The following is a 115,343-nucleotide window of genomic DNA, read 5'->3' on the forward strand; positions in this document are numbered from 1 at the left end:
TGGGCGATGCTCACGCTGCATGCACTCCACATCGAACTGGGCAAATCCTACCGCGTTGCGGTGGATTTACCCAGTGAGATGCCCGGCGTCCTTGACGAGATCGGACTCACGCGATTGCCTCACTACACCGTTCTCCGCACGTGGTTTGCATGGATTCCGACCACGACGCGCCGAGAAACGCACTGACCATGCCGCCATTGACTCAACCGGCTTCGACCGCGACCAGCCCAGCCGCCACTACGCCAACCGCACCCACTACCGCGTCCGAGCGCTGAAAGTCACTGCACTCGTGGATGTCGAAACGTTGTACATCACCGACATCCACTTGACCATCTCGAAGAAACACAATGCGAAGATCGGCCCGCAGGTCGCTCGGCGCAACGCCGGCGACCTGCGGAGCCTCGCAGCCGATTGAGGCTACGATGCGAAAGCCTTCCGCGACGAACTACGCAAAAACGGCATCAGACCGCTGATCAAACACCGCATTATGAACCCACTCGATCACGCNATCACGCCCATAACGCCCGCATGGACGGTGATCGATACCACCAGCGTTCCATGTCAGAAACCGTCTTCTCGTCAATCAAGCGCACGCTCGGCGCGAGTGATCTGCACAACGTTTGGACAGTGAGGAGAATCGGCTGCTTCCCTAGAGCGAAAAATCGAACGCCGGCAATGAGTTTGCTCGCTCCACTTACCGACCAGTATTCGGTTCTTACGCAGACCACTCCAGCCGAGCGTGCGCGAAGCTAGTAGAGCGTCCAGTAAGTCCGTACCCACCCTTCCAACGTGCCTATTCGCGAGATCTACGTTCCTGGGTACGTATACCGAAAATCTCTCTGTAGCACGCCTGACCAGGGTGGGTACGAACTTACTGGATGGTCCACTAGTGTGCTCGCAAGCGTCGACTGATGAGTGAAATCGAGTGACTGGCTCTTTCTCAGCTAGTCGGTCGAGACTTGCCGCCGTACTAGTGGTTGGAGCTTCGTGAAATGCTGCTGAAAGCCACCGTCTACAACCTCCGCCGGAGCGTCCGATACACGTGAAATCAACCGCTGTGTACCGAAACTACTGAGCCTTGTGTTTCCACCTTTCGTCGTCGAACGCCGATCAGAGCACCAATAGACGATCCACCATCACGGTAGAGTTATTTGTTTCCGAAATGAAGGCGGATCACATGACCAATGTCGCTGTCGTGGTCCTCGACACTCTCAGAAAGGACGCTTTCGACCGTCACTTCGACTGGTTGCCGGGTTTGCGATTCGAAAACGCGTATGCCACGGCCAACTGGACGGTCCCCTCCCATGCCTCTCTTTTCACCGGCCAGTACGCGAGCGAAGTCGGTGTCCACGCGAAAAATATGACCCTCGACTGTGGCGACCCCACTCTCGCCGAGCAGTTACGTGCGGCTGGCTATACGACGCGCGCGTTCAGCGCGAACACGAACGTCACGGGCTATTTCGATTTCGACCGCGGATTCGAGGATTTCAGGGCACCAAAGCAAGTCCAGCATTTGAACGACGATACCGTATTCGACTTTCGCGAATTCTCCCGCGATCCGGGTACATCACGGCCAATCCATTATCTCGAACTTCTCTACGCGATCACAACCGGCGACTCTGCGACGATCCCGTCGCTGGCCGCACTGGCGAGAAAAGCCATCGGGAAGAAGGTAACTGGAAAACACAACGGTGTGGAGTACGGGGGTCTCGTCGAGGCACGGCGCGAACTGGCCGACATTGAGTTCGGCGAGCAGGAGTTTCTCTTCTGCAATTTCATGGAAACCCACGAACCGTACCGGGTTCCACCCGAATACCGGTCTGTCGATGAACCCGGTATGACCGAGTCGGTCGGAGGACTTAATTTCGGTACTGCGAACACGGAACAGACGAAACAGGCGTACGAGGACTGTGCCAGATACCTCTCGGATGCCTACCGAAAACTATTCGATCAGCTCCGAACGGACTTCGAGTACGTCATCACCCTCTCGGACCACGGTGAATTGCTCGGTGAGTACGATGCATGGGGGCACGAGCACGGGGTGTACCCGTCTTTGACGCACGTACCGTTGACTATCTCGGGAGGCGGGTTGGACGGCGACTGTACCGAAACTGTCAGTCTCCTCGATGTTCATGCGACGGTTCTCGACATCGCCAATGTAGAAAGTGATTCCCGGGGACGCACGCTTCTGGAGGAGGTGGATGGACGCGAACTGCTAACTGAGTATCATGGTCTCACTTCGTGGAGCGAGGAGAAACTCGCAGAGAACGGCTACGACGATCAGATCGAACGATACGACCGGTCGCTTCGCGGGTACGCCTCGTCGTCGAATTTCTACGGCTATGAAACCCTTGACGGTTTCACGACAACGGGATCGGAGCAGATAGATGATCCCAAACGTCAGTTGCGACGGCTCGTTGCTGATCTCGATATCCGGGACGTAGAAGCGGACAACGAAATACCTGCAGCGATCGAAGATCAACTCGAACATCTCGGATACGCGTAACTCGGTAGGTGGTTTCTCAGGTCACCTTGAGCAACTGTTGTATCAATGATTTGAATACAATGGCCCGGTGGGAGGCAACGAATGGGGCCAGTACCTAGCCTAGCGGCTTGAGCGTTGGAAGGACGAGCACCGCCGCATAGATCCCAGCCATCACTCGGTCGTGATGGCCGCTCCGTCGAGCACGAGCGAACGAAGCTCGCCGGAATAACGATAGACGTCACGACTGCCGCCGACGAATCCGTTCGCACCGTCGTCGTGAATGTCCTCGTGATCGTTGACCCGGACGGGGGTGACGCTACCGCTCACTCGGAAGCTGTAGGGTGTCCAGGGTCCCCTTCCCCGGATAGTGATGGTCCGTTCCGAACGATCGAGTTCGACGCGAGCGTCGTTGTCGAGGGCAAGACGAGTGATCTCTCCAAAGATAGCGTAGCTGTCCTGACCGCTGCCGACTCCTCCGCCAGCGCTTGCCCCCCAAATGGAGTCCGAGCTGTTGATTCCGCGGTATTCGTCGACGGTGTCGCTGACGGCGAAACTGTATGTCGTCCACGATCCATTACCGTCGAAGGTGAGGATAGAGTCGGGATACTCGTCGGGATTGATCCGTCGGCCGTCGAGGAAGACGTGGGCGTCGCCATCGATGTCTAACGACTTGATCCCGCCGGAGAGTGCGTAGCTGTCGCGGCCAGCGATCACGAATCCCGAGGCAGCCGTACCGATCTTGTCGTCCTTGGCGTTGATCGACGCATCGTTGGCAGTAGTCTTTTTGAGTATGTCGTTGGCTGCCACGCTGTATGGTGTTCCGGAACCATGGCCTTCGATGGTGAGGACGCTATCGGGGTACTGATCGGGTTCGATGCGCTGGCCGTTGCGATAAACGGTAGCGCTGTCGTCGACCTGAAGCGCGGCGATCCCGCCGGAAAACGCGTAGCTGTCCCGGCCGCCGACGACGAACCCTGACACAGATGATCCCCACTGGTCATCGCCATCGTTGATCGACGCACCGTTGGCGGTGGATTTTTCGAGCGCTCCCCCAGCAGCGACGGTGTAGTCGGCTCTGGAGCCAGCCCCCTCGATCGTGAGCCTGTTGCCCGAGATACTCGAGGGATTCACCCGCTCGCCATCGAGGTACACCGATGCATCACCGCTGAGTTCGAACGCAAGTATCTCGCCGGAGAACCCGTAGCTGTCGGTACCACCGCCACCACCCTGCCCGGTCGCGGTTGACTCGATGATCGTATCGTTGCTATCGATCGTCGCGCCCCGTGCGGTACTTTTTCCGAGCTCGTCGCTTACGGTAAATTGGTACGAAAATCGTCCACCGTTGCTCTCGATCGACAACGAACGTGGGAGATACGCTCCCGCACCTTGTGTAGCGACCGGACAGGACCCGTTTGCGGTGAGATTGTCTGTGGTCACCTGACTCTTTGGCGAGAGCACCTGCTGGCCAGGTACGTCGATCGTACTGTCTTTCACAACATTATTGGGTGAATCATACAGCTTGACGCCGTCACGATCCGCGCCTGTTTGATTGATGCAGCAGCCCGTGACCGCGGAGTCGTCGCGCTGGTCGATCCGGACCGCCTCTGCTCCGTTAGATCTACCAGTGACACTCGTATTCCTGACGGTAGCTGTGTGTGGCTCCGGCGGCGGATTGCGGTTCCCGAAGCCGGTTGGTGCCTTCGCATAGAAACCCCGAATCTTGTCTTCCTCAACGCTGATCCGACTGCCGAACACGCTGTGGTCAGCTCCATCGCTGCCGACGACGACGGCACCACTGGAGTTCGTCGTCGAGACAATAGAAACATCACAGTCACGAACTTCGGCACCACCGAATCCGTACCGACCAGCTTCGAAGCGCACACCGCGGGTATTAAGTGCGTCGTTCGGATTTGGACTGTCGCTGTTATCGAGGTCCGCGCTGATGATTGCGTTCTCGACGTAACTGTCTCTGCTACTGAGTCGGACTTGGGTGATGTCGTTGTTTCGGAACACACCACCTTCGACCTGTACGACACCGCCGGTCCGACTGCAGTACAGCCCGTTGTTGGGAAACCCTTCGAACTGGCAGTTTCTGAGCCTGATGGTCCCCTCGTGACTGATACCGATCCAGACACCGACGCGGCCCTCTCCCGAATTATACGCGCCCATCAACCCGTCGTTCTTCGCTACGACGTTCGTGATCCTCCCGGTCCCACTCTCTGAGCGGACGATGGGGCTGAAGGCGTTGGTAACTTGGGGGTTTCCATCACCGTTTCCTCGTGGATCACTGTTCGGATGGATTCCCTGACCGATATACTCGACATCATGGATCTCCAGATTGTCGTCCGCACCGAAATGGAGGCCCGGCGTTGCACCCGACGCCCTCAAATCGAGATCGATGTTTTCGAACAGGAGTCCGGTGCCGCCATCAACCACCAGCACCTTTCTGTTGAGATCTGATGGAACTGTGAACCGGACATCGCCTTCACCGACAAAGCCAACGTTGGTTTTGTCGCCAATATAGTTCTTCTCGGTGAGTTTGTACTCTCCTGCTGGAAACTTCAGTAATGTATAATCGTCTGCTGCGTCCCGAATCTTCGCGTCACATGGCTCGTTGCCGTTCGGATCACAGCCTGCATCCGCAACCATATCTACGGTATTGTCGAACTGGATTCCACGCCGCGTGAACCCCGCTGCCGTCCCCGAAAGTAGTCCCGCCGATCCCGCGGCGGTGCCGGCGAGTTTGAGATACGATCGCCGATCCACCAAAAATGAACCCGTACTCTGTGTGTTGTTACTGGAACCCGTCCCCTCGTTGCGCTGCATCGATGTATTCCATTAACCTAAAAATGATAAAACTTGTGGCCGATGTCCGACATACTCTCTTCATTTTCACAACTAGATATTGTCGATATTTTTATTACTGTAGTCGTTCGTCAGTGGCGATCTCCGCAGGCAACCCGGAAAGGCATGCGGACTCTCAAACCCTTATCCGGTGACCCGACCTCCTTCCGGTAGCGACCTCCTGATGAATGTCTTTGGGACGATCCGCCACGAAGTGAGCGCGCTGTGGGCCGAGGGCAAAGGAAAAGCGCTCATCACGATCGCGCTCGGCTGGGGGCTGTTGAACGGGACGCGGATGATCTATCCCGTGTTGCTTCCATCGATCAGCACCGAGTTCGATCTCACGCTCACTGCTGCCGGATTCCTGGTGACACTGATCTGGGTCAGCTACGCGATCGGGCAGGTCCCTGGTGGTGTTCTCGCCGATCGATACGGTGAACGAACAGTGTTGTTGGCGAGCGTGGCGATCGTTACGGGTGCGCTGCTTGTGGTCGTGCTCGCGCCGACGGCCAGCCTCCTCTTCGTCGGCACGGCACTCGTCGGGCTCGGGCTCTCGCTCTACCCGGTGGCGCGGATCACCATCCTCTCGGAGCTCTACCCCGACCGGATCGGACGTGCCCTCGGTGTCACTATGGCGACGGGCGACACCGGCCAGACGCTTCTTCCGCTGGCTGCGGGTGTCCTCGTCGTCGGTGCGTGGCAGATCGGCCTCGCCTTCATCATCCCACTGCTCGTCGTGGTCGGACTCCTACTCGCTCGGATGTCGCTGCCGGCGACGACCCACGAGCGTTCAAATGACGACCTCTCGCTCCAACGGCTCACGTACGTCCTCGGAGAGCTCCGTCACCCAACGCTCCTGACGGTGGGGGTGCTCCTGTTCGTATACATCGGTGTGTTGCAGACGTTCTCGGCGTTCTATCCCACATACCTGATCAACGTCAAGGGCTTCTCGCCGGCAGCGGCAAGCGGCCTGTTCAGTGTGTTCTTTGCGGTCGGTATCGTCGCCAAGCCCCTTGCTGGCGTGGCCTACGATGCGATCGGGATTCGTCGCTCGCTCCCGCTCGTGCTGGGCGGTGCTGTTGTCGGATTCGCTCTCCTGCCCGTCCTCGACGGGTTTTGGCCGCTCGCTCTCGATACTGTGCTCATCAGCACGATGCTCGGCTCGGGCGCGATCACCCAGTCGTATCTCTCCGAGACGATTCCACCGGAAATCGAGGGGACGGGGTTGGGAGCGATACGTTCGGGGGCCTCGTTGCTGGGATCGACGGGGCCGGTGCTCTTCGGTGCAGTCGCCGAACGTGGACTCTTCGATACGGGCTATCTGCTGTTGGCGGTTCTGATGGGCCTCGTGACGCTGCTCACGCTCCGACTGCCGAGCGATCGTTCGCCCGATGTGGCGTGATCACACCACAGCACACTACAAACACACTACTTGACCTCTTCCACGCCCTGAACGACGTGGAATCCGACCATCGGATTTCAGGAGCCGTCGCGGCTCCCGTCGGTTTCAAGACGCATACGTTCCAAGTCCCGAAAAGCGAAGCTTTTCGGTTGCCAAAAGACGCTTCGCGTCTTTTGAAGCCGTCTGCTGGTGGGCTTCACCATCGGCTTGGCTGTCTTGTGGCGCGGTCAAACGCGCCCCATCCCCAGCCGAGTCATCGCCGTCCGTGTGTTCTCTTTGACGGCTCTCTCCGCTGGAGTAGCTGTAGCGATCAGCGATGTTCAGCGCGGCGTTCACGTCTGCTTGGTACTCCGAAACCCAACACTCGTCGTTCGTGCATCGAAACTCCGCCTGTTCGGGGCGGTATCCCGTCTCGTCACACACATGGCACGATTTGGACGTGTATGCGGGATTCACCGTCTCGACGGGGATGCCGCGTTCGGCAGCCTTGTAGCACAGTTGGGCGTGCATCTTCGCGAATCCCCACCCGTGCAGGCGACGGTTCATGTACGCGCCGTAGTTCATACTCTCGCGGATGTACGTGAGGTCTTCCAGTACGAGAACGGGGTTCTCGACCGACGTGGCGTGCTCAACCACAGCATCCGTCGTCGCGTGGAGGATGTGGTCTATCTGCCGCCAGAGTTGGTCGCCGAACGACTCGGCGATGCGCTCACTCCCACGTTCCTGAAGCCGCCGCGTGGCGGTGAAGTACGTCTTCCGCAGGCGGCGAATCTCTTTGCCCTCGTCGTTCCAGAGTGTTGGTGCAGTCGGGGTTCCGCGCTCGTCACGGTGACACACCGTGAGCAATGCAGATTCCCCGATGTCTACGCCAATCGGCGTCTCGTCGGACACCGAATCTGACCGCTGATCGACCTCCCGCGTAGCCACCATGTGGAGGAACCACTCGCCGTCACGGTCGAACAGTCGACACTCGCCCATGTCTGCGTCTCCCGCGAAGACGGCTTCGACCCACGGCCGCTGGTCGGGGTTCGGTTGGGCGGGAATCCACAGATGGTAGTCGTCGTGGTGGGGGACTTTCACGTACCACTCGACGGCGTTCTGTGGCTTGTGATCCAGCCGAACGCCCTCGTTCGTGAACCGAACGGGATGCTCGTCGTGAAGCTCGTCGGCGTCGTAGCTCCCACCGCACAGTTGCGGGACGTATTTCTTGAGGGCGTTTTTCGCGTAGCCCGACAGGTCGTACTCGACGACCACATCGTTCGCCGCCGACTGTGTGGAACAGCCCGCGTCGAAGGCGGCGTGGAGCGCCGCGCGGTAGGCGTCGGTGGTCTCGCGGAGCTTTCGCCGCTTGTGAGCGTTCGGTGAGACGAGTTTGAGTTCCAGCGTTTTCGTGACCTCTTGGACGCTCATGCTTGGGCGGCCAACTCGATCGCAGCTTCGATCATCTCCTCGCGGTGGTCCATTGTGATCGGAATCGTCGCTTGTAGGACGATCATAAGCAACACCAGGTTTGTCTGAAACAAAATGCTTGTCCTGCTCGATTGACGCTCTCACTCCGATGGAACTCTTTGAGGTTACGCTACAAACGTGCCAAGCCAATGTCTTGGGATCGGCCGGAACTCGTCAATTTCCGGGTTGAGGAGGCGTGACCCGTCTCAGACCACCTGTCTTCGAGGTTGGTCACTCCGTCACCCACGGGAGCTGCTGACAGTAAGCAAGCGGAGGCCCGCGACTGAAGTCGTGTGGAGGATATCACGATCTCAGTCCGTCTTGTTCGACCCGGCACTTTCTCCACTCGAACAACACCCATCCTGTGCTTTCCATCGGTGGTGGCGACGGCGGCTTTGCCGACAGATGCTGGTCCACCGATCGACACGTCTGATGTCGCGTCAGCTATATCTCATCACCGACGTGTCGTGTCATCAAACACCGACACGCTATCAGTTACGACGGCGAAATCCGTGCCAGCACGTCTCCGCGCCGGAACTCATCCTGCTCTTCGACCAGAACGGCGACGATTTCCCCACCGACTGGAGCCGGCACATCGATGCTTACCTTCTCGATTTGGATCTCGGCGATGGGGTCGCCTGCAGTCACAACACTCCCTTCTCGAACGAACCAGTTCGCGACGATCGCCTCTTCGATGTCCTCGGAATCGTCGGGCCACACCTCCTCTGTTTCGACTGCAACGGTATCGTCCCCCATGATTCTCAGTCGTGGATGTCTCGTACGGCCTTGACGATGTCTTCTGTACCCGGATTGACTTCCTGTTCGAGTGGGCGAGCGTATGGGATGGGGGCGTCCGGCATCGTCACTCGCCGAACGGCCGACAAGTCGTCAAGTGCGCCCTCTGTCGCCCGGGCAACGATCTCACCCGAGACACCGAACGAGTGGTAGTCTTCATCGACGACGACCAGCCGTCCGGTCTTGCGGACGGATTCTAAGACTGCCTCTGTATCGAGTGGAACGAGCGTCCGGAGGTCGATCACTTCGAGGTCGCTCTCTCCCGCCAGTTCGTCGGCTGCTTCGAGCGCTCGGTGGACGTGAAGACCAAGCGTTACCACCGTTACGTCCTCGCCCTCACGCTTTCGGTCGGCTTCACCGAATTCGATGGTGTAATCGTCCTCGGGGACCGGCGTTTTCGGTCCCTCTGGTGCCGGCATCCAGCCGATGCCCATCAAGCGTTTGTGGAACATGTACACGACGGGATCGTCATCGCGGATCGCGGTATGCATCAGTCCCTTGGCGTCGGCGGCGGTGCTCGGGACTACGACCTTCATGCCCGGAAGATGAGCGAACGTTCCGTACAGCGTCTGGGAGTGTTGGGCGGCGTCGTTGTAGGTCCCACCAACGGCAGTCATCAACACCATCGGCACGTTCACCGCGGCCCCGCTCATGTAGGTGTTCTTCGCCATCTGGTTGTAGATCTGATCCATTCCGACCCCGAAGAAATCCGCAAACATCAGCTCCGCGATGGGGCGCATTCCAGCCTGTGCAGCCCCCACGGCCGCACCGATAAATCCCGTCTCGCTGATCGGGACGTCCATGATCTTCTCACGGCCGAACTCTTCGAGCAGACCCTCGGTACTGTCGAAGATACCGCCGTAATCCGCGACATCTTCGCCCATTACGAATACGTCGTCGTTCTCACGAAGCTCCGTAGCGATAGCATCGACCATCGCTCGACTCATCGTCAGCTCGCTGTCGGTGGCTCCTTCGCTTTCGGTTTCGGCCATCAGTCGTCACCTCCTGTCTGTTCGGCCGTCGTCGACTCTGGGGCGGGTGTCCACCCCGCTGGCGGATCGGCGAAGACGTCTTCGTAAGCCTCGTCGGGTTCGGGTTCGGGTTGATCCTTGGCCCACTCGATGGCTTCTTCGACCCGGTCGTGGCTCCGATCGCGGAGTTCCTCGATAGTGCTTTCATCGATTCCCGCACTCTCGAGGGTGGTCTCCATCCGCGTGATCGAATCACGCTGCTTCGCTTGTTCTTCATCCGTGTCGGGACGGTAGCCCTGGGCGTCGCCCATGAAATGGCCCATTCGACGGTGTACTTGGACTTCGAGCAGTGTCGGGCCGTTGCCGTCACGCGCGCGGCCGACTGCTTCGTCCGCGGCTTCGTAAACCGCGACAGCATCGTCCTGATCGACTCGCCGGCCGGGGAGATCGAATCCACCGGCGCGTTGGGCACCGTTTTCGACATCGGTAACGCGGTCTTTGGGCATACTAATCGCCCAGTCGTTGTCCTCGATGACGAACACCACCGGCAGATCGTGGACGCTGGCGAGATTGAGCGATTCGAGGAACCCGCCCTGGCTGATCGCACCCTCGCCGAGATAGGCGACCGCGACGGAATCTTCGCCGCGCTTTTTCGCAGCGAGTGCAGCCCCGACGGCAGGCGGACAGCCCTCGGCGATGATGCCGCTGCACGCGAAGTTCACGTCCGGGTCGAACAGATGCATGTGGCCGCCTTTCCCCTTCGAGAGCCCCGTTTGGCGGCCGAAAATCTCGGCGGTCATTCGCTTGAGATCCACGCCTTTGGCGATCGCGACGTGGTGTGGTCGATGCGGCGCGGTCACGGTATCGGCATCCCGAAGGTGGGCACAAACGCCCGCGGCCGCGGCCTCCTGACCGGCCGCGAGGTGTAACTCTCCCGGGATCGGTCCAGCCGAAATGTCGAACGCCGGCTGTTTTCCTTCGAGGTACTCCTCTTGGAGGCGTTCCTCGTAGTTCCGAGCCGTCACCATCCATTCGTACATTTCCTGGAGTGTGGTGTCACCCAACATGGTATCCTCCTTAAGCAATGACGGCACAGACTCACATAAACATATATGCTGGATCTACCTCGAGAGTCGTGTTTCTCGGAGAACGATCCACGCTGTACCGAACGGAACAGTCTAAGTCGTCCAGAAGATATCAAGCGACCCCAGAGTGTTTCGAGTTACGTAATCTTAAGATCTGTCACAAATCAGGAATAAAGGAGCCGCACTCGCGACAGATGTCTGACCGCCATGGTACACCCTCGACGACAGGCTGAAACCGATCTCACCAGTCACAATATTCCTTGCGGACACCTTTCGGGTCAGATTGCATATAGTGGTGAAAGGGTCTCCGCAAGAAGGCATTAAATCGGCCCATGATGCCAAAAGGACTACTACAGCAACGACCGGTTCAGAGCGGGCAAATCCGGTGTGTCGTCGTCCGTTGACCCGTATTCGGCTACCGCCGAGTCTCGATCGACTAGTTCAGGAAATTCAGAGCAGTCGACATTTGTGGGCGTATTAGAAACATCGGATATCCGGATTTTGTGGGGTTGCATGTGATCGGGCAATAGCCGAAGAGAACGTTCTTGGCTGATAGTGCGACCTCACCCACTGAGCTGTACAGCATCGACGATTCTGGAGAACGCAACGACCGCCTGGTCCGGCTCAACTCCCGGAAATGTTCCGGCCACATTCCCTGCAGATATTTGGACGCCACGGTACATCTTCGATGACGGATTGGATACAATTACAGTCCGCACAGAACTCTTCTAGATTGTTTAGCGATGCTGGCATTGCTTGGACGTTTGTACTCACTATATGGTAATAAGTCTAATCCCTGATCTTGAAAGCCTGTGGACTCACATGGATTCGAATCTATACACAAAATAACTGCATAAACGAAATCCTCCGCACACCTGAGTCCACACCGATGGTGCATTGTGACCTCTTAAAATTACTCAGTTACACGACCACGATAAATTCACCACTAAGTCTCATCGCATAATCCCTGCGCGTTCGATTTGCTGACCGACAATCCTGCCGGGATAGGCGAGGACCACGGTCACGAAATAGCACAAAAATGTCCTGATGTTGCTGCGAACGGTCTGCCGCTAACCACGACGAATCGTCGTAGTGAGAATCTTCTAATGGTGACTAGAATTCGTTAACAATACTGCTGGTTTGGCCCGCTATCCTGTGGTGTTGAGCGGGGTACTGTCTGCGTTAAGTCCCGGTTCGGCAGTCTGGATCAACTCACCGTTGACGTATATCTCAAGCGTCACATTACCATCGTTCACTACTCGTCTGGGGCTAGCCCTTCCACCGAGCTGATAGACATCTCTCGCGCCATCACCCGTGATTCCCTGGGCGTAGGTCGATGCGTTGCTAACCACTTGGTCTGTGTTTTCAGTATTAGGGCCGAGCTGGATAGGGCCAGAGACGTACACTCGATAATCCGATGTTCTCCCTCCAACAGCCTGTACCGTCATCGTACGGTTGGAACTACCCGAGGATGTGGAACCATTCGTTCCCGTCTCTGTAACGTTTGGTGTGCCGGTGGCGGTTGGGGGTGGGGTGGGCGTTGGCGTCGCGGTTGCAGTCGGAGCGGGAATCGGTGTTGGCGTAACAGTTGATGTCGGTGTTGCCGTGTTCGTGTTGGTGGTCGTGCCGTTCGCACTGGCATTGCGCGATGCGGCCGAGTTGTCGGGCGTGCCGTTCACCTCGGTCGTGGTCGAGACTGGAGTGGTAGTCACCGTCGAAGTCGGAGCCGGGGTCGGTGTGGGGGTGGTGTCGTTCTCGACGATCGGTGTCACAGTCTCGGTGCTTGTGGATGGAGTCTCGGTTTGCCCATCTCGGTCGCCCGCGAGGGTTGCACACCCCGCAAACACCACCAACATCGCGACGGCGATCGCGAGGAGGGGCTTCGTTGTCATGCTCTGTGGGCGGTCGGGGATATTTAATTAGCTGGCGGCCGCGAAACCGTCGCCGGAAAGCGGAGTCTGCAGTAGTGGTGCGGTGACAATTTGGACACGGCGAAAACGTCTTTCTCGCGGCATGAAGAAGATAGGGGATGAGACGCTCCGAATCACCGCCTGTGGAGACCGTGGTCCCTACGTTCATCTCGGCTCAGGTGGATGCAAAGTATGTCGTGGAAGCAGGATGCCCGCAGCTTGACCGTGGGAAATATTCACGCAGGTGACTCAACCCAGTAGAAAAATAACTACTGGGACAGCAAGAAGCGAACCCAGCAAGACGAGTCCAACAAGGAGATATCCGGCGACGAACAGTCTTTCGATAATTCTGGATCGTGGATCTCTGCGAGAGGAACTTGATGATGAGAGTGAATTGACGTCCATAATTGGACGCGGTATATTTCGAACTTCTTCTAACTTTCGGAATAATTCTCGACAATACGCAGTCTCTCGATTACAGCGAAGTCAACGACTCCACTCTACCGCTCGGGCTGACGCCCTCGCGCTTGAGGGTGAAGCTTGTCCGTGGACTCGGCCTCAGACGCTATGTAGTGGCGTAGGCGGTAAATCCGCGCTTCGGCGTCAGCGTCCCAGACTTCAGGGCGAGCTGACCGTCGCCCGTCCGACGCGACGACTGGCGGCCCCGTCGGACGTAGCGCAACCCGATGTTTCGGGCCGCGTTGTAGTCGGCGTTCGCTTCGTGGTCGCACTTCCGACAGCGGAAGTGTCCCCGCGAAGGGCGATTCTCGTCCACCGTGAAGCCACATCCAATGCGCGAACAGCGTTTCGAGGTGTTCTCTGGTGGCACTTGTTCGACCGCGATACCGACCGCTTCGGCCTTGTATTCGACGTAACCGAACAACTGCCGGAACGCCCAGCGGTGTTGCCACCGCGCATCGGGGATGTTCTCGCGGATGTTCGTGAGATTCTCGAAGACAATTGTCGAACAGTCGTGGTCGATGGCTTCTTTGACGATACCGTTGGCCACCTGATGCAACACGTCGCGCGAGTGGCGTTCCTGTCGTCCCGAGGACTGCTTCAGCGTTCGGTGAGCACTTCGCGTGCCGGTCTGCTGAAGACCGCCACGAACGCCCTCAAAACGGTCGAAGTGGTGGGTGAGTTCGCCGCCGGGGAAGAACCGGGCCGTGCTCGTCACCGCGATGTTCTCGACACCGAGGTCCACCCCGAGAACCGTTCCGTCCTCGGCGGTGTCCGTACTCCGTTCGGTGTCGTTCCTGTATCGGCGAAAGCCGATATGCAGGTAGAAATCACCACCGCGTGCGGTGAGCGTGCTTTCGGTCGGTTCCCACTCGTCGCCGTCGAGATACTGTCGCTGGTAGCCGTCCGGGTCCTCCGGCAGTACGAGGTCCACACGAACGCGGCTGTCCGTGGTGGTGAGAGACACCGTTTCGTCGTCAAACAGCGTCATAGTTCGCGTGTCGTACTTCACGGTCGGTGCGGAGAACTCCGGTTTCGACACCTTCCGCCCCTTCGACTGGCGAGCGATACAGCCGGTGATGGCTTGTGCGGCTTGATGGGTGGCGAGAATCGCGTGCTGGCTACTGAGGTCGGTGTCCTCGCGTACCGTGTCGTAAGCGAGGGGTTGCACGTCACTCCGCGTGTTGCACTTCTCCATGCGAGGTTCGTAGCGATTTGGCATCCCCGCTTCCACTCGGTGATGGTGGCTTCGAGCGCGTCCCGTTGCTCACCGTTTACCGAGATGCGGGTAATCGCCGTCCGACGCACGTAGTCGTCTGCCACGTATTCAATGTAGAACCAGTAGCATATGAAGACACGGTGATGTCCAGCTACACGAACACGCTTCCTCCCCTCCCTACTCGCTCGCTTCCGCACCGCGCTCGCTCGTTGAGGAAGGGGACTCCGCGCTACCGGTCGTTGAGAACCGTCCTACCGACCACTCTGCGCCCTCGATTGTTGCTCTCTTCCCGGTCGGGAAGACTCCCTCAACAATCTACAATCTCCTGCTGTGTTGAATAGGGGTACGGCGGCAGGATGAGTGAATTAAGTCATGAATTGCTGGCCAGTTCGTAGACTGTTCTGAGCAAATCTTCCCCAGATCAACTCAGATTCCGATATAGCGAGATTTTCCAGTGGGAAAGAAGCCTCAAAGCAACTCTAAGACTGAGTGAAACCGCTTGGACCCCGACGCTCTCTGCCTATTCAACACAGCACAATCTCCCACAGATGAGCGAATCGTCCATCTGGGCCCGTAAAGCCCTCTTGTGGGGCTGGATGCTTGCGAGCGAGCGCTTCATGCTTTAGCCCTTGGACAAGTGACCTTGACACGCATGATCGGACTGTCCCTCGGCAAGAAAGCAGTGAAGTATGGATACAAGCGTGCTGGCATCCCCGGAGCGATCGCGACAGGTGGTGCAGCAGCGGCCGGCTATGTCGTCGTTAAGCGCGCTCTCAAGTCCAACACAAAGGACAACAACGTAGAGACAGCGATCGATACGAACGAAATCAAATCGGTCGTCCAGGAGAAGGGGGTCAGCGCAGTCACCGATAAGGAGACGCTGGAATCGGCCATCGACGAAGAGCAGCTCAACGACGACGTCGATATGCAAGACGTCCAGTCCGAGGCCGAAACCGAGGCCGAAGAGGTCGATGAAGAATCGGCCAGAGACGGTGACTCTGACTCGGATACCGACACTGATGACTCTGACTCAGATAGCGACAGTGACGATTCAGACAGCGATAGTGGTAGCTGAGGGAGCTAGGTCAACTACCCCGCCCTGCTCGACGGCAAAGCCGTCTCGCTGAGGACGGGGCTTGCGTGGCGGGCGGCGAAGGCTTTGTGGCGTCCGTCCGCCCTTTTGTGCCGGTGAGGTCGCCCGGCAGCGGCAATTTAATTGGACGTGACCTCGAGCTCTATCCCCAATCCGGGGAACGGAGAGGCACGTGGCGTCACGTTCGCGGTCGGCGGTCCGTCCTTCGCGGACCGGACGGGTCCGGTCCGCTGGGCCAGTTGACTGTGGCCCGTCGCCGCCAAGATAACCCGTCCTTGGCCTCGCGGAATCATGGCCGGGCACCCCTTGCGGGGCTGTCTGGTGCCCGGCGGCGACTACCCGATACAACGGGTTATCAGAGCCTAAGTCTTGTGATTCTAGTGTATATGCCCAGCGATACGAACGCGCTCCTCCCCTCCCTACTCGCTCGCTTCGCTCGCTCCTTGAGGAAAGGGACTCCGCGCTACCGATTCGTTGATCTTGCCGGGCAATAGTGAACCTGCCTCTGGATTCAACCCTCGTAGCACTCTTGCTGGTTTTCCTATGGATCTCTTCATGCGAGCGATCGCCGATGAATCCGCGGATAACAGTTTAACACTCAATACTTGTCCCCCGACCACTACGCGCGTCTGAGCGCATTCCGGAGGTCGGTCCGCCACCACCTCACGACTACAGGGACGCCGATAGCAATGCCTGTTGCGAGACCGGCGAGGAAGACGAGTTCGTTCATACCCGAATGTTCCATCGCCTTCACTAAAGAGGCTACCCGTGCACTCTGAAAGTGGAATCCGCCAAGAGAAGGCCTGAAAAGATGATAAATCGCCCATCCGGAATACTGTCTCTGTGGTGGCTGTCGCCGCTCGGTGTCGGTACTGCGATCCGCGTGGTGAATCCAATAGTAGTCGGTAGTCTTTTCTTCCAATATCCCAACTGTGGTCGGAAAACCTCGATATTTACGCCGAGGAGGATGTCATCATGAGCAGTACCCCACTCCTCGTCGGGATAAATTCTCGCCACGCGGCTCTCCGTACACGTGCTGCCGTCTACGATCGTGTTCGGATCGCTCTCCGATTCGTGGACTGGAGATGGGCGGTCAAGGACCGACCCGTCTCCCACTGATGCAACGCAAGACACGCCGATGATGGGGGTGGCATCATCCCCGTGCCCGCTTGCCCAAAGGCCGACCGGATGCCTGAATCAACTGCTTGCAACTCCCGGGATCCTGTTCTCACTTGCAGGGGGGGGGGACGGCGATAGCGCACGACGAACGCCATCGCAGCGGATCGGGTGCCCTCATGCCGGCGACCTCGCGTCCTGTGGAACTTCCATCCCCAGTCTGTCTCGGACTCTCACCTATAGGGATTAGCAGTGATGTCCGGAGATTCGTTTGTCGAAACCGACACCAGCTAAAATCGATCGACGAGAGAAACTATGGGTTTGGCTGCTAATCCCTAATGCTGGCACAACCCACCGACCCGAACGTTCTTTGTGGAGTCGAACGGAAGGACGCGAGAGTCCTCTCCCGATGAACACCTGGCAGCGTCGGACTGCGTACTCCCTTCTCGGGCTTGCGGTGTTGATGCTCGCCTACGCGCTCGTCTACGACTATGGGATGAGCACCTTCGAGAACGAGCCCGAGACGTTCCTCCACTCGCTCCAGGTCGTCGTCGAGACGTTCACCACCACCGGGTTCGGATCCGACGCGGGATGGCAGAGCCCGGTGATGAACGTGCTGGTGATCCTGATGGACCTCACCGGCGTGGCACTCATCTTCCTCGCGCTCCCGGTGGTCGTGTTCCCGCTGCTCGACGAGACGCTCTCGCGGAGCGCTCCGACGACGATCGAAGACACCGATCACGTCGTCATCTGTGCCTACACCCCACGCGGACGGACCCTGATCGAGGAACTCGACAGCCGGGACGTCAGCTACGTCGTGGTCGAACCCGATCGCGACCGAGCGGACGAACTTTACGAGGAGGGTGTCCGGGTGGTCCACGGCGATCCCGAGGCCCCCGAAACCCTCGAACGGGTCGATCTCGGGGCGGCGCGGGCGCTCGTCGCGGACGCCGCCGACGAGCAGAACGCCTCGATCGCGCTCGCGGCCGCCGACACCGCCGACACCAGGATCATCACGTTCGTCGAGGACGCCACGGTGGCCGACTATCACCGGTATGCGGGCGCAGACGAGGTTTTCTCACCGCGCCGACTCGTCGGTGAGAGCCTCGCGGACACGGTCACGACAGCGATCTCCACCGAACTGGGCGACGTGATCGAGATCGCCGGCGATTTCGAAATCGCCGAACTCCCGATCCAAGCCGGTAGCGATCTCGACGGCGTCCGGATCGCCGAGAGCGCGATCACCGAGCGCACCGGCGCGAACGTGGTCGGTGCGTGGCTCCGCGGTGAGTTCGTCAGCCCGCCCGATCCGAACGACCGGATCGACGAACACTCGATCCTGCTGGTCGCGGGCCACGAAGCAGAGCTCGAACAGCTGAAGGAGCTGACGCTCTCGGACACCCGTTCGCGACGGCGCGGCCGGGTCGTCATCGTCGGATTCGGCGAGGTCGGGACCACGGTGTACGAGGCGGTCTCGCGGGCGGGGATCGAGACCGTCGTCGTCGACCACGAGGACGATCCAGCCGTCGACGTCGTCGGTGATGCCGTCGACAAGGCCACGTTTCGGGAAGCGGGGATCGACGACGCGAACGCGGTGGTGCTCGCGCTGCCGGACGACACCCTTACCGTGTTCGCCACACTGGTCATCCGCGAGCTCGCGCCCGACGTCGAGATCATCGCTCGCGCGAAGGAGACCGCGGGCATCCGAAAACTCTACCGTGCCGGTGCAGACTACGTGCTCGCGCTCGCTACCGTGAGTGGGCGGATGCTCGCCTCCACCATCCTTGACGAGGACGTGATGAGCTTCGACAAACAGATCGAAGTCGTCCGAACACAGTGTCCCGCCCTCGGCGGCCAAACCCTCCGCGAGGCCGACATCCGGGCACGGACCGGCTGTACCGTGATTGCGGTCGAACGCAACAGCGACGTCCGGACTGAGCTCGGTCCTGAGTTCGAACTCCGGGCCGACGACGACCTCGTACTAGTTGGGACCGACGCGGCGATCAACCAGTTCGCCGCGCGTTTCGAGTGAGTCGATCGGATGGCTACTGCTCGGGCGATCGCTCGGCAGCATGGTTCGGCGTAGCCGTTCCTGTTCGGGATCGGATGGCCGCAGTTCAGCTCCCGTACACCTCGGTCTCGGGGTTGAAATCGCGCCACGCGAAGAAGAACATGGGCGAGGCGTCGTTGGCCCGCGGAAGCTGCGTTCCCTTGTGCGGCCCGTCGACCGCCTCGCCGGTGGCGCGCCGCCATCGCGAGCCGTCGGCGCGTATCGCGTCTTCGCCCGCGGGCTCGAACGACAGTACGTCTCCATCGATGCGGCGCTCGTAGGCGACGAGTGCGTCGCCCGAGTCGACCGTGACGACCACCGGAAGGTCGCCGACGCGGTCGTTGATCACGCCCTCGTTCGTGACCGTATCGAACGGGTAAGCGCGCGCCATCTCGTCGTGAGCGATACCGATGACGTCGGCCTTCGGGTGGAGCTGGCCTTCGTACTCCTCGCTCCCGATACCGATCCGGCGGGACTCGCCGTACCCAGCGTAGGGGTTGCGGCCGTAATCGCGCGGTCTCGCCCCACCGACTGCTCCGGAGGCCGGCGGTGGGAGCAGGACCTGTGTCTCGGGGTGCGTCTCGCTCCACGCGTCCCACGTCGTCAGCGTCGATGGGACGAGCGAGAGGGTCTCGCCTGTCTTCGGCCCACGGATGGCGGTCGCCATGATCTGGCTCCAAAGGCTGTCGGTCGCACGGTCGTACATCACAAGATCGCTGTTCCAGAGGAAGCCCGAAACGCCGAAGACCGTTTCCTCATCATCCACTCGGCGCTCGGCGGTGAGCCCGCTGCCACACAGCGGACAGTACGTCACGAGCAGCGGCCCGTCGAGTGTGTCGTTCACGATCTCGTGCCAGTTGAGGATCGCGAGCGGGTACGCCCGCGCCTCGCCGCCGCGCTCGACGCCGATCACGCGCTCGTTTGAATCGAGTTCCACCGAGAAGTCGCTCCAGTCGGTTCCGAACGCGGGGTCAGTGATCGCCGGGATCGCGTCCTCCGCCGCGCCGCGGTCGAGTTCGCTCCGGGGGACAGGGAGTTCGATGTCGCCGGCTTGTTGAGGCACACCGGCTGCCGTTCCGCCGGTGGCGGTCGTGTTGCCTGATCTGTCGGCGGCCGCTGGAGTGTCGGTGGTCGCCGAGGTATCAGTCGCCCCGTCCGTCCCACTGGAGTCGGAGCGGCCGGCGAGACCCGAACAGCCCGCAAGCACGGCGACCGTCCCTCCGGTGAGCGCGGTCAGATAGCGGCGACGGTCCATGAGTATCGTTATCGACCACCGGAGTTAACGCACGCGGGATTGTGCGCCTCGCTCTCACACGCGCTATACGGCTATGAAGCCGCTTCTCCAAGGGCTGGTATGAAACGGTACACTCGCCGGGTGGTCCTCGGTTCGGGTGGAGGAGTCGCGCTCGCGACGCTCGCCGGCTGTTCGGGCGTTCTCGGCGGTGCGGATGGGTCGGACACCCGGGAGATCGACACCGTCGCGGTCGCCGGCTCGCCGGGCGAGGCGGTGGCGATCCACCCCCAGGGACAGGTGGCGCTGCTCGATTTCTTCGGGACGTGGTGTGCGCCCTGCAAGCCCCAGATGGCCCACCTCCGGACGGTCGTCGAGCGATTCCCCGACCTCCACGTACTCTCGATCACCTGGGAAGGTGAGGCAGCCGTGGTGGCCGACTTCTGGCGGGAGTACGAGGGAACGTGGCCAGTCGCGCTCGATCCCGAGGTCCGCACCGGCGAGCGCTACGGCGTCCAGCGCATCCCGACGCTGCTCGTGCTTGCAGCCGACGGCACCGAGACGTGGCGACACGTCGGTCTCGCTGCTACCGACACCATCGCCGCGGAAGTCGAACGCACGATCGAGGCGGGATGATCGATCTCTCGGGACTGCGCCTCGGGTTCGCGTTCACTGCCGGCGCAGCGACCTTCTTCGCGCCGTGTGCGTACCCGCTGCTTCCGGGATACGTCGCCTACTACCTCGGCAGCGATGTCGACGGCGAAAGGGATCAGGACGGCGAAAGCGAGGAACACGGAGAGCGTGTGGAAAGCGAGGGCGAAAGCGGAGCGTCGGCCGGGGCAGCGACGGCGTCGCGGCTGCGCCGGGCAGCGGTCGTTGGCGTGCTCGTGAGCTTCGGGTTCGTGTTGGTCTACGGCGCGCTTGCCGGAGTCGTGGCGTCGGTCGGAACCCAGGTGCTCGCGAACGTGGTTCTGCTCGAACTCGTCGTCGGCGCGTTGCTCATCCTCCTCGGCACCGCGATGGCTGTCGGCCGCGGGCCGACCCTCCACGTCGCGTTCCCGGAGCGCCGGCGCTCGCCCGTCGCGTTCGTGGGCTTTGGGATCGTCTATGCCGCCGCAGCCGCCGGCTGTACCGCGCCGGTGTTCATCGCGGTCGCGCTGACGGCGCTGTCGAGCGGTCCGGCCACCGCGTTCGTCACGCTCGGCGCGTACGCCGCCGGGATGAGCGTGCTGATGATCGCGATTACGGCGCTGTCGGCGCTCGGGCGCGAGGCCCTCGTCCGTCGATTGCCGCGGCCACGGACGGTCTCGCGGGTCGCAGGCGTGCTCCTCGTGGCGGCCGGCCTCGCTCAGGTCTATCTGTTCCTGTTCCGATTCGGCGGGATCGCGCTGCTCGGTTTGGAATGAGGCCAGAACGAGTTTGACGATGGCGCGTGTGGCGGGGATATGGCCGGGATCGTCTTCTTCCAGACGGCAGCACTCGATCGGATGGTCGACTTTTACACCGAGCGACTGGACGCGTCGGTGTGGCTCGAACAGGCCGGCTGTACGATCCTCCGCCACGAGAACCTCCTGATCGGGTTTTGTGCGGGCGACACATCCGAGACCGAAGGCACGATCACGCTGTTCTACGACGATCGCTCCGCCGTCGACGACATGTACGACCGTCTTGAAGATCGAGCGCACGGCAACCCGACAGTAAACGAGGAGTACGACATCTACCAGTTCTTCGCCGAGGATCCGGAGGGCCGAACGCTCGAGTTTCAGACGTTCTGCCATCCGATCGATCCGTACTGAGCGCAGTGCTCGAACGGACGACCATCTTCCGCTGGCGGTTCTGTCTCCGCAGTTCGTTCCCTACCGATCCCCACAAAACATTTGCCACCTGTCGGATCATGGATTGGTATGGATTCACATGCACACTCAGCGGCCGTCGTTGCCCTCGCGCTCCTCGTGGTTCTCGCTGGCTGTGGCGGGATGGGCGGCGGTGGCGGCGCGGACAGTGCGGGCGGCGGAAACGCCAGCGGTGGTGGCGCGAGCGCCAGTAGCGCCGAGAGCGGTGGTGGCGGGGCCGAAACCGCCGCGGCCTCGGCGGGTGGTTCGGCAGCCACCGATGCGGAGGCTGGCAACGAGCAGGCGCTCCAGCCCCGCCGCGCGATCATCAGGACGGGTCATGTTCGTCTCGACGTCGAGAACTTCAGCACGGCACAGCGGAACGTCACGGCTGCGACACGGCAGTTCGGGGGCTATGTCAGCGCGTCGAGCCAGTCGACGCGGGGCGAGAACGGCAACCGAACCGCCGGGCAGCTCGTCGTTCGCGTGCCGAGCCGGAATTTCTCCTCACTCTACGATCGAATACAGGCGACCGGGACGGTACAGAGTGCGCGCACGAACTCGAGTGACGTGACCGACAAGCTGGTCGATCTCGAAGCCCGCCTCGAAAACCTCCGGGCGCAGCGCCAGCGCCTCCGGAACCTTTACGAGAACGCGAGCGACACCGAGGCCGTTCTCAAGGTCCAAGAACGCCTCTCGAACACCCAATCGGAAATCGAGCGCCTCGAAGCCCAGTTGCAGTCGCTCCGCGGTCAGGTTGCCCTCTCGACGATTACGGTCGAACTCACCGAACCCGCCGACGATCCGGTCATTGCCGGGGCGTGGTACGACATCGGCGTGCTCGATGCGTTCCTATCCTCGATCGGCGGCGTCGCCACGACGCTGCGGGCAGCGGTCGTCGGGCTCGCGTATCTCGCGCCGTATCTCTTGGTTTTCGGGGCCCCCCTCGTGCTCGGCTATCTCGCGTACCGACGGCGAACGGCGTCGGCGAGCCCGGAGTGAGCCGCCCGAACGGCTCCGGTCGAGGTGGGCGTTTTTGCTCGTGGCGCTCCGAGGGTGAGTATGGAGTTCACCATCGTACAGGGGGACGTTGCGGCCCAGTCTGCCGACGTGCTCGTGAACGCCGCCGGGACGAGCCTCGAAATGGGATCGGGCGTGGCGGGGGCGCTCCGGCGCGGCGCGGGCGGCGAGATCAACGCCGAAGCCACCGCACAGGGACCGATCGATCTCGGGGCGGTCGCGGTCACCGATGCCTACGATCTCGACGCCGAGTACGTGATTCATGCCGCCGCGATGCCTCACTACGGCGACGGACAAGCGACCGTCGAGAGCATCCGCGGTGCGACCCGCAACACGCTCGAACGTGCCGACGAACTGGACTGCGAGTCGCTCGTGATCCCTGCTCTCGGCTGTGGCGTCGCGGGGTTCGATCTCCGGAAGGGCGCAGCGATCATCGCCGAGGCGATCGCGGCGTACGAGCCCGCGTCGTTGTCGGACGTGCGCCTGATCGGATACAGCGACGACGAGGTCGCCATCATTGACGAGGCTGCACGCGAGGTCCGTAGTGAGTGATTGGGTAGCGGCAGCGGACCGACTGGTGAGTGTCGTTACTGGTGGCCCGACACTTCCACCGGCTCGTAGGGGGCTTCGAGATACTCGATATCGCTATCCGACAGCGAGATGTCGAGCGCCGCGACGGCCTCTTCCAGATGCTCGACGCTCGTCGTCCCGACGATCGGTGCGTCGACATGTTCCTTGTGGAGCAGCCACGAGAGCGCGATCTGTGCCATCGTAGCGTCTTTCTCGGCGGCGAGCTCCTTGACGCGCTCGTTGATCGCCCGGCCGCCGCCCTCGCGGTAGGGATGTTCGTAGAGGTACTCCTCGCTCGCGCCGCGTGCGGTGGCGTCGATCTCCTCGTGTGGCCTCGTGAGATAGCCGCGCGCGAGCGGGCTCCAGGGAATCACGCCGACGTCCTCCCGTTCACAGAGCGGCAGCATCTCGCGTTCCTCCTCACGGTAGACGAGGTTGTAGTGGTTCTGCATGGTCTGGAAGCGCTCGAGACCCGAGCGCTGGCTGGTGTGGAGCGCGTCGGCGAACTGATGGGCCCACATCGACGAGCCCCCGATGTAGCGTACCTTCCCGCGGCGCACGGCGTCGTCGAGCGCGCGGAGCGTCCCCTCGATCGGAGCGTCGTCGTCCCACCGGTGGGTCTGGTAGAGGTCGACGGTTTCCATACCCAGCCGATCGAGACTGTTGTCGAGTTCCTGCTCGATCGCCTTGCGCGAGAGGCCCTGTGCGTTGGGGTTGTCGTCGTCCATCGGGTTGTAGACCTTCGTGGCGACCACGGGCCAGTCACGGTCGTAGCCCGCGAGGGCGTTGCCGAGCACTCGCTCGCTCTCGCCGCGGGAGTACATGTTCGCGGTATCGAAGAAGTTGATCCCGAGATCGATCGCGCGCTCGATGATCTCGTGGCTTTCGTCCTCGTCGAGCACCCAGTCGCGCCACTCGGAAGTCCCGAAGCTCATGCAGCCGAGACAGATTCGGCTGACCTCCATCCCCGTTGAGCCGAGGGTCGTGTACTCCATGCGAACGACACACACCCGCTCAGCAAAAGTGTAGTGCTGCCAGCAAGCCACCGTGCGACGATCCATCGGCCTGTGTACGTTTTACGTTCGCGAGAGCGCCCTCCCCGAGTCGACCGACAGTATAACACGTTCCAGTGGCAACGAGAGCCATGACCTGTCCGCATCTGGAGTATCACCAGGGGGCCGACGACTCCGAGGCCAGCGGCGAGGATTTCGCCGTCCCACGGGCGTACTGCACCGTCGCCGACCGGTTCGTCCAGCCGATGCGTGCGGACATCTGCAACGATCGCTACGATCTCGATCACGAGCAGCACTGTGCGATCTACCGCGAGCACGCCACGAGCGACGCGCCATGAGCTACGACCGGTATCTCGCGGGCGAACCGGTCATCGTCACCGCGGCGCTGACGGGCGGCGTTCACGGTAAGGAGACGAACCCGAACCTACCCGAGACGCCCGCTGAAATCGGGCGCGCGGCGGCCGCAGCGGAGGCGGCGGGCGCGGCGGTCGTCCACCTCCACGCCCGCCAGGACAACGGTGAGCGCTCGTTTGCGACCGAGCGGTTTCAGGAAATCGACGACGCCGTCAGGGAGCACGCCGACGACGTGATCATCCAACACTCGACCGGCGGAACCGCTGCACCGGCCGACGATCGTCACCAACCGCTCCGAACCAATCCACCGCCCGAGATGGCCTCCCTCGATATGGGACCGCTGAATCGCTATGATCACCTGACGAGCGAGAACACCCGCGGAACGATCGACGCGCTCCACACGGAGATGAGAGAGCGCGGGATCAAACCCGAACTGGAGGTGTTCAACGACGGTCATCGCAACGAAGTCCACGACCTGCTGGAGCGTCGTGATCTCACGGCACCGGTGTACGTCACGCTCATCTTTGGCCCGGGAACGCTCACCCGGCCACGCCCGCGGAACTTCCTGACCGCGATCGATGACCTCCCGGGGGGTGCGCTGTTCAACACGCTCGGGTTCGGTCGCCACCAGCTCCCGTTCGCGACGATGGGGATCCTCTTCGGTGGTCACGTCCGCGTCGGGTTGGAGGACAACGTCTACTACCGACGGGGCGAACTCGCCGAGAGTAACGCTCAGTTGGTCGAGCGTGTCGTGGGGATCGCCGAGGAACTCGGCCGCGAGATCGCCACGCCCGCACAAGCTCGGGAAATTTTGGGGCTCTGAAACGTCACCGTGACCCTGAACCCATCCGAGACACGGATCGGCGAGCTGTCGTTCGAACGCACACCCGACGGTCCCCGACTCGTCGTTTCGCGCGAAGTCGATGCGGCTCCCGCTGTCGTCTGGAACTTACTCACCGACACCCACTGCTGGCCGGAGTGGGGCCCGTCGATCGTCGGCGTCGCGTGCGAGGAGCGGTTCGTCCGGGCCGGAACGCGCGGTCACGTTCGCACCGTCGGCGGACTCGAACTCCCTTTCCACGTCACCGAGTGCACTGATCGCCGGTGGACGTGGCGGGTCGCTGGCGTTCCAGCGACCGGCCATCGGGTCGAACCGCTCAGGGAGGGCTGTCGCGTCGCGTTCGAGGTGCCGCCGCTTGCGGCTGCGTACACACTTGTCTGCTGGCGTGCGCTCGCGACCATCGATCAACTCGCCCGAAACGCGTGAACCACTCTCTCGACGGGTTCCGGTGGTCGTACGGAGCTATTGCTCGACCAGAAGAACGTCACTTACCGAGTGGAGGTCTTCTTCGAGTCCTTCGCCGTCGCAGTCGTCGTTCGGACACGAGAATCGCCAGCCGTCGGTGGTCGCTGTTCGCTCCGGAAAGCGCTCACCGCAGAGCTCACAGAACAGCTGTTCGTCGGAGCAGCCGTCGCGATGGAGTTCGAGTTCGAGCTCGCTCGTGAACGTCCGCTTGCAGTTTCGGCAAGTGTAGGTCATACTTGCCGAATCATTCCCCAGGGATATATCAGCACCGCTTTTCGACGGTTGAGCGACACGAAATCCGATCGGCGGAGCGACTGCTACCCGCGGGGTTTTGTCCCTTCGCCCCGGAGCGTACCCATGTCGACGTACGAGCGCGAGACGTACGTGCGCGCACCGTTCGAAGACGTCTGGCGGTTTCACTCGGCGCTCGACGGGTTGGAGGCGCTGACGCCCGAGTTCATGAATCTCCGGATAGAGGCCTCGCGCGGACCGGACGGCGAGCCCGATCCTGACGTACTGGAGGCCGGTGCGGAAGCCGACCTCTCGATGCGGCCGTGCGGCGTCGGCCCTCGACAGGGCTGGACGACAGAGATCATCCAACGCAACCGCGAAGGCGGAGCCGGCCTGTTTCGTGACGAAATGATCGGTGGGCCGTTCCGGCGGTGGGTCCACACCCACAGCTTCTACGCCGACGGCGGCGGAACCCACGTTCGTGATCGGGTGGAGTACGAACTCCCGTTCGGCGATCTCGGCCGACTCGCCGGGCCGTTCGCTGTCGTCGGCTTCGAGCCGATGTTCCGGTATCGCCACCGCGAAACCAAACGCCGGCTGGAGTGAGGCCCGGACTCGACCCGCGGCGGTCAGCTATCGTGGCGCGCCGGCCAACACCAGCTTCGCACGCTTGTCGCCGTGGTTGTGGATCTGTCGTGTCTCCTCCGGATCGAGTCGGAGCGCGTCGTCGGTCGAGAGCGTAACCGTTTCGTCGGCGAGATCGACGTCGACCTCGCCCTCGACGACGTAGTAGATCTCTTCTTGCCCGTCCGTTTCGTGGTCGTGTTCCTTTCCTTTGCCGTCGGGTTCGAGTTCGAGCACCGTGAACCCGAGCTGTTCGGTGTCGAGTGCGTCCTTCAGAAACCACATGCCGCCGTACTCGTCGGGAACGACGCTGTCGACGTCGGTGGGTGCGGCCGTTTCGTAGCCCATGTCGCCTCCTGCGGCGGGAGCCACTTCAATCGCGGCGGTCGAACGGGATCGCCACCCGGGAGAATTATCCCGCTCCGTATCGGGAACGCGGTATGGACGTTCGTTTGCTCGAAGCCACCGACGACCCCGAGCGCGTGATCTGTACCGCGGCCCGCAACGACTACTCCGCACCGTTCGTCGGCGACCAATCGTTCGCCGAGACGATGGCGACGATCGACGGCCAGACGATCGAGGAAAAGAAACGCAACCTGATCGGTCGTCTCCTCGACCACGGCCATTTCGGCCCGTTCGAACACCCACAGGCCACGTTCGCCATCGAGGGTGTGAGCCGGTCGTGTATGGCTCAGCTCACCCGTCATCGCCACGTCTCCTTCGACGTCCAGTCGATGCGGTACGTCGCCTTCGACGAGGTCGATCCCGAAGACGTCCGCGATGGCGCGATGGTCGTGACGCCGCCGTCGGCGACCGATCCCGACTGGGTGGGGCGCAACCAGCGCGGCGGAGGTGTCGACGAGGAGACCGTCGAGCAACGCGAGGCGGTGTTCCGAGAGTCGGTCACGAGTTCGGTCGAATCCTATCAGGAACTCCTCGATCTCGGGATGGCCCCCGAGGACGCCCGGTTCGTCCTTCCGATCGGGACCGAGGTCAACATCGTGATGTCGATGAACGCCCGAATGTTGATGCATGTGAGCGATATGCGAGCGGCAGCAGACGCCCAGTGGGAGATCCGAGAGCTTACAGAGGGGGTGCTTGATCTTGCAGGAGATTGGTGCCCGCTCACGTTCGAATACTACGAAGAACATATGAAGGATCGAAAGAACCGACTCGCACCATGACGACCCGATACCGTATATGGGCCTTGTGGCCCGAAGTGATGACAGCGACCGATACACCCGGTGAAGGCCAGTTTTCACCGGGCGTCGGTGCCGGTCACAGTCTTTTTATACGTCCCTGCGGTCACGTAGCATAGATGAGGTGGCTGTCGGCGCTCGGTCTCGCCGTGGTGGCACTGCTGATGCTGGGGGTGGTGGCCACCCCCCTGTCAGCAGTGGCCAGCGCCCAGACGACCAACGGGACCGGAGCGGCCGACGACGAGAGTGCGTTCAACGACTCACAGTGGGTCGTCACGGTGTACGAGAACGGCTCGGCGCGGTGGACCCAGCACTACAACCAGCGCCTCGCCAACGAAAGCGAGGTCGAGCGGTTCCGTGCCTACGGCGATCGGTTCACCGCCGAAGAGACACCACTGTACACCGACTTTCGACAAACGGCAACGGCGTTGACGAGTGAAGGGACGAACGCGACCGGGCGCGAGATGAGCGCCCGTGCGTTCTCCCGGCAGTCACAAATCACCTCTCAACCGGAGTCGACGGGGGTCGTCGAAATGTCGTTCTTCTGGACCAATTTCTCGGCCACGACGGACGGTGATCTCACCGTCGGCGACGCCATCGGTGGGTTCTACCTTTCGTCAGGGATGTCACTCGAGATCAAATCTGGCCCGAACCTGGAGATTGCCTGGCAGCAGGTCGAGCCGTCACCGGACGCCTCGACCAACGGCTCGACCGGTGAGAACGACTCGGTGACGTGGTTCGGCGACCGACAGTTCGCCTCCGGTCAGCCACAGGTCGTGTTCGTCGAATCGTCGGGGATGGGAATGAACGGTCCGTCGCCGTTCGATGGGTCGGTCGTGTGGCTCGCGGCGGCACTCGCGGTCGCCGTCGTCTTCGGTGCAGTGGTCGTCCGACGGTCCGAACGGTCCCCGTTCGGCAGATCGGTAGCGGCGACCGCCGACGAACGAAACGTCGAGAACACTCCGGAGGATTTGACTGACGCGGACGAGCCGGCCGACACACCCGACGAATCCACTGCGGCCGCAGTCGCCGAACCCACCGTCCCCGACGAGGAACTCAGGAGCGACGAGGAGGTCGTGCGCTCGCTGCTTGACGAAAACGACGGCCGGATGCACCAGAGCGAGATCGTTTCCGAAACCGGCTGGTCGAAGTCGAAAGTCAGCATGTTGCTCTCGGAGATGGCCGACGACGGCGACATCAGCAAGCTCCGGGTCGGCCGCGAGAACATCGTGAGTCTCGACGGCCACGAACCGGAGGCTGCTGGATCGCCGTTCGACGAGGAGTGAGCGGGCGAAAACGGAACTGTTAAACACGATTCTGCGTTACGTCAGTCCGCCTGCCGACGAGCGGTTGGCGACCCGCGCTCCGGTGGTGTAGTCCGGCCAATCATATTGCCCTCTCACGGCAATGACCAGGGTTCGAATCCCTGCCGGAGCACTTCTATACCGTTTCCGTACGGTGGTTTTCTCCCCCCTATGTCAAAGAGGGAGAACAATGGCAGAAGTTAACGAGGTGGGTTCACCCCCGTCTCCACGGAAGATCGAGGGCATCGTAGTTGTACCAAAACCGACGGTTGAACGCCTTACTGAAAGACAGTTGGTTGATTACCACAATCACCGCACGAAGTTGATGCGGTGGATTCTCAACTTGGGTAAGAACCCACAGAAGGGAGAGGGGTATGCCTACCAAACAGCAAAAATACGGTGTGCGCGAATAGATCAATTCTATCGTTTCGTGTGGAACACAGAAGACCGGTACACGACGACTGTCACTCACGACCACGCAGATGCGTACATGAAACAACTGGCCTACGGGGACACCTCACAGGAAAACAAAGCGAGTCACCAGAAGACGACGAAAATGTTGTTTCGGTGGCGCGCGTGGGAGTTCAGTGACGAAGAATGGGAACCGGAAATCACCTTCAGCGGCGACAACTCGACGACGAACCCTCGTGATTACCTCACAATAGAAGAACGACAGATGGTTCGTGAGGCTGCACTGGAGTACGGTTCAATCCCATCCTACCGTGGACTGTCGCCACAAGAGCGTGACCAGTGGAAGGCACACCTCGCACAACGGTTCGGAAAGCCAAAGAACGAAATCACACGAGATGACTTTAACCGTGCGAATTCGTGGAAGATACCGTCTCTGGTGTGGGTTTGCTTAGACACAGGGCTGAGACCTATCGAGGTTGAGCGAGCAACTATCCACTGGGTTGATCTCGATAACAGGGTGCTTCGGATTCCAAAAGAGGAGAGTTCGAAAAACAGCGACAACTGGATTGTGAGCCTCACTGATCGGACTGTGAGTGCTTTATCCAGATGGGTCGCTGAACGGGATCAGTACGAGAAGTACGACAGCGAAGATGCCTTGTGGCTTACTCGGGAGGCAACAACGTACCAGTCTTACTCACTAAACCACATCCTTGACCGATTATGCGACATTGCGGGGATATCAACGAACGGACGCAAGGTCACGTGGTATTCGATTCGACACTCGGTAGGGACGTACATGAGTAGGGAGGAGGGGTTGGCCGCTGCTCAGGCCCAACTACGGCACAAGAGCGAGCAGACCACGATGAGATACGATCAGACTCCCGTGGAGGATCGACGTGATGCTCTGAACAAAATGGGATAGGTTACGGCCAAAATCCCTATGATCCTGTGCAAGAGTATGTCAGCCCCGTCTGACCTAGGCACCCAGTCGGGGATAGGGAGGGTGCGGTAGGCTCGTCTGACAGCTCATATCCCCTCCCGTATCGTCACTAAACCTACCATGGCCGAAACCACTAATATCATGTGTGAGTGAGTGTCATTCCCGGCTGCCCAGCCTGTACCCAGTCGGGGACGTGTGGAGGCCATCCTGCATTGGCTACTGTCCCGGTTCCTCCCACGTTTACTGACCATGACGGTATTAACATTTATTCAACAAAATTGAGCATGTTTATGTCGTGTGATAACGTACTTTTATCGGTGGTTGGGGATAGGGTGCTCATCTACCCTATTCGGACCGACCTGCGAATCACCAACGGGTAGCTCACCGAACCGAATCGCCAAATCTGCCATGTCCATAACCGCTATTACGGTATGTGATAGTCTATCAATCCCGACTGACCGCCACCACCCAGTCGGGGACACGGGAAGCCATCCTGCATTGGCGTCTTTCCAGGGTTCTCCCGTGTTTAGTGGCTTTGGCCGAAACACTCTTTACAACACAATCTGTGCGAAAATATACCGACTGATAGCCACCCAGTCGGGACGTTGGGAGGAGAAAATCGCGTCGCATTGTCATCACCCGTCCACACTCCTCCTGCGTTTTCTAACCAAGAGACCCGCCGACACTCGCCATTGACGGCAGATAGGATTACACTATGAGCTACCAGTTGGCACGCCAGAGTCGCCAACATCGTAGCGACGTCGCCTAAATTTCACCACCCAGTACCCAGAGCGCCCTATCCAACTCACGCAGAGATGTATCAAATTCACGAGACAATGCACGACACGTCCCAAGATAGATCAAATAGTCTTCTGTGGATGGAGGATCAGGAAACTCACTGAAGAGATGACCCGTCTCATGCAGTAAGGCCCACGCTCGCCAGTCTAACACAGTATGATTCTCGGGGGCCATGTATACCAGAAATGCAGACGCTACCCGAACTGCCACCCCGCTGAGGTCCGTAAGCAGGTCCAGTTTCTTGGTGACACTGTCCTCTCTGTACACCTGGGTAATGACCTCTGCTGTGTTGTCGGGGTCATTCTGCCGAAAATACCCGATGCTACGGTTACTCTTCCATTTGACTATCCACTCCAGATCATCCCACGACCAAGTTCCGGCTTCAAAGTCGCTTGGTAGGGTTTCGATTTTCCTTGCCTCTTCCTCATACTCAGGTACGCTCTCTCGGTATTGGCGTGCCTTCTGTTCGATAAGTGAATTCGTCAGTTGCATGTTGAGGAATGATTTCGGTAGGTAATATATCTCTGTCTGGTCGTTCTCACTTTCTTGAGATGGATGCCTAAACTCATGTGAGAGACACTACCATTCATGTATACTGAAAATAGTATGCCATAGCAACGCACGAATTGTGACGTTGCATATAACTACTCTATACAACTTCACAAATACTGCTAACTGTTGGCATTATTTGGTTACACCCATTCGTATAGCGTGACACCGCTATCGTTTGTACCTGCTCGTGAGACGAAGCCATCGTCCGAAAGTTGTTTGAGACATTCTGAGACGGATTTTCTACTGGCGCTCGTATTTGTAGTGATCTCTTTTTGAGTTGCTCCCCCACCAATCTCCCGAAGATAGTCAACGATCTCCCTCTTTTTCTTTCCACGGAACTTCTTTGGGTTGAGGGTTTCATCTACCGAAATCCAATCTGGATAGGCAGAGGTGTTGAGTACAACAGTAGGCTGAAGATTGCCTTTACGACCGAACCGGAAAATCGCCTGGAGTACTTGATGCTCTCGAAAGTGACGGAAGACTTCATCTCCAAGTATACCGTAGGAGAGATCCATACCAAACCCCCTACCTGAACTCTTGTTTCGATTGGGCTCTGCTGCAACGCCCATTAGCGCGGCCCACCGTTTGATTACATCATCTCCTGGGTGGGGTGCACCGCTAACGACACCAAGCTCCTTATTCTCGAATTTATTTGAGCTCAGCATCATACCATAGTTCATAGAATCTTCTACGCGATTAAGGACGCCATTCTGCTTGTACTGATCAAGCGCCTTTTTCGTAGACATTAGTGCTGGCTTCTTACCGTAATGAAGCTCCAAGCCTAAGAACAGACCTTCATCTTTTTCAAGAGTCACTTGATTCCCTGAGGAGTAGTGCTTAGCTGCAGGCTTGTTGAACTTGGTTTGCTCTATACGGTATCCTTGTATATCTTTCAGATAGTGATCCTGTTCATTCTCTGGGATTACCTGCCTATGTGTGAACGATTCTCTAAACACTGTATTCCACATTTTCAGTGTTGGCGTCCCATCGAGACCAACTATTGACCGTGCAGCACCCAGATTCGGTGGGTTAAGTAGGTGCATCTCATTTGTCGTTCGATTTCGAACACCGACTAGATTACCGAGCAATTGACGTTCCGGTTCAAGATGAGACAGCGACACACCCTCATAAAACCGACCTCCTGCTTCATAGCTATCAATGTAGGCGTTAGTAGTCTCGAACCCATTTCCGAGATCTTCCATGAAGAGCATCGCAAGTAGAAGATCACCTGCAGAGGTGTGGATAGTGGTCCCCGAATTGTTGATAATCTCCCGAGGGCTGAGCGTCATCTCATCGTAATTAGCGAGAAACCAACTGATTTGGCGACGATTATTTCGGTTAGCTACTAAGTCGGTCCAATCACTAAACGGTGGTTTCGTGAACCGATTCAAGAAATCAGAGACAATGGGCTCAGGTTCAGAAAAAGATCTTGTCAGCGCATCTTCCGCGAACTCGTCAATGACGACAATACGGTCATCTATGATTGATTCTCGGTGGGCGTGTGAGTAGTGACCGATAATAACATCGTATTGACTCTCATCGAAATCAACCTGATCACGGTAAGGACAATTGGGATTACAAGGCAAGTTCAGTTGATAGTGTAAACTCCCACCTCCTACGCCTCGTTTGTATAGGTCTCTTATGTATGATTTCCAGCGACCACCGTGGTCGCCTTTGAACGTGGGGCAGTTCCGATGAGGCGATGGTAAAATCTTAGCGGTGAGATTTCGACCCTGAGCGAGTTTTTCAGCTTGCTCGTATAGATCAGTTCGTTCTGTGAGATAGGTAATAGGGAGTCCCAGTTGTGCAGCGACATCAAATGTAGCAGTGGTTTTGCCAGTACCCGGTAGTGCATGAACGAGAATGCTATTTTCTGATTGAAACGCATCCTCTATCACTGAAGAAGTCCGATCCCGCACGTCCTGTAATGATTGGAACATAGATTACCACAGTATTGTTGCGGGACCAGTAAGCACTTTCGCGCTATTTTCATCTGTGTCCCCTCTGTAGTCGTAGCAACAATCGTTCTATCGATTGTTTTGATACACCAGCGTTTCTTAACCAAATTCGTTCCACCTCATTTTGAGGATACCGTGACAGAGGACGAATCAGAGGCCACCTTTGCCTGATTTCTCTCGCAGTAGACTAACATGTGCCCCACAGCCAGGACCTCGAACCTTCTGCTTACTTACTCCTTGGCCCTGTAACGACGGAGTTTTGCTCCTCTGGGATTTGAATATGATCCCTGTCGGTATCATCCTCTTGTCAACAAAGTCGCTTAGGAGCTGAATACGCGCTTCCTGTAGCAAATGATATTAATCCAAAGCCCAAGTAGTACTACCATATATGATAATAGAACGTAGATCAGCCACATAATCGTTCTAGTGGCTGATTCCAAGACATTCTGCAAGATCATAACGACGAGAAGACAGACGATTTGAGCAGGCTACATAAGGGGAACTGTGGTTCAAGAGTCTGTTTTTAGCTGGCAGTCGCTATTTCGGACATTGCTATCCTTACCATACTTCTCCAATTAGGCGAAATGGAACTCTGAGGCCTGGCAGTCGTTTGGATTTATCACACTCATATCTCCTGCCTGGGTCTTGGATGACTGCACGGTCGATACGCGTTCTGAGACGACGATCAATCCAGTAATACATGATCGAAACAGGAATCCGTACACTTTTTTTAAATACGGTGTTGAGATGGCTACCTAGTTGGATTACCTGGCCTCAAACTTGGCTCGTGAATATTGCTCAGCGGGTGCATTTTATACACAGAGGTGTACACCAGGGGGTTTTGGCACGAATAAAGCCGATTTTGTCGCACCACAGCAATCAAAACTGCTGGATCCTGTTGTGGAATACATTGTGGAAACGCTCGCCGTATTCGATATACCAGTCAAAATATTCGCCCCACTTTTCACGATTTTCCAGGTCGCCATCCCGAGCAATACTAAGATTGCTCCTCATTTTTCCTGTTCGTGTTTCTCGAGGCTCTCCCCATTCGACCTCCCTTCCTAACTCTTGCTCGATCGCTTCTTCTTCAGACTTCAGTTCCCAGAACGCCTCTTCGTCGTCCTCTATATTGAGATCAAGCCGCAATTCATTTTCTTGTGATAGGACGACAAATGATATATGGAATCCAGATTTCCCAATCGGGTTCCCGTAGTAGTGGATTGGCTTCGGTTTGCGAGGTCTGAGTATGGTCGACGAGTCATCAATACGGTCACGAAACTGAGTCCAAAACTCTTCCTGTAGCTCCTTGGTCTCAGTAATTTCCCCCCCAGATCGCTGCGCCTTTCTTTTCCACTCGCTTGGTTTCTCCACTGGATTTAGCCGAATCGCTGGCTGAGAGTCGCCAATTCTCCACACTTCCAACCGGATTGCAAATAGGTCAACACCTTCACGACTGTTCTGATTTAGCCACTGAATCGCATCTTGATGCTCGTCATTGAATGTCGGCGCGATCCAGACGATGATATCGGCATTGACACCTGCGGCATATGCAATCGCCTTGCCGAGGTGATCATGGTCGGACTGATCTAGCTGATTCTCGATTACCACTTGTCGGCCGTCATCGACCACCTCCGCAAGGATATCGAGGTTGTACCTCCCGACGCTCTTCTCGGTCTCAACGATCTCTACATCCAACCCAAGAACGTCCTCGAGGTGAGACGCATCTTCGTTCCGTATGGAATCCGCCAGCCAGGGGGTGAAATTGTGGGCTTCGTGCACCCAGTAGTCTCGTACGTCTTGAGGTACCAGCTCCTGAAACACAGGCCCCTCTGGTTCTGACATAGCCACAATCTCTTTCGAGAGGGACAAAAACCTCGGGTCGTACTATCGCACAACACTTCGTCTAACGAGTCTGGCTAACAGCATCCATTATTCAGGATCCATCTGATGCACTCACCAATGCGAACTTATATCACACCTCTCCTGCCAGTTTGGGAACTGAAACCATGAGTGAAGACGTTACCGTCATGACCTGGAATCTTCACGGAGAAAACCACCCCTCCAGAAGCACAATACAGGAGCAAATAGACTTCCTAAAAGAATATCATCAGGATACCGATCTCTTCCTCTTTCAAGCCGTTGACTACACAAAAAAGGACGAGAGCGAAGATTTCAGCCACTTCCAGCAGATCAAGTCTCATTTCGAAGAACGCGATTACTACACGACCGACAACCGCGACTGGAACCGCCAGTTGCTCAACCTCGACGTACAACCCTACCACAACATCAACAGTCCTTTTCGACGCTGCAAAATCACTGCCAGCCGTTGGCCAATAGACAGAGAACCGCTAGATCTGAGAAACAATGGAAACGGAAAACCCAGGCACCTAAACTACTTCTACGCCAGTTTCCTCACTGGTCCTTTTGTCGCCAATGTGTATCTTCATAACGAAGAAATCACCGACAACGAAGGCCTTGAAGTCTGGAACGCGGGCATTATACATGGCTCAGGTTGGAAAGAAGAGAAAATCAAAGCCCTCGAAACAGTCTACAGCAGGATCTACCTCCAAAACCAGCAGACAGACAAGAAAATCATCCTCGGCGGTGACTTCAACGCGCCTTGGAAAGAAACGAAAACAGACGAAGGCGTCGAGATTCACCCTCACAGCCCAGATGCAAAACATCTCAACAAACCCTTCTATGGAAACCCGTATCGTTACCAAGCCGAAAACGGTGGCACCAAACAATTCCCCTTCAACCAGCGCTGGCGGAACGCAGAGAGCTATATTTTCGATTCAGAGAAGAGCGATTGGGATATGAAAGACGCATACTGGCACGCTAATGACAGTCTCGAACTGAATAGCACTGAAGACCACACTCACGTGGTCAACAACGGAAACCCGCCCAACAAACGAATAGATCACCTCCTCGCTGACGACCACTTTAACATCAAGAGCTGCGAGATCCAGAACGGCATTGAGGTAGAAGCAAACGGGTTCAGCAACGGGAAAACACCAAGCGACCACGCTCCTGTCAAAGCTACCCTAGAAATCGAAGCCTAAACAAGGTTGGAACAGATGTTGTAATACTTAGAACCCCATTCTCGGAGACAGTACATACTCCGTGAACCCTTACTCAATCATACCTTTTGTCGTCATATACAGGACTATCCGATTCTCGAAGAAGTCGTTGGCATAGCGGAATACTTTAACCGTGACCAGATTCCTCGGGTCAGGGTTGACCTCCAAAGTCGGGACCGGAAACTCGGACCTGATCGGATGGACCAACCTGTTCCCTCCCTTCATTTGAGTGAATCTACAGGACATAAGACGACCAGGGGCACCGCGCCAGGACTCCCTGAGTTTTAATTACCTTACCTGCTTGCGGTGCTATAGATGGTGGACAACTTTGGCGAGAAGGTCGATTTCATCTGGTCAGTTGCTGACCTCCTCCGTGGCGACTATAAGCAGTCGGAGTATCAACGGGTAATTCTACCTCTAACCGTTCTTCGACGACTCGACTGTGTTACGGCACCAACAAAGGATGCAGTTATTCAGAAGGCAGAGGAACTTAACGAACAAGGGGTGGAGAACGTTGACCCTGTCTTGCAGAACATTTCTGCTTCACCAGTTTATAACACCAGCGAATACACCTTCGAGACGCTGACGAACGATCCCGAGCACCTCTCCGAAAACCTCCAGCACTATATCCAGCAATACGATCCCGACACGCGCGAGATATTGGAGAAGTTCGAGTTTGACCATCAAATAGAGCGACTTGACGAGGCAGACCTCCTCTACAGGGTAGTCACTTCCTTTGCTGAAATCGATCTTCACCCAGATACCGTCCCGAACGAAGAGATGGGGTACATCTACGAGGAGCTTGTCCGCAAATTCTCAGAACTCTCGAACGAAACTGCTGGTGAACACTTCACGCCACGGGAGGTTATCGAGCTCATGGTCAACCTTCTATTTACTGAAGACGACGATGTACTCACTCAGCCTGGTATTATTCGCACTCTATACGACCCTGCCTGTGGCACAGGTGGGATGTTGAGCGTCGCTGAAGAGCATCTTAACGATCTCAATGAGGATGCCGATCTCAGACTGTTTGGGCAGGAGTTGAATCCCGAGTCGTACGCGGTTTGCAACTCTGATATGCTACTGAGGGGGCATGACCCCGACAACATTGTCTACGGGAACTCGTTTACTGGGGACGGCTTCTCAGGTGACACGTTCGATTACATGCTATCGAACCCACCCTTTGGCGTCTCTTGGAAGAAGGTCAAAGAGCAGATCGAACGCGAACACGAAGAACAGGGGTTCGACGGGCGCTTCGGTGCCGGAACCCCTCGCATTAGTGATGGCTCTATGCTGTTTCTTCAGCACATGGTGAGCAAGATGAAACCGGTCTCTGAGGGGGGTTCTCGACTGGGAATTGTGTTCAATGGTTCTCCTTTGTTTAACGGTGGACCGAATAGCGGTGAATCTGCTATCCGTCGATGGATTATTGAAAACGACTGGTTAGAAGCTATTGTTGGTCTGCCTGAGAATCTATTCTACAACACCGGGATTCGGACATACATCTGGGTTCTCACGAATCGCAAGCCAGAGGAACGGGAAGGAAAAGTCCAGCTCATCGACGCACGCGACCTTTACGAAGAAATGGACGAAAGTCTCGGCGACAAGCGCCACTATCTTACCGGAGATCACATTGACGAGATCGCCAGTCTATTCGGTGACTTAGAGGCTAACGGTCGCTCAAAGATCGTAGACAACGAGGACTTTGGATACAGACGCATCGTCATTGACCAACCACTCCGACTGAGCTTCCAGGCAACCCAGGAACGGATTGACTCTCTTGACGACGAACGTGCGTTTACCAATCGCGACGAAGAAATTCAGGCACAGGTCAAAGAGACGCTTTCTAGTATGGATTCGGAGAAGGTATGGATGGATCGAGACGGGTTCATCGACGAGGTTGAGCTGCAGTTGAATATGGCTGGCCTCGATTTGCGAAATAGTGTCTACAACGCTATCGAGCGGGCGCTTGGGGAACAGAACCCAGATGCCGAGATTTGCCGAAAATCAAACGGTGATCCTGAACACGATACTGATCGACGTGAGAAAGAACGTGTACCACTCGGGACCGATCCATACGAATATTTCGAGCGTGAAGTCGCCCCGTACTTAGAGAACGCGTGGATCAACGAGAGCAGCAAGTACCACGACGACCAGGACGGCGAATTGGGAACTGTTGGGTACGAAATCAACTTCAATCGGTACTTCTACGAGTACGAACCGCCGCGGTCGCTGGACGAGATCGACGCAGATATTCGGGAGTTAGAGGGTGAGATCAGCGAGATGCTGGGAGAGATTTCGAGATGACCCAGGATCGGTTGGCGTTCGCCGAGGACGATCCGAGCCAGTCCGAAACGGTCCGGCTGAAACATCTCGCACGCATCAACCCATCGAAGTCGGAGATCGACGATGTGCCACCCGACACGACGGTATCGTTCGTCCCGCTGGAAGGGTTCGGCACGAGTGGAGCTATCGAATCATCCGAGGAAAAGCCGCTTGCGGAGGTCTACGATGGATACACCTACTTTCGAGAAAGCGACATAGCGATAGCGAAGATCACGCCGTCGTTCGAGAACGGCAAAGGAGCCATCTGCAAAGGGCTGGAGAATGGGATCGGTTTCGGAACGACGGAACTCCACATTCTGCGCCCGCGTGAGAACACGGACACGGGATTTCTGTGGTACGTCCTGCGCGCAAAGCCGTTCATGGACGAGGCGGAAACGTCCATGCGGGGTGTCGCTGGCCAGAAGCGACTCAAATCGGAGTTCGTCGAAACATACCGCGTTCCGGAACTCCCGTTAGACGAGCAACGAGATGTTGCTGATTTTCTCGACCGCCGCACTGCCCGCATCGACGCGCTCGTAGCGAAACAGAAACGTCTCCTCGATTTGCTCGACGAGAAACGGCAGGCGTTCGTCACTCGGACCATAACAGCAGGTCTCGACTTTACGGTAGCGAAAAAGAGCACGGAGATTGGATGGTTTGACGAAATTCCTGCGCACTGGGACACAACCCGTGTTCGATTCGTTGCGCGTTTGGAATCCGGCCATACACCGAGCAAGTCGAACGAAGAATACTGGACTGATACGGATGTCCCGTGGGTTTCCCTCGCAGATTCGGGACGACTGCGTAAAAATGACCGTATAACCGAGACGGAGCACTACACGAACCAGAAGGGTTTGAACAACTCTTCAGCGCATATTCTCCCCACAGGGACGGTCGTCTTCACACGAGACGCGACGGTTGGACTCTGCGCCATTTTGGATCGTCCTATGGCAGTCGCACAGCATCTTGTGGGATGGGTCTGTGGATCCAAAATACTGCCAGAATACCTACTCAACGTGTTTGAATCGATGGACCAGGAATTCGATTTGCTCACTCGTGGCTCTACCATTTCGACCATTGGGATGCCCGACATCCGCTCGTTGAAGACTCCACTCCCTCCCGTGGAGGAACAACGCGAGATCGTCGAGCACATCCAAAATGAGACGGAACAACTCTCGAACCTCATCGACAACGTAGAGGAGGCAATCGACCTCCTCGAAGAGAAACGCCAGGCGCTCATCACGGCCGCGGTCACGGGCCAGATTGATGTTACCGAGGCCCGTGGTGAAACCCACGCCACTCACAGATGAGCAAAATCTACGACGAGGAGTCCTTCGGGGACGCCATCGAAGCCCACCTCTGCGAGCACGGCGGCTACACGACGCTGTCGAGCGACGATTTCGATACTGAGCGCGGGTTCTTCCCGGATACCGTCGTCTCGTTCGTTAAGGAAACCCAACCTGGGAAGTGGTCCGAGCTCGAAACTCGGCTTGGGGACGACCCACGTGATGAATTTCTCACACAACTCGACAGTGCACTCGATCGGCTTGACCAAGGAACCCTCGAAGTGCTTCGGCATGGATTCAAGATCGCTGGCGTTCGTATCCAATTTGCTTACTTCCAGCCCGAAACGGGGTACAATCCCGATTTGCGGGAGAAGTACCAGGGAAATCGGCTCACCGTCACGAGAGAACTTTACTACTCTACATCCCACCCAAATCGAAGCCTCGATCTTTGTCTGTCGATAAATGGGCTACCTGTCGCCACTGTCGAGTTGAAGAACCCGTGGACAGACCAGACTATTGAGGACGCGAAGACCCAGTACAAGAAGACCCGAGATCCATCACAACCTGTCCTCAAGTTTAAGCGAGGTGCAATTGTTCATTTTGCACTCGACCAGAACCAAGTCGCCTACACCACTCGACTCGAGGGTTCTGATACCCACTTTTTGCCATTTAACCGGGGACACAATCGTGGAGCAGGCAACCCACCGGTCGATCATGGCCACCGTACAAATTATCTCTGGGAGGATATCTGGTCCAGAGACAGTTGGCTCGATATCATTCGACGGTATGTTCATCTCGATACTGAGGAGATCCGTCAAGATGGCATCGTAGTGGATACGAAGGAGACAATGATTTTCCCGCGGTATCATCAATTAGAGTGCGTCCGTAACCTCATTGAGGCATCTCAGAATAACGGTCCAGGCGAGGACTATCTCGTTCAGCACTCAACTGGCAGTGGAAAAAGCAAATCTATCGGATGGCTCGCCCATCGTTTTGTCTCCCTCCATAACGCAGACGAGGAGCCCGTTTACGATTCCGTCGTTGTCGTCACAGACCGGACTGTTCTTGATGACCAGCTCCAAGACACGATTTACGATATCGACCACGAACATGGAGTGGTCCACGGTGTAGAGGGCGAGAATCGGTCCAAATCCGCCGAACTTGCCGAGTATCTGGAGAAAGGGAAAGATATCATCATCACCACGCTCCAGACCTTCCCATACGTCATTGAGCACGCTGCCTCGCTTCCCGAACGGGATTACGCTGTTATCGTTGACGAGGCTCACAGTAGTCAGACGGGAGAAATGGCAAAGGAGATGAAAGAGATTCTCTCGGGCGCTGAGATCGAGGAAAACGACGATTGGGAAACGCTTCTCGCTAAAAGTGCTGAGGCTCGTGGCAAGCAAGACAACCTCTCGTTCTTTGCTTTTACAGCCACTCCCAAAGGCAAGACGTTGGAAACATTCGGTACAGTACCGGAGGATAGCGAAAATCCTGAGCCATTTCATGTATATTCAATGCGGCAGGCAATTGAGGAGGGATTCATTCTCGATGTTCTCCAGAACTATACCACCTACAATACGTACTACAATCTCGTCCAGCAGGCTGATGAAGATCCTCGTCTTCCAGAAAGCGAAGCAAAAGGAGCAATCTCCCGCTTCCTAAAACTCCATCCTCACAATATCAGCCAAAAGGTGGAGATCATCGTCGAACACTATCGCGAACACACCCAACACAAGATTGGGGGTCGGGCGAAAGCTATGATCGTCACCGACTCTCGAAAGGCTGCTGTCCGCTACAAGCGAAAAATCGACGAGTATCTCTCAGAACAAGACTACGATCTGAAGGCGTTGGTTGCATTCAGTGGTACTGTCGAGGAGGAGGGCGTCGAATACACTGAAACGGGGATGAATGGCATCCAACAGTCAGAACTCCCCCGCAAATTCTCTAGCTCGGAGTATCAGGTTCTCGTCGTCGCCGAAAAGTACCAAACGGGGTTCGATGAACCGCTCCTTCACACAATGTATGTCGATAAGAAACTCTCCGGAGTCCAGGCTGTTCAAACCCTTTCACGACTAAATAGGACCGCTCCTGGAAAGGAAGATACCTTTGTTCTCGACTTCGTTAACGACCGAGACCAGATTCAGGAAGCCTTCCAACCTTTCTATGAGCAAACAACTGTTGAAGAAACCACTGACCCGCAGCACATCTACCAATTAGAGTCCGAACTGAGGGCGTTTCCGGTGTTTACCGATGAGGAAGTCGACCAGTTCGCGAAGGCATTCTTTAGTCCACAGAATACAGCTACTGAGCAGGCACATGCCAAACTCTCGCAACACACTCAAAACGCCCGTGATCAGTTCATAACGCTCCCTGTAGAACGACAGGACGAATTTCGCTCAAAGCTCAAAGCATTCATTCGCTTATACAAATTCCAGTCGCAGATCGTCAGTTACTCCGATACCGAACTTGAGAAGCTCTATACATTTGGTCGCTTCCTCTACAAAGAACTTCCACGAGATCCACAAGATGCCAGTGTCGAGTTTGAAGATGAGCTCGCCCTCCGTTACTACCGGATCGAGAAAGAGTCAGAGGGGGACATTCGACTTGATCAATCTGCTGGCGAGGTATCGGTGCCAACTGAAACCGGAACTCGATCACAAGAAGAAGACGAGATCGAACTCTCAAAGCTAGTTGAGCGGATCAACGAACAATTAGGTACGGATTTCACTGGCGCAGATGAGTTGTTCCTCCAACAGGTGAAGGAGGATGCACTTGATGATGAGAATCTGCAGCAATCGGCACGGGCGAACACAAAAAGTAACTTTTCCTATGCCTTCGACGAGAAGCTCACCGAGATGTTCATCGATCGAATGGAACAGAATGAGGACCTCTTTGCCAAGTATATCGACGATGACGAATTCCAAACACTGGTAACGGACTTACTTCGGGACGAAGTATATGAAGCGAGTCAAGAAACTGCTGAATCGTAGCCGGAATTTTTGCTGTGCTTTCATCGACGATGATTTAATAGGATTTCGCACACGACCATGAGTACATGAGCAACCACCCACTTGAAGAAACACTGGTCATTGCTGCTCATACACAAATGCGCAACGAATTCAACGATATTCAGTCGATCGCCACCTCTGGAAAGGAAGAAAGTGAAGTAGGATTCGATATTACTGTTCCGGAGGTGAAACAACTCTGCCTACAGTATAAAAGACCGAAAATTTTGAAGACAGGAGGATATAAATTCAAAATCGACGAAACTCAACGAGATACCCTTCAAAAATTCTCCAATAACGCTCCGTCGCAAATCAAAAGCAAGCATACCGACACTCTTGACAACCCATTTGTATATTATGCTTTTCCTTTGATTGAGGTTCATGAGCACCTTCCGGTTACTCTTCAACGACTACTGCTGGTTGAAGTTGATGAAGTTAAGCCCAATACTTCCCTTATTTACGTTCCTGACCCTGGAAAACCGGTATTGACAGCGGGGACTCCAAAACCGGATGTAGATCCTACCAGCGATCTTGATGCCCGGGTCAATGGAGAGAAGGAGCCCAATAGCATTGACTTGAGCGGCGTGTGGAGTTGGAGCGAATTTCGAGATGAGCTCACAAATTGCAGGATAGGACTTGGACTTAATGTACAGCCAAGTACTGAATATACGGAAGACGATCCCCACTATCAAGGTCAGGCTACCGTCCCAGAGAATAGTGGGCCAACTACCACGATTATTGGAGACAGGCGATTCAAGATTTAGGGACCACTCTCAGGTATAGTACATTGTTGACGGAGGGGTATTCTGCGATTCCATTGGTCTCTGGCAAACGGAGATTTATCATGAGAACTATTCTGTGGTCTAATTGCAGCACCCTTGAGGAAGAAACTCTATTATTAACCTCCGCCCGATAAGCGTAGGAAGCATATTTAATTCATCTGCTGTTAGGGAAGCATTGTGCTTCTCCTCATTTGATTCGTCTAGAGCCAGCTAATTTGCTGTGTATCGACGGAGGTTGGCTCCTGTGCTGTTTGACAATCAGCTAAGTAGTATGGATCGTTTTCACGTTGATCGTGCTTAGGAAGCAAGCTCCGTACACACAGAGTAAGGGTGAAAGAAACCGTCTCAGTGACCGTCGGTCAGACAGTGATAACAGATTCCGTCACCGATGTACGGTTCTTTCATCCTCTTACTACATTCCCGACAGGTTTGAAGACTCGCCTCTGGTTTCGATCGCTTGGTTTCTGCCATGGCATCATCCCCCCGATGGATACTGTCACTGGTGAGTATTAAACTCGCGGTAACATTCCATGGAGTCCTTTTAAAGAAGTTGAACAGTCAGGGTCTGGTCTAAACCATACGGGTGGAAGCTGGAATCCACCGATCCGGATCCCACTCACTACGACTGATGCGATCTAACACACGACCGCTGTCAATGGCCTCGAAGATAATCTCGTCGTCGCGTTTCGCAACCACCTCCAACACCTCCTCGTCGGGTGTCGTGGTCGATTGGTACTGCTCTCCCGGTCGAACCTCGTCGAAGTGGGTCATTTTACTGACACCGAATGCGCTCCAACAGCGAGAGAAATAAATGTTAAGCGTGTCTCACTACCGGTCATTCCAATCAACATTGTTGAGTGGGTTATCACGGTGGGTTTTATGTTGATCGCGTACATCCAATCCAAGTGTAGAGGCGAGAAAATCGCCGTACGTGAGTCGGTTCGGTGGTGTAGTCCGGCCAATCATATTGCCCTCTCACGGCAATGACCAGGGTTCGAATCCCTGCCGGAGCACTTTTCGAGCGAACAATTCGAGTGAAATAGCGTGTCGAGTCACTGCCGAGATGTGGCTCGACTATCGACTGCTGCGTGTTGCACTCGTCATACCGAAGAAGCTTCTTCGACCGCTCTACTCGACAGTAACGCTCTTCGCGAGGTTCCGGGGTTTGTCGATCGACCGACCGAGGCGGGCGGCGGTGTGGTAGGCGAACAGTTGAAGCTGGACGTTGGCGAGCACCGCGGCGGTCCGGGGGTGGGTCTCGGGGATCGGGAGGACGTGATCGGCGTAGCGTTCGATGTCGGACTGCCCGTCGGTCACTGCGATCACTGGCGCGTTCCGAGCCTCGACCTCCTTGACGTTGCCCACCGTCTTCCGCGCGAGTTCGTCGTCGCCGGTCGCGATCGCGATTACAGGGGTGTTCTCCGTGACCAGCGCGAGCGGGCCGTGTTTGAGCTCGCCCGCCGCGAACCCTTCTGCGTGGCGGTAGGTGATCTCCTTCAGCTTGAGCGCGCCTTCGAGCGCCACCGGATAGTTCAGCCCCCGACCGATGAAGAAGTAGCCCTCCGCGTCGAGATACTCCTCCGCGACGGCGGCCGCGGTCGAATCGTCGATCACGGCTTGCACCTCGCTCGGGAGATCCCGGAGTGCGCCGAGCGCGTCCCGATCGCCGCCGTTCGCGGTGGCGAGCGCGAACAGGTTGAGCGCCGCCAACTGGCTGGCGAACGTCTTCGAGGCCGCGACCCCGATCTCCGGGCCGGCCCGGATATAGATGACGTGATCGCACTCCCGCGAGACCGTCGACCCCACCACGTTGGTCAGCGCGAGCGTGCGCGCGCCACGGCCTTTCGCTTCCCGGAGCGCGCTCAGGGTGTCGGCGGTCTCGCCGCTCTGAGTCACCCCGACCACGAGCGCCTCGCCCGCCGGCGGCGGCGAGGTGACGTACTCGCTCGCGAGGAACGCCTGGGCAGGGATCCCGGCGTCTTGGAACAGTTGCGCGCCATAGAGCGCAGCGTGATAGGAAGTGCCACACGCGACGAACTGGACCGCGGTGGGACGGGGCGGCTCGTCGAGTTCGTCGAGTTCGACGGTGCCGCCGAGCTCGTCGACCCGGCCCCGAAGACACTGCCGGAGCGCCCGTGGCTGCTCGTGGATCTCCTTCAGCATGAAGTGGTCGTAGCCGCTCTTGCCCGTCTCCTCGGCGTCCCACTCGACGGTGTGAACTGACTTGTCGACCGGCTCGCCAGCGAGCGTCGTCACCGACCAGCCCTCAGCGTTGATCCGGGCGACTTCGCCGTCGTCGAGATAGATTACGCGGTCGGTGAACTCCCGGAACGCCGGAACGTCGCTCGCGAGGTAAGTCGCGTCGTCGCCGACGCCGAGCACGAGCGGCGAGTCCGCTCGGGCACAGTAGACCGCGTCGCCGCCGGCAAACACCGCGGCGATCGCGTAGCTCCCCTCGATCCGCTCCATCGCCGCACGGAACGCGTTTTCAGGGCTGGCCCCGTCGGCGAGCGCCGACTCGATCAGGTGGGGGACGACCTCGGTATCGGTGTCGCTCACGAACTCGTGGCCCGCCGCGACCAGCTCGTCCTTGATCGTCTGGAAGTTCTCGATGATCCCGTTGTGGATGACCGCGACCTGTCCCTCGCAGTCGGCGTGAGGGTGGGAGTTGCGGTCGCTCGGCGGGCCGTGGGTCGACCACCGGGTGTGACCGATTCCGACTGGCCCACCCAGATCAATGCCTTCGAGCGCCGCTTCGAGGTTCTCAAGTTCTCCCTCGCGTTTCTCGATGTCCACAGTCCCATTGGCGAGTGCGACGCCCGCCGAATCGTACCCTCGGTATTCGAGCTTCGAGAGGCCGTGCATCAGCACGTCGAGCGTTTCGTTGGGACGGCCGACGCAGCCGACGATCCCACACATCAGCCGAGCACCTCCGCGTCCGCCTCGATCCGACCGCTCGTACGGACTCCGGTGTGAAGCCGCGCGCCCGGACCGACGAGCGTCCCTGGCGCGAGCGTGACTGCCCCACCCGCGTGAACCCGGTCGGCAACCACTGCGCCGAGCGGCTGTTCTTCGTACACCTGGGTGTCGATCCGCACGTCGGCCGGGCCGCCGGGGACCGTGTTCGCCGCACCGAGCGTGACGTCCTGACCCGTCACGCAGTCCAGAATCGTGCTTCCGGGACCGATTCGGGTGTCGGTATCGAGCACGCTCCGTTCGACGGTGGCGTTCGCCTCCACCGTCACGTTGCGTCCGAGCGCGACGTCCGGGCCCACCACCGCGCCCGGACCGACTTCACAGTCCGGCCCGACCACGACCGGGGCCTGAAGCGTCGCGTCGTCGTGGACCAAGGCGCTGTCGTCGACCCAGACGCCCTGCTCGCGTGCGGGTTCGTCGACCCGGCCGCGTGCGAGGATCTCTCGGGTCACGGTCAGCAGGTCCCACGGGTAGGTGGCGTGTGGTGAGAGACCGTCGATCTGCACGCCGCGGACGGCCTCGCCCGCGTCGATCAGCCCCGCGAGCGTGTCGGGCAACTGGAGTTCGCCGTCCCGACGTTCGGTCGCCTCGATCGACTCGAAGATCGAAGTCCGGAACGCATAGACGCCCGAGTTGATCAGGCGGTAATCGTCCGAATCGGGTTTCTCGACGATCTCCTCGATCCGGCCCTCGTGGAGCGCGACCGCGCCGTAGTGGCGGGCGTCGCGATGTTCGAGCACTCCAAGTGTCGCCGCGGCGTCGGGATGGGCTTCGAACTCCCCGATCACGTCCGTGACGAGCCCGGACTCGATCACCCGATCGCCGTTGACCATGAGAAACGGCTCGTCGACGACCGACTGGGCTTCGAGCAGCGCGTGGCCGCTGCCGAGCTGTTTTTCCTGGGCGACGTACTGGAGCGGGATGTCGTCGTACGTCGGGCCGAAGTGTTCTTGGACGCGGTCACGCTTGTACCCGATCACGACCACGATCTCCTCGATCCCGGCGTCGATCAGCGCGTCGAAGACGTACTCCAACACCGGTCTGTTCGCCGCGGGGAGCATCGGTTTGGGGCGGTTGTGCGTCAGAGGGCGCAGCCGGTTTCCTTCGCCGGCCGCGAGGACGACGGCTGTACGGAGACTCATTACTCGCCCATCTACGTCGAGTGATTTCAACGTTCTGCATGCTTCACTTCTATTGTGGGCGTTTGCAACGTTGAACAACCGTTTATTACCGTTTCAGTCGGATACGAGCAAAACGGCGTTCCGTCTCAAACTCGTCGTTCTCACGTCGTTCTCGTGCGGTTCTCCTCATTTACCGTCGCGTCGTCGACGGCGACGTTTTTACGTACTGCCCGGAAACTCCCGCCGACACGTGTCTCTCCAAAGTGTCGTGCAGCGCCTCCGGCGCGCACTCCGGCCGGGCGGCAGTCTCGCCGAACGCGCTGTCACGGGCGGTGTCTGGGTCGCGCTCACGAACGTCGTCGACCGCGCGCTCCAGCTCGGGATGGTGCTGCTCGTCGCGGGGCTCATCGGTCCCGATTCTTACGGCGTGATGGCGCTCGCGCTGGTGGTGATGAGCGGGCTGACCAAACTCTCACGCCTCGGGATCGACGCCGCGCTGATTCAGCGTGAGGAAGCGGATGTCGACGCGTATCTCGACACGGCGTGGGTGATGCAGAACGCTCGAAGCCTCCTCATCGCGGCTGTCCTGTTCGCGAGCGCGCCGATCGTGGCGTCCCCGCTCGTCTTCGACGAGCCACAACTCACGGGCGTCCTCCGAGTGCTCGCGCTCTCGCCGGTGCTCTCTGGGCTCCAGAACCCTGCGCTGCTCTACCTGAAGAAAGACCTCCGGTTCGACAAGCAGTTCGTCTACACTCTCTCGGGCACAGTGCTGTACGTCACGGTGGCGGTGAGCTACGCGTTCGCCACCCGGTCGGTGTGGGCGCTCGTGTTCGGACTGGTCGCGAGCGACGCCGCGCGGCTCGTCGTCTCGTATCTGATCGTCGACTATCGGCCGTGGCCCCGGTTCGACCTCGATCACGCGCGCGAACTGTTCGGCTACGGCAAGTGGATCTTCGCCTCGGGCGTCGTTTTGTTTCTCATCATGGAGGGTGACGACGCCTTCGTGGGGTGGTATCTCGGGACGGCGGTCGTCGGTCTCTACCAGCTCGCCTACCGAGTCTCGAACGCGCCCGCGACCGAAGTGACCCAGACGATTTCGAGTGTGGTCTTTCCGACCTACGCGAAACTCCAGAGCGAGGACCAGCGCCTCCGTGATGGGTTCTATAAAACTGTGCAGCTCACCACGTTCGTCTCCTTTCCTGTCGCAGTGGGGATCGCCGCGATCGCGCCGACGTTCGTCGACGCCTTCCTCACCGAGGAGTGGGGACCGATGGTGCCGATGATCCAGCTGCTTGCAGCCTGGGGACTCCTCCGTTCGCTCGGCGCGACCACCGGCCCGCTGTTCCAGGCCGTGGGCCGGCCCGACTTCGCCACCAAGATCCAGTTCGGCAAGCTCGTCCTGATCGCGGCGTTCATCTATCCCGCAACCGCGGCGTACGGCGCGGTCGGGACCGCACTCGTGATCGTCGGCAACTCGCTGCTCTTCTCCGAGCCGGTGTCGTCGTACCTCGCGGTCCGGGTGGTCGAGGGCAGCTACGTCGAACTTCTCCGGTTGCTCGCGTACCCTGCGCTCGCGAGCGCCGTCATGGGCGGCGCGGTCCTCGGCCTTCGGGAATCGCTCGTCGTCGGATCGGCCGTGCTCGAACTCGTCGTCTTGGTCGTCGCGGGCGTCGCGGTCTACACCGCGCTCGTGCTCGGTCTCGAACGCTACTCGGGCTACGACAGCGTCAGCCTCTGTCGTCGGATGGTCGAAACCGTCATCGCCTGAACGCCGACCGATCCGATCGGTCGATCGACTCCCCGCCGACGAATCACAACTGGTGTGTGTGGTCCGCCCCTCGAAACTCCATGTCCATCCTCGACGACGCACGGGCCGTCATCGCCAACGGTCCCGTCTGCGATGCCTGTCTCGGTCGCGTCTTCGCCGATCGGAGTTTCGGTCTCACGAACGATGAGCGCGGCCACGCCCTCCGGGTCGCGAGCGCGCTCGATACTGACGAACCGTTCGAATCCTCGGAGGGGCCGGACGCGTGCTGGGTCTGTGAGGGCGAATGTGGCCGGTACGACGCGTTGGCCGAGCGCGCGGTCGACGCCCTCGACGGAATCGAGTTCGCGACCTACCAAGTCGGGACACGCGTTCCGCCACTGATCGAGGAGAACGATCGGCTGCTTCGCGAGGACAGTGGCTTGCCCGCCGACACGGGCGAGTCGTTCAAGTCCGCCCTCAATCGCGAGGTCGGCAAGCGGGTGGGTGAACGTACGGATACCGAGGTCGACTTCGAGCGTCCGGACGTGCTCGCGCTCGTCAACCTCGAACGTGGCGACGTGGACGCACAGATCAATCCCGCGTTCGTCTACGGTCGGTATCGCAAGCTCGACCGCGACATCCCCCAGACCGAGTGGCCCTGCCGTGAGTGCGGCGGCGGTGGCACCCAGCTCGCCGCCGATGGCGGCACCGAGCCCTGTGATTACTGTGGCGGCAGCGGGTACCTCTACGACGAGAGCGTCGAGGAGCTGACCGCACCCGTCGTCGAGGACGCGATGGACGGCGCGGATGCGGTGTTCCACGGCGCTGGCCGCGAGGACGTCGACGCGCGCATGCTCGGTACCGGTCGCCCGTTCGTGATCGAGGTCAAGGAGCCCCACCAACGCGCGATCGACACGGCCGATCTCGAAGCTGCAATCAACGACTTCGCCGACGATACGGTCGAAGTCGAGGGCCTCCGGCGCGCGACCCACGAGATGGTCGAGCGCGTGAAGGAACACGACGCCCACAAGACCTACTCGATGGCCGTTGAGTTCACCGATCCCGTCACCGAATCGGAGTTCACGGACGCGCTCGCCGCTCTCGACGGCGCGACGATCGATCAGCACACCCCAGAACGCGTCGACCACCGCCGGGCGAGTCGCACCCGCGAGCGCACGGTGTACGAGATCGACGGCGAGCTCGAACCCGACCGCACCGGCGACGACGAGGATGGCGCACGTCACGCAACGGTCGAACTCCGTGGCGAGGGTGGACTCTACGTCAAGGAACTCGTGAGCGGCGACGACGACCGGACGGAGCCAAGCCTCGCGGGGCTGCTCGGGATCGACGCCACCGTCACGGCGCTTGACGTCCTCGCGGTCGAGGGCGAGGACGAACCGTTCGCGACGGCCGAGTACGTGATCGGCGCGGACGGAGACGAACCCGACGCGGACGAGCACACGAACGGCGGCGAAAGCGACTCTCGGCGGAACGGTTAAGCACGCTCGTACCGTGGCGCGTGTGGGGTGTCAACTCATGTGTCATCACAGGAGTACGGAGTACGTTCGGCTGTACGAGGACACCGAGGAGCGCGAGGACGAGGCGATGCCCGAATGGGCCGACGAACCCGACGAGGAGACCGAAGACGAACCGCTCGCGCCGGGTGCGGCCGACTGAACCACCACACCGACACTCCACATTTTTCGACCGTCGAGCGCTCGATCAGCGCTGGTGATCGGGGAAGGCCGACGTTTATCACTGTGGCTCGTCTCGCTCGGCCATGATTCAGTGGCGACGGATCGACCACGTCCAGGTTACGATTCCACCGGACTCGATCGACGCAGCCCGCGAGTTCTACGGTGACGTGCTCGGGTTGACGCCGATCGAGCAACCCGACTCGTTCGGCGACACCGATACCACATGGTATCGCGCGGGCGACGTCGAGATCCATCTCGGCGTCGAGGATACCGACGAGCGATCCCGGCGACATCCTGCGTTCGAGGTAGGGAATGTCGCCGCCGCGCGTGAACGGCTCGAAGCCCACGGCGTCGAGACGGTCGACGAACCGCCGATCCCCGGCCGCGATCGATTCACGTTTCGCGATCCGTTCGGTAACCGGATCGAACTCCTCGAACGGGCCTGACCGCCCGGGCGAAAGACGCTTTTCGCCGCCGCTCGGGATCGGGTGCATGGAGCGTTCGTTCGGCGTCGACGAGGCCGGTCGCGGGCCCGTGCTCGGCTCGCTGTTCGTGGCGTGTGTCCGCGCCGACCCCGCAGCGCTCCCTGCGGGCATCGACGACTCGAAGCGGCTCTCGCCCGCGCGCCGTGAGACCATCGCTGGCGAGCTCCGAGACGACGACCGAATCTCGATCGCGACTCGCGAGGTCACGCCGTCCGAAATCGACGCGCCCGACACCGACCTCAACGCGCTCACGATCGCAGCGGCCGGAGCCGCCATCGACGGCGTGGTGAGCGTCGGGGCTGACGCCGAAGCGGCAGCCGACCGGATGGCCGGCGTGATCGACGCCTGCGATACCGATGCGGAGCGATTCGGGCGGCGCGTCCGCGAAGCCACGACCGCCGACGTCGCGATCACGGCCGAACACGGCGCTGACGAGGAGTACGACCTCGTCGGTGCGGCGAGCGTCGTCGCCAAGGTCGCTCGCGACGCGCATATCGCCGATCTCGCCGACGAGCACGGTTCCGTAGGGAGTGGCTACCCGAGCGACCCGACCACCCGTGACTTTCTCGCCAGGTACGTCCACGAGCACGGCGACCTCCCGCCGTTCGCGCGCCGGTCGTGGAAGACGAGCCGCGAGGCGCTCGCCGCCGCCGAACAGTCGGCGCTCGCTGAGTTCTGAGTAGTTGTTGAGCGTCGGGGTTCGGGAACACGAACCACGAGTGCCGACGCAACTGATTGTCCGCCCCGCACTGCAAACCGCCCACACGCCTCCCACGCCCACTTTTTACTGCGTCGGGTGCACTCGCTTCGCTCGCGCACCGCTCCTTGCAAAAACCTGGACTAAAAACACCCGCTCGCTCCCTCCGGTCACTCGCGGTTCGACCACTGATTCCACCGTACAGCACTGCGACAACCCACACGCCTCCCCAGCCGACTCCCTCACTCCGCTCGCGTCGCTCAGTCATCCCTCGCACGGGCGTTGCGCGCCGATGAACGGCGCGCAGCCGCGCGCCGACCGCGATGACTGCACACTACACGCGCTCCCCGCTACCGACTGTCCGGTGTCGAAAGACGACGCTGCGAACGGAATCCCTTTGCCGTCCCGCACCGGTTGGTCGATCGAATGGAGTACGGTCTCGTCGCGCTGTGGTTCGCGGGCTACGCCCTCCTCGCGCTCGCCGGGCTCCCGATCGCCGCTCTCCTCTTCGAGCGCTTTCCCGATCGTGGCGCGACGTTCGCGCTCCCGATCTCGCTCGCGGTGCTGACGCTGGTCGCCTACTGGGTCGGCCACCTCACCTTCGGGTGGATCGCGGTCGCGGCCGCCGTTGCGGTCCTGCTCGTTGCGTCGGGCCTCGCTCTCCGTGCCGGCGGATCGATCCACCTCCGAGCGTACCTCGCTGCGATGGCGGTGTTCGGGATCGCGTTCGCGTTCATGCTCGCGATCCGGGCGGTCGATCCGGCGGTACATCCGGGCGGCGGCGAGAAGTTCCTCGATTTCGGCCTGATCCAGACGGTGCTGCGCGCGGATCGCCTCCCGCCGGAGGACTTCTGGTTCGCGGGCGAGCGCCTCCGGTACTACTACGGTGGATTCGTGATGACCGCGCTGCTCTCGATGCTCACGGATACCCCCGCACGCTACGCGTACAACCTCGCGCTCGCGGGGTTCTTCGCGTCGCTCGTGACTGCGGCCTACGGACTCGCAGGCGCGATTGCGTCCTCTCACGGCCGCTCGCACCGCCTCGCGGGTGCGTTCGCGGTCTTCTTCGTCGGGATCGGCGGCAACCTCGCGACGCCGGGCCGAATGGTCCTCGGGGTTCTCCCCGACGATCTCGCCGCACAGTACGGCCGTGTCTTCTTCGCGGGCGTCCGCGGCGTTCCCTACGAAGAGGCGCTCGCGACCCTCACTGCGCCGAAGAGCTTCTCGTACTGGTACGGCCGGTACGTGATCGACGGGACACTCAACGTCTTCCCGCTCTGGTCGTTCCTCAACGGCGATCTGAGCGCGTTCATGATCGCCATGACCTTTCTGCTCGTGGCGGTGGCGCTCTCCTTTGCGTACTACCGGACACCCGAGGCTGACCGCACGCGCCGGCGTGCGCTCGTCTTCGTCGCGTTCCCGCCCGCGGTGGGTCTGTGCGCGCTGATCAGCACGTGGAGCGTGCCGAGCGCGGTCGGCGTGCTCTGGCTCTCGCTCGCCCTCGGCGACGCCCGCCCGGCGACCCTGCTTCCCGACGCGATCGCTCGTCGTCTTCCCGCCCCGCCGGACGTCACGGCCGGTCTCGCTCGACTCCGATACGAGGTTTCGCGAACGGTCGTCGCGACCGTGCTCGCGTGCGCCGGGGGCCTCGCGGGTGCGGTACTCGCGTCGCCATTTCTCCTCTTTCACAGGCCCGAAGTCCGCGGGGTCAGGTTCCTCCCGCCACGCAGCGGCCTCGGTGAACTGTTTCTCGTCCACGGAGCCTTTCTCACGCTCTTCGCGCTCTACCTCGTCGCCCGCCGGCCGCCGTGGCTGCGCGCCCGACTCGCGCGCGCATCGCCGAGAGCGCTCGCTGTCGTGGGCGTCGCAGGCGTCGTGGTGCTCGCCGTGCTCGGGCTAGTCGTCGACCTCGCGGCAGTCGCGCTCGCCGGCCCGTTCGTCGTCGTCGGCTGGGTGGTGTGTCGCACACGCGCTGATTCCTTGTGGGGATCGACGGATACAACGGTGGACGGGGAACGTCCTCCTGAGCGTCGCCGTTCGTCCGATGCGGCGGCCACGCTGTTCGGTGCCGGAGCGCCCGTCGGCTACGAGACGGTGCTGATCGTCGCGGGTGCGGGCCTCGTCCTCGCGGTGGAGTTCGCGTACGTGAGTGCGGGCTCGATCACGCAGAACGTGCGCTGGAAGACCGTGTTCAAAGTCTACCTCCAGATTTGGGTGCTCTGGGGCACCGCCGCTGGCGTCGCGCTCGCGTGGCTGCTCGCGGCCACCCGCGACGCGATCGGTCGCGCACTCGCCGGTCGATCCACTCCACGTACTGCGCTCGCCGCCGGCCTCTCCGTCATCGCCGTCACGGCGCTCGTGGTGCCGGCCACCGGCACGTTCGCCGGCCTCGCGCTCTCGGCACATTTCGACGATCCGCCCGCAGAGTCCGCTGGCCTCGATCCGACCCTCGACGGAACGCGATTCGTCGAACAATCCCGACCGGCTCAGGCCGAATCGATCGCGTGGCTCGACAACCGCTCGGGCCAGCCGAACATCGTCACCGAACCGGGCACCCAGATGTACACGTGGACGAGCGCGCCAGCGACCCTCACCGGCGTGCCGACCGTGATCGGGTGGCGACACCAGCGCGGCTACCGCGGCGCGGCGGCGTTCGAGGAGCGCGTCGCGGCCGTGAACACGATCTACACCGAACCCTGGTCGGCGGGCGCGCCGGTGCTCGACAGGTACGACGTGCGTTACATCTACGTCGGCCCACCCGAACGCGACCGCTACGGCGACGTCCAGAACTACGCGCGTCAGCCGAACGTCTCGGTCGCGTTCGAGAACCAGGCCGTGACGATCTACGCGGTCGACCCCGATCTCGTCTGCGAATCCGGTGACACGGACTGCGGCCCCGAGTGAGCGGCGCTCACGACCAACATCCACTCGTTCTCTTTTCCGACGAACTGCCCCGCACAGCTCACACACTTCCCCAGCCGACTCCCTCGTTCGCTCGCTGCGCTCGCCTCACTCGGTCATCCCTCGCGCGAGTCGTGCGTCGAAGACGCACTTCCCGCGCGCCGACAACAACTGGTTCACACACGCACCTCGATGGCTCGACCGAGGACGGATCGATACCGATGCGCCCGCCGTCAGTCCTCGGTCACGAGGTTCCGAAGGATGTTGCCGTAGGCCGGGCGAGTGACCAGGACCCCGATGAGGACGCCGACGATGGTGATGATGGCGAACCCACGGAGATCGCCGAGGCTGAGGATCGCGAGCGGGCTCATCGCGATGATGGTGGTGGCGGCGGCCGCGCCGATGACCCACAGCGCTCGCCGGAACCGGCTCTTGAACACCCGGCCGGTCTTCACGTCGCTTTGGAGGATCTCGTCGGCGATGATTACGAGGTCGTCGACCCCGGTGCCGATCACCGCGACGAATCCGGCGATGTACGAGAGATCGAGCGCGAGCCCGACCGCCGACGCGAACCCGAGCAGGATGAACACCTCCGCGAGCGCGGTCAACACCATCGGAATCGCTACCCGCGGGTCGCGATACCGAATGAACACCGTGACTGCCACCGCGAGCACCGCGATCAGTCCCGTGATGAGCGAGAACCGCTTGAACTTCTCGGCGAGATCCGGCAGGATGAACTGACTCGTTCCGGCATCGATGTCGAGCCGGGCGGGCAGCGCACCAGCCTGAAGGTTGACCTGGAGCTCCTGAGCCGTCGAGATGTTTGGTGCGAAAGTCCGGTAGGCCGGCCGGTTCTCGAAGTCGTCGGTGGCGAACGAGGCCGCGAGATCCCCCTCTACGCCGGCGGAGTAGACCACCCGGCCGTCGACCACCGTGAGCAGACAGTGACCAGTCCGGCTCTCGTCGAACCGACACGTGCTCGCGTTTGCGCGGTCGGCGAAGCCATAGTCCTGCATCGACTGTGCGAACGGCCCGTCAGCCTCCTCAGTCAGCGTCACCGGAACGAATGGCTCGCCACTCTCTTGTTGAACGGGCTGGATGTCCTGGAACCCCTCCTGGCTGTCGAGCACCGTCACGCTACAGTACCCCTCCGGCACCGTCCCGTTCGACGAGGCGTTGTCCCAACTCCCCGGCTCGCAGTACGCCGGTGTCTCATTCCCTTCGACCGGGAAGTACGCCACAGTCGTCACTCGGCCCTGATCAGCGACGAGGTCCTGGACCTCCGAGCGATTTTGATTCGGGACCTCGATCTGGATGTACTGCTCGCCCGCCGACTGCACGGTTTGTACCGACCCGCCCGCAAGCCCTGACTCGCTGACTTTGTTGTCGAGCGTGTTGACCGCCGTCTCGTAGGTCTGGTCGGTCACGCCCTCGCTGACGTCGCCTCTCGAAACGTCGAGGCCCGCAGACTGGAGCGCTCGTGTGAACTCTTCTTGTGAGACGTTGCCGGGCGCGCCGGCGAACTCGTCGCTCGTGACCCGATCGGGGAACACCTCGACGGTGGCCGAACCGTTGCCGACTCGGACTTGGACGTCCGCCCCGGAGACGTTCAGCGCGCTTGCGACCTCCCGAGTGACGTTCGCCTGACTACCCCGTTCGACGTCGACGCCCTCGGCGGTCAGCCCGACGAGTGGCGCGCGGATCCGCGTTCCGCCGGAGAGTTCGAGCCCGTACTGGAGGTTGGTCGGCCCGTCCGCGGTCGGCGCGGCGGCGGTCGCGTTCGCCCCGCCGCCACCGAGTGGGGGCGCGAACAGCGCGACCCCGGCAGCGATCACGAACACGACGAGCAGGACGAGCCGCCAGTTCTCCCGGATCATCGTGCCACGCCCTCGTACTTGTACCACCGCAGCAGACTCACGTTCATCAGATAGGTGTTCATCAGATCGGCCGTGAGCCCGAACACCAGCACGGTGCCGATCTCGGGCAGGAGCGGAATGTCGAAGTACGTCGCCACGATCGCCATCACCGCCATCGCCGAGAGCGACGTCAGCGTCATCGTTACCCCGGTCCGCATCGCGCGGTAGGTGCTCTCGTAGAAGTCACCACGCCGCCGGAGGATGTGGTTGTTGAGGAGGATGTCCGAGTCGACGCTGTACCCGATCAACATCAAGAGTGCGGCGACGGTCCCGAGCGAGAGCTTGATCCCGAAGACGTTCATCAGCGCGAGCGGGATCACGATGTCGGAAAACGCCGACAGCACTACCGCGATCGAGGGGACGAACGTCCGGAACATCGCGAACACCAACAGTGCCATCCCGACGAACGCCACACCGAGACCGAGCAGGCCGAGCTGCTGGGTCCGTGAGCCAAAGGTCGCCGAGGTCCCTTGGACGGACTCGACCTCGTAGCCGGCCTGATCGGCGCTCTGTCGTATCGCGTCGGTGTCGGTCGACTGGAACGTGACGATGTAGCTGCCTTCGCCACGGACCGCCCGCACCGACTCGGGCTCGGTGGGGAAGGCATCCTCGATCGCGGCTTGGCTGTCGTCAGTCACGATCTGGATCTCGCTGCCACCAGTGAACGCGATCCCCGGCGTCACCGGCGCACCCGTCATGATATACCAGCCGGCGAGCACCGCCAGCGCGAGCGCGAGCACCGCCAGCGGGATCGCCGCGAGCTGACGGTTCGAGTACCGGGTGTACTCCACGTCCGGCACGTCGAACGCAACCATGTCCTGCGGTGCGGAACGCCCCCGAATAAGCCTTCGTATATCGCACCGAATCGCCCCGCTGCGGTCTTCCGAGCGGTCCAGTCAGTCCCGCCGCACGGCGAGCGCAATCGCCGCCAGCACCGCGACGACGCCACCCGCGAGACCGAACCCGGGACCACCTGACGACGTGGTTTCGTTCTGGCCGTCCGCTCCGCCGACGACCTGTCCGCCGGTGTCGTTGGTCGTCGCGTTGCCCGTCCCGGTCGTGGTGTGGGTCGGTGTGTCGGTTGTCGTTGCAGTGTCAGTCGGCGTAGCCGTCGTGGTCGTGGTTGGTGTTGCGGTCTGCGTCGGAGTGGATGTTGGTGTTGCAGTCGGTGTGGAGGTAGCCGTCTGTGTTGCAGTCGGTGTCGCGGTTGCCGTCTCGGTAGGCGTGGGAGTTGGCGTTGCGGTTGGTGTCGGTGTGGATGTCGATGTTGGCGTCGCAGTCGGTGTCGGCGTTGCGGTGTCCTCGTCGGAAACGCCGCCGAATGAACCTGGATCGACTTCCTCGCCGTCAAGGAATACCCTGGCATCGCCGTCGAGTTCGAGGCCCGTCAATTCACCATCGATCAGGTACGCGTCACCACCGCCGCCGAGTCGGCCGTCGATCCTGCCGTCCTCGATCCCGTCGATGTCCTCGTCGACGGTCACGTGACGATCCTCGATCGGCGCACCGTGGCTCTCGCCGCTTCGCTCGGCGCTTCCTTCGAAGGCGACCTCGTAGGAGACCTTGTCCTCCGGGCTGCCACCGATGATTACCAGTGACTTGGCGTCGCCCGACGATCCGTCGTCGGAGCTGCCGGTCGTCCCGACGGACAGTTCGTAGCCGACGAAGCCGGCGACGCTCCCGGATTCGGCCGGACTGACGCGGACGTAGTACGTGCCGGATTCGCTAGCGATGTGGTGCTGGCTCGCGATCGGCTTATATCCGATCTCCGGTCCGTAGGTCCGGTTCGATGGACCGCTTTCCATACCCATGTTCGCCCCGACCTCACCGACTCGGTTGCCGTCCGGACTGTAGAGTTCCGTCCGAACGTTCTGGGCGACCTCACCACCGGTGTTCGTCAGTTCGGCGCTGGCGGTGACGTTCTCGCCCGCATCGGCCTCGACCGCGAACCAGTCGTCTTCGCCCGCAAGGAGCGTCGCATCGTGCGAGCTACCGGGTTCGATCGCTGCCGCGCTCCCACGGTCGTCGTTCGCCTCGAACCCGTCAGCCGCTCCGGTCGCAACCGAAACGCCGTATTGTGCCTCGTACTCGTTCTCGTAGCTGATCTGGAGGTAGTATGTTCCCGTCTCGGGGGCTGTCGTGCCGATCTCGACCATATTCGCCGTCCCACCGGCCGTCCCGCTGCCGAGCTCATCGCCGTCCGGCCCGTACAGTGTGAGTTCCGGATACTCCGCTCCGACGCCACCCGTCACCCGGATGGCGTGGCCAGCCTCAGCGTCGAACGCGAGCCAGTCCTCGTCGGTGGCGTTCACTGTGCCCTCGACGAACTGTCCTTTCTCGATCGGCGTCGCGGTCTCCCGCGTGTCGTTCGGTTCGCGCTCGCCTTGATTCCCGGACTGTGCTACCACTGCCGGGGCGAGCAGGCTCGATACGAGCACGAGTCCCATCACGAGGACCACGATCCGCTTCGTGTTCGTGATTCTATTCATGGTTTTGGTCATGATTTTCACGTTCGTTCATAGCAGCGTGTGATAGGCTTTCTGGTGTATTCGTCGGCGACGGCTCGGTTCGATCACCGCCGACGTACGGCGAATCCGGCGGCCGCGACGATCGCAACGAGCCCGCTCACGAGGCCGAAACCCGGACCGCTCGACGAGGTCGTCTCGTCCTCGGTCGTCGCTCCGCCGACGATCCGCCCGTCACCGTCCGTCGGCGTCGTCGCGTCGGTTCCAGTACTGGTCGTCGGCTCCGCTGCCGTCGGCGTCGTGGTTTGGGTTACGGTCTGGGTCCCAGTCGCGAGGGACGTGGTGCTCGACCCATCGGTGGGCGTAGCGGTTGCGGTTGTGGTCGTCGGCAATGGCGTGGGGGTCGGTGTTGCGGTTGGCGTCGATGACGGTGTCGCTGTCGGCGTTGACGTGGTGGTCGACGTCGGCGTTGGTGACGACGTTGCTCGGTCCGAAACGCTGCCGAACGAGGCGGGATCGACTTCCTCGCCGTCGAGGAACACCCGGGCGTCGCCGTCGAGTTCGAGACCGGTGATTTCGCCGTTGACGAGGTACGCGTCACCACCGCCGCCGAGTCGGCCGTCGATCCTGCCGTTCTCAATCTCGTCGACATCCTCATCGACGGTCACGTGACGATCTTCGATCGGCGCACCGTGGCTCTCGCCGCTTCGCTCGGCGCTGCCTTCGAAGCCGACCTCGTACGACACCTTGTTCTCCGGCCTGCCGCCGGCGATTACCAGTGCGTTCGTTCCGGTTTCGGGCCGCTCAGCCGTACCGTCTCCGGTGATCGAGAGGGTGTATTCGACGAACCCTGTGACCCCACCGAAGCCGTCGGTCGAGCTAATTCTGACGTAGTACGTCCCTTCCTCGTCGGCGCTGATCCGCTGGGATGCCGTGTCGCGAACGGTGCCGCCCTCGGCGACGGTCTCGTTGCTCCCGAGTCGTTCACCGTCAGGATCGAAGACATCGATCCGGAGGTTCTGACCTGTTTCGGGGCTTCCGAAGTTCAGGCCCCCATCCCCTTTCTCGACCGCTGCGGTGAGATTCTCGCCGGCGCTCGCCTCGACCGCGAACCAGTCCTCGTCGGCGGGGAGGTTTGTCCCGTTCACGATCGTCCCTTCGACCGCCCCGTTCGGGTCGATCCGCGTCGTGCTCCCGCGGTCGTTGTTCGGTTCGAACCTGTCACGGCCGGTCGTGGCGACCGAAAAGGAGTATCGGCTTCCCGTATCGTCGGCTTCGAGTCGAACGACGTAGGTTCCGGTCGTTTGAGCACGCGCACCGATCTCGGCTGTCCCGGCCGTCGAAGACCCGAGTATGTCGCTCCCAAGCACGTCACCGTTCGGAGCCACGAGCGTTGCGTCCGCCCCACCACTCACGGCAGCGAACCCGTCGGTGATCCTGATGATCGCTCCTTCGCTGGCCTCGAACGAGAAGAAATCTACGTCGGAATCGTTGACAACCCCCTCGATCGCCGTTCGTTGTTCGATCGGGGTCGCGCTCTCCCGCGTGTCGTTCGGCTCGCGTTCCTCTTGAGCCCCGGACTGTGCCACCGCTGTCGGGGCGAGCACGCTCGATACGATCACGAACGCCACCGCGAGAATCACAAGCCGACCCGATATCGTTGCACGATCCATGGGTTTCGCCCAGATTCATGACAACGTAGTATATGCCTTCTGTTCCGGGGTGTTCGTCGGCTGCCAGGCGATCGACGCCGCAATCAGCGCTTTCGGACCGCGAGCACGGTGGCCACGAGCGCTCCGAGCAGTGCGCCCACGAGACCGAAGCCAGGCCCGGTCGATGTGGTCGTCGTCTCGGATGCGGTGCTGCCGACGACCTCCCCGCTGGAGTTTGCGGCTGTGGTCGCTGTCTGCGTGCTTTCGGTCACCGCCGATTCCGTGGTCGGGCGTTGTGTTGCGGTCTCGGTGGCTGTTGTGGTCTCAGCAGTTGTTGCGGTCGCGGTCGGTGTCGCTGTTGCGGTTGGCGTCGGCGTGGCGGTTGGCGTCGCTGTCGTGGTAGGCGTCGACGTTGCGGTTGCCGTCTCGGTGGGCGTGGGAGTAGGCGTTGCAGTCGGCGTTGCTGTGGCCGTTTTTCGGTCCGGAACGTCGCCGAGCGAATCCGGATCGACCTCCTCGCCATCGATGAACACTCGCGCGTCGCCATCGAGTTCGAGACCCGTCACTTCGCCATCGACGAGGTAGGCGTCGCCGCCACCGCCGAGCCGGCCATCGATGCGCGAGTTCGAGATGTCATCAACGTCCCTGTCGACGGTGACACCCTCATCGTCGATCGGCGCGCCGTGGCTCTCGCCGCTCCGCTCGACCTGTCCCTCGTAGCCAACCCGGTAGGTGACTTTGTTCTCGGGGCTGCCGCCGATGATGACGAGCCTATCGGTGTTGCTCGACGTTTCGGTTGGAGCGGTGGTCGGCGTCGTCGGAGCCGTCAGTCCTTCACCCGAAACAGTAACGGAGTACGGACTGAATCCGAAACCGGGTCCAGGGGAACTGGACACATACTCTCGATCGCTCGTCACACGGATGTAGTAAGTGCCTTCTTCGACAGACTCCGTAACCACCGACGCGCTCTGTGCCCCAGCATATTCACTCGTCTGGTTCACCCCTTCTGATTGGTCCGGAAGCTGATGCACTTCACTCACCCTCTCACCAGCAGAGTTGAATACATCGACCGAGAGGGGCGCTTTGATTTCTGGGCTCAACTTGAACAGGCTTTCGAGTGTCGCGTTGATCGTTGCTCCATCGTTCGCATCAACGACGAACCAGTCCGTTTCGGTAGCTGGTGTCAGGGTAGTAGCGACTGGCTCTCCCGGAGTTATTGGAGCAGCAGCGGCTCGGGCGTTGTTTGGTTCGAGTTGACTCTCTCGTGCTACCTGGGCATGGAAGCTGTACTCACTGGACCCGGCAGTGCCACCGCGATTCACAAGACGAATGTAGTACGTCCCTGACTTTTCAGCAGTGATGCCAGTGGGTCGCAAATCACCGTAGCTGCCGAACTCAGCCAACTGTTGACCATCTGGTCCGACGAGGAACGCTCTCTTCTCCCCCATACCGACGTATGCCCACGCTCGAATTGCCTGTCCAGCTTCGACCTCGAACGAATACCAGTCTTCTTCGTCACCGGGACCGAACACCGCTGGCTCCGATCGATTCACGAACGCGCTGACGGACGCTTCGGAAACACCCTCGACGGCAGTCGGCTGGAACGAAAGTCGTGTCGCGTTTTCGCGGCCGTCGTTCGGCTCGCCGTCCGTTCCGTCCTGGGCCACGACTACCGTCGAGAACGAACAGAGAACGAGCAGACAGACCGCCGCTACAGCCACCCAAACACCAATATTCCTTCGTTTCATGCGCTGATGACCGCCGATTCACCTTCTCACGGAATAAGCTTTCTCCGTTCGGCTTCTCTCTCCGTCAGGGCATGTAGCGCACGCTCACCACGCCCTCGTCGTCGGCACGCACTTCGACACGCTCGACGCCGAGATCGGCCGCCCGTACCAGCGTCGCCTCATCGCCTAATACGTCCGCAACCGCATCGTCGGTCTGATCGGGCGGTACCGTGAGAACGTGAATTTCGCCGATACCCGCCCGCTCGCGTCGAGTGAGATCGCCTTGCTCCTGATCGGCGGCGATCTCGCGTTCTTGGGTCGTGGGTGGCTCCGGACTCCGTTCGACGGTCAGCGATCGTCGGTCTTCGATCTCGCGAAGTTCCCACGCCACTTCCAGGGGTGGTTCGGGCGCGATGGTGGCCTCGATCGCCTCGTCCGCCGCCAGCGCGTCGCCATCCGGATCGGGGTTCGTGGCGAGCGTATGGACCTGGCCATCCGCGGTGTCTTTCAGTACTACGGAATCGTCGTCGGCGTGCGTGACGAGAAAGGTTCCGTGCTTTGCCATACCGTCGCTTCGGTCGCCACCCGATTGATGCTTTCCGGTCCGTCGTGGCCGGATGACAGCCCAGTCACCTCGTGTATCGGTGTGCCACCCAGATCAGCCCAGCGGCGAGCACTGGCGGTGCGAGGCCGGCGAGCTGTGGCAGCGCGTAGAACCACCCCACGAGCGGTGCGAGCGCCCCGTTGACGGACTCCTGTTGACCTGGTGGCACCGAGATCAGGAGACCACAGTACAGCGAGCCGAAGTAGACGAACCCGGCGATCCCGAGCGCCGCGTCGTAGCGTGCCGTCGAGCCCTCGCGGCGGTGGCGGCGCGCGACCAGGAGGATCGGCGCGAGCATCGGTCCGACCACGAACAGCCCGACCACCACGTAAAACGCCCGCGAGAGGGTCAACGAACCGCCGCCCGTCCCGGTCGCGGTCGCGCCGAACACCGTGACGAGTGCGAGCGCCATCAACACCGTCACCAGGACGGTTGCGAGCGTGCCGACGATCGCATACCCTCTGAACAGCCGGGACCCACTCGCTCGGAACGCGTAGGGGATCGCGGTCAGCAGCCCCGAGTACGTTGTCCCGCCGTCACCCTGCTCGCCGACCCCGTTGGTCCCCTCGGAACCCTCTACCGTACCGGAGCCGTCGGCCATGCCGGAGATCGGGTGGCCGGGCGATTAAGCGCCGCGGTCGACAACGACTTTACCACGGGGTGAGCCACCCCACCTATGAAAATCGATATCGGCAACGCGCTCGCCGCCGAGGCCAGCCCGGGTATCTCGCGGGACGCGCTCGACCGACTCGACGACCGGGTCGCGACCTGTCACGACCGGATCGAACGCGGCCGCGACGCCGACGAGTTCGGCTACGCCGCGCTGAACCTCCCTCACACTACTGATCCCGACACGATCACCGAAGCAGTTTCCCCCCTTCAAGGGGCCGAACACGTCCTCGTCGTCGGGATCGGCGGGAGCGCGCTCGGCGCGGCCACGATCGCGGGCGCACTCGGTGACTCCCGAGTTCACACCCTCGACAACGTCGATCCCGAACACGTCTCGCGCACCCTCGACGCGCTTCCGCTCGAGGATACAGTACTGAACGTCGTTTCGCGGTCGGGGACCACCGCCGAGACGCTCGCGAACTTCCTCGTGGTCCGCGAGGCGTACGAGGATGCGGGCGTCGACTGGACCGATCGGACTGTGGTGACCACCGGTGAGTCGGGCCCGCTCCGCGATCTCGCCGAGACTCACGACCTGCCCGCACTCACCGTTCCAGACGGGGTGCCGGGTCGCTTCTCTGCACTCTCCGCTGTGGGTTTCGTCCCGGCAGCGATCCGTGGCCACGACATCGAGGCCGTGCTCGACGGCGGCCGGCGCGCAGCCGACCTCTCGGGGTCGCTGTTCGAGACACCTGCCTACGCCTACGGTGCGATCGCGTACGCGCTCGACATCCGGGGTGCGGCGGTCAACGCGATGATGCCCTACGCCGAACCCCTCGAACCGTTTGCGGAGTGGTTCGCCCAGCTCTGGGCCGAAAGTTTGGGGAAAGACGGCCTCGGTCAGCTCCCTACCCGGGCGCTCGGCGCGACCGACCAGCACTCACAGCTCCAGCGCTACCGGGCGGGCCCGGCGAACACGCTCGTGACCCTCGTCCGGCCGCGCGAGCGCCCCAATCGCGAGATACCGGCGACCGACCGCGAGGAACTTGCCTACCTCGGCGGCACGGATCTCGGCGACCTGCTCGACGCGGAGTTCGACGCCACCGAGGCGAGCCTCGCGGCCGCCGACCGACCGTCCGTTCGCATCGAACTCGACCGGCTCGACGAGCGCGCGGTTGGCGAACTGCTCTACACGATGGAGGCCGCGTGCGTGCTCGCTGGCGAACTCTACGGCATCGAGACCTTCACCCAGCCCGCGGTCGAGTGGGGAAAGCGCGCGGCGCGCGGGCTGCTCGGTGGCGGTGAGTTCGCGGAGGCCGACGCCGTGGCCGACAAGGCCGAACTCGTCGTCGAGTGAACACGACTAGGGAAGTCCAGGCCGACCGACGAAAGATCACAGGACGTATTCGCTCGCCGTTCCAAGGCGGTGTAACACATGGCGTCGGATCATCGGGAGTCTGCGGGTGTCGATGGCCGGAGCGCGCTCCTCGATCTCCTGTCGGCGATCGCGGTCGTCGCGCTCGCCATTCTCCTTGGGGGGCTCGTCGCGTCGATCGCCCTCGCCGCGCTCGACGCGCTCGGGATCGCCGGGCGCGACTCCACCATTGCCTACGTCGTCAGCTCGATCGCCCAGTTCGTCGGCTTCGGGATCGCAGTCGCCGCGTATCTCTCGCTCGCCGACGCGTGGTCGGTGCTGCGGGCACGCGCGCTCGATCTCGCGAGCGTCGGCTGGATCGTCGCCGGTGTCGTCATCCTTCTGATCGTCTCGACCGGTGTCGGCGCCATCCTCTCACAGTTCGGGATCGTGCCCGCCACGAACCAGGTCATCGCGATGGGCCAGCAGAACCCGGTCGTGTTCCTCTACATGATTCCGATCACGCTGCTGTTCGTCGCTCCCTTCGAGGAACTCGTCTTCCGGGGGGCTGCCCAGGGACTGCTCCGACGGGCGTTCGGCCCGGTGATCGCGATCGCGATCGCGAGCGCGCTGTTCGGGGCGGTCCATCTGATCGCGCTCATCGGCGGCGGCACCGGCCAACTGGCGTACGTCGTCGTCGCAGCGCTGCTCGGCGTGATCCTCGGTGGGATCTACGAACGCACCAAAAACCTCGTCGTACCGATCGTCGTCCACGGACTCTACAACGCTACCCTGTTCGCGATCCAGTGGGTGGACGCGACCGGAAGCGCGACCGGGCTGCTGTAGGTCGAAAATCGCTCGTCGCGGCTACGATGGGTTCTTCCGCGCGAGGTCGCTGCCACAGATCGGACACCGATCCTTGTTCTCGTCGAACTCGCGGCCACAGCCGGCACACTGGAAGCGCCAGTCGCGCTCCTCGGTGATCCCCTCGCGCGCGATGAGTTCGATCCGCACGTCGAGGCGCTCGGCGACGTTCTGCATCGCGTAGTCGTCGGTCACGAGCCGTGCGTCGAGTTCGAACGCCGCCGCGAGGAGTCGGACGTCGGTGGTCGAGAGCTCCGCCGCGTCGCCGCTCTCGCGGGCGGTACGCTCGACCCGTTCGACGACCGCCTCCTCGGGGACGTGGATGTACATTCCGCCGCCTTCGAGCGCGTCGAAGCGGTAGGCGCTCTCGCCGTCGAGCTCGGCTTCGACTGCAGGGACCGTCGCGATGTCTCCGTCGGCGTCGTACTCGTGGATGAACGCCGAGGCGTCGAGGAGTTCCATCACCGACCGACGACGATGTGGTCTTTGACCGCCTGGACGCTGCCGATCGGGACCGTGTACCGGCCCTCGTCGTCACGCTCGAGGTCGATCTGCCCCTCGGCCTCGTTTCGGGGCGTGATGACGAGATCGTGGAGCTGTCCCGTCTCGGAGTCGAGCGTCACAGTCGAGAGCGTGCCGAGCTCGGTTCCATCCGAGCCCATGACGGCTTTGTCGAGCAGGCTCCGTGCGAGTACGTCCGGCATACCCGGTCTACTGGGGGCTGTCATTATAAACACCACGGAGGCTCCGAGGGACGAACACGATGGGTCGACGCGATCGTCACGACCCGCGTGACGACGAACTTAACTACGGCCGTCGGCTGTATCACACAACGAGTTTCTCTCGGGTGAGTGCCTATGTCTGAGACACACACGGACGCCGACGCGGCCGACGCCACAGGTGAGACGCTTCGAACACCGATCGTCGCCGTGCTCGGTCACGTCGACCACGGCAAGACCAGCCTGCTCGATCGGATCCGGGGCTCGACGGTGATCGAGGGCGAGGCGGGCGCGATCACCCAGCACATCGGCGCGACCGCCGTGCCCCTCGAAACCGTCTCCGAGATCGCGGGCTCGCTGGTCGATCCGACCGACTTCGACCTTCCCGGTCTGCTGTTCATCGACACGCCAGGTCACCACTCTTTCTCGACGCTGCGCTCTCGGGGTGGTGCGCTCGCGGACATCGCGATCCTCGTGATCGACGTCAACGACGGGTTTCAGCCCCAGACCATCGAAGCGATCGACATCCTCCAGCGGACCGAGACGCCGTTCGTCGTGGCGGCGAACAAGGTCGACACGACGCCGGGCTGGAACCCACAGGAGAACACCCCGATTCAGCAGAGCTACGACGCCCAGTCCGATCGCGCGCGCTCGACGCTCGACGAGCGCCTCTACGACCTCATCGGCGACCTCTCGGATCACGACTTCTCGGCGGACATGTACTGGCGCGTACAAAACTTCGCCAACAACGTCGGCGTCGTCCCAGTGAGCGCCGAAACCGGCGAGGGCGTTCCCGACCTTCTCACCGTTTTGATGGGCCTCTCCCAGCGCTATCTCAAGGACGCGATGGCGATCGATGTCGACGGACCGGGCGCAGGCACAGTGTTGGAGGTCAAGGAACAGAAGGGGTTCGGGACGGCGATCGACGTGGTGCTCTACGACGGCACAGTGACGGCGGACGACACGATCGTGGTCGGCGGCACGGGCGATCCGATCGTGACCGACGTGCGCGCGCTGCTCCAGCCCCGGCCGCTCGCCGAAATCCGTACCGAAAAGCGGTTCGAGGAGGTCGACTCCGTGACCGCGGCGGCGGGACTGAAGATCGCCGCACCCGATCTCGACGACGCGATGGCGGGCGCGCCGGTTCGGGTGCTCGGGAACCGCGAGCGCGAGGACGTCGTGACGGAAGTCGAGGCCGAACTCGCCGCCCTCGGCGTTACCACCGAAGAGCAGGGTGTCGTCGTCAAGGCAGACACACTCGGGAGCCTCGAAGCGCTCGCGGACGCGTTCGGTGAGGCCGAGATTCCGATCGTGCGCGCGGAGGTCGGCGACGTCGCGCCCCGCGACGTGACAGTGGCGAGCACTGCCGACGAGGAGCGCCACGAGACCGTGATCGCCTTTTCGGTCGACGTGCTCGACGACGCCGCAGACCGGGCCGACACCGAAGGGGTCCGGATCTTCGAGAGCGACGTGATATACCGGCTGGTCGAGGAGTACGAGGAGTTCATCGAAGAGCGCGAGCGCGCCCAGCAGGACGCGATCCTCGACAACATCGCCCGTCCCGCCCGATTCCGACTGCTCCCGGATCACACGTTCCGCCAGAACGATCCCGCCGTGGTCGGTGTCGAAGTCATGACGGGGACCCTGAAGCAGAACTCGCGCGTGGTGAACTTCGAGGGCAACCAGCCCGAGCGCCTCGGCCAAGTCAAAGGGATCCAAGAGCAGGGCGAGGACGTCGACCAGGCTCGCGCGGGCGAGCGCGTCAGCGTCGCCATCGACGGTCCCACGGTCGGTCGCCAGATCGAAGAGGGCGACGAGCTGTGGTCGGAGATTCCCGAAAAACATGCGAAAGTGCTGGAACAGGAACTCACCGACGACATTCCGGCCGACGAACTCGAAGCGCTCCACGTCTATCTCGACAAACACCGCCAACGCGACCCCTTCTGGGGGAAGTAGCCCGGGTTGCACACGCAGTAATAATATTTAATTAGCCGGCGCGAGTCACTGCGACGTGAACGATGACTCGCTCCAGCCAGCACGACGACACGGATGGGCCGGTCGTCGAATTCGTCCGTGAGCGTCGGCCGACGGTCGCGGACGCGGACCTCGTGCTCCTCGTCCTCCCCACGCTGCTCGTCGTGGGCTGGGCTGCTGGCGTCGTGTCGAGTGCGTCGCTGCCGGCGGCGCTCGCGGTCGCGATGGTTCCTGCACTCGCCACGCTCGGCTACGCGCTGTTTTACGATCCGCCAAGTGGAGCGTACGCGAACTGAGTCGTCGCTGCTATCAATTGTCGGCGCTAGAGCGGTTCCTGTGTATCCTGCCACACCCGACGGCCCCTGTGGATCGTGAGAGTCCCGCGGTGATCGTTGTCATCGACCCACGACTCGGCGTGTTGACGGAGTGAACGAGTCGAACAAAATCAGCTCTCAACAACCCATTTCAGGGGTATCGTATGATCCAACTCGCACCGATTGCGATTACTGGGCGACCGGCGCGATCGCGTCCTCGACGGCCTGTTTGACCTGGAGCGCGGCGGTCGCGGCGAGCTGGTGGGCGACTTCGTCGCGGTCCTCGTCGGGGATGCCGTCGACGAGCTCCTCGGCGTCGGGGGTGAAGCCCGCGCTCACGGCCGGGCCGACGGGCGGCTGGACCGCGATCGTTCCTTCAGGACCGTCGGTGCCGGCGACGATCTGTGCACCGACGACGTACTCGTCGGGGAGGAACTCGCGGGTCCGGGCCGCCACCGTGTCGAGCCCCGCGCGGAGCTCGCGACGCTCGTCGGCCGAGAGCTCCGGAACATCGGCGCTCGCGCGCTGCCCAGCGGCGGTCGCGTCCGGCCGGCCCGCGTAGGGCGTGTTTCCGTTCATAAGAAGGACAGGAACGGTACGAGCGCCCCAGTCAAAAACCTCCCGCTACAGGATCGGCTCGCTCTCGCCGTAGACCGCGAGCACGATCGCCGTCACGAACCGTCCCGAATCGTCCTCATCGGCCGTCCTATCGGCGGTTTCGATCACGATTGCCTCGTCGTCGAACGACCACTCGCGGAGGTCCCGGCCCGCCGCCAATCCCGTCGTGACTGTCTCGCGGACGCTCGCCGGATCGACACCCGATGCCTCGTAGAAGATCCCGCGACCCGCCTCCGCGACCGACCAGCCGAGTCCGGCAGTGGCCACGGCCGCGTCCGCCGGCTCCACGTCGTCGGACGCTGCGCTGCCCGTCACGCTGGCCGCTCCATCACCGGCGCGCGCTTCGACGGTGGCACGCGCCTCGACCACGGTGAGACGCTCACCGACCGGGCCGAGATCGGGCGCAGTGTCGTGGCGTTCGATGTCGCTACCGGCGGGGATCATCGAGGAGACCGAGACGAGGTTGTAGTTGTGAACGCCCGCGTCGGCGAGTGCCGTGTCGTACGACGCCATCGCCGTCGGTCCCCGGCCCGTGCCGGCGACGATTCTGATGGTACTCATGGTCGGACGAAGTGGAGCGCGGGCGAGAAGGGTTGTGATTTCGGGATAGTACTCTCGGTCCGGTCCGTCAGGTAGCTCGGTCTACTGTTAGTGGAACGCGATCGGTTCGGCCGCGGTGTCCTCGTCCGTGATCTTCTCCAGGGCCGCCTCGAAGTCGGCCATCCGGACCTCGGTACGGTCGTCTCGGATGGCGAACATCCCGGCTTCGGTCGCGAGGCTCTCGATCTCCGCACCGCTCCGTCCCGCGGTCAGTTCGGCGAGTTCCTCGAAGTCGACATCGTCGGCGAGGGTCGTTCCACGGGTGTGGATCTGGAAGATCTGTTCGCGACCCTCGGCGTCCGGCTCGGGGACCTCGATGAGCCGATCGAACCGTCCGGGGCGGAGGATGGCGGGATCGAGCATGTCGAAGCGGTTGGTGGCGGCGATGATCGAGACGTCACCGCGCTCGTCGAACCCGTCCATCTCGTTCAACAGCTGCATCATCGTGCGCTGGACCTCGGCGTCGCCCGACGTTTTGGAGTCGGTGCGTTTGGCGGCGACCGCGTCGAGCTCGTCGATGAAGATCACTGCGGGCTCGTGCTCGTTCGCGAGCTCGAACAGGTCCCGGACGAGGCGCGCGCCCTCGCCGATGAACTTCCGGACGAGTTCGGAGCCCGCCATCTTGATGAAGGTGGCGTCGGTGCCGTTCGCCACTGCCTTCGCGAGCATCGTCTTGCCGGTGCCGGGCGGTCCGTGGAGCAACACGCCCGTCGGCGGCTCGATCCCCACCGTATCGAAGCGTTCGGGATCGAGCAGAGGGAGTTCGACGGCTTCGCGTACCTCGCGGATCTGGTCGTCGATCCCGCCGATGTCGCCGTAGCTCACCTGCGGGCGGGTGTCGACCTGCATCGCCTGGGCGCGCGCGTCGGTCTCGCTCGAAAGGGTCTGCTGGACGCTGAAGGAATCGTTGACAGCGACCCGATCGCCGTTGTCGACTTCCTCTTCGATCGTCGGCGAGATCTCGGTCAGCACCTCCTGGTTGTTACCATGCTGGCGCACGATCGCGCCCTCGTCGGTCAGCTCCTCGACCGTGGCGACGTACAGTGAGGAGGTCTTGAGCGTCTCGTTCTCGCGCTGGAGCTGCCCCGCCTCGTTTTCGAGCTCCTCGCGGCGCGCCTCGGCCTCGTCGAGCCGCTCGGCCAGCTCGTCGTGGACCTGCGCGATCTCCGCGAGATGCTCGTCGAGCGCCGACACCCGCTCGGCGTCCGTGAGTTCGGGGTCGAGATCGAGCCGGGGACGGTCCGGGAGGGACGGGCTGTGTGACATTCGATACGGATAATAACGGGCCGTGCGTTAAAAGTCCCTTTGGGTTCGGGAGAATTATGAGGCTCAGATCAGCTCCGCGAACTCGGTCAGCGCATCGTCGTAGGCATCCAGTGCTGACTCGATCGGGTCGGCGGTCGTCATGTCGACGCCGGCCTCCCGGAGAAGATCGATCGGATAGCCGTGTGAGCCCGATTCGAGGAACTCCCGGTAGGGTTTCGCGGCTGCCTCGCCCTCCTCTTGGATGCCCTCGGCGAGTGCGACCGCCGCCGAGATTCCGGTGGCGTACTGGTAGACGTAAAACGCTCGGTAGAAGTGCGGGATCCGCATCCACTCGCGGGCGATCCGATCGTCGACCGCACTCGTCGCGTAGTACTCCTCCTTCAGCCCGCGATAGAGGTCGTCGAGCCGATCCGGTGTGAGCGCCTCGCCGTCCTCGACCAGCTCGTGGGTCTTCTTCTCGAACTCCGCGAACATCGTCTGACGAAAGAGCGTCGATCTGAACCGTTCGAGGTACTCGTTCAGCACGTGGCGGCGGAAGGTGTCGTCCTCGACGGTGTCGAGCAGATGGTTGGTCAGGAGCGCCTCGTTAACTGTGGAGGCGACTTCGGCGACGAAGATCTCGTAGCCCCCATACACATAGGGCTGGGTCTCGCTCGCGAGCTGGGTGTGCAGTGAGTGGCCGAGCTCGTGGGCCAACGTGTACATCGAACCGATGTCGTCCTGATAGTTCATCAGGATGTACGGCTGGGAGTCGTAGGTCCCCCCCGAATAGGCCCCCGACTGTTTGCCGACACTCTCGTAGACGTCGACCCACCGCGAGTCGAGCCCCTCCGTGAGTCGGTTCTGGTAGTCGTCACCGAGCGGCGCGACCGCCTCGATGACGTGCTCCTCGGCCTCCTCGTAGGGTACCTCCGGACTCTCGTCATCGGCCAGTGGCATATAGACGTCCCACATCCGGAGTTCGTCGACGCCGAGCGCCTCTCCTTTGAGATCGGCGTGGCGCTGCAACAGATCGAGATTTTCGTGTACTGTGTCGATCAGGGTGTCGTACACCGAGACCGGAATGTTCGCGCCGTCGAGCGACGCCTCGCGTGCGGTGTCGTAGTTGCGGGCCTCGGCGAGTTTGACGTCCGCTTTCACGCTGTTGTGGTGGGCCGTCCCGACCGCGTTGCGGACCTCGGTCCACTCGTCGTAGAACTGCTCGTAGACCTCCCGGCGAAAGTCGCGGTCGGGGCGCTTCTGGAGGGTGGTGAAGTTACTCAGCGAGATCTCGACCGGCTCACCGTCCGGATCCTCGACCGCAGGGAAATCCATGTCGGCGTTCGTCAGGAGGCTGTAGACCTCGCTCGCCCCGCCCGTGACTTCGCTGAGGTCCGCGAGCAGTTCCTCGATCTCGGCCGAGCGGGTGTGGGGTTTCATCCGGAGCACGTCGTCGAAGTAGTGCTCGTAGGTCGCGAGATCGGATTCTTCCTCGATCATCGCGTCGAGCTCCTCGCGCGTGCAGTTCTGGAGTTCGGGTTCGATGAAACTCGCCGCGCTCCGCGCGTCGGTGGCGAGCGTGTTCGCCCGCGAGGCGAGCGCTTGGTAGTGCTGGTCGGCCGTGTCTTCGTCGCTACGGAGCCTGGCGTAGGCGGTGACGTTTGCGACCTCTCGCATGAGTTCCTCGCGGGTTTCGAGCGTCGCGAGCAGGGTCGCGGCGCTCTCAGTCGTCCGCCCTTCGTAGGCCGCGAGATCGTCGAGGCGTGCCTCGACCGCGTCGAAGGCCTCCTCCCACGCCTCGTCCGAGGCGAAGAGGTCGCCCAAATCCCACGTGTACTCGGTGTCGATCTCGCCACGTTCGGGAACCGAACTCATGGGCAAGTGTTGCGAGGGGACCGAAGTAAGCCTTCCCACACACGAGCGGTCTCCGATATCATCACGAAACCGCGCCCGTCGACGCCAGCGGTTGGGACACCTGCCGTCGGTGCGACTGGGACACCGGCCCGGCAGCTCCCTGAGCGACAACGTCCGGTGGTCGTGTGTCGTCGTCCTCCGGCCGATCGCCACATCGGATCGGGTGGCACTCTTCGTGACGGGAGAACGATATACTCTTGAACCCGGCCAAGAACACACGATCTGACGACACGCTCGATGGATTACCAGAACGAGGGCACTGTCGGGGAGCTATCGCCGCTCGCGTGGCGGCTGCTACGGGTCGCTGCGGGCTACGAACAGCGAACGATCGAGCGCGAAGTCGACGATCTGCTGCAGGCCCACGTCTCGATGCTCGAAAGCGGCACCCGTGCGCTCTCGGCCTCACGAAAGAACGCGCTCTTCGAGCTCTACGCTGCCGAACTCGATCCCGATCAGATCCGCGCCATCGTCGAGCACTTCTAACTGCGTGGGGTTCGCTGACACAGCTATCAAAAACGATTTATAATGGCTTGCCGAGGTGGTGTCTGTATCAATGATACAGGCGTCGTCAGCCCGCGGACGCATCGTGATGTTCGTTCTCGCACTGCTCGGGACGGCCGTCATCGCTGGCCTTCCGACGCCGGGTGGTCTCTCGGTGCGCGGTCAGTTCGCGCTCGCGACGATGTTCTTCGCGGCCGTGCTCTGGATCTCCGGCGCACTGCCGCTGGCCGTGACTGCACTGTCGATCCCCATCCTACTGACTGGGTTCGGGGTCTACGCGAATCTCGACGAGGCGCTCGTGGGGTTCGCGGACCATCTCATCTTCCTGTTCATCGCTGGGTTCATGCTGGCGAACGCCCTCCAGAAGTACGACATTGACCGCCGCATCGCGCTGTGGATCATGTCGGTCATGGGCTCGTCGCCCCGGCGGCTCGTTCTCGCGGTGATGGTGGCGACGGCGTTTCTCTCGATGTGGGTATCGAACACCGCCACCGCGGCGATGATGACGCCCATCGCGCTGGGGGTGCTCTCACAGATCCTCGGTCGTGAGGGTGTCGCGGCAGCCACGGCGACGGCCGACGAAATGGACGCCGAGATGAGCGCGGACGGCGGCGTCGCGTCGGTCGCGGAGCCATCCGGCGACGAGTTCCATAATATCCAGGTCTCGATCCTCCTCGGCACCGCCTACGCAGCGAGCGTCGGCGGCGTCGGCACCCTCATCGGGACGCCACCGAACGCGGTGCTCGCCTCCCAACTCAACGAGATCCTCGGCTACGAGATCGGCTTCGCCCAGTGGCTGCTCATCGGACTCCCGATCGTCGTCGTCACTCTCCCGATCGTCTGGTACGTGCTCACGTTCGTGCTCTACCCGCCGCGTGTCGACGACGTGAGCGATGCGCGCGCGGAGGCTAAACAGTATCTCGCCGACGAGGGACCGCTCGAACCGCGCGGCAAACGTGTTGCAGTCATCTTCACTGTGACGGCGCTCCTGTGGGTCGTCGGCGGCCTCGGCGATTTCATCACCCCCGTGCTCCCCGACGCGTGGGGTGTCACGCTGTTCGGCGGTGACGGAACGAGCGTCTTCGGCGTCGATGGCCACCAGGGGCTGTTGTACTACGTCATGGTGGGGATGCTGTCCATTCCGGCGCTCGTCCTCGCCGACACGATGGAGTGGGACGAACTCGCCGACATCGACTGGGGAACCATCCTGCTGTTCGGCGGCGGGATCGCGCTGGCCGATGCGCTCGCCGCGACCGGTGCGACGAGGTGGATCGCCGATACGGTCTTCCGATCGCTGACGGGCACTCCCATCCTCCTGGTCGTCGCCGTCGTCGTCCTGCTGGTCATCTTCCTGACCGAAATGACGTCGAACACGGCGACGTCGACCATCATCGTCCCTATACTCATCAGCATCGGCAGCGTCTTCGCGGCCACACTCGGACTCACCGACGTCGCCGCCGCCGTGTTCCTCTCGGTGTCGGGGGCCATCGCTGCGAGTTTCGCGTTCGCGCTGCCGGTCGCTACCCCGCCGAACGCCATCGTCTTCGGGAGCGGCTACCTCAAACAGCGCCAGATGATGCGCGCCGGCGTGGTGTTGAACCTCCTCATGACGGCGATCCTCACGGTCCTCATCTGGCTGCTGTTCCAGTTCGTCTGGCCGCACATCCTCTGGTGACGTCCCCTGTTTCCACTCGAACGCCCCGAACGTCCCCGACTCCACGGCCGCCGGGATTTTTGCCCGCTGCGTACCTCCACCGTGCATGGACGAGACCGCCGACCCCGCCCTCGGTGCGGCGTGGCGCGACGAGTTCCCGTGGCAGTTTCTGACCCGACTGTGTGAGATCGACGACCGCCTCGGCGGCCATCCGGGCGAGCGTCGGGCCGCCGATCTCGTCGCCAACGGGTTGGAAAGCGCCGGAATCGACCCCACGATCGAGCCCTTCGAGATGCAGCGCTGGACGCGCGGACACGCAGAACTCGCCGTTAGCGCGCCCGCGGATGCCCGGAACGGTCTCGGGGCGGACGAGTCGACCGACCGGACCTTCGAGACGGTCGCGCTGCCGTACTCGCCCGCCGGCGATGTCCACGCCGACCTGGTCGACGTCGGTCACGGCACGCCCGACGAGATCGACGCAGCCGATGTTGGGGGGAAGGTGGCGCTTGCGAGCACCGACTCACCGTCGGACGAGCGCCGAGTTCACCGGATGGAGAAGCTCGGCCACGCCGCGGCCGCCGGCGCGGCGGCGTTCGTCTTTCACAACCACCGCCCCGGTCAGCTTCCCCCTACTGGGGCGCTCCGGTTCGATCACGAGGCCGCGATCCCCGGAATCGGTGTGAGTCACGAGACCGGTACGTGGCTCACCGAGTACGCCGACCGCGGTGCGAACGCGTCGGTTACTGTGGAGGCGACGACCGAGCAAGGCGAGAGTCAGAACGTCGTCGGCCATCTCGGCCCCGATACCGACGAGGAGATCGTGCTGCTCGCCCACTACGACGCTCACGACGTCGCGGAGGGCGCGCTCGACAACGGCTGTGGCATCGCGGTCGCGGTCGCCGCCGCCCGAATCCTCGTCGATTTGGACCTCGACTGCGGGGTTCGAGTGGCGGGCGTGGGCTGTGAGGAACTCGGCTTGATGGGCAGCGCGGCGCTCGCCGAGGCCGTCGATCTCGACCGCATGCGGGCGGTCGTCAACGTCGACGGGGCCGGCCGACATCGCGATCTCCACGCGATCACCCACACCGCCGACGCGATGGCGGACGTGGCCGAGCGTGTGAGTGATCTCACTGCTCATCCGATCTCGGTGAGCGATCGGCCCCATCCCTACAGCGACCACTGGCCGTTTCTCCACGAGGGCGTGTCGGCGCTCCAGCTCCACAGCCACCGCGCGGGCGAAACCTCGCGCTGGGAGCGCGGCTGGACTCACACCCGGGCCGACACCCGTGACAAGGCCGACTCGCGTATCCTCCGCGAGCACGCGATGCTCGCCGCGCTCCTCGTCCGCGAACTCACGGCCGCCGATCCCGACCGCGTCGACACCGACGCCCTCCGCGCGCGCCTCCAAGAGGACGGCGCGGAGCCGGGGATGCGCGCGGCGGGCGTCTGGCCCGACGGCTGGGAGTGATCGCCGCCCCGCTCAGGCTCGGAGCTTTCGGTACGAGACCCACACCGCCGCGAGGGCCGCGACGCCCCCGATCACGAACGCCACGGGCTGACCCGATCCACCCCACTCCCAGCCCAGAAACGTGGATCCGAACAGAGCGATGAGCACCACGGCGACCCCGATGACGGTACCGATCGTCGATGAATCGCGTTCGAACACGGACGCCATACGAGAACTAGTGATCTGGCCGACAATAAAATTTCGCCGATATCACATATATTCGATGCGAGAACTCGATCCTGGCCGACGTTCTCGACTGCGACGCCCTCCTTGGGATGACGGGTGAGTACCGGCGAGCGAGACGATGCGTTTCGATGGCTGTAGACCAGCACACGTTCTCGCGATCTCACTCGCCGATTCCGTTTCGTACCGAACCCGCAACCCGTCCGTCCACCACGGCCGCGACCCGGCGCTGTTCGAAGACTTCGCGCGCGCTCGCTGCGGCTTCGGTGTCGATCCGGAAATCGAGATCGGGGTACGAAACATCGGTCAGCACGAGCGCTGCGGCGGATGCGGGACCGATGCCCTCGGGCCCCGAAAGCGGTGCGGGCGAGAGCACTCGACCGATCTTCGAGAGCGGGGCCGTGTCGGCTGCGACTTCCTCGACGAGCGCGACGACCCGCCGGACGAGCTGGCGCGAGAAGCCGCCCGCACGGAGTTCGATCACGAGGAACTCGCCGTCCGATTCGATCGCTGGATCGAGCGTCCGAACGGTCCCGTTATCGTCCGGCGTGAGGTTGTGAAAATCGTGTTCGCCCGAGAGTTCCGACAGCGCCTCGCGCGCCCGGTCGATGTCGGCGTCGGGCGCGTGGAGGTGGTAGGTGTACGTCCGTGACGTGGCATCGTGGGTGGCGTGAAACCCCGCTGGAGCGTCGGCTGACGCCCACGCCCGGATCGACGCCGGGAGTTCACCGTTTAGCGCCGCAGGCGTGAGCCACTCGGGGGACTCGAACGCCATCGTCTGTGCGACCGCCGAGACGCCCGCGTCGGTCCGGCCCGCGGCGGCGTACGTCGGTGGTTTGTCGGCAGTCGGGCCGAGCACGTCCAGATCGCGGAGCGCATCGAAAACCCTCTCCTCGACGGTCGGAACGTCGGGCTGACGCTGGAAGCCGCGAAACGGCCGGCCGTCGTAGGCTACCCGGAACGCGCGCAGTCCGCGACCGTCGTCGTCCATCAGGCGAGGTCGTCGTAGGTCGGCCGCTCGTGCTCGCCGGGGAACGACTCGACCGGCACCTGAGCCTGATCGCCCGACTCCATGTCCTTCACCGTGACCTGGCCCTCCGCGAGATCCTGCTCGCCCACGATCACCACGGTCTCAGCGTTGATCGAATCCGCGTACTCCAGCTGTGCGCCGAAGCTCCGGCCCGCGACGTCGGTCTCGACGACGTTGCCCCGCCCTCTGAGATCGCGGACGACGCGGGCGGCCGTCGGACGGGTGTCACCGATCTGGAGGACGTAGTAGTCGGTCGTCACCCTCTCCTCGGGCCAGACGCCCGCACGCTGACAGAGCAGCGAGAGCGGCGCGAGTCCCGGCGCGACGCCGACGGCGGGCATCGGCTGGCCGCCGAACCCCTCGATCAGGTCGTCGTACCGACCGCCGCCGAACACCGACCGACTCACCTCTCCTGTGGAGTCGAAGCACTCGAAGACCACTCCCGTGTAGTAATCCAGCCCGCGGGCAGTGTCGAGCGAGAGCGTGCAGTACTCGCGCGCGCCGAGGTCGTCGGCAGCGTCGAGCACGTTCCGAAGGTTCGTGACCGCGCTCTCGACCTGTTCCGAGCCGGCGAACGCCACGAGGTCGTCGAGGTCGTCCTCAGGGGTCTCGAGCAGTCCGTCGAACTCCTCCGCTTGGCCATCCGAGAGCCCAGCGTCGGCGAGGAGGCCGTGGTACTCGCCGACTTCGAGCTTTTCGCGCTTGTCGACCGCCCGGATCGCGGCCCCGGTGTCGACCTCGCCCTCGAACGATGCGAGCAGCCCGCCGAGGACATCGCGGTGGCTCACCCGGAAGTCGAAGTCCTCGCTCGTGAGCCCCAGTTCGGTGAGCGCGTCGGCGGCGTAGGCGAGCACCTCGGCGTCTGCTGCCGGCTCGGCTGAGCCGAAGATGTCGACGTTGGTCTGGTAGAACTCGCGGAACCGGCCCTGCTGGACCTGCTCGTACCGCCAGAACGGTCGTGTCGAGAACCACTTCACGGGTTTCGAGAGCTCCTGCTGTTTGGCGACCACCATCCGAGCGACGGTCGGGGTGAGTTCGGGCGTCATCGCCACGTCACGGCCGCCCTGATCGGTGAACGAGTAGAGCTCCTCGACGATCTCCACACCGCTCTTGTCGACGTACATCTCGGTGCGTTCGAGTGCCGGCGTCCCGACCTCGCGGAAGCCGTAGCGCACGGCGGTCTCTTCGAGTGTGTCGATGACGGCCCGCCGGGCACTCATTTCGCCCGGATAGAAATCGCGAAAGCCCTTGGTGCGGTCGTACATACCGGCGAGTGGCGAGCCCGCGCTTGAAGCCTTTCGGTTGTTCCGCACTCAGCGGCGCTTGATGTCGAAGCTCTGCTGGTCGGGTTTGAGCTCTTGGAGGAGCTGGCGCATCTGGTCTTCGTCGATCTTGTCGCCGAGCCGGCCGCTCCGCGCGAGCGCGATCACCTGCTGTTCGACCTGCTCGCCGAAGTCGGGTTTCGACATCTTGACCGAGTTGAGCCGCTTGCGCGCACCGTCGGTGAGATGCTGGCGGAGCTGGGCCTTCTTCTGGGCCTCGGCCTGTTCCTGCTGGGCTTTCATCGCCTCCTCGCGGTCGCCGCCCTCCCCACCCTGCTGTTCCTGGAGCTGTTCGAGCTTCTCCTGGCGGAGCTGTTCGAGTTCGTCGTCGTCGGGTGAGCCGCTCATACGTCATAGTACGGCTACCCGAACAAAAACCCGGCGGACGCTCCTGTCCGATTTCCCCTTCCCTATCGCCCGTTCGGATCGAAATTCACGAATTCACGTGCATTCGTGAATTTCACTCACCGATTGAGGGTGTGGATCGCCTTGCCTCGGGCGTTCTCGACGGCTTCCATCACGGCCTCGCCGAGGGTCGGATGGGTGTGGATGGTCGCGGCGATGTCCTCCAGGGTCGCACCCATCTCGATCGCGAGGCCGAACTCCGCGATCATCTCGGAAGCCTCCGGCGCGACGATCTGCGCACCGAGGATGAATCCTGCATCATCGTCGGCGACCACGCGGACGAACCCCTCGGTCTCGCCGAGCGTGAGCGCACGCCCGCTCGCCTGCATCGGCATCTCGCCGACGACCGGCGAGAACCCTGCCTCCTTGGCCTCCGCCTCGGTCATTCCGACGGTGCCGATCTCTGGGTCGGTAAAGACGGCAGCGGGCACGCTCTGGTAGTCGAGCGCGGCTGGTTCGCCCGCGATGACCTCGGCGGCGACCTCGCCTTCCTTCATCCCCTTGTGGGCGAGCATCGGCTCGCCCGCGACGTCGCCGACCGCGAAGACGTGCTCGATGTCGGTTCGCGCGCGGTCGTCGGTGTCGAGGAACCCGCCCTCGCCTGGTTCGAGCCCCACCGCGTCGAGGTTCAGGGTGTCGGTCACGGGTTCGCGCCCGACCGCGACGAGCGCCTTCTCCGCACCGAACTCCGACACGTCGCCGTCTTCGTTTTCGGTCCTGACGGTGATCCCGTCGCCGGATTCCTCCCACTCGCTCGCGGCCTCGCCGAAATGGAAGTCGATCCCCAACTCTTCGGCCCGGCTCTTGACGACGCGCGCGACGTCGTCCTCGTAGGCGGGCAACGCGGAATCGAGCATCTCGACGATGGTGACGTCGGTACCGAGCTTGGCGAACACGGTGGAGAGCTCCATCCCGATGTAGCCCGCACCGACGACCACGAGGCTCTCGGGCACGGTGTCGAGCGCGAGCGCGTCGCGCGAGGAGATGACGTGCTCACCGTCGAACTCGAAGTTCGGGACCTCGATCGGGCGCGAGCCGGTAGCGACGATGGCGTGTTCGAAATCGATGGATTCGGAGCCCTGACCATCGCCGCTGTGGGCCACCCGAACGGTGTTCTCGCCCGCGAACTCCGCGCGACCTTCGACGAGGTTCACACCATTAGCCTTACAGAGCTTCTCGACGCCGCTGGTGAGCTGATCGACGATCTCGTCCTTCCAGCCCACCATCGCGCTCAGATCGACCGCGGGATCGGCGTGGATGCCCATCGCCTCGGCTTCGCTTGCATCGTGGGCGACGTCGGTCGCCGAGATTAGCGCTTTCGAAGGGATGCAGCCGTGGTTCAGACAGGTCCCGCCGTAGGCGTCCTTCTCGACGAGGGTGACGTCGAGGTCCAACTGGCCGGCGCGGATGGCGGCGACGTAGCCGCCAGGCCCCGCGCCGATGATCAGTACGTCGGTTCCGGTTGTTACGTCGCCAACGACCATGCACGGCAAAACTCGCCGCTGCGTGAAAAACCAGGTGGGTTTCGTCGCCCGATCTCTGCGTCGTGGTTAGTGCGGGCACTCTCCAGGCTCTGATGCCAAAACCCGAGTACGAGTCGAAACCAGCGAGAGCCGAGAACCGCTATTCGAGCAGCAGTCGGTTCGGGTGCTCGAGGTACTCCTCGACCTTGTTCGTGAACTGTGCGGCGATCGCGCCGTCGAGCACCCGGTGATCGAAGGAGAGTGAGACTGTCATCACGTGGCGCGGCACTACTTCACCGTCGACGACGCGTGGCTTCTCCTTGATCGCGCCGAGCGCGAGGATCGCGACCTCGGGATGGTTGACGATCGGGGTGGCATACTCGCCGCCGATCGCGCCGACGTTGGTGATGGTGAAGGTGCCGCCCTGCATCTCCTCGCGCGAAATCGAGCGTTCGCGCGCCTTCTCGACCAGCTCGTTCATCTCCGAGGCGAGCTGGAGCAGAGTCTTGTTGCCAGCGTCACCCACGACGGGAACCATCAGCCCCGCGTCGGTCGCCGCCGCCACGCCGACGTTGTAATACTTCTTCTGGACGATTTCCTCGCTTTCCTCGTCGAGCATCGCGTTCACCATCGGGAACTCCCGGAGCGCGGCGACACACGCCTTCATTACAAATGGCATGTACGACAGCGAGATGCCGCGCTCGGCCGCGACTTCCTTCAGCTCCCCGCGGGTCTCGACCAGTTCGGTGACGTCGACCTCGTCGTGGTGGGTGACGTGGGGCGCGGTGAACTTCGAGGCCTCCATCTGCTGGCCGATGGTCCGGCGCACCCCGCGATACGGGATCCGTTCTTCCTGCGCTCCCGCACCCGACTCACCCGCCGCGATCGCGGCCGTGTCGGCCGCCTGCGCCTCCTGCTGGGCCTCGGCGTACGCCTCGACTGCCGCCGGCGAGACGAACGCCTCGCCGTCGCGCTCCTCGTCGGTCGGCACGTGGTCGATGTCGACGCCCGCCTCCTCGGCGAGACGTCGCGTCGCGGGTGCGGCGAGCGTGCGGTCGCGGTCCGCGGCGGACGGTGCGGACGCCTGGCCGGCACCGCCGCCGGCCGCTCCACCGCTTTCGGCGGTTGTGCCGGCTTCGTCGGACACGTCTGAGACGGCCGACGTGACCTCCTCCCCGCCCGTTCCGTCGTCCTCGGCGGCTTCGCCCGCCTCGCTCGCGCCGCCTTCGGCGGCCGCACGAACGTCGTGTTCACTCACCCGGCCGCCGGGGCCCGATCCCTCGACGGTCGCGATGTCGATCCCCTGCTCGCGCGCGAGCCGACGGGCGCTCGGTGCGGCGAAGACCCGTCCGTCGGCGGTCGACACTTCGCCGCCCTGGCCTGCCTCTGCACCGGCTTGGGCTGCTTCGCCCTCTGCTCCGTCGGCATCGGTCTCGGTCGCGGTGTCGGTCCGCGTCTCGGTCGACTCCTCCTGGCCTGTCGCGTCCGTTTCGTCCTCGCCCTCCACGGCGAACGTGATGATGACGTCGCCGACGGGCACCATCTCGCCCTCCTCGGCGCGGATCTCCTGGACTGTGCCGTTCACCGGCGATGGGACATCGACCACCGCTTTGTCGGTCTCGACCTCGGCGACCGGCTGATCCTCCTCCACCGTGTCGCCCGTCTCGACCAGCCACGCGACGATCTCGCCCTCGGCGACGCCCTCGCCGACGTCGGGCAGTTTGAACTCACGGACCATTTCAGAACTCCGCGGCCTCCCGGATTCCGTCGGTGATCCGCGCCGCCTCGGGGAGGTAGTAGTCCTCCAGCGCGTACAGCGGGAACGGCGTATCGAAGCCCGTGACGCGCTTGATCGGGGCTTCCTGATACATGAGCGCCTCCTCCTGGATCGTCGAGGTGATCTCGCCAGCGAGGCCCCCCGTTTTGGGAGCCTCGTGAACCACCGCGGCGCGTCCCGTCTTCTTGAACGATTCGAGAATGGTTTCCTCGTCGAGCGGCGAGAGCGTGCGGAGGTCGACCACTTCCGCGTCGATCCCCTCCTCGGCGAGGTCCTCGGCGGCCTCAATGGTCGGGCGGGTCATTGCGCCCCACGTGAACACCGACACATCACTCCCTTCTCGGCGGACGGCGGCCTCGCCGAGCGGCACGGTGTAGGACTCGTCGGGGACCTCCTCGCGGAACGCCCGGTAGATGAGTTTGGGTTCGAGGAACATCACGGGATCGGGGTCGCGGATCGCCGACGCGAGCAGTCCCTTGGTGTCGTACGGCGTTGAGGGGATCACGACCTTGAGGCCTGGCTCGTGAACGAAGAAGGCCTCTTTCGATTCGGAGTGGTGTTCGGGCGCACGAATCCCGCCGCCGTACGGCGCACGAATCACCATCGGGCAGGTGTACCGTCCCCGAGAACGGGTCCGGAGTCGGGCGGCGTGGCTCACGATCTGGTCGAACCCCGGGTAGATGAACCCGAGGAACTGGATCTCGGGCACCGGCCGGAGGCCGTACGCCGACATCCCGACCGCCGTTCCGATGATCCCCGACTCGGCCAGCGGCGTGTCGATCACGCGGTCGTCGCCGAACTCGTCGTAGAGTCCCTGTGTGGCGCGGAATACACCACCGTTCTTCCCCACGTCCTCGCCCATCACGAGCACGTCCTCGTTCCGCTCCATCTCGCCGTACAGCCCGTCCCGGACGGCCTGCACGAGCGTCAGGTTCTGCGTCTCTCCCTCCACGTCAGTCTGTTGTGCTTCGCTCATGAGTTATTCGAGAAGTTCGTCGTCGCCGTGGGTGTCGCGTAGCCGTTCGAGATAGCGCCGCTGTTCTTCGAGTCGTTTGGGCATGTCCGCGTAGACGTGCGCGAACATCTCCTCGGGATCGGGCCGGTCGTACGCCTCGGCGGCGTCGATCGCGTCGGCCACTTCGTCCTCGATCTCCTCCTCGATCGCGTCGATCCGCTCGTCGTCGAGGAGGCCCTGGTTTTCGAGGTACGTCTCCAGACGGGGGATCGGGTCCTTCGCTTTCCACTCCTCGACCTCCTCGTCGTCGCGGTAGACCGAGGGATCGTCGGCGGTGGTGTGCGCGCCGAAGCGGTACTGGACCGCCTCGATCATCGTCGGCCGGAGCTGATCCTCGTCGGGATCCTTCGCCTTCTCGATCGCGCGCCGCGTGACCTCGTACACGGCGAGCGGGTCCATCCCGTCGACCTGGATCCCCTCGAACCCGTAGGCGTCGGCCTTCTGGGCCAGCGTCGCCGCCGCGGACTGGCGTTCCCGGGGAACCGAGATCGCCCACTGGTTGTTGTTACAGAAGAAGATGTTGGGGGTGTCGAACACCCCGGCGAAGTTCAGTGCCTCGTGGAAGTCGCCCTCGCTGGTCGCGCCGTCGCCGAAGTAACAGAGGAAGGCCTTGTTCTCGCCTTTGAGCTTCGAGGCCCACGCCGCGCCGGTCGCGTGGGGAAGTTGGGTCGCGATCGGCACCGCGGGCGTGAAGATGTTGGCGTCGTCTTCCTCGTAGCCGACCTCGTGGCCCATCCAGTAGAGCAGGGTACGCTCCAGGGAGAACCCCCGGATCATCGACGCGCCGTGCTCGCGATAGCTCGGGAACAGCCAGTCGTCGTCGGCGAGCGCGTGGGCGCTGCCGACCTGTGCGCCCTCCTGGCCCGACAGCGGTGGGTAGGTCCCCATCCGCCCTTGGCGCTGGAGGGAAACGGCGCGTTGATCGAAGTGGCGAACCAGGCGCATCTCGCGGTACATCCCCACGAGGGTCTCCTCGTCAAGGTCGGGCGGCTCCACGCCCTCGCGTACCTCGCCGTCCTCGTCGAGGATCCCGAAGCGCTCGCCGGGGTCGCGCTGTAGCGTACTCACGGGCAAAGCCACCTCGCTGACATACCAACCGACTCGGCCGCCTCGGTTATATCCCTTTTGTAAATGACTTTCCGTGGCTGCCAATCTTGCCAGCCACGCTCGGATAGTTGCTGTTCGTCCGATTTTCGGCCGGAAAAACGACGATCGTCAGCGTCAATCGCGCTCGCTTCGATCGAGCGTCGCCACTCCCGAGCGCGATCGGTCGTGGCCGTTCTCGTCCGGTGTTCACACCGACCGCGAGGCGGCGCGTGCCGTCGTCCGCGCCTCCTCGACCGACCGTCCCTCTCGAATTACTGCGTCGACGAACAGTTCGCCCGCCTTGTACGACGATCGCACCATTGGGCCGCTGGCACAGTAGAGGAAGTCGAGGTCGTCCTCGGCGACCGCTCGCCACGTCTCGAACTTGTCGGGGTGGACGTACGAGCCGACCTCCAGATGGCTCCGCGAGGGCTGGAGATACTGACCGAGGGTGACGACGTCGACGTCGGCCTCGCGGAGGTCGGTGAGCGTCTGGTACACCTCGTGGTCGTACTCGCCGAGACCGAGCATGATCGAGGTCTTGGTGTAGATGTCGGACTCGCGTTCGACCTGTTCCAGTACGGAAAGGGACTGCTCGTAGTTCGCCCGGCGGTCCCGGACGGGCCACTGGAGGCGCTCGACGGTCTCGATGTTGTGGGCGATCACGTCGGGTTCTGCGTCGATGATCTTCCGGACGCAGTCGGGATCGCCCTGGAAGTCGGGGATCAGCACCTCGACGAGGATCTCGGGGTCGCGCTGCTTGATCGCCGCGATGGTCCGCGCGAAGTGGCTTGCGCCCTGGTCGTCGAGATCGTCGCGGTCGACCGACGTGAGGACGACGTAATCGAGACCGATTTCGGCTACCGCCTCCGCAACGTTTGCGGGTTCGTCGGGATCGAGCGGCCCCATTCCGCCAGTCTCGACGTCACAGAAATTACAGCCGCGCGAGCACCGCTCGCCCATCAGCATGAACGTCGCGGTCCCCGGACCGCTGCCGGCTCCGTCCCCGCCGGACCAACACTCGCCCATATTGGGGCAGTTGGCCTCCTCGCAGACGGTGTGGAGGTCGCGCTCGCGGAGCGTGCGCTTGATCTCGGTGAATCGCTCCCCCGAGGGCGGTCGGGTCCTGAGCCAGTCGGGCTTGCGCGCGCGACTCATTGTTCGCTCTCGGGACCGCGCCGGCAAAAGCGTGGGGTTCGTCGATGCGCGCGCTGTCGGGCGACGGACTGTGAGACACACCGATCCGCGATAACTTCGATCCGTCGAACACGGGGGAAAATTAATCAACGGTACCGTACACAGCTACTCCCAACGCAATGTTCGACCTCTCGCCCGAGGAAATCACCGAGGGCTCGTTGGCGCGCGCGCTCGTCACGCTCGCCGCCCCGTTGCTCGTGCAGAACCTCGTTTTGGTCGTCCAGCAGGCGGTCGACCTGTTCTGGCTCGGTCGGCTGAGCTCGACTGCGGTCGCCGCGGTCGGGCTTGCGCTGCCGATTCTCGCGCTGCTGTTCGCGCTGACGATCACCGCTCCGTTCGTCGGCACCCAGGTGCTGGTCTCCCAGCGGATCGGCGGTGAGGACGTCCCCGCCGCGCGACGGACCGCCGCCACGGGGCTCGGTCTCGCGCTCGTGCTCGGGGTTGGCGGCGGTGCGGTCCTCTGGGCCAGCGCGCGCCCGCTAACCGATCTTCTCACGCTCGCCCAGGGAGGTGCTGGTGGCGAGGTGACGCGGCTCGCGACCGTTTATCTCGGCGTGCTCGCGCTCGGGCTCCCTTTCGCCGCCGCGAGCGATGCGGTCGAGGGGGCGTTCATCGGGTGGGGTGACTCGCGTGCGCCACTGTACATTTCGATCGCCACTGTGGCAGTGAATCTGGGACTCGACCCCGTGTTGATCTTCGGGTGGGGTCCCGCGCCTGCGCTCGGCGTCCAGGGCGCGGCGTTCGCCACGGTTGCTGGCTACGGGGCCGGCCTCACGCTCGCGCTCGGCCTCGCACTCGCCGGCCGGAACGGCGGGATGTACTCGCGCGCGGCCGCAAGGTTCGATCGTGACGAACTCCGCGAACTCCTCGACGTCGGCGCGCCGGTCGCGGGCCAGGGCGCGGTCAGACAGGTCGTTCGGGTGCTGATCGTCGCGATCGCGTTCGCCGCCGGCGGTGCGGCGGGCCTCGCAGCGTACACCGTGGGCGCACGGATCGCCTCGATCGCGTTCGTCCCGGCGATCGGGCTCCAGCAGGCCACCCAGAGCGTCGTGGGCCAGAACCTCGGTGCCGAGCTGCCCGAGCGCGCGCGGCGTGCGACCTACCTCGGGGTGGCGATCGCGGCCGTCGGGCTCGGTGTGATCGGCGCGATCCAATGGTTCGTACCGACCGCGATCGCCACCACGTTCGCCCCCGAACTCACCGACCGCGCACTCGCGTTCTCGGTCGACTATCTCCGGATCCTCGCGTACGGCTACCCTGCGATCGGGGTGGCGTACATCTTCGAGGCGGGCTTCAACGGCGCGCGGCGTACCAGAACGAGCTTCGTCGCGACAGTGCTCCAGTTCTGGGCCGTCCGACTCCCGATCGCGGCGGGGGCTGGCGTGCTGCTGGGCGTCGGTATCGACGCGGTGTTCTGGGCGGTCACGATCTCGAATATCTCGGCCGCGATCGGGCTCGCACTCTACTATCGTCACGAAATGTCGAGCGGCATGCTTCAGTGCGCGACCGAACGCGCTACCGCCGCGGACTGAATGCCGGGCAATCACTGATTACGCCGGACGACGAACCTTCCTCCATGAGTACACCGGCAGCGTCCACGGGACGGCTTCGACGGGGGTGGGACTACTACCGCCGCTACACGAAACGACGAACCGGCGTTCACGCGGCGGCGGCAGCCGCGCTGACAGCGTTCGGGCTGCTGGCCACCGTCCACCGCGGGTTCATCGCCGTCGCGATTGCGTCGTACCTCCTTCCACCGATCTATCTCTATCTCACTGGCGACGAGATCGCTGGCGACGAACGAACGGAGACCCGCGTCGATCGGGGTACTCGGCGCAGCGCCGTCGGGGACGCCGATGCTGACGCGGACGCGGACGGCACCGACGGCGACGGCGACGCCGACGCGGATGGCGGGGATACCGACACTGACTCGGACGGTCCGGACACGGATACGGACTCCGACGGTGTCGACACCGATTCGGATTCGGACGGGTAGTCATATGTCGCCTTGAACAACTCTTCTGACTACCACCACGGGTGTTTCCAGCCGTGTCACCGAGTCGGATCGAGCGCCCGAGCGACGGGTAAGGAAACGCCTTTGGCCGCCCCACACCCAGCGTCAGATCACGTGAATACTGTCGTTTCGTTCCGCTCACGACGCACTCATGCGAAGCACTCCCGGGAGTGCTTCGCATGAACGCCGTTGCCTCACTTCGTTCGCAACGGACTCACGACGATCGCCTCCGGAGGCGATCGCCGTGAACACCGTCGTTTCGCTCCGCTCACGACGAGCTCATGGGGATTGCTCCTCGGAGCAATCCCCATGAACGTCGCCGAAACCGTTCCGGAGTTCGCCGACGCGTTCGCCTTCGAGTCGTTCAACCGGATGCAGCGCGAGGCGCTGCCGGCGATCTTGGAGGGCGACGAGAACGTGGTCGCGAGCGCGCCCACGGCGTCGGGCAAGACCGCGCTCGCCGAACTCGCTATCTGCAAGTGTCTCGACGCGGGCGGCACAGCCCTCTTCATCGCGCCGCTGCGCGCGCTCACCAACGAGAAGGAATCCGAGTGGGAGCGCTTCGAGGACCTCGGCTATTCGGTGTACGTCGTCACCGGCGAGCGCGATCTCAACCCTCGCAGAGCGGAGCGCGCGGATATCCTCGTGATGACTCCTGAAAAAGTGGACTCGGCCACCCGGAAACACGATTCCCCCAGATACGGGTTCATCACCGACGTCGCGTGCTGTGTGATCGACGAGGTCCACCTGCTCGACTCCGAGCGGCGGGGCAGCGTGCTCGAAGTCACGATCTCGCGGCTCCGACGGCTCTCGGCACCCAGAATCGTCGCGCTCTCGGCCACGATGCCAAACGTCGACGAGGTCGCCGCCTGGCTCGACGCACCGCCCGAGACGACGTTCGACTTCGGCGAAGAGTACCGGCCCGTGGAACTCGAAGCCGACGTTCGGACCTACACCCACGGCGAGAACGCCTTCGCCGACAAGTACCGCCGGCTGTACCGCGCGCTCGATCTCGCGGAGGAACACATCCGCGACGACGGCCAGGCGCTCGTCTTCGTCGCCTCCCGCCAGGATACCGTCCGCGCCGCGGAGAAAGCGCGGGACGAACTCGCCTCGCGGGACGTCCCGATCGGTGCGCGCGGCGACTACGATTTCCACACCGAGACCCAGATCCTCGAAAACCAGACCCTCCGGAACTCGGCGCTCGACGGCGTCGCCTTCCACCACGCCGGCCTCTCGAAGTCCGACAAGGATCACGTCGAGGAGTGGTTCCGGCAGGGGAAAATACAACTCCTCTTTTCGACCTCGACGCTCGCGTGGGGGGTGAATCTCCCCGCCCGGTGTGTCGTGATCCGAGACACCAAATACCACGACCCCTTGGAGGGCGAGGTCGACATGAGTCCGCTCGACGTACTCCAGATGCTCGGACGGGCGGGCCGGCCCGGCTACGACGACGCGGGCTACGCGCACGTGGTCTGTGACGGGAGCGACGCCGAGAAGTATCGTCGTCTGCTCCGCGACGGGAAGGCGATCGAATCACACCTCACTGCGGACCTCGACACCCACCTCAACGCCGAAATCGCGATGGGCACGATCGGGGATGTCGGCGACGTGATGGACTGGCTCGAAACCACGTTCGGGTTCGTTCGTGCGCGGAGCAGTTCGAACCCCGACGCGGTCGAGGAACTGCGCGAGCGGGTCCGCGAGACGCTCGCCGAACTCCGGGAGCGCGGATTCGTCGCAACCGACGACCTCCGGGTGTCGGCCACGCCGCTCGGAACGCTCGCCTCTGCCTACTATCTCCGACTCCCGACCGCGAGCCGGTTCGAGGAGCTCGCAGGGACCGATCCCGATACTGACGAAATTCTCGAAACCGTCGCTGCCAGCGCGGAGTTCGACAGCGTGAACGCACGGCAGGCCGAACGCGACGCCATCGACGACGTGCTCGGCACCCGGGGATCGGACCTCGATTCGGGTGTCCGCAAGGTGCTCGCGATCCTCGAAGCCAGCACGACCGGTTCGACCCCCACCGAGCTCGGGAGCGACGCGTGGGTCATCCGACAGAACGCGCTCCGGCTGCTCGCGGCGCTTCGGGCGTTCCTCGATCGGTTCGGTGGGCCACGCGAAGCGAACCGCGCGAGTTGCGTGGCCGCACGCGTCGAGAACGGCGTGAGCGAGGACGCCGCCGCGCTCACCGCGATCGACGGCGTCGGACCGGGTCGGGCGAGCAAGCTCGCCGGCGAGGGTATCGAGACGCCCGCCGACCTCGTCGCCGCCGGCACCGCGGGGCTCGTCGACGCCGGACTGAGCGAGGGTGTCGCCGAGCGCGTCGTCGAGAGCGCGCGCGAGTTGCCCCGTATCGATGTCGAGTGGGGGGAGTTCCCCGAACGGATCGCGCGCGGCGAGAACGATCCCCGCGAGGTCACGATCACGAACCACGCCGGTGGCGCGCGTGCCGGTATCCGGGTCACGGTGAACGATGTCGAGATGACCGCGACCGACTCCTATCTCGGCAGCGAGACAGTACCCGTGCCGGTGTTCGGTGGCGACCCCGATACGCTCACCTTCGCCGTCGAGGTGATCTTCCCCGAACTCCCGCTCGAACCGATCACCGAAACCAGAACTGTGTGGGTCGACTGACTGCTTTCGCGTCGATCCTCGTTACCGTGCGAGCAACGCAGCCCTGAGCTCCTGGGGGCCTTCGACCACCGTATCCGCCGCCGCGAGATCGAGTTCTTTCGCGTCCGCGCCACGGTAGCCGATACAGGACATTCCGGCCGCCGTGGCCGACGCCACGCCGTGGGTCGAATCCTCGACCGCGACGCATTCCGCGGGATCGACGCCGAGTTCGTCGGCCGCGTGACGGTAGACGTGAGGTTCGGGCTTGCCGGGCCCGTCCACGTCCTCGGCCGAGACGGTCGCGTCGAAGCCCGTCAGTTCGAACCGATCGCACACGAGGTCGATCCATTCGGGCGGCGACGAGGAGACGATCGCGAGGCGCGTCCCCCGATCCCGGAGCGTGCCACAGAGGTCGCGAAAGCCGTCCATGAGCGCGGCGCGCTTGGTGTATACCTCGCGGGCGGCTTCTTCGTAGATCCCAAGGAACTCCTCGCGATCGACGCTCACGCCGTACTCGTCGTCGAGGTAGTCGTAGACCTCGCGGTAGTTCATCCCGGTGATCTCGGCAGCCTGAAGGTCGGGAACGCCCGCTGCAGGGAAGATCCGTTCCTCCTCGATGTCGGCCCAGTAGCGCTCGGAATCAACGATCACGCCGTCCATGTCGAAAAGTACAGCTTTGCTAATACTCGCCTCGTCAGCAGCCATTATTCGGTCGAGCACCCAAGTCAGGAAGTAGATTCTGGTTCGGGTCTGCTCACACTCTGAGCTTGTAGATGTTTTCGAGATACAGGTCCGCTATGTCCTCGTAGTAGGTGTGGATGTAGCTGTCAATCGGGCCGGGGTCGTCAGTCGTCGCGCCACCCGGTTTGTCACCACGCATATACCGAACGAGGTCACGATTTAGGTCCTGCTCGACACGCCAATACGTCGTAAACCTGTGCCGGCCATAGTGACTCGTCACACCCCGGTGACGCTCCGTCTCGGCATATTCTGGATGGAAAGCACGTTTCCATGCCCGATTGATTGATTGTTTCCGGAGCTTGCCGTTTGCTTGTTTCGAGAGAAACAGCCACTGCGAACCGCTATCCGGGCGAACGAGTAGATACCGAACCAGTACGTGTCGTGTCTCGTCGTCAAGCGGCAGCAGACGTGGCCGCTGTGACTTGTTTCCTTCTCGCTCATGTGGGATATACAGTACGTTCTCACGGCCATCGAGCATCGGGTTCGTTCCCATGTCTGGGTAGTTACGTAGCACCTCACTGTTTTGGATAGAGAGGTCGGCCAACTGGATATTGCACAGTTCGGTTGCTCTCGCCCCGATCTTCAGCTGTAGAACTATCACTGCGCGGTCACGGAGGTGCGCAACCCCGTCGAGCACGTCGCGGAGTTCGTCCATTGGGATACGGGGTGGTTCCTTCGTCTCCGGTGCGGTAAATGAAACCTTCGAGCGGGCGAGTTGTATCGGGTTGTAGTCCTGTGGATGGGGAAACGCCGGGTCATCCTGCCAGTACGTGTATGCGACGTTCAGCTTCCGGAGCTTTGCTTTCACCGTTTCTGGGTGGTTCGATTTCCCCTCCTCCGCGAGTTCATATCGGATGAACCGCTTCACGTGTTCCTCATTCGGGCAAGCAGGATGCCGGCCTTCGCTTTCCATATGCTCACGCCATTCCTGAAACGTGGCGTCGTATCGCTTCCGCGTACTTTCCACGAGTTCGCGTGCGTCAAGCACTTCGGACGCAACGATTGCGAACGGGTCTATCTCGGTGCTTTCGAAGGTAGTGGCGTGCGCTGCGAGAGGGTCCACATCGCGGTCGAACGCTTCTGCGAGTGCTCTTCGCTGTGCATCTGTCCGATTCTCCATCGTCTCGGATGTGTCGCTCATGTGCTCCCTCCTGTTGGTTTGCCGCGTATTTTTTCGGCCCAAACCTTGCTGGCCGCGTCGTACTCCGCGGCAGCCATCAGAACTGGATGATAGGTGTGGGGGTGGTCTGTGTGCCACTGTAGCCAACGGTAGAAATCCTCGATTCGCACCCAATACGGAGTATATGCCGACCACAACGCGAGCTGGTCCAGTAGGCTCTCAAACCACGCGTTCACGTCTTCCGGAGTGGCAAGGGCGTGATGACGGCCTCGGTCGTCCATGTGTGCCTTCCAACGGCGCTCGACAAGCCGCGTGTCCTTCTTGAACTTGTCAGAGCTTCCCCGCTCCCACAGGTGGGTTTCGAGGTATTCGTCCCATACATCACGGCCGTCGTAGGCGGCCGCGTGCTGGTAGAAACGATAACGATCCGGCACCTCGTCAAGCGTCTTGTAGACACCCATGCGATCGTGTGGGTCTGTGGATTTGCTTTTCGCCACTTACATCACTTCCCTACTACCGACGTTCGTGGGGTAGTATTGGTCGTCTTCGACGCGGAGCGCGTCATCTTCTAAGTCCTCGATGTGTCGGTTTACTCGTTCAGGAGCAGTATCTACCACCCTTTGAACTATCTGACCGAACGAAGTGCCTGGGTTCTGCTCGACGTAGCGCCGGACGGCAGCACGCTCGCCACGATGCACCTGTTCTTCGAGTTCGGCGACCCGTTCGCGGGTCCGATCGAGTTCGTCCTTTAGGTCATTTCGCTGATCGCGAAGTTCTCGGTTTGTTTCGTCTGGCTCGACACTCGCATCGAACTTTTTCATCCCGGCTTCGACCATCGCCTGCATGAACTCGCTTACCGACATATCGAACTCATTGGCCCGCTGTTTCCAGCGGTCGTACTGGTCGCTCGTTGGGTAGGCCATAGCGGGCTGTGTGTCGACAGTCATTCGCTGTCACTCTCCGGTATTTCTTGCTTATCTGGCGGCTGAAGCGGTATCTCGTTGGGATCAATTACTCCGTTCTCTATCAGTCGTCGTAGCTCATCGAATTCGAGTGATTCGCCACGCTCGTATTTCCCGATCGCATTTGTCACAAGCCGTCCCTCCGTATCTATCTCGAGCACGATTTCGTTCAACTCTGTATCTCCATCCATTCGATCCAATCCACGTTCGATACCCTCCATGAGCAATCCGCGGAATCCTTCGCTGCTGAAGTCGGGATTAGGCCACCGATACTGCTGATACAGCAATCCTATGAGCGCGACACATGCGTCATGTATCTCTGGATCCGCATGAAGCGTGCCCGCGGCTTTCTCCCTGCGATTATACCGTCGATCTTCTTCGGTCTCTTTGACAAATGTCTGGTCTCGTTCGGAAGGCGACCAATTGTCGAAGAGGACGCGAAAGTCAAGCAACGCGTTTCGGACACGCTGGCGGAGTCGACGACGGTACTGACGATCATGCTTTTGATCGCTCGAACCGGTCAGCAAGTCCCAATCTCTGTCCGTCAAAATCCCGCGACTGCGATCTCTATCGTAGGCTTCTGCTGAATCGGCATCTTCCGTCACATACAAACGTAACGGAGTCACGCTCAAGTATATTCCGGTGAATAGGTCCACCTGCAATGGCACCGACCGAAAGGACCCAGAGGCCGCGGACAACCATCACGGTCCAGCGAGACCTGTACAAGCGGCTCGAAGGGCTAAAGCCGTACAAAAGTATGAGCTACAATGAATTCCTCTCGGAGCTGGCAGATACGTACGAACAAGGAGTTCAGGATCAATGAATCGAAAGAACGTCACCGACCCCCACGGGTATCAAGCGAGTGGGTCGGCAACGTCCTACAGCACGAGTCACACGCTCGGTCTCGTCCGGGCAAGGAATTTGGCTCACCCGGTCGACCGGAGGTGGACCCGTGACTGACGCTTGTCACCCGAGGCACAAATCCGTTTCGCGGACGGCTCGACTCGCTCGTGACTCCGACAACGACCCACTCGGAGTAGCGATGTTTCTCGCCACGGTCGATCTCCGCGCGCTCGAACTCGACCTCACAGGCGTCGACCGGGTGCAGTACACGGTTACGGACGGACACCTCATGCTCGACACCGTCACGGAGGGGATTCGATGAGCCGCGCCTTCTACTGTCCGGATTGTAAAACCATCCACGTCGTCGATCACCGAGGCCGCCAGAAACCGGAAGACGATCAAGAAGCGGATATAGACTTCATCTGTGGTCGCTCCGTGGAACTCATCCGCTCGCTCCGGTTGAGAGGGAAAAGATGACTGCATACGAGTACGCTCCGGAACTCAAGGAACGAGACCGATGGATCTGCTGGCGGTACGAGAAGCAAGACGGCGAACGGACGGACTCGCCGATAGCTCCGTACGACAGCACAACGTACGCGAGCGTTTCTGCCCCGGAGACATGGGGAAGTTACGAGGTAACGGTCAAGTATCATAATAGTAGTGACACGAACACCGATGGAGTCGCATACGTTCTCGGCCCCGACGATCCCGTTGCAATTGCGGATCTCCTGGGCTGCACTGATCCCGAGTCGCCAAACACCGAGAAATGGGCGCTGGACATAATGATGGATCTCCCCAGCTACACCGAGGTACTACCGACGGAGTCGGATCTTCGTGTGTTTGTGCTCGGATCTGTGCCCGAAGGTCGCAGTCGTCAGGAGCAGGAGCGAACCCTTGACGCCCTTGACGGCTGTTCGAGGGGTCCCGCAGTCGAATTATACGACGAGGGTGAATATGTACGGTTCACGGGTAATTCTCTCGAAGCCGTCCCTGAATCGGTCGAAGAGCACCAAGGTGGCCTCAACGAAGTATACGCCGAATACATTGCTGGAAATAGTGAGAACAAAATAACAGGTACCTCAACGCAGGGCAGCACGGGAGTCCCCACCCAACTCACCCCGAAAAACGTCGTGAAGGCCGCAGGTAAAAACCCGAACGAAAACGACCTTGGCAACCTCTCCGATCGAATGAAGGCAGGGGCGATATGGAAGCTGATCGAACGCTCCGACAGCATTCACCTCTGCGTACGTCGTGACAACGCCGCTCTGTTGGCGTTCGACGACGGTATCTGGAAGCCTGAAGCCAAACGTACACTCCGGCACGCCGCACGTCGGGCTCTGGGTTCTATTCACTACGGGAAACATATCGTCTCCGAATTGGAAGAGCAAGCGAAGAGCGATCCTGACTCTGAGGTCAAGCCCGAGGATCTCGGCCTCGAAACTAGCTACGTAGCTGTCGAGAATGGCTTGCTTGATCTCGAAGCGGCTGCCAACGGAGACGAGAATGCAGTCCGCGAACTCCGTCCTGAGAACTATGCGCTCACTCGATTGCCGGTTGAGTATGATCCGACCGCCGAATATGACGAGTGGGCTGATCTCGTCGAGGAGTGGGCGGAGGATGGCAAAGTCGACGCGCTGCAGGAGTATGTCGGATACTGCCTGCATATCGGTGATCTGCCGATCCATCGCGCCTTGATGCTTGTTGGCTCTGGGGCGAACGGAAAGGGAACGTTCCTGGCGGTCGTTCGCGCATTACTCGGTCCGGAAAATACGTCGTCAGTCGAACTACAGACGCTCGCCAGCGAACGAGACGCAGTAGCTGACATGTATGGTTCACTCGCTAACATCGATGATGACCTCTCTGCCCGAAAACTCAACGCCGGGCTAGGAACGTTCAAGAAGCTCGTCGCTGGGGATCGTGTGCGGGCACGGAGACTCTACGAGGATGCGTTCGAGTACAAAGCCATGGGGAAGCACCTCTATGCCGCGAACGAGGTCCCCCAAGTCGACGTTCCCGACGATGACGAAGCGTTTTGGCGGCGGTGGCTCCTCATCGAATTCCCGAACCATTATCCACCAAGTGAGCGGGACCCCGAACTCCGTGACCGTCTCAGCGAATCGGAGAGCCTTTCGGGTGTCCTCAACTGGGCGATTGAGGGATGGAATCGGCTACGTGATCAGGAGTATTTCACCAATGAGGAACAGCTCGCTCACGACAAACGCCGGCGCTGGCAAGCATGGGGCGACTCCGTCGACGAGTTCATCAGCGAGTGTGTCGAGAACGATCCCAACGCCGAGCGGCTCACGACCGGTGAAGCGCACCAGCAATACCAAGCATGGTGCCGCGAGAATAACAGGAACACAGTGGGACAGCGGCAGTTCACGAACACGCTCAAGAACGAAGACGTTGGGTACGGAAAGCACCGGATCGACGGGACCTCCACCCTTGGCTATGACGAACTCGGACTATCCGACATCGGCACAGAACTCGACGGTGGGACCGAGGACTCAAACCGAGGGATGAGCTTCTAAGAGCCTTCCCGGTTCGCTTCTGTTACGCTGGTTCACGGCGACGACGCGTCATCGTCAGCTATGATAACTCGATTCCCTGACAGATATGGTGCTTGTGGTGCATGGGCGGCGGAAATTTGCGATGAAGGTGATGTGGATGCAGGAGAGTACGCAGAAAAGATGCGGAAGGGATGCACCACATCCACCACACCAGTCTAGAAAATCACATCAGTGCCAGCATGAATGCTCGCAATGCAGTCGAGAGCGCTCCACATCATCCATTCCCATCTGACGTGTCGGCCAACACTCACGGTCACGTTGAGGAGTTACGCTATTCGGACTAAGCTCTCGACGGGCTCGAAGTGCCTCGTCTCGAAACGTTTTCGACACAGGCCAGGTAGGTCCGTACACTATCGAGTGCGTGGAGGGTACTTCGGATCAGGAGTGGCGAGGGACTAAAGAAGGTCGCAGCCTATTTTCAAATATGTCTCAGCCGGCATCTATTCCGATTTCGGAAGCTATCGAGAGCGCCGTCGGCGCGAATGATCGAACGCGCCGCGAGGATATTCGCTACCTCCGCCATCACGTCTCTGACGAGGAGCTATTCGTAGAGGTCGGACTCCCTGGTGGAGCATCTGGTGGAGCCGAAAGCATGATTGGATACTCGTCCGTAATCGCCAAGGGACTTCTCAAGAACTGTGCCGGCGACAGGACAGTCCATCTCGCGCTCGTACTCGCCGGTGACAGGCTCGCGCGTTTGACCGTGACTCCCGAAAGCGCCGACCTCAACGATTCCGAAGCCTTCCGACAGCAGTGCACGCACTCTCTACGCGTGGATTGAGCGGGCGGGTATACTGACCGCATTCTTTCGTGGATCTCGCGACCGGGTAGCTGGGGGTCGACCGGATTGATCCTGAGTGCTCGCAACCCCTTCGGGGGTCATCCTGCCGGTCCTTGTTATTATCTAATGGTAACACCCATTATCTTGCATATGCTGCCAGCGCTTTCCCTACCGGCTCACCCCAAAGCTCCCGGATTCAAGAATGTTCACTCGTAGTGAACAGCCGGATGTCGGTTCTCTTTATATACTCTGGAATTCACACTCTCTTATTCACTTTCTATATTCCTCGCTCACTTTGCACCGACCATCGCCAATCATCTACGGGCAATGTATCCCTGATAATTGCCGGTGAAACCAAGTGACTACAGCCTCACAACTAGCCAAGCTTAGCAGCATATTGGAACAGGATAGTCGCCGGAGGTGGACTTTACAGACCTCCAGTGGCCGAATTAGGGACAAGACCGGAACCCTTCACCAGCGGAGGTATCCGGTAGTGGGCAGTTTTCTCTCGTCGCACATCACTCTTTTCCCGCTTTCTGCTGCCCGTGAGGCGCAACCGTAATCAGAGGACCGTCAGCGGCCTACAGTAGCCTGTAATACGCTTTCCACCTCGACAACGTTGAGAGACCACGCAGAAATAGCTACCGACGCTCATGCCTCATTCTGAGGGCATTGGGCCTACGATGGGAGCGATGGATCAGCGATGTTCTCAGGTGAAACCGCAGTACGTTGTTCTTTTAGCGACTTTGCTTGACTCTCACCCACTGATTTGATTACCTGCTTGTCTGGCCAAACATGAACATCGACATCGTGCTTTGCACCGAGTTCTTCTGCCCACTGCATCTGTTGTATGGAATATTTGACCCAATACTCTCGATCGTTACTGATCTTTTTAAGTTCATCAGCCAGATGGTCTTTTCCGGCTTCCTCAGCTGCCTTTATGGTCATCTGAAAATTCCCTCCTCTTGGATTAATCGGTTCTTGGAACACAACTTCAGCATCAAGATTGGCAAATTCCTCTATGAGATTGTCAAATTCTTCATATGTTTGTGTTGGGTATGTAGGTGACATAGAAACATATACTGGAATACCTGCCTGACTTATTTTCCGCAAGGCTTCTAATCTGGCTGAAGGTGGGGGTGCTCCCGGCTCAATAGCTTTCACCTGCTTATCATCAAGACAGGGGATAGACGAGCCTACACGAATTAATTCTCCATCTCGCTTCTCGCTCAGTTCAATACCGCGCTGAAATACGTCTATGTCCCGTGCGACAGCAGGACTACGCGTAAGAATCCGGACCGGGAATCCTCTGCTGATAAGTTCAATGATGCAACCCCGTGTTATTTGCGCTGCACGACGATCTTGGTAACAATCTGTTCCACTTGAGATCATCACTACTCCTCGTCCCCGGTTGGTTGTTTTCCATTTTTGTTTTCGGCCTAATTTTCGAGCAAGCCGTTCAGGCAAGTCATCTCTATACAACAAATAGGAACCCCAGTCAGTCTGCCCATCTGATACAGACGCTTGCTCAGAAAGCATATCCTGGCGTGCAGTAATGTTTGGCGTACTTGGGACGTAGCAAAATTTGCAACCATGACTACATCCTGTGGCAACGTTAATCACGTAGTCGCACAGGCTTTTGTGGTAAAGTCCTGACTCACTAAGAACGACTTTAGCGGGGTCTGTAGTATGCTCAACACCGTTTTTGGTCGTACTCTCCTGATCAATTGCACATTCCCAACAAAGAATATCTCCTTGATAGGTTGCACTAAACCGTTCTGCGATCTCGTTTCCACATGAAGCACATTTGTGACCAGTAGCAAGAACGTCTATTCGTTCTAGTGGGTCCCCTTTTTTACGGCTCTTTTCACGGATAGCGTCCAATGTGGATTTATTCAAGTATTTGACCTTCTCTTATTTCCAAATTCATGTCCTTGCCCAATGAACTTTGCCATTGATAACCAGAGTGCTAAAAGCTATCGAGAGAAGATTGGCCACTGCCATCCTCATCATCGGGAAGGTACTGATCCATAGTAGCTCTATCGCCTCGAATAACCTCCAACATTTCGTCCACATCTGCCCCATCAACCGCCTCCACGAAATCCCTCACATAGTCAACTGCATCAATGTAACCGCTTCCTCGATTTGTTTCACGGGTTCCGTATATCATGTCATATTCATAGTTCCGTCCTCCGCTATCCACGTTTGCCACCACCTTTTTTTCCTTCTCAACACCTGTTAACCTCTCACAATATTTTTCTCGAAGTGTTTGTTTGTTCTTCTCCTCCGTATCCCACATGTTTCCGCCATAGAACCGATTCATTGCTGACTCGCTGTCTGTGTGATGGGCGGTGCGAACGATATTTGATGTAGGGAAGTTGATCAAAAGATCTCCGGTAGGTGTGGGAGCTACTTTCTCAATTCCATCGTCCCATTCAACGTCCAGCCCTTGATTATCAATAAATGTGAAGTGGTTGAAACTAGGGCCATTCGGGTTTTCATACGCTATATCCCACATATCATTCACGACCTCTCTCAGTTGCTCGTTGGCATCTCCTTCATACACTTGATATGCCTCGGGTACAGTAACATCAACCATAGAATTTTCAAAAACTTCATCCAAGCGGCGTCTAAGTGCATCTGCCTTGTCCGGATCGTTCTCAATAAAATACATTTTAGTGAATGGCTCAGTAGCATTCTTTGCTGCAATAACTGGTGATCCCAAGAAGCAGTCACCCTGATCACCATAGACAGAAACACCCGAGCCGGCTAATGCATCAATATAAAAGAAATCGTCCATATGTTGTGATATGACCTTTGTATACATGTTGGTGGTCGCTGCGTGGAGGATCAATTTTAGGGCTGACCAGGGCCCAAACTCATTGAATTGGTTTGGGGCTACGCCTTTCAACTCGTCAGCGTTGTCCCGTAGGTCTTCTACTCGATCTTTCACCCATTCTCTGCGGGGTACAGAAGGCATAAACTGTTGTGACGAGCATAGAATAATATAATTTGGTGTAATCTTCATGCTCTAAATAGTTGAATAAACCATAATGTCATTTGTCGAACTATCATATCACAACAGCCATCTTTGTCCCTTATGGACGTGCCAAATTATATTCCCTAGACAATTCTGGCTCCACTCTTCTTTCAACAACCACAATTCACCTGAGCTTTGAAGGTTTCACCAAGTGTTCAATCTCTGAATAATCATCAAAGAGAGGCGATTGTGCTGAACTTTTACCCGAAGCCGGTTCATCTCCAAGTGGCTCCGGGGAGATAGCTTGCCGCATTGCTGCCAATTGATCTCGTAAGGATCCACTGGTAGCTTTCAGTAATTCTCGATCCGGCCATGAGTGGATTGGAGGCGCGTTCAGTCTTTGACCTTCTTTCTGAACTAAATTGAGATGTTTTAGACTATACTCCACCCAATTTTGCGGATATTGAAGACGTTGAAATTCCTTCGCATGCTCTTCAAATCCACTGTTCTCAAGAGTTTCAACCATAATTTCAAAATTGGAGCCTCGAGGGTTGATTGGCTCATGAAAGACGACGCTGGGCTGTAGCGCTTTGAAACGAGTCAAGAGCTGGTGGATTTCTTTCTGGTTCATAGATGGATATGTAGGTGACATAGATACATAGAGGGGAACTTTAGTACGGAGGCTATCTAGCATTTTCCATCGCTTTAGTGGAGGTGGCGCACCTGGTTCTAACGCCTTGACCATGTCTTCGTTAAATGATGGAATTGACGATCCGATCGTAAGAGTATCGGAAAATTCTGAGAAAAGATCGGCATCCCTCGCTGCTATAGTGCTTCTAGTGAGTATTCTTGTTGGTATTTCTTTCGAGCATAGCTCACGTACAACTCCTCTAGTTATTTGAGCGGCTCGACGATCTTGATATGGGTCTGTTCCACTTGAAATCATAACTATGCCACGTCCTCGATCGGTCTTTCGCCAGTTTCCGAAATCGCTTTCCTCTAACTCCAAGCTCAGTCTTTCGGGGAGGTCATCTCGATATAAGAGGTAGCTTCCCCACTCTCGTTGAAGATCGCTCACTTCTGCTTGGTTGTTCAGCATTTCTTCACGTGCTTTATACCCCGCAGTAGTTGGCACATAACAGAACTTACAGCCATGTCTACACCCTGTCGCGACGTTTATGACGTAGTCACAGAGGCTTTTTTCATAGAGGTGGGATTGGCTGTATGTCGCCTTAGTTGGGTCTGTGTTGACGCGAACACCTGCTTCTGTTCCCTCTGTTTCTCTTGTAGCTGCACAGTCCCAGCAAAGAAGATTTCCTCGGGGATCAGCAGCGAAACGGTTTTTGATTTCTTTTCCACAATTTGCGCAAGGTGCGCCTATATTTGTGAGATCAATTCGTTCATTGTGTTCATATTCTGCCTGCCGTAGCTGGTCTAAAGTTGGGAAGTCTCCAAACTTTTCAAGGATTTTTCCTTCTCCATCCTCAATATAGTAGTCTCGATGGAAGCTATCATCGGCTTCCCAACTAGTTTCAAGACGCATTGTTCCCCTTGAACTGTAGCTTTGCACTTCAGCCCCAAAGTTCCCCGGTAACCACTGTGAAAGTGACATAGCATCATTGAAGACACAATTCCCAGCAGGAGCTATATCCCCTGTTTAGGTTTAATCAGAGTTTATGTCAGGACCATGTGTGGACACATTCTAGCCCCGCTGGTATTGTAGTCAAGGCTGGCACGCGTTTTGGAAGTTTAACCAATATGACTGCAGACAGAAATTTGTCACATCGCCCGATTCTCAGATGAGCAAATTCACTAATACATTTCAGCTTCTCATGTCGAACAGCACTGCGTCCATGAACGCGCTACTCGCAGCCCCGGCAAAGCGCTTCCCGTTCGTCCCCGTACGAAGGTTTACGGCCGAGGCCGAAACCACTCCGGATCATGTCCGACGGCATTCGGGTGTTCGCCGGCGACTGCACGACGACCTTCGCGGGCGACCCACCCCGCGAGCAGCGCGGCGATGTCGTGGTGGTGATCAAACCCGACGACACGGTGCTGGTCCACGACTGCGACGGCTACCAACCCGTGGCGTGGCTCACCCGCCCCGAGATGCTCGCCTACGACGGCACAAGTACGGGGGAGTTTTCGCTGGTCGCCATCGACGGCGATTCGCGGCTCCGGGTCGTCGCCAACGATCGGTACGGACTCGCACGCTACCCCGCCTCCGTCGCCGGCGCGCCGGTCGGGACCTGCCCCGACTGCGATGGCGCGCTCGTCCGCGCGGACGGCGCGGTGACGTGTCTCGACTGCGAGGCGCGCTACGGCCTGCCGGCGGGTGCGGACGTGCTTGACGACCGCTGCGAGGCGTGTGGTCTCCCGACGATGCGCGCCGAGCGCGGGCGCGCATTCACGCTCTGTATCGATCGGGAGTGCGAGTCACTCGACGACGAAGTGAAAGACGCGTTCGACCGCGCGTGGGACTGCCCCGACTGCGACGGCGATCTCCGGGTAATCCGTCAGGGCGGGCTGCTCGTCGGCTGTGACGAGTATCCGGACTGCGAGACCGCCTTCTCGTTTCCGACCGGCGTCGTCGACGGTGAGTGTGGCTGTGGGCTGCCAGAGTTCGTGACGGACTCCGGACAGCGGTGTCTCGATGCGACCTGCGAGCGCGCCGGCTGAGTGCGGTCTGGTCCTGCTGACGCGCCAGACCGGCGTGGATCACAGTCCCTATGTCCGCCCGTAGTCCGACACCGGGTATGGAAGGACGGCTCGATGGCGACGTCGTTCGCGTCGGGGGCGACGCCCGCCAACGCTACTACGACTCCAGCGGGTACGGCCGCCCCACGGGCGAGGGCGTCGCGCTCGCGCCTGTCGAGGCCGCCCACCTGCTCTTTCGCGGCGATCTCGACGCGGTCGACGGACTGGGATTTCGGGAGTTTCTCGCCATCGAGGACCGCCTCGTCGTCCGATTTTTGGTCTATCGGGACTTCCGCGAGCGGGGATTCTACCTCTCGCCCGCGCGCGAGGGCTGGGTCGACGCCAGCGCCCTCTCATCCGACGCCACCCCCGACAGCCACGGCGGTGACGCCGACGCCCAGGCCGGTCCCGATCTGATCGTCTATCCGCAGGGGAAGGGGCCGTGGGACGACACGATCGCTTACCGAATCTGGGTCGTCGGCGAGCGCGAGCCGATCACGGCGTCGAGTCTCGGGAAGTGCGTCCTCGCGGTCGTCGACGAGGAGAGCGAGATCACGTATCTCGACACCTCCTGTCCCACCATCGATGGATCGACGACGAACGTCCTGCCGACGACCGTCTCGGGCGATCTCCTCGCCGATCGTGCGATCCTCTGGAATCCGCCCGACGGACTGTACGAAGCGGCCTTTTACGGCCAGCGCCTCGCCGGCCGTGGGGCCGAGGGCGGTCCGCTCCAGCTCTCGCTGGTCGAGACCGCATATCTCCTCGGCGAGAGTGTCATCGATCTCGGCGTCGATCTCGCCACGGTCGTCGAACGCGGTCGACGGGTCGAGGGCGAGCGGTTCGACCGCCGGCTCGCGGTGTACACGACGCTTCGCGAAGCGGGCCTCGTCCCGAAGACCGGGTTCAAGTTCGGAGCCGATTTCCGGACCTACGCCGACGTCGAGAGCGTCGACGACCTCGGCCACTCTGAGCGGCTCGTCCGAGTGCTGCCCGCCGACCACGCGTTCGCGCCGCGCGAACTTTCACTCGACGTCCGGCTGGCTGGCGGGGTCCACAAGCGGATGACGTTCGCGCTGACGACCCCAACCGGTGACGTCGACTGGCTCGCCGTCGAGCGGCTCACGCCCTGATGGGTCAGTGCTTCGGGACATACACCAGCGGGGCGTGGTGCCACGCCCACTGCACGTCGGGTCGGTCGGCGACCGTAAACGCGCTCCGCGGCCACGTCCCGAGCGTCTCGTAGATCCGTTCGCGTGAGAGCACGCTGTCGCCGTCGAGCAGCGCGCCGAACCGCTCTTCGTACTGGTCGGGATCAAACACGAACGGGTGGTCGGCGTTGGCGTGGGGGTCGTCGGCCGCGACGAGACAGAACTCGCGGGCGGCGCGGTTCATGTAGTTGCACACGAGTGCGCCGCCTGGCGCGACCGCCGCGTAGAGGTTTTCCAGTGCTCGCTCCACCTCCCGCACGTACTGGAGCGTGAAGTACGAGAACACGACGCCGAACTCACGGTCGGGGTCGAACGTCGGAAGCGTCGTTTGCTCGAAGCGGACGTTTTCGATGCCCTCGCGTGCCGCACGATCCCGGTTCCGTTCGACGACCGGCGCGGCCGTGTCGTAGCCGACCACCGACTCCGCGAGTCGATCGGCCGCCGCGAACGTCGTGACCCCGGCTCCACAGCCCACATCCGCAACGCCTGCCGGCGCGTCGAATCGCTCGACGAACTCACACAGTACGTCAGCCGCGTGGTGGGCGCTCGGACTCGCTTCCTCGCACTTCTCGTCGCTGACGTCGGTCCAGTATGCATCCCAGTCGAAGGTGTCTTCGGGTGCTCCGCTGCTCATCCGTCCTCCCCGACGAACAGTTCGATGTCGGCATAGACTCCTCGCGCCTCGTCATCGAGCCAGGTCGGCATCGCGTCGAACCACCGGAGTTCCCACGAGTTGTCGTCACACACCCCGTCGAGAATCGCGTCGGAGTCGGCGAGCGATCCGCCGAAGACGACGTGGTGAGTCTGTGATTGCTTCTCGCCGTCAACGACGTGTTCCACCTCGCGGACCGCCCGCACGCCGTTGAGTGTCGTATCGGTACCGGTCATCTCCTCGATTAGCCACCGACCGACCGCTGCCCAATCCTCCTCTGGATCGACCGCCTCGTTCGGCAGGACTCCAAACTCGTCCTCGGAGTTGACGACGAGGAGTAATCGTTCATCGCCGTCGGTGATACCGACGACGACCCGCCCCGCGGCGTCGGTTTCACAGTGTTCCACGTCGTCGCGCTCGTACGTTCGTTGCTCGAACGCCACCCCACTCCGCTCGGCCACCGCTGCTGGATCCGTCACCGTCCACCTGTCGTCGCCCTTTCCGTCCACCGTGTCGGATGCGTGTCTTGTCATGATCGTGGCTGTCGCTACTCGCCGCTCGCTACCCCATAGCTAAATCGACGCCACCGTGGCTCTCCGGTGGCTTCTCGGCGTATCAGCTGTTCCGATAAAAACTTGTCGACTATCGGAATTTTACTCTTCGCTTACTACTTCGCACGCCGTGGATTTAGTTCTTTCCCCGAGGTGTGAACGGTTGCGGGGAACGAACCCTTTTTGCGCGAACCTGCCCGATCCCGAGACGAAATGGCCGACGATCACCGCGGCGGGGACGACGCCTCGCCTGAGCGCTCGGTGTCGGACGAGGGCGAGCGCTCTCGAAGCGACGACCGTGAGTCCCGTCGGACTGTGACGAACCCATCGGAACTTCGTTCCGACGGCGGGACCGCCACCGGAGCCGACGAGACGACGCTCGACCCGTGGGGTTCCTCGACGGTCGCCGATTATCGAAACCTGTTCGAGGAGTTCGGAATCGAGGAGTTCGACGACGTGCTCCCGAACGTGCCGGCTCCACACTACCTAATGCGTCGCGGGGTCATCTTCGGTCACCGCGATTACGACCGCGTGCTGGCGGCGCTCGATGCGGACGAGCCTGCTGCCGCGCTTTCCGGGTTCATGCCGACCGGCGATCCGCACATCGGCCACAAGCTGGTGTTCGACGAACTGGTCTGGCACCAGGAACGCGGCGCGGACAGTTATGGACTGATCGCCGATCTCGAAGCCCACAGCGCACGCGGGCTCGACTGGGACGAGATCGACGAACACGCCCGCGATTACCTCCTCTCGCTCATCGCGCTCGGGTTCGATCCCGAGGAGGGCGAGCTCTACCGCCAGTCAGACAACCGGCAGCTCCAGGATCTCGCCTTCGAACTCGGCGTCGAGACCAACCTCTCGGAGCTCGAAAGCATCTACGGGTTCGGCGGCGAGACCGACGTCTCGCACATGCAGTCGGTCGTGACCCAGATGGCGGACATCCTCTATCCCCAACTCGACGAGCCGAAACCCACAGTGATCCCGGTCGGTCCGGACCAGGACCCCCACGTTCGTCTCGCACGCGACCTCGCGGCGCGGATGCGGTTTTTCGGGGTGACGGCGGCGTACGCGAGCTTCGAGGCCGATCCTGAGGAACGCCACCTCATCGCTGCGGCCTACGAGGCACTCTCATCGGACCCTGAACCTGGGACCGAGGACGACGCGGAGCCTGTCCGGTGTATTGAGGCCGCCGACTGGCTTGCGGATCAGGCCGAGGCCGACGCCGACGATGGTGCTTCGGATGACACCACTCGCGAGAGCGCCATCGAGAAGCTCCGCGCCGCCGGCAAGGAGCCGCTCAGGCCTCGGACACGATTCCTCGATCGCAACGCGACCGATGAGGCGTTTTCGGCGCTCATCGAGGCTATCGACGGCGAGAAACGCGTCTACGACGAACACATCGACAGCTTCGATCTCGCGCTCGACGCGGCCGACGACCTCGCGCGCGAGGTCGAACTCGACCACGGCGGTTACGGCTTCCTCGCACCGTCGTCGATCTACCATCGGTTCATGACCGGACTCACCGGAGGAAAGATGTCCTCGTCGATCCCGGCGAGTCACATCAGCCTGCTCGACGATCCCGAGACGGGCTACGACAAGGTGAAATCCGCGACGACGGGCGGACGCGAGACGGCCGAACTCCAGCGCGAACTCGGCGGCGAGGCCGACGAGTGTCCGGTCTACGAGCTCTACGCCTATCTCCTCGCTGCGGACGACGACGAGTTCGCCACTCGCGTGTACGAGGAGTGTACCGGCGGTGAGCGCCTCTGTGGTGGGTGCAAGGAACAGGCCGCCGAACTGATGGCTGAGTTCCTCGAAGACCATCAGGAGAAACGCGCGGAGGCCGAAGAGGTCCTCGACGGACTCGATATCGACCTCGACACTGAACGAGCATAGCGGCCATCGAGAACCGAAATCGGCGCTCTTCACCGTCGGTCGAATCGATTTCCATGCGACCTCGTTACCGGGTCTGGTGATTACGGCCGACTCGTCGCAACCTAATCCGGCACAAATGAGAACCGCAGGCCACGTACCTCCCCAACCGATTCGCTCGCTCCCTACGGTCGCTCACTCATCCCTCGCGCGAGTCGCACGCCTCCGGCGTGCTCCCGCGCGCCACTGCAACCGTGGGACGGCTTTTCGATGAATCTCACCCGTAGCTCTCTTCCTCGTAGTAGAGGTCCGGGACGCCGAGCGGTTCGATCACTTCCCGGACGCTGCTGCACATTGCGCCGATACCGCAGACGTACACCTCGGCGTTCGTCGGGTCGATCCGCGCGTCGATGTCTTCGGTAGGCTCGCTGCCGACGAACTCCGTGGTGTCGGGCGGCAGTGTGTCGGTGTCGACGCAGTCGGGATCGAGATATTTCAGGAGGGTGTGCTGGACGTATTCGGTCTCACCGTCCCAGTTGCCCATATACTCCTCCCGGCTGCACGTCATGACTGGATGGAAGTTGTCGTGCTCGGCGGCGAGGTCGAGAAACGCCTCGCGGTAGGGAAGATCGTCCTTCCACGACGAGCCGAGGAACAGCCAGACGTCGCGTTTCTCGCCCTCGCACTCGTCGAGGCCTTCCTCGAAGGTGTAGTCGATCATGCTCTTGAACGGGGCCGCGCCGGTCCCGGTTGCGACGAACACGAGGTCGCGCTCGGAGGGGTCCTGGAGCATGAACTCGTCGCCGTAGGGGCCGCGAACGAAGATGTCGTCGCCCTCGACGGTGCGATCACAGAGGTCGGGCGTGAGTTCCCCGCCGGGAACACGTCGGATACAGAGTTCGAGCTCCTCACGGTTCGGCGAACTCGCGATCGAGTAGACCCGCGGTGCCTCCTCTTCGTAGCTGATTCTCACATATTGGCCCGGAACGAACTCGAACGGCTCCTCGGGTCGGAAGCGGAGCCGGAGCAACGACGGGTACGATCGCTCGGTCCGCTCACGGAGCGCCTCGACCTTCGACGCCATCGTCTCGGCGAGATGGTCCTTACCCGTCGCCGCGAGCCGCTCGATGGCGTCGTCCCACGCGTCAGCATCGGTCACATCGCCCGGCGGCTCGTCGCCGACGTTCTCGACGAGCATCTCGCGGTCGGCGTCGAGCGCCGCCTCGATCTCGTCGTCACGCTCGCGATCCATCGCTGTCGTGGACGTCACGACCGCATGCTGGTTCTCGATCTCTGCCTCGTCCGCCTGTGCCCGGGAGAGACGTTTCGGGGCCATCTGTCGTTTGTCGGGTCGCACTCGCACTTGTTAGCTCTTCTGTGGAGTCGACCGGGACTGATCGGCCGTGGCCCGCGTTCTCCCGACCCGGAAGACTTTTGCCGGAGAACCCGTCACCACGTGACATGGCAGCCGAACCTCGCGTCGGACGCCCTGGAGACCGGCCATCGACTGCGGCTCGGCGGTTCGGCGTTCGCTTTTTCTTCGCGAGCTAACGGGCGGTGGAGTCCGCGGTGGTTGCGGGCGAACCCGCTCGGTCGGCATCGGAACCGTTAGTTGAACGACCCTCGGTACACTCCACATCATGAAACTCCCCGCAGCACAGGTCGCGGTGCTCGAAGCCGCGAGCGCGAACGACGCACAGCCGATGGATCACCTTGCCGAGACGGCCGACCTCGAACCCGCGACCGTCGCCGGTGCGGCGTTCGCCCTCGAAGAGGAGGGTCTCGTCGGCGTTACCGAACGCGTCGAGACCTCGGCGACGCTCACAGATGAAGGCCGGCAGTATCTCGAAAACGGCCTCCCCGAGACCGAACTCTTCAGAGTTGTTCGGGAGGCCGGCACCGAGACCGATCTCGGGAGCGCGATCGACGCGGCGGACCTCGACGGCCCGCAGGTCGACATCGCGCTCTCGAACTACGCCCGAAAGGGGTACGGCTCGGTCGAAAGCGGAACGATCACCGCCGATCCGGACGCCGATCCGGACGACGACCCCGAGCGCCGCGTGCTCGCCGCGCTCGCCGACGGCGAATCGATCGCGGACGAGGCGGTGCTCGACCGACTCGGGAGTCGAAATCTAATCAACCGTCACGAGGACACCTACCGAGAGGTGTGGCTCACCGACGACGGCATCACCGCACTGATGGAGGGGGTCGAAACCGCCGACACCGTTGGCGAGGTGACGCCCGAACTCCTCACTACCGGCGAGTGGCGCGACGTCGAATTCGCCGAGTACAACGTCGAGGCCGACGCCGAGCAGGCTCATGGTGGACGGATTCACGTCCTTCGGCGGACGGCCGAGCGAGTGAAGGACGTGCTCGTCGGGATGGGGTTCGAGGAGATGGATGGGCCGCACGTCGACGCCGACTTCTGGATCAACGACTGCCTGTTCATGCCCCAGGACCACCCCGCTAGAACCCATTGGGGGCGCTTCGAGATGGAGCAGCCAACCGAAATCGACGACCTGCCCGCGGACCTGGTCGAGCGCGTTCGCGCGGCCCATCGCGACGGCGTCGACGACGGCGAGGGCTATCACTCGCCGTGGGACGAGTCGTTCGCGCGGAAGCTCGCGCTCCGGGGTCATACCACGTCGCTGTCGGCCCGCTACCTCTCGGGGCTCGAAGTCGGCGAGTTGGAGCCGCCACAGCGGTTCTTCAGCGTGGAGAAAGTGTACCGCAACGACACCCTCGATGCGACCCACCTCCTCGAGTTCTTCCAGATCGAGGGATTGGTGATGGCCGAGAACCTGTCGGTGCGGGACCTGATGGGGACTTTCACGGAGTTCTACGAGCAGTTCGGGATCACCGACCTGGAGTTCAAACCGACCTACAACCCCTACACCGAGCCGAGCTTCGAGCTGTTCGGCGAACATCCCGTGACGGGCGAAATCGTCGAAATCGGCAATTCGGGACTCTTTCGGCCGGAGATGCTCGAACCGCTCGGCGTCGACTGTGACGTGATGGCGTGGGGGCTCGCCCTCGAACGCCTCCTGATGCTCACCCACGGGTTCGAGGACATCAGAGATGTCCACGGCACGCTGGTGGACCTCGACTTCCTCCGGAACGCGGAGGTGGTGTACTGATGGCCGTCGTCGACGTCGATCCCGACGAGCTCCGGCGGTTCACCGGTCACGACGAGAAAAGCGACGGGGAACTCCGTGCGGACCTGTTCGAGCTCGGTCTCGAATACGAGGGCGAAACCGACGAGGGGCTCATGCAGCTCGAATTCGAGGCCGATCGGCTGGATCGCCTCTCGGTCGAGGGGATCGCGCGCTCCCTGCGATACCAGTACGGCGACGATAGGGGTGTGTACGTCCCCCGGATCAACGACGCCGACTGGACGATCGAGGTCGATCCCTCGACGCCCGACGAACGGCCGTACGTCACCGGTGCGGTGATCAGGGGGCTCGACCTCGACGAGGCGGGGCTCGACTCGCTGATCCAGCTCCAGGAGAAACTCCACGCCACGATGGGCCGCGGGCGCGCGAAGGGTGCCATCGGGATCCACGACCTCACAATGGTGAAAGGTCAGTCCCGCGCGGACGACGCGGACAACTCGATCACCTACCGGGGGATCGAACCCGACGAGGACAGCTTCGTCCCGCTCGACAGTCACGCCGAACTCACGCCCGCCGAAGTGCTCACCGAGCATCCGACCGGCGAGACCTACGCCGACCTGATCGCCGAGTACGAGCGCTATCCCGCGATCTACGACGATCTCGGGCTGTTCTCGTTCCCGCCCGTCATCAACGGTCGGCGGACCGAGGTGAACACCGAGAGTCGGGAGCTGTTCGTCGAACTCACGGGGACCGACCAGTGGACCATCGACCGGATGTGCGCTATCATCTGCTACGCGCTCGACGCCCGCGGTGCGACGGTCGAGCGCGTGAACGTCGAATATCCCGATCGCACCCTCAACCGCCCCGACTTCGCCCTTTCCGAGAAGACCGTGGCCCACGAACGGATCGAACGCTCGCTCGGCGTCTCGCTCGACGAGCGCGAGGTGGTGGATCTCCTCGAACGATCGGGCCTCGACGCCGAGACGTCGGACAATGGCAGTGGGGACGGCGAAAACGACGCGGATCGGGTCTACGACGTGTCGATCCCGCCCTACCGCGTGGACGTACTCCACCCGGTCGACGTGATCGACGACATCGGTCGCGCGTACGGGTTCAACGAACTGGAGCCGGAGTATCCCGACGTGAGCACTGTCGGCGGTCGTCACGAGCGTTCGCGCCACGAGCGCGCCATCCGGGACACCCTCGTGGGACTCGGGTTCGAGGACCTGCTCGATTTCCACCTCATCGGCGAGACCGAAAACTTCGATCGGATGGGTCTCTCCCCGGACGACGAAGCGTTCGGCGCGGCCGAACCCACCACCATCGCGGAGCCGTACAGCCAGGAGTACGGGATGGTTCGGACCTGGGCGCTGCCCTCGCTCGTGATGGTTCTGGAGAACAACACCCACCGACGCTATCCCCAGGACCTCGCCGAAGTCGGGCTCGCCGCACATGTTGACGATACTGAAAACACCAACGTCACCGAGGAGCGTCACGTCGCCGGCGTGCTCGCGCGGACCGACGCCTCCTACGAGGACGCGAAGGGGAGGGTGAGCGCGCTCGCGCGCGCGTTCGATGTGTCCCTCGAAACATCCCCAACCGAGCACGCCTCGTTCATCGACGGTCGCGCCGCGAGCGTGGTGCTCGACGGCAAACAGGTGGGAATCGTCGGCGAACTCCATCCTGAAGTGTTGGTCGAGCACGGTCTCGAACTGCCCGTGGCGGCGTTCGAGTTCCGAGCCGACGCGCTCCGGTAACCCTCGTTATTCGAGATCGGCCCCGACTGCTTCGTCGACGCTGCCGAACCCGTCGCGCTCCAGTAGTTCGAGCAGTCCACGATTGATGTCGCGCGCGAGCGACGGCCCCTGGTAGATGAGTCCGGTGTAGAGCTGCACCAGCGACGCGCCCGCGCGGAGCTTCCGATAGGCTCCCGCCGCGCTCGACACGCCGCCAACGCCGATCACCGGCACGTCGGTCCGCTCGGCGACGAACGCAACGGCTCGCGTCGCGCGCGCTTCGAGCGGCTTTCCCGACAGACCTCCTTCCTCGACGCGGTTCGGGCTTCGGAGCGACGCTGGCCGCTCGGTCGTGGTGTTCGTCGCGATTACACCATCGAGGTCCATCTCGTCGACCACTGCAAGCGCTTCCTCGACGGCATCGTCGGTGAGGTCGGGCGAGAGCTTCACGAGAAGCGGATCCGCGCCAGCGTCTTGGAGGGTCCCGAAGATATGTTCGAGATGATCGCGGTGCTGGAGATCGCGGAGGCCTGGCGTGTTCGGGCTCGACACGTTTACCACGAAGTACTCGCCCGCGGCACAGCGTTCGTAGGAGTATCGGTAGTCCGCGGCGGCCGCTTCGAGCGGCGTCGCTTTCGACTTCCCGATGTTGACGCCGACTGGAACGTTCGCGCGTGCGCGCGAGAGCCGATCGCCGATGCGGTCGGCACCGTGGTTGTTGAACCCCATCCGATTGACGAGCGCGCCGTCCTCGGCCAGCCGGAAGAGCCGCGGACGCGGGTTGCCGTCCTGCGCCTCGGCAGTGACACCGCCGACCTCGACGTGGCCGAAGCCGAGCTGGCC

At 61.3% G+C, this 115,343-nt stretch carries 94 protein-coding genes, 2 tRNA genes and 2 pseudogenes (1 of these 98 running past the window's edge); 49 read left to right on the forward strand and 49 right to left on the reverse strand.

The features are described 5' to 3' along the window. Positions 1-624: pseudogene (locus C449_RS13720) on the forward strand (IS5 family transposase); the annotation flags it as partial. Positions 625-1,177: 553 nt separating this feature from the next. After that, positions 1,178-2,506: a sulfatase-like hydrolase/transferase gene (locus C449_RS13725; protein ID WP_049914261.1), complete on the forward strand. Its 1,329-nt coding sequence runs from the start codon at positions 1,178-1,180 to the stop codon at positions 2,504-2,506. Positions 2,507-2,656: 150 nt separating this feature from the next. Here the strand turns inward: C449_RS13725 and C449_RS13730 are convergent, their stop codons facing one another. Next, positions 2,657-5,311: a hypothetical protein gene (locus C449_RS13730; protein WP_049914263.1), complete on the reverse strand. Its 2,655-nt coding sequence runs from the start codon at positions 5,309-5,311 to the stop codon at positions 2,657-2,659. 202 nt (positions 5,312-5,513) lie between these two features. On the opposite strand from C449_RS13730, the gene C449_RS13735 reads away from it, so the two are divergent. After that, on the forward strand, positions 5,514-6,731 hold the full coding sequence (locus C449_RS13735) for an MFS transporter (RefSeq protein ID WP_006078644.1): 1,218 nt from the start codon (positions 5,514-5,516) through the stop codon (positions 6,729-6,731). A 105-nt stretch (positions 6,732-6,836) separates the two neighbouring features. Here the strand turns inward: C449_RS13735 and C449_RS13740 are convergent, their stop codons facing one another. The 4 genes from C449_RS13740 to C449_RS13755 form a co-directional block, all read right to left on the reverse strand. Then, positions 6,837-8,141, reverse strand: a complete 1,305-nt coding sequence (locus C449_RS13740; protein WP_006078645.1) for an RNA-guided endonuclease TnpB family protein — start codon at positions 8,139-8,141, stop codon at positions 6,837-6,839. Between the two features lie 534 nt (positions 8,142-8,675). After that, the gene (locus C449_RS13745; RefSeq protein WP_006078646.1) at positions 8,676-8,936 is read right to left on the reverse strand and encodes a lipoyl domain-containing protein; all 261 of its coding nucleotides are present in this window, start codon (positions 8,934-8,936) and stop codon (positions 8,676-8,678) included. A 5-nt stretch (positions 8,937-8,941) separates the two neighbouring features. Next, positions 8,942-9,967, reverse strand: a complete 1,026-nt coding sequence (locus C449_RS13750; RefSeq protein ID WP_006078647.1) for an alpha-ketoacid dehydrogenase subunit beta — start codon at positions 9,965-9,967, stop codon at positions 8,942-8,944. After that, the gene (locus tag C449_RS13755) at positions 9,967-10,986 is read right to left on the reverse strand and encodes a thiamine pyrophosphate-dependent dehydrogenase E1 component subunit alpha (RefSeq protein WP_049914331.1); all 1,020 of its coding nucleotides are present in this window, start codon (positions 10,984-10,986) and stop codon (positions 9,967-9,969) included. The genes C449_RS13750 and C449_RS13755 overlap by 1 nt, the downstream gene beginning before the upstream one ends. Positions 10,987-12,564: 1,578 nt before the next feature. Here C449_RS13755 and C449_RS18390 point away from each other — a divergent pair. After that, entirely contained in the window at positions 12,565-12,954 is a 390-nt protein-coding gene (locus tag C449_RS18390; protein WP_169316471.1) for a hypothetical protein, read from the forward strand. 552 nt (positions 12,955-13,506) lie between these two features. Here C449_RS18390 and C449_RS13765 read toward each other — a convergent pair. Next, positions 13,507-14,723: pseudogene (locus C449_RS13765) on the reverse strand (RNA-guided endonuclease InsQ/TnpB family protein). Between the two features lie 548 nt (positions 14,724-15,271). Between C449_RS13765 and C449_RS13770 the strand changes: the two are divergent. Next, entirely contained in the window at positions 15,272-15,694 is a 423-nt protein-coding gene (locus C449_RS13770) for a hypothetical protein (protein WP_006078651.1), read from the forward strand. Between the two features lie 1,543 nt (positions 15,695-17,237). Beyond that, a complete protein-coding gene (locus C449_RS13775) occupies positions 17,238-18,860 on the forward strand; it encodes a potassium channel family protein (RefSeq protein ID WP_006078652.1) in 1,623 nt (540 codons plus the stop codon). 85 nt (positions 18,861-18,945) lie between these two features. Here C449_RS13775 and C449_RS13780 read toward each other — a convergent pair whose 3' ends face one another. Beyond that, the gene (locus C449_RS13780; protein ID WP_006078653.1) at positions 18,946-20,133 is read right to left on the reverse strand and encodes a DUF3179 domain-containing protein; all 1,188 of its coding nucleotides are present in this window, start codon (positions 20,131-20,133) and stop codon (positions 18,946-18,948) included. 99 nt (positions 20,134-20,232) lie between these two features. Here C449_RS13780 and C449_RS13785 point away from each other — a divergent pair, with 99 nt between their 5' ends. The 5 genes from C449_RS13785 (at position 20,233) to C449_RS13805 (ending at position 23,513) form a co-directional block, all read left to right on the forward strand. Then, positions 20,233-20,745: a TlpA family protein disulfide reductase gene (locus tag C449_RS13785; RefSeq protein WP_006078654.1), complete on the forward strand. Its 513-nt coding sequence runs from the start codon at positions 20,233-20,235 to the stop codon at positions 20,743-20,745. Continuing rightward, positions 20,742-21,515 (forward strand): cytochrome c biogenesis CcdA family protein, encoded by a 774-nt coding sequence (locus C449_RS13790; protein WP_006078655.1) that lies wholly within the window; start codon positions 20,742-20,744, stop codon positions 21,513-21,515. The genes C449_RS13785 and C449_RS13790 overlap by 4 nt, the downstream gene beginning before the upstream one ends. A 39-nt stretch (positions 21,516-21,554) precedes the next feature. Then, positions 21,555-21,905: a hypothetical protein gene (locus C449_RS13795; protein ID WP_006078656.1), complete on the forward strand. Its 351-nt coding sequence runs from the start codon at positions 21,555-21,557 to the stop codon at positions 21,903-21,905. A 108-nt stretch (positions 21,906-22,013) separates the two neighbouring features. After that, positions 22,014-22,943, forward strand: coding sequence for a DUF4349 domain-containing protein (locus C449_RS13800; RefSeq protein ID WP_006078657.1), 930 nt, complete (start codon positions 22,014-22,016; stop codon positions 22,941-22,943). 60 nt (positions 22,944-23,003) lie between these two features. Continuing rightward, a complete protein-coding gene (locus C449_RS13805) occupies positions 23,004-23,513 on the forward strand; it encodes a macro domain-containing protein (RefSeq protein ID WP_006078658.1) in 510 nt (169 codons plus the stop codon). Positions 23,514-23,548: 35 nt separating this feature from the next. On the opposite strand, the gene C449_RS13810 is transcribed toward C449_RS13805, so the two are convergent. Further along, complete coding sequence (locus C449_RS13810) at positions 23,549-24,526, reverse strand: aldo/keto reductase (RefSeq protein ID WP_006078659.1); 978 nt, start codon at positions 24,524-24,526, stop codon at positions 23,549-23,551. A gap of 149 nt (positions 24,527-24,675) precedes the next feature. Here C449_RS13810 and C449_RS13815 point away from each other — a divergent pair, with 149 nt between their 5' ends. From C449_RS13815 to C449_RS13825, 3 genes are read left to right on the forward strand one after another with little or no spacing between them, the layout of a single operon-like run. Next, positions 24,676-24,882, forward strand: coding sequence for a hypothetical protein (locus tag C449_RS13815; RefSeq protein ID WP_006078660.1), 207 nt, complete (start codon positions 24,676-24,678; stop codon positions 24,880-24,882). Beyond that, the gene (locus C449_RS13820) at positions 24,879-25,721 is read left to right on the forward strand and encodes a BKACE family enzyme (protein ID WP_006078661.1); all 843 of its coding nucleotides are present in this window, start codon (positions 24,879-24,881) and stop codon (positions 25,719-25,721) included. The genes C449_RS13815 and C449_RS13820 overlap by 4 nt, the downstream gene beginning before the upstream one ends. A gap of 9 nt (positions 25,722-25,730) precedes the next feature. Further along, positions 25,731-26,165, forward strand: coding sequence for an SRPBCC family protein (locus C449_RS13825; RefSeq protein WP_006078662.1), 435 nt, complete (start codon positions 25,731-25,733; stop codon positions 26,163-26,165). A gap of 36 nt (positions 26,166-26,201) precedes the next feature. Here C449_RS13825 and C449_RS13830 read toward each other — a convergent pair whose 3' ends face one another. Beyond that, on the reverse strand, positions 26,202-26,438 hold the full coding sequence (locus C449_RS13830) for a hypothetical protein (protein ID WP_006078663.1): 237 nt from the start codon (positions 26,436-26,438) through the stop codon (positions 26,202-26,204). Between the two features lie 123 nt (positions 26,439-26,561). Here C449_RS13830 and C449_RS13835 point away from each other — a divergent pair, with 123 nt between their 5' ends. Continuing rightward, positions 26,562-27,041 carry an SRPBCC family protein gene (locus C449_RS13835; protein WP_006078664.1) on the forward strand — a complete coding sequence of 160 codons (480 nt, stop codon included), beginning with the start codon at positions 26,562-26,564 and terminating at the stop codon, positions 27,039-27,041. Positions 27,042-27,068: 27 nt separating this feature from the next. On the opposite strand, the gene C449_RS13840 is transcribed toward C449_RS13835, so the two are convergent. Beyond that, on the reverse strand, positions 27,069-27,407 hold the full coding sequence (locus C449_RS13840; RefSeq protein ID WP_006078665.1) for a cupin domain-containing protein: 339 nt from the start codon (positions 27,405-27,407) through the stop codon (positions 27,069-27,071). A 92-nt stretch (positions 27,408-27,499) separates the two neighbouring features. Here C449_RS13840 and thyX point away from each other — a divergent pair, with 92 nt between their 5' ends. The 4 genes from thyX (at position 27,500) to C449_RS13860 (ending at position 30,895) form a co-directional block, all read left to right on the forward strand. Continuing rightward, entirely contained in the window at positions 27,500-28,243 is a 744-nt protein-coding gene (thyX, locus tag C449_RS13845) for an FAD-dependent thymidylate synthase (RefSeq protein ID WP_006078666.1), read from the forward strand. 134 nt (positions 28,244-28,377) lie between these two features. Next, a complete protein-coding gene (locus tag C449_RS13850) occupies positions 28,378-29,544 on the forward strand; it encodes a helix-turn-helix transcriptional regulator (RefSeq protein WP_006078667.1) in 1,167 nt (388 codons plus the stop codon). Positions 29,545-29,620: 76 nt separating this feature from the next. Beyond that, positions 29,621-29,695: transfer RNA gene (locus C449_RS13855), tRNA-Glu, on the forward strand. A 57-nt stretch (positions 29,696-29,752) separates the two neighbouring features. After that, positions 29,753-30,895, forward strand: coding sequence for a tyrosine-type recombinase/integrase (locus C449_RS13860; protein ID WP_049914265.1), 1,143 nt, complete (start codon positions 29,753-29,755; stop codon positions 30,893-30,895). 783 nt (positions 30,896-31,678) lie between these two features. Here C449_RS13860 and C449_RS13865 read toward each other — a convergent pair. The 3 genes from C449_RS13865 to C449_RS13870 all read right to left on the reverse strand — a co-directional run bounded on the left by C449_RS13865 (position 31,679) and on the right by C449_RS13870 (position 36,063). Then, the gene (locus C449_RS13865) at positions 31,679-32,203 is read right to left on the reverse strand and encodes a hypothetical protein (RefSeq protein WP_006078669.1); all 525 of its coding nucleotides are present in this window, start codon (positions 32,201-32,203) and stop codon (positions 31,679-31,681) included. Positions 32,204-32,403: 200 nt separating this feature from the next. Continuing rightward, complete coding sequence (locus tag C449_RS17920) at positions 32,404-34,161, reverse strand: helix-turn-helix transcriptional regulator (RefSeq protein WP_152415737.1); 1,758 nt, start codon at positions 34,159-34,161, stop codon at positions 32,404-32,406. Between the two features lie 939 nt (positions 34,162-35,100). Next, complete coding sequence (locus C449_RS13870; protein ID WP_006078670.1) at positions 35,101-36,063, reverse strand: DUF4268 domain-containing protein; 963 nt, start codon at positions 36,061-36,063, stop codon at positions 35,101-35,103. 164 nt (positions 36,064-36,227) lie between these two features. On the opposite strand from C449_RS13870, the gene C449_RS13875 reads away from it, so the two are divergent. The 6 genes from C449_RS13875 (at position 36,228) to C449_RS13900 (ending at position 45,715) form a co-directional block, all read left to right on the forward strand. Further along, positions 36,228-37,283 carry an endonuclease/exonuclease/phosphatase family protein gene (locus C449_RS13875; protein WP_080504943.1) on the forward strand — a complete coding sequence of 352 codons (1,056 nt, stop codon included), beginning with the start codon at positions 36,228-36,230 and terminating at the stop codon, positions 37,281-37,283. Between the two features lie 333 nt (positions 37,284-37,616). After that, positions 37,617-39,608: a type I restriction-modification system subunit M gene (locus C449_RS13880; protein ID WP_006078672.1), complete on the forward strand. Its 1,992-nt coding sequence runs from the start codon at positions 37,617-37,619 to the stop codon at positions 39,606-39,608. After that, on the forward strand, positions 39,605-40,936 hold the full coding sequence (locus tag C449_RS13885; protein WP_006078673.1) for a restriction endonuclease subunit S: 1,332 nt from the start codon (positions 39,605-39,607) through the stop codon (positions 40,934-40,936). Before C449_RS13880 ends, C449_RS13885 begins: the two co-directional genes overlap by 4 nt. Further along, entirely contained in the window at positions 40,933-43,905 is a 2,973-nt protein-coding gene (locus tag C449_RS13890) for a type I restriction endonuclease subunit R (protein WP_006078674.1), read from the forward strand. Before C449_RS13885 ends, C449_RS13890 begins: the two co-directional genes overlap by 4 nt. A 65-nt stretch (positions 43,906-43,970) precedes the next feature. Next, positions 43,971-44,684 carry a hypothetical protein gene (locus C449_RS17925; protein WP_152415738.1) on the forward strand — a complete coding sequence of 238 codons (714 nt, stop codon included), beginning with the start codon at positions 43,971-43,973 and terminating at the stop codon, positions 44,682-44,684. Between the two features lie 957 nt (positions 44,685-45,641). After that, a tRNA-Glu gene (locus C449_RS13900) sits at positions 45,642-45,715 on the forward strand. Positions 45,716-45,830: 115 nt separating this feature from the next. Here C449_RS13900 and glmS read toward each other — a convergent pair. Together glmS and C449_RS13910 are read right to left on the reverse strand one after the other, a co-directional pair. After that, a complete protein-coding gene (glmS, locus tag C449_RS13905; protein ID WP_006078677.1) occupies positions 45,831-47,621 on the reverse strand; it encodes a glutamine--fructose-6-phosphate transaminase (isomerizing) in 1,791 nt (596 codons plus the stop codon). Next, complete coding sequence (locus C449_RS13910; RefSeq protein ID WP_006078678.1) at positions 47,621-48,820, reverse strand: sugar phosphate nucleotidyltransferase; 1,200 nt, start codon at positions 48,818-48,820, stop codon at positions 47,621-47,623. The genes glmS and C449_RS13910 overlap by 1 nt, the downstream gene beginning before the upstream one ends. A 229-nt stretch (positions 48,821-49,049) precedes the next feature. Between C449_RS13910 and C449_RS13915 the strand changes: the two genes are divergently transcribed. The 6 genes from C449_RS13915 to C449_RS13935 all read left to right on the forward strand — a co-directional run bounded on the left by C449_RS13915 (position 49,050) and on the right by C449_RS13935 (position 56,329). After that, complete coding sequence (locus C449_RS13915; protein ID WP_049914268.1) at positions 49,050-50,567, forward strand: lipopolysaccharide biosynthesis protein; 1,518 nt, start codon at positions 49,050-49,052, stop codon at positions 50,565-50,567. An 80-nt stretch (positions 50,568-50,647) separates the two neighbouring features. After that, positions 50,648-52,045: a tRNA pseudouridine(54/55) synthase Pus10 gene (locus tag C449_RS13920; RefSeq protein ID WP_006078680.1), complete on the forward strand. Its 1,398-nt coding sequence runs from the start codon at positions 50,648-50,650 to the stop codon at positions 52,043-52,045. Between the two features lie 37 nt (positions 52,046-52,082). Beyond that, a complete protein-coding gene (locus C449_RS18135; protein ID WP_161606458.1) occupies positions 52,083-52,223 on the forward strand; it encodes a hypothetical protein in 141 nt (46 codons plus the stop codon). Between the two features lie 103 nt (positions 52,224-52,326). Continuing rightward, a complete protein-coding gene (locus C449_RS13925) occupies positions 52,327-52,689 on the forward strand; it encodes a VOC family protein (RefSeq protein ID WP_006078681.1) in 363 nt (120 codons plus the stop codon). 46 nt (positions 52,690-52,735) lie between these two features. Beyond that, positions 52,736-53,407, forward strand: coding sequence for a ribonuclease HII (rnhB, locus tag C449_RS13930; protein ID WP_006078682.1), 672 nt, complete (start codon positions 52,736-52,738; stop codon positions 53,405-53,407). Positions 53,408-53,851: 444 nt separating this feature from the next. Then, complete coding sequence (locus C449_RS13935; RefSeq protein ID WP_006078683.1) at positions 53,852-56,329, forward strand: DUF2298 domain-containing protein; 2,478 nt, start codon at positions 53,852-53,854, stop codon at positions 56,327-56,329. A 230-nt stretch (positions 56,330-56,559) separates the two neighbouring features. On the opposite strand, the gene C449_RS13940 is transcribed toward C449_RS13935, so the two are convergent. The 7 genes from C449_RS13940 to C449_RS13970 all read right to left on the reverse strand — a co-directional run bounded on the left by C449_RS13940 (position 56,560) and on the right by C449_RS13970 (position 65,291). Continuing rightward, the gene (locus tag C449_RS13940) at positions 56,560-58,203 is read right to left on the reverse strand and encodes a preprotein translocase subunit SecD (RefSeq protein WP_006078684.1); all 1,644 of its coding nucleotides are present in this window, start codon (positions 58,201-58,203) and stop codon (positions 56,560-56,562) included. Beyond that, positions 58,200-59,057, reverse strand: a complete 858-nt coding sequence (secF, locus tag C449_RS13945; protein ID WP_006078685.1) for a protein translocase subunit SecF — start codon at positions 59,055-59,057, stop codon at positions 58,200-58,202. Before secF ends, C449_RS13940 begins: the two co-directional genes overlap by 4 nt. An 81-nt stretch (positions 59,058-59,138) precedes the next feature. Next, positions 59,139-60,743, reverse strand: a complete 1,605-nt coding sequence (locus tag C449_RS13950; protein ID WP_006078686.1) for a PPC domain-containing protein — start codon at positions 60,741-60,743, stop codon at positions 59,139-59,141. A gap of 71 nt (positions 60,744-60,814) precedes the next feature. Then, positions 60,815-62,380 (reverse strand): pre-peptidase C-terminal domain-containing protein, encoded by a 1,566-nt coding sequence (locus C449_RS18870; protein ID WP_006078687.1) that lies wholly within the window; start codon positions 62,378-62,380, stop codon positions 60,815-60,817. An 83-nt stretch (positions 62,381-62,463) separates the two neighbouring features. Next, complete coding sequence (locus tag C449_RS18730) at positions 62,464-63,255, reverse strand: PGF-CTERM sorting domain-containing protein (RefSeq protein WP_241430127.1); 792 nt, start codon at positions 63,253-63,255, stop codon at positions 62,464-62,466. Between the two features lie 916 nt (positions 63,256-64,171). Further along, positions 64,172-64,651 (reverse strand): DUF5812 family protein, encoded by a 480-nt coding sequence (locus tag C449_RS13965; protein ID WP_006078689.1) that lies wholly within the window; start codon positions 64,649-64,651, stop codon positions 64,172-64,174. A 64-nt stretch (positions 64,652-64,715) separates the two neighbouring features. Then, positions 64,716-65,291 carry a hypothetical protein gene (locus tag C449_RS13970; protein ID WP_006078690.1) on the reverse strand — a complete coding sequence of 192 codons (576 nt, stop codon included), beginning with the start codon at positions 65,289-65,291 and terminating at the stop codon, positions 64,716-64,718. A gap of 75 nt (positions 65,292-65,366) precedes the next feature. On the opposite strand from C449_RS13970, the gene C449_RS13975 reads away from it, so the two are divergent. Continuing rightward, complete coding sequence (locus C449_RS13975) at positions 65,367-66,653, forward strand: hypothetical protein (protein WP_006078691.1); 1,287 nt, start codon at positions 65,367-65,369, stop codon at positions 66,651-66,653. A gap of 78 nt (positions 66,654-66,731) precedes the next feature. Further along, a complete protein-coding gene (locus tag C449_RS13980; protein ID WP_006078692.1) occupies positions 66,732-67,496 on the forward strand; it encodes a CPBP family intramembrane glutamic endopeptidase in 765 nt (254 codons plus the stop codon). 21 nt (positions 67,497-67,517) lie between these two features. On the opposite strand, the gene C449_RS13985 is transcribed toward C449_RS13980, so the two are convergent. Both C449_RS13985 and C449_RS13990 read right to left on the reverse strand, forming a co-directional pair. Next, a complete protein-coding gene (locus C449_RS13985; RefSeq protein WP_006078693.1) occupies positions 67,518-67,976 on the reverse strand; it encodes an NOB1 family endonuclease in 459 nt (152 codons plus the stop codon). Next, positions 67,976-68,218: a PRC-barrel domain-containing protein gene (locus C449_RS13990; RefSeq protein ID WP_005043494.1), complete on the reverse strand. Its 243-nt coding sequence runs from the start codon at positions 68,216-68,218 to the stop codon at positions 67,976-67,978. Before C449_RS13990 ends, C449_RS13985 begins: the two co-directional genes overlap by 1 nt. 153 nt (positions 68,219-68,371) lie before the next feature. Here C449_RS13990 and infB point away from each other — a divergent pair, with 153 nt between their 5' ends. Both infB and C449_RS14000 read left to right on the forward strand, forming a co-directional pair. Beyond that, positions 68,372-70,189 carry a translation initiation factor IF-2 gene (gene infB, locus C449_RS13995; RefSeq protein ID WP_006078694.1) on the forward strand — a complete coding sequence of 606 codons (1,818 nt, stop codon included), beginning with the start codon at positions 68,372-68,374 and terminating at the stop codon, positions 70,187-70,189. 62 nt (positions 70,190-70,251) lie between these two features. Then, a complete protein-coding gene (locus tag C449_RS14000) occupies positions 70,252-70,503 on the forward strand; it encodes a hypothetical protein (RefSeq protein ID WP_006078695.1) in 252 nt (83 codons plus the stop codon). A gap of 207 nt (positions 70,504-70,710) precedes the next feature. Here C449_RS14000 and C449_RS14005 read toward each other — a convergent pair whose 3' ends face one another. The 4 genes from C449_RS14005 to pepF all read right to left on the reverse strand — a co-directional run bounded on the left by C449_RS14005 (position 70,711) and on the right by pepF (position 74,859). Next, on the reverse strand, positions 70,711-71,100 hold the full coding sequence (locus C449_RS14005) for a DUF5811 family protein (protein WP_006078696.1): 390 nt from the start codon (positions 71,098-71,100) through the stop codon (positions 70,711-70,713). Between the two features lie 45 nt (positions 71,101-71,145). After that, positions 71,146-71,700, reverse strand: coding sequence for a pyruvoyl-dependent arginine decarboxylase (locus C449_RS14010; protein ID WP_006078697.1), 555 nt, complete (start codon positions 71,698-71,700; stop codon positions 71,146-71,148). A gap of 87 nt (positions 71,701-71,787) precedes the next feature. After that, complete coding sequence (pan2, locus tag C449_RS14015; RefSeq protein ID WP_006078698.1) at positions 71,788-73,005, reverse strand: proteasome-activating nucleotidase Pan2; 1,218 nt, start codon at positions 73,003-73,005, stop codon at positions 71,788-71,790. Between the two features lie 63 nt (positions 73,006-73,068). Then, the gene (pepF, locus tag C449_RS14020; RefSeq protein ID WP_006078699.1) at positions 73,069-74,859 is read right to left on the reverse strand and encodes an oligoendopeptidase F; all 1,791 of its coding nucleotides are present in this window, start codon (positions 74,857-74,859) and stop codon (positions 73,069-73,071) included. A 276-nt stretch (positions 74,860-75,135) separates the two neighbouring features. Between pepF and C449_RS14025 the strand changes: the two genes are divergently transcribed. From C449_RS14025 to C449_RS14035, 3 genes are all read left to right on the forward strand, one after another. Next, the gene (locus C449_RS14025) at positions 75,136-75,381 is read left to right on the forward strand and encodes a hypothetical protein (protein ID WP_006078700.1); all 246 of its coding nucleotides are present in this window, start codon (positions 75,136-75,138) and stop codon (positions 75,379-75,381) included. 106 nt (positions 75,382-75,487) lie between these two features. Continuing rightward, positions 75,488-77,074, forward strand: a complete 1,587-nt coding sequence (locus C449_RS14030; protein ID WP_006078701.1) for an SLC13 family permease — start codon at positions 75,488-75,490, stop codon at positions 77,072-77,074. Positions 77,075-77,159: 85 nt separating this feature from the next. Next, a complete protein-coding gene (locus C449_RS14035) occupies positions 77,160-78,521 on the forward strand; it encodes a M28 family metallopeptidase (RefSeq protein WP_006078702.1) in 1,362 nt (453 codons plus the stop codon). A gap of 12 nt (positions 78,522-78,533) precedes the next feature. Here the strand turns inward: C449_RS14035 and C449_RS14040 are convergent, their stop codons facing one another. The 9 genes from C449_RS14040 to lipA form a co-directional block, all read right to left on the reverse strand. After that, positions 78,534-78,728, reverse strand: coding sequence for a hypothetical protein (locus tag C449_RS14040; RefSeq protein WP_006078703.1), 195 nt, complete (start codon positions 78,726-78,728; stop codon positions 78,534-78,536). A gap of 178 nt (positions 78,729-78,906) precedes the next feature. Next, positions 78,907-79,734 carry a tRNA pseudouridine(38-40) synthase TruA gene (truA, locus tag C449_RS14045; RefSeq protein ID WP_006078704.1) on the reverse strand — a complete coding sequence of 276 codons (828 nt, stop codon included), beginning with the start codon at positions 79,732-79,734 and terminating at the stop codon, positions 78,907-78,909. Next, the gene (hisS, locus tag C449_RS14050) at positions 79,734-81,038 is read right to left on the reverse strand and encodes a histidine--tRNA ligase (RefSeq protein WP_006078705.1); all 1,305 of its coding nucleotides are present in this window, start codon (positions 81,036-81,038) and stop codon (positions 79,734-79,736) included. Before hisS ends, truA begins: the two co-directional genes overlap by 1 nt. Positions 81,039-81,086: 48 nt before the next feature. Beyond that, on the reverse strand, positions 81,087-81,443 hold the full coding sequence (locus C449_RS14055; RefSeq protein WP_006078706.1) for a DNA-binding protein: 357 nt from the start codon (positions 81,441-81,443) through the stop codon (positions 81,087-81,089). A gap of 116 nt (positions 81,444-81,559) precedes the next feature. Further along, complete coding sequence (gene lpdA / locus C449_RS14060; RefSeq protein ID WP_006078707.1) at positions 81,560-82,984, reverse strand: dihydrolipoyl dehydrogenase; 1,425 nt, start codon at positions 82,982-82,984, stop codon at positions 81,560-81,562. Between the two features lie 139 nt (positions 82,985-83,123). Beyond that, positions 83,124-84,701: a dihydrolipoamide acetyltransferase family protein gene (locus C449_RS14065; RefSeq protein ID WP_006078708.1), complete on the reverse strand. Its 1,578-nt coding sequence runs from the start codon at positions 84,699-84,701 to the stop codon at positions 83,124-83,126. A gap of 1 nt (position 84,702) precedes the next feature. Then, positions 84,703-85,716, reverse strand: coding sequence for an alpha-ketoacid dehydrogenase subunit beta (locus tag C449_RS14070; protein WP_006078709.1), 1,014 nt, complete (start codon positions 85,714-85,716; stop codon positions 84,703-84,705). A 3-nt stretch (positions 85,717-85,719) separates the two neighbouring features. Beyond that, positions 85,720-86,823 (reverse strand): pyruvate dehydrogenase (acetyl-transferring) E1 component subunit alpha, encoded by a 1,104-nt coding sequence (gene pdhA, locus C449_RS14075; RefSeq protein WP_006078710.1) that lies wholly within the window; start codon positions 86,821-86,823, stop codon positions 85,720-85,722. Positions 86,824-87,048: 225 nt separating this feature from the next. After that, on the reverse strand, positions 87,049-88,026 hold the full coding sequence (gene lipA / locus C449_RS14080) for a lipoyl synthase (protein ID WP_275039177.1): 978 nt from the start codon (positions 88,024-88,026) through the stop codon (positions 87,049-87,051). 131 nt (positions 88,027-88,157) lie between these two features. Here lipA and C449_RS14085 point away from each other — a divergent pair, with 131 nt between their 5' ends. The 3 genes from C449_RS14085 to C449_RS14095 all read left to right on the forward strand — a co-directional run bounded on the left by C449_RS14085 (position 88,158) and on the right by C449_RS14095 (position 92,692). Next, a complete protein-coding gene (locus C449_RS14085) occupies positions 88,158-89,570 on the forward strand; it encodes an MATE family efflux transporter (protein WP_006078712.1) in 1,413 nt (470 codons plus the stop codon). 44 nt (positions 89,571-89,614) lie between these two features. Further along, a complete protein-coding gene (locus C449_RS14090) occupies positions 89,615-90,034 on the forward strand; it encodes a hypothetical protein (protein WP_006078713.1) in 420 nt (139 codons plus the stop codon). Positions 90,035-90,361: 327 nt separating this feature from the next. Then, positions 90,362-92,692, forward strand: a complete 2,331-nt coding sequence (locus tag C449_RS14095; protein ID WP_006078714.1) for a DEAD/DEAH box helicase — start codon at positions 90,362-90,364, stop codon at positions 92,690-92,692. A 21-nt stretch (positions 92,693-92,713) separates the two neighbouring features. On the opposite strand, the gene C449_RS14100 is transcribed toward C449_RS14095, so the two are convergent. The 5 genes from C449_RS14100 to C449_RS17930 are packed head-to-tail and all read right to left on the reverse strand — an operon-like array spanning position 92,714 to position 96,099. Further along, positions 92,714-93,376, reverse strand: a complete 663-nt coding sequence (locus C449_RS14100) for an HAD family hydrolase (protein ID WP_006078715.1) — start codon at positions 93,374-93,376, stop codon at positions 92,714-92,716. A gap of 49 nt (positions 93,377-93,425) precedes the next feature. After that, entirely contained in the window at positions 93,426-94,553 is a 1,128-nt protein-coding gene (locus C449_RS14105; protein WP_006078716.1) for a tyrosine-type recombinase/integrase, read from the reverse strand. Further along, positions 94,550-94,993 (reverse strand): hypothetical protein, encoded by a 444-nt coding sequence (locus C449_RS14110; protein ID WP_006078717.1) that lies wholly within the window; start codon positions 94,991-94,993, stop codon positions 94,550-94,552. Before C449_RS14110 ends, C449_RS14105 begins: the two co-directional genes overlap by 4 nt. Before the next feature lie 36 nt (positions 94,994-95,029). Beyond that, a complete protein-coding gene (locus tag C449_RS14115) occupies positions 95,030-95,479 on the reverse strand; it encodes a hypothetical protein (protein ID WP_049914270.1) in 450 nt (149 codons plus the stop codon). Next, positions 95,476-96,099 (reverse strand): hypothetical protein, encoded by a 624-nt coding sequence (locus C449_RS17930; protein WP_152415739.1) that lies wholly within the window; start codon positions 96,097-96,099, stop codon positions 95,476-95,478. Before C449_RS17930 ends, C449_RS14115 begins: the two co-directional genes overlap by 4 nt. Before the next feature lie 56 nt (positions 96,100-96,155). On the opposite strand from C449_RS17930, the gene C449_RS19070 reads away from it, so the two are divergent. The 3 genes from C449_RS19070 to C449_RS17590 all read left to right on the forward strand — a co-directional run bounded on the left by C449_RS19070 (position 96,156) and on the right by C449_RS17590 (position 98,868). Further along, the gene (locus C449_RS19070) at positions 96,156-96,317 is read left to right on the forward strand and encodes a DUF7557 family protein (RefSeq protein WP_445298254.1); all 162 of its coding nucleotides are present in this window, start codon (positions 96,156-96,158) and stop codon (positions 96,315-96,317) included. Between the two features lie 219 nt (positions 96,318-96,536). Beyond that, positions 96,537-96,659, forward strand: coding sequence for a hypothetical protein (locus C449_RS18875; protein ID WP_275039172.1), 123 nt, complete (start codon positions 96,537-96,539; stop codon positions 96,657-96,659). A gap of 151 nt (positions 96,660-96,810) precedes the next feature. Beyond that, positions 96,811-98,868 carry a phage/plasmid primase, P4 family gene (locus tag C449_RS17590; protein ID WP_080504945.1) on the forward strand — a complete coding sequence of 686 codons (2,058 nt, stop codon included), beginning with the start codon at positions 96,811-96,813 and terminating at the stop codon, positions 98,866-98,868. 1,498 nt (positions 98,869-100,366) lie between these two features. Here the strand turns inward: C449_RS17590 and C449_RS17595 are convergent. From C449_RS17595 to C449_RS17605, 3 genes are all read right to left on the reverse strand, one after another. Beyond that, positions 100,367-101,587 carry an SPL family radical SAM protein gene (locus tag C449_RS17595; protein WP_241430128.1) on the reverse strand — a complete coding sequence of 407 codons (1,221 nt, stop codon included), beginning with the start codon at positions 101,585-101,587 and terminating at the stop codon, positions 100,367-100,369. A 70-nt stretch (positions 101,588-101,657) separates the two neighbouring features. Then, on the reverse strand, positions 101,658-102,641 hold the full coding sequence (gene tcmP / locus C449_RS17600; RefSeq protein ID WP_161606459.1) for a three-Cys-motif partner protein TcmP: 984 nt from the start codon (positions 102,639-102,641) through the stop codon (positions 101,658-101,660). Between the two features lie 211 nt (positions 102,642-102,852). Further along, positions 102,853-104,280, reverse strand: a complete 1,428-nt coding sequence (locus C449_RS17605; protein WP_241430129.1) for an SPL family radical SAM protein — start codon at positions 104,278-104,280, stop codon at positions 102,853-102,855. A gap of 329 nt (positions 104,281-104,609) precedes the next feature. On the opposite strand from C449_RS17605, the gene C449_RS14160 reads away from it, so the two are divergent. Beyond that, a complete protein-coding gene (locus C449_RS14160; RefSeq protein ID WP_006078727.1) occupies positions 104,610-105,347 on the forward strand; it encodes a topoisomerase DNA-binding C4 zinc finger domain-containing protein in 738 nt (245 codons plus the stop codon). Between the two features lie 77 nt (positions 105,348-105,424). Then, complete coding sequence (gene endA / locus C449_RS14165) at positions 105,425-106,498, forward strand: tRNA-intron lyase (RefSeq protein WP_006078728.1); 1,074 nt, start codon at positions 105,425-105,427, stop codon at positions 106,496-106,498. A gap of 4 nt (positions 106,499-106,502) precedes the next feature. On the opposite strand, the gene C449_RS14170 is transcribed toward endA, so the two are convergent. Together C449_RS14170 and C449_RS14175 are read right to left on the reverse strand one after the other, a co-directional pair. Then, complete coding sequence (locus C449_RS14170) at positions 106,503-107,210, reverse strand: class I SAM-dependent methyltransferase (protein ID WP_006078729.1); 708 nt, start codon at positions 107,208-107,210, stop codon at positions 106,503-106,505. Continuing rightward, positions 107,207-107,761: a hypothetical protein gene (locus tag C449_RS14175; RefSeq protein WP_241430130.1), complete on the reverse strand. Its 555-nt coding sequence runs from the start codon at positions 107,759-107,761 to the stop codon at positions 107,207-107,209. Before C449_RS14175 ends, C449_RS14170 begins: the two co-directional genes overlap by 4 nt. 231 nt (positions 107,762-107,992) lie before the next feature. Here C449_RS14175 and C449_RS14180 point away from each other — a divergent pair, with 231 nt between their 5' ends. After that, positions 107,993-109,675, forward strand: coding sequence for a tryptophan--tRNA ligase (locus tag C449_RS14180; RefSeq protein WP_006078731.1), 1,683 nt, complete (start codon positions 107,993-107,995; stop codon positions 109,673-109,675). 253 nt (positions 109,676-109,928) lie between these two features. On the opposite strand, the gene C449_RS14185 is transcribed toward C449_RS14180, so the two are convergent. Further along, positions 109,929-110,987, reverse strand: a complete 1,059-nt coding sequence (locus tag C449_RS14185; RefSeq protein ID WP_006078732.1) for an FAD-binding oxidoreductase — start codon at positions 110,985-110,987, stop codon at positions 109,929-109,931. Between the two features lie 304 nt (positions 110,988-111,291). Between C449_RS14185 and pheS the strand changes: the two genes are divergently transcribed. Together pheS and pheT are read left to right on the forward strand one after the other, a co-directional pair. Next, positions 111,292-112,788 (forward strand): phenylalanine--tRNA ligase subunit alpha, encoded by a 1,497-nt coding sequence (pheS, locus tag C449_RS14190; RefSeq protein WP_006078733.1) that lies wholly within the window; start codon positions 111,292-111,294, stop codon positions 112,786-112,788. Next, positions 112,788-114,521 carry a phenylalanine--tRNA ligase subunit beta gene (gene pheT / locus C449_RS14195; protein WP_006078734.1) on the forward strand — a complete coding sequence of 578 codons (1,734 nt, stop codon included), beginning with the start codon at positions 112,788-112,790 and terminating at the stop codon, positions 114,519-114,521. Before pheS ends, pheT begins: the two co-directional genes overlap by 1 nt. A 6-nt stretch (positions 114,522-114,527) precedes the next feature. Here pheT and C449_RS14200 read toward each other — a convergent pair whose 3' ends face one another. Beyond that, on the reverse strand, positions 114,528-115,343 hold the 3' portion of the coding sequence (locus C449_RS14200) for a quinone-dependent dihydroorotate dehydrogenase (RefSeq protein WP_006078735.1). Its footprint extends 237 nt past the window's final position; 816 of the gene's 1,053 nt are visible here — the last part of the coding sequence; its start codon lies off the right edge, out of view — the gene reads right to left on this strand; the stop codon is at positions 114,528-114,530.

This window comes from Halococcus saccharolyticus DSM 5350, from assembly GCF_000336915.1.
In the GTDB taxonomy this organism is placed as follows: domain Archaea; phylum Halobacteriota; class Halobacteria; order Halobacteriales; family Halococcaceae; genus Halococcus; species Halococcus saccharolyticus.

Bases quoted from the DNA above. Each gene is read 5' to 3' on its own strand.
- C449_RS13725 (WP_049914261.1), top strand. From the start codon at position 1,178: ATGACCAATGTCGCTGTCGTGGTCCTCGACACTCTCAGAAAGGACGCT.
- C449_RS13730 (WP_049914263.1), bottom strand. From the start codon at position 5,311: ATGCAGCGCAACGAGGGGACGGGTTCCAGTAACAACACACAGAGTACG.
- C449_RS13735 (WP_006078644.1), top strand. From the start codon at position 5,514: ATGAATGTCTTTGGGACGATCCGCCACGAAGTGAGCGCGCTGTGGGCC.
- C449_RS13740 (WP_006078645.1), bottom strand. From the start codon at position 8,141: ATGAGCGTCCAAGAGGTCACGAAAACGCTGGAACTCAAACTCGTCTCA.
- C449_RS13745 (WP_006078646.1), bottom strand. From the start codon at position 8,936: ATGGGGGACGATACCGTTGCAGTCGAAACAGAGGAGGTGTGGCCCGAC.
- C449_RS13750 (WP_006078647.1), bottom strand. From the start codon at position 9,967: ATGGCCGAAACCGAAAGCGAAGGAGCCACCGACAGCGAGCTGACGATG.
- C449_RS13755 (WP_049914331.1), bottom strand. From the start codon at position 10,986: ATGTACGAATGGATGGTGACGGCTCGGAACTACGAGGAACGCCTCCAA.
- C449_RS13770 (WP_006078651.1), top strand. From the start codon at position 15,272: ATGATCGGACTGTCCCTCGGCAAGAAAGCAGTGAAGTATGGATACAAG.
- C449_RS13775 (WP_006078652.1), top strand. From the start codon at position 17,238: ATGAACACCTGGCAGCGTCGGACTGCGTACTCCCTTCTCGGGCTTGCG.
- C449_RS13780 (WP_006078653.1), bottom strand. From the start codon at position 20,133: ATGGACCGTCGCCGCTATCTGACCGCGCTCACCGGAGGGACGGTCGCC.
- C449_RS13785 (WP_006078654.1), top strand. From the start codon at position 20,233: ATGAAACGGTACACTCGCCGGGTGGTCCTCGGTTCGGGTGGAGGAGTC.
- C449_RS13790 (WP_006078655.1), top strand. From the start codon at position 20,742: ATGATCGATCTCTCGGGACTGCGCCTCGGGTTCGCGTTCACTGCCGGC.
- C449_RS13795 (WP_006078656.1), top strand. From the start codon at position 21,555: ATGGCCGGGATCGTCTTCTTCCAGACGGCAGCACTCGATCGGATGGTC.
- C449_RS13800 (WP_006078657.1), top strand. From the start codon at position 22,014: ATGGATTCACATGCACACTCAGCGGCCGTCGTTGCCCTCGCGCTCCTC.
- C449_RS13805 (WP_006078658.1), top strand. From the start codon at position 23,004: ATGGAGTTCACCATCGTACAGGGGGACGTTGCGGCCCAGTCTGCCGAC.
- C449_RS13810 (WP_006078659.1), bottom strand. From the start codon at position 24,526: ATGGAGTACACGACCCTCGGCTCAACGGGGATGGAGGTCAGCCGAATC.
- C449_RS13815 (WP_006078660.1), top strand. From the start codon at position 24,676: ATGACCTGTCCGCATCTGGAGTATCACCAGGGGGCCGACGACTCCGAG.
- C449_RS13820 (WP_006078661.1), top strand. From the start codon at position 24,879: ATGAGCTACGACCGGTATCTCGCGGGCGAACCGGTCATCGTCACCGCG.
- C449_RS13830 (WP_006078663.1), bottom strand. From the start codon at position 26,438: ATGACCTACACTTGCCGAAACTGCAAGCGGACGTTCACGAGCGAGCTC.
- C449_RS13835 (WP_006078664.1), top strand. From the start codon at position 26,562: ATGTCGACGTACGAGCGCGAGACGTACGTGCGCGCACCGTTCGAAGAC.
- C449_RS13840 (WP_006078665.1), bottom strand. From the start codon at position 27,407: ATGGGCTACGAAACGGCCGCACCCACCGACGTCGACAGCGTCGTTCCC.
- thyX (WP_006078666.1), top strand. From the start codon at position 27,500: ATGGACGTTCGTTTGCTCGAAGCCACCGACGACCCCGAGCGCGTGATC.
- C449_RS13850 (WP_006078667.1), top strand. From the start codon at position 28,378: ATGAGGTGGCTGTCGGCGCTCGGTCTCGCCGTGGTGGCACTGCTGATG.
- C449_RS13860 (WP_049914265.1), top strand. From the start codon at position 29,753: ATGGCAGAAGTTAACGAGGTGGGTTCACCCCCGTCTCCACGGAAGATC.
- C449_RS13865 (WP_006078669.1), bottom strand. From the start codon at position 32,203: ATGCAACTGACGAATTCACTTATCGAACAGAAGGCACGCCAATACCGA.
- C449_RS13870 (WP_006078670.1), bottom strand. From the start codon at position 36,063: ATGTCAGAACCAGAGGGGCCTGTGTTTCAGGAGCTGGTACCTCAAGAC.
- C449_RS13875 (WP_080504943.1), top strand. From the start codon at position 36,228: ATGAGTGAAGACGTTACCGTCATGACCTGGAATCTTCACGGAGAAAAC.
- C449_RS13880 (WP_006078672.1), top strand. From the start codon at position 37,617: ATGGTGGACAACTTTGGCGAGAAGGTCGATTTCATCTGGTCAGTTGCT.
- C449_RS13885 (WP_006078673.1), top strand. From the start codon at position 39,605: ATGACCCAGGATCGGTTGGCGTTCGCCGAGGACGATCCGAGCCAGTCC.
- C449_RS13890 (WP_006078674.1), top strand. From the start codon at position 40,933: ATGAGCAAAATCTACGACGAGGAGTCCTTCGGGGACGCCATCGAAGCC.
- C449_RS17925 (WP_152415738.1), top strand. From the start codon at position 43,971: ATGAGCAACCACCCACTTGAAGAAACACTGGTCATTGCTGCTCATACA.
- glmS (WP_006078677.1), bottom strand. From the start codon at position 47,621: ATGTGTGGGATCGTCGGCTGCGTCGGCCGTCCCAACGAAACGCTCGAC.
- C449_RS13910 (WP_006078678.1), bottom strand. From the start codon at position 48,820: ATGAGTCTCCGTACAGCCGTCGTCCTCGCGGCCGGCGAAGGAAACCGG.
- C449_RS13920 (WP_006078680.1), top strand. From the start codon at position 50,648: ATGTCCATCCTCGACGACGCACGGGCCGTCATCGCCAACGGTCCCGTC.
- C449_RS18135 (WP_161606458.1), top strand. From the start codon at position 52,083: ATGTGTCATCACAGGAGTACGGAGTACGTTCGGCTGTACGAGGACACC.
- C449_RS13925 (WP_006078681.1), top strand. From the start codon at position 52,327: ATGATTCAGTGGCGACGGATCGACCACGTCCAGGTTACGATTCCACCG.
- rnhB (WP_006078682.1), top strand. From the start codon at position 52,736: ATGGAGCGTTCGTTCGGCGTCGACGAGGCCGGTCGCGGGCCCGTGCTC.
- C449_RS13935 (WP_006078683.1), top strand. From the start codon at position 53,852: ATGGAGTACGGTCTCGTCGCGCTGTGGTTCGCGGGCTACGCCCTCCTC.
- C449_RS13940 (WP_006078684.1), bottom strand. From the start codon at position 58,203: ATGATCCGGGAGAACTGGCGGCTCGTCCTGCTCGTCGTGTTCGTGATC.
- secF (WP_006078685.1), bottom strand. From the start codon at position 59,057: ATGGTTGCGTTCGACGTGCCGGACGTGGAGTACACCCGGTACTCGAAC.
- C449_RS13950 (WP_006078686.1), bottom strand. From the start codon at position 60,743: ATGACCAAAACCATGAATAGAATCACGAACACGAAGCGGATCGTGGTC.
- C449_RS18870 (WP_006078687.1), bottom strand. From the start codon at position 62,380: ATGGATCGTGCAACGATATCGGGTCGGCTTGTGATTCTCGCGGTGGCG.
- C449_RS13965 (WP_006078689.1), bottom strand. From the start codon at position 64,651: ATGGCAAAGCACGGAACCTTTCTCGTCACGCACGCCGACGACGATTCC.
- C449_RS13970 (WP_006078690.1), bottom strand. From the start codon at position 65,291: ATGGCCGACGGCTCCGGTACGGTAGAGGGTTCCGAGGGGACCAACGGG.
- C449_RS13975 (WP_006078691.1), top strand. From the start codon at position 65,367: ATGAAAATCGATATCGGCAACGCGCTCGCCGCCGAGGCCAGCCCGGGT.
- C449_RS13980 (WP_006078692.1), top strand. From the start codon at position 66,732: ATGGCGTCGGATCATCGGGAGTCTGCGGGTGTCGATGGCCGGAGCGCG.
- C449_RS13985 (WP_006078693.1), bottom strand. From the start codon at position 67,976: ATGGAACTCCTCGACGCCTCGGCGTTCATCCACGAGTACGACGCCGAC.
- C449_RS13990 (WP_005043494.1), bottom strand. From the start codon at position 68,218: ATGCCGGACGTACTCGCACGGAGCCTGCTCGACAAAGCCGTCATGGGC.
- infB (WP_006078694.1), top strand. From the start codon at position 68,372: ATGTCTGAGACACACACGGACGCCGACGCGGCCGACGCCACAGGTGAG.
- C449_RS14000 (WP_006078695.1), top strand. From the start codon at position 70,252: ATGACTCGCTCCAGCCAGCACGACGACACGGATGGGCCGGTCGTCGAA.
- C449_RS14005 (WP_006078696.1), bottom strand. From the start codon at position 71,100: ATGAACGGAAACACGCCCTACGCGGGCCGGCCGGACGCGACCGCCGCT.
- C449_RS14010 (WP_006078697.1), bottom strand. From the start codon at position 71,700: ATGAGTACCATCAGAATCGTCGCCGGCACGGGCCGGGGACCGACGGCG.
- pan2 (WP_006078698.1), bottom strand. From the start codon at position 73,005: ATGTCACACAGCCCGTCCCTCCCGGACCGTCCCCGGCTCGATCTCGAC.
- pepF (WP_006078699.1), bottom strand. From the start codon at position 74,859: ATGAGTTCGGTTCCCGAACGTGGCGAGATCGACACCGAGTACACGTGG.
- C449_RS14025 (WP_006078700.1), top strand. From the start codon at position 75,136: ATGGATTACCAGAACGAGGGCACTGTCGGGGAGCTATCGCCGCTCGCG.
- C449_RS14030 (WP_006078701.1), top strand. From the start codon at position 75,488: ATGTTCGTTCTCGCACTGCTCGGGACGGCCGTCATCGCTGGCCTTCCG.
- C449_RS14035 (WP_006078702.1), top strand. From the start codon at position 77,160: ATGGACGAGACCGCCGACCCCGCCCTCGGTGCGGCGTGGCGCGACGAG.
- C449_RS14040 (WP_006078703.1), bottom strand. From the start codon at position 78,728: ATGGCGTCCGTGTTCGAACGCGATTCATCGACGATCGGTACCGTCATC.
- truA (WP_006078704.1), bottom strand. From the start codon at position 79,734: ATGGACGACGACGGTCGCGGACTGCGCGCGTTCCGGGTAGCCTACGAC.
- hisS (WP_006078705.1), bottom strand. From the start codon at position 81,038: ATGTACGACCGCACCAAGGGCTTTCGCGATTTCTATCCGGGCGAAATG.
- C449_RS14055 (WP_006078706.1), bottom strand. From the start codon at position 81,443: ATGAGCGGCTCACCCGACGACGACGAACTCGAACAGCTCCGCCAGGAG.
- lpdA (WP_006078707.1), bottom strand. From the start codon at position 82,984: ATGGTCGTTGGCGACGTAACAACCGGAACCGACGTACTGATCATCGGC.
- C449_RS14065 (WP_006078708.1), bottom strand. From the start codon at position 84,701: ATGGTCCGTGAGTTCAAACTGCCCGACGTCGGCGAGGGCGTCGCCGAG.
- C449_RS14070 (WP_006078709.1), bottom strand. From the start codon at position 85,716: ATGAGCGAAGCACAACAGACTGACGTGGAGGGAGAGACGCAGAACCTG.
- C449_RS14085 (WP_006078712.1), top strand. From the start codon at position 88,158: ATGTTCGACCTCTCGCCCGAGGAAATCACCGAGGGCTCGTTGGCGCGC.
- C449_RS14090 (WP_006078713.1), top strand. From the start codon at position 89,615: ATGAGTACACCGGCAGCGTCCACGGGACGGCTTCGACGGGGGTGGGAC.
- C449_RS14095 (WP_006078714.1), top strand. From the start codon at position 90,362: ATGAACGTCGCCGAAACCGTTCCGGAGTTCGCCGACGCGTTCGCCTTC.
- C449_RS14100 (WP_006078715.1), bottom strand. From the start codon at position 93,376: ATGGCTGCTGACGAGGCGAGTATTAGCAAAGCTGTACTTTTCGACATG.
- C449_RS14105 (WP_006078716.1), bottom strand. From the start codon at position 94,553: ATGAGCGACACATCCGAGACGATGGAGAATCGGACAGATGCACAGCGA.
- C449_RS14110 (WP_006078717.1), bottom strand. From the start codon at position 94,993: ATGGGTGTCTACAAGACGCTTGACGAGGTGCCGGATCGTTATCGTTTC.
- C449_RS14115 (WP_049914270.1), bottom strand. From the start codon at position 95,479: ATGACTGTCGACACACAGCCCGCTATGGCCTACCCAACGAGCGACCAG.
- C449_RS19070 (WP_445298254.1), top strand. From the start codon at position 96,156: ATGGCACCGACCGAAAGGACCCAGAGGCCGCGGACAACCATCACGGTC.
- C449_RS18875 (WP_275039172.1), top strand. From the start codon at position 96,537: ATGTTTCTCGCCACGGTCGATCTCCGCGCGCTCGAACTCGACCTCACA.
- C449_RS17590 (WP_080504945.1), top strand. From the start codon at position 96,811: ATGACTGCATACGAGTACGCTCCGGAACTCAAGGAACGAGACCGATGG.
- C449_RS17605 (WP_241430129.1), bottom strand. From the start codon at position 104,280: ATGTCACTTTCACAGTGGTTACCGGGGAACTTTGGGGCTGAAGTGCAA.
- C449_RS14160 (WP_006078727.1), top strand. From the start codon at position 104,610: ATGTCCGACGGCATTCGGGTGTTCGCCGGCGACTGCACGACGACCTTC.
- endA (WP_006078728.1), top strand. From the start codon at position 105,425: ATGGAAGGACGGCTCGATGGCGACGTCGTTCGCGTCGGGGGCGACGCC.
- C449_RS14170 (WP_006078729.1), bottom strand. From the start codon at position 107,210: ATGAGCAGCGGAGCACCCGAAGACACCTTCGACTGGGATGCATACTGG.
- C449_RS14175 (WP_241430130.1), bottom strand. From the start codon at position 107,761: ATGACAAGACACGCATCCGACACGGTGGACGGAAAGGGCGACGACAGG.
- C449_RS14180 (WP_006078731.1), top strand. From the start codon at position 107,993: ATGGCCGACGATCACCGCGGCGGGGACGACGCCTCGCCTGAGCGCTCG.
- C449_RS14185 (WP_006078732.1), bottom strand. From the start codon at position 110,987: ATGGCCCCGAAACGTCTCTCCCGGGCACAGGCGGACGAGGCAGAGATC.
- pheS (WP_006078733.1), top strand. From the start codon at position 111,292: ATGAAACTCCCCGCAGCACAGGTCGCGGTGCTCGAAGCCGCGAGCGCG.
- pheT (WP_006078734.1), top strand. From the start codon at position 112,788: ATGGCCGTCGTCGACGTCGATCCCGACGAGCTCCGGCGGTTCACCGGT.